At 41.7% G+C, this 113,715-nt stretch carries 95 protein-coding genes and 1 tRNA gene; 59 read left to right on the top strand and 37 right to left on the bottom strand.

The genetic code is table 11. The features are described 5' to 3' along the window. From NH399_RS02780 to NH399_RS02770, 3 genes are all read left to right on the top strand, one after another. Positions 1-500: hypothetical protein (locus NH399_RS02780; RefSeq protein ID WP_253036894.1), on the top strand; the 500-nt coding region annotated here is incomplete at its 5' end. Between the two features lie 870 nt (positions 501-1,370). Further along, positions 1,371-1,781: a hypothetical protein gene (locus NH399_RS02775; RefSeq protein ID WP_253036893.1), complete on the top strand. Its 411-nt coding sequence runs from the start codon at positions 1,371-1,373 to the stop codon at positions 1,779-1,781. A gap of 180 nt (positions 1,782-1,961) precedes the next feature. Next, complete coding sequence (locus tag NH399_RS02770; protein ID WP_253036892.1) at positions 1,962-2,327, top strand: hypothetical protein; 366 nt, start codon at positions 1,962-1,964, stop codon at positions 2,325-2,327. 486 nt (positions 2,328-2,813) lie between these two features. Here NH399_RS02770 and NH399_RS02765 read toward each other — a convergent pair whose 3' ends face one another. After that, entirely contained in the window at positions 2,814-3,176 is a 363-nt protein-coding gene (locus NH399_RS02765; protein ID WP_253036891.1) for an energy transducer TonB, read from the bottom strand. 932 nt (positions 3,177-4,108) lie between these two features. On the opposite strand from NH399_RS02765, the gene NH399_RS02760 reads away from it, so the two are divergent. The 5 genes from NH399_RS02760 to NH399_RS02740 all read left to right on the top strand — a co-directional run bounded on the left by NH399_RS02760 (position 4,109) and on the right by NH399_RS02740 (position 7,434). Beyond that, the gene (locus tag NH399_RS02760; RefSeq protein WP_253036890.1) at positions 4,109-4,771 is read left to right on the top strand and encodes an RDD family protein; all 663 of its coding nucleotides are present in this window, start codon (positions 4,109-4,111) and stop codon (positions 4,769-4,771) included. 191 nt (positions 4,772-4,962) lie between these two features. After that, the gene (locus NH399_RS02755; RefSeq protein WP_253036889.1) at positions 4,963-5,718 is read left to right on the top strand and encodes a phage antirepressor KilAC domain-containing protein; all 756 of its coding nucleotides are present in this window, start codon (positions 4,963-4,965) and stop codon (positions 5,716-5,718) included. 24 nt (positions 5,719-5,742) lie between these two features. After that, positions 5,743-6,066, top strand: a complete 324-nt coding sequence (locus tag NH399_RS02750) for a Bro-N domain-containing protein (protein ID WP_253036888.1) — start codon at positions 5,743-5,745, stop codon at positions 6,064-6,066. Between the two features lie 176 nt (positions 6,067-6,242). Beyond that, positions 6,243-6,659 carry a hypothetical protein gene (locus NH399_RS02745; protein ID WP_253036887.1) on the top strand — a complete coding sequence of 139 codons (417 nt, stop codon included), beginning with the start codon at positions 6,243-6,245 and terminating at the stop codon, positions 6,657-6,659. A 328-nt stretch (positions 6,660-6,987) separates the two neighbouring features. Then, the gene (locus NH399_RS02740) at positions 6,988-7,434 is read left to right on the top strand and encodes a hypothetical protein (protein WP_253036886.1); all 447 of its coding nucleotides are present in this window, start codon (positions 6,988-6,990) and stop codon (positions 7,432-7,434) included. A gap of 78 nt (positions 7,435-7,512) precedes the next feature. Here the strand turns inward: NH399_RS02740 and NH399_RS02735 are convergent, their stop codons facing one another. The 3 genes from NH399_RS02735 to NH399_RS02725 all read right to left on the bottom strand — a co-directional run bounded on the left by NH399_RS02735 (position 7,513) and on the right by NH399_RS02725 (position 9,953). Further along, entirely contained in the window at positions 7,513-8,142 is a 630-nt protein-coding gene (locus NH399_RS02735; RefSeq protein WP_253036885.1) for a hypothetical protein, read from the bottom strand. Positions 8,143-8,277: 135 nt separating this feature from the next. Further along, the gene (locus NH399_RS02730; RefSeq protein WP_253036884.1) at positions 8,278-9,012 is read right to left on the bottom strand and encodes a hypothetical protein; all 735 of its coding nucleotides are present in this window, start codon (positions 9,010-9,012) and stop codon (positions 8,278-8,280) included. A gap of 647 nt (positions 9,013-9,659) precedes the next feature. Further along, the gene (locus NH399_RS02725; RefSeq protein ID WP_253036883.1) at positions 9,660-9,953 is read right to left on the bottom strand and encodes a hypothetical protein; all 294 of its coding nucleotides are present in this window, start codon (positions 9,951-9,953) and stop codon (positions 9,660-9,662) included. Positions 9,954-10,379: 426 nt separating this feature from the next. Between NH399_RS02725 and NH399_RS02720 the strand changes: the two genes are divergently transcribed. Both NH399_RS02720 and NH399_RS02715 read left to right on the top strand, forming a co-directional pair. Further along, complete coding sequence (locus tag NH399_RS02720; protein ID WP_253036882.1) at positions 10,380-15,809, top strand: RHS repeat-associated core domain-containing protein; 5,430 nt, start codon at positions 10,380-10,382, stop codon at positions 15,807-15,809. Positions 15,810-15,818: 9 nt separating this feature from the next. Beyond that, positions 15,819-16,043 (top strand): hypothetical protein, encoded by a 225-nt coding sequence (locus NH399_RS02715; RefSeq protein ID WP_253036881.1) that lies wholly within the window; start codon positions 15,819-15,821, stop codon positions 16,041-16,043. A gap of 710 nt (positions 16,044-16,753) precedes the next feature. Here NH399_RS02715 and NH399_RS02710 read toward each other — a convergent pair. Then, positions 16,754-16,830: transfer RNA gene (locus NH399_RS02710), tRNA-Arg, on the bottom strand. A gap of 275 nt (positions 16,831-17,105) precedes the next feature. Between NH399_RS02710 and NH399_RS02705 the strand changes: the two genes are divergently transcribed. From NH399_RS02705 to NH399_RS02680, 6 genes are all read left to right on the top strand, one after another. After that, positions 17,106-18,776, top strand: coding sequence for a von Willebrand factor type A domain-containing protein (locus tag NH399_RS02705; protein WP_253036880.1), 1,671 nt, complete (start codon positions 17,106-17,108; stop codon positions 18,774-18,776). 12 nt (positions 18,777-18,788) lie between these two features. Continuing rightward, the gene (locus NH399_RS02700; protein WP_253036879.1) at positions 18,789-20,600 is read left to right on the top strand and encodes an ATP-binding protein; all 1,812 of its coding nucleotides are present in this window, start codon (positions 18,789-18,791) and stop codon (positions 20,598-20,600) included. Then, entirely contained in the window at positions 20,593-21,282 is a 690-nt protein-coding gene (locus NH399_RS02695) for a response regulator transcription factor (protein ID WP_253036878.1), read from the top strand. Before NH399_RS02700 ends, NH399_RS02695 begins: the two co-directional genes overlap by 8 nt. A gap of 128 nt (positions 21,283-21,410) precedes the next feature. Further along, a complete protein-coding gene (locus NH399_RS02690; protein WP_253036877.1) occupies positions 21,411-22,313 on the top strand; it encodes a helix-turn-helix domain-containing protein in 903 nt (300 codons plus the stop codon). Positions 22,314-22,426: 113 nt separating this feature from the next. Next, a complete protein-coding gene (locus tag NH399_RS02685) occupies positions 22,427-23,380 on the top strand; it encodes an alpha/beta hydrolase (protein ID WP_253036876.1) in 954 nt (317 codons plus the stop codon). Positions 23,381-23,391: 11 nt separating this feature from the next. After that, a complete protein-coding gene (locus tag NH399_RS02680) occupies positions 23,392-24,336 on the top strand; it encodes a nuclear transport factor 2 family protein (RefSeq protein ID WP_253036875.1) in 945 nt (314 codons plus the stop codon). A gap of 75 nt (positions 24,337-24,411) precedes the next feature. On the opposite strand, the gene NH399_RS02675 is transcribed toward NH399_RS02680, so the two are convergent. The 6 genes from NH399_RS02675 to NH399_RS02650 form a co-directional block, all read right to left on the bottom strand. Next, on the bottom strand, positions 24,412-25,020 hold the full coding sequence (locus NH399_RS02675) for a hypothetical protein (protein ID WP_253036874.1): 609 nt from the start codon (positions 25,018-25,020) through the stop codon (positions 24,412-24,414). Then, positions 25,017-25,490 (bottom strand): sigma-70 family RNA polymerase sigma factor, encoded by a 474-nt coding sequence (locus NH399_RS02670; RefSeq protein WP_253036873.1) that lies wholly within the window; start codon positions 25,488-25,490, stop codon positions 25,017-25,019. The genes NH399_RS02675 and NH399_RS02670 overlap by 4 nt, the downstream gene beginning before the upstream one ends. After that, complete coding sequence (locus tag NH399_RS02665) at positions 25,487-26,215, bottom strand: putative DNA-binding domain-containing protein (RefSeq protein ID WP_253036872.1); 729 nt, start codon at positions 26,213-26,215, stop codon at positions 25,487-25,489. The genes NH399_RS02670 and NH399_RS02665 overlap by 4 nt, the downstream gene beginning before the upstream one ends. After that, positions 26,212-27,039 (bottom strand): DUF692 family multinuclear iron-containing protein, encoded by an 828-nt coding sequence (locus tag NH399_RS02660; RefSeq protein ID WP_253036871.1) that lies wholly within the window; start codon positions 27,037-27,039, stop codon positions 26,212-26,214. Before NH399_RS02660 ends, NH399_RS02665 begins: the two co-directional genes overlap by 4 nt. Before the next feature lie 36 nt (positions 27,040-27,075). Then, positions 27,076-27,354, bottom strand: coding sequence for a DUF2282 domain-containing protein (locus NH399_RS02655; protein ID WP_253036870.1), 279 nt, complete (start codon positions 27,352-27,354; stop codon positions 27,076-27,078). A 211-nt stretch (positions 27,355-27,565) separates the two neighbouring features. Beyond that, complete coding sequence (locus NH399_RS02650) at positions 27,566-28,291, bottom strand: hypothetical protein (RefSeq protein ID WP_253036869.1); 726 nt, start codon at positions 28,289-28,291, stop codon at positions 27,566-27,568. 410 nt (positions 28,292-28,701) lie between these two features. Here NH399_RS02650 and NH399_RS02645 point away from each other — a divergent pair, with 410 nt between their 5' ends. The 6 genes from NH399_RS02645 to NH399_RS02620 all read left to right on the top strand — a co-directional run bounded on the left by NH399_RS02645 (position 28,702) and on the right by NH399_RS02620 (position 36,218). Next, the gene (locus NH399_RS02645) at positions 28,702-30,780 is read left to right on the top strand and encodes a winged helix-turn-helix domain-containing protein (RefSeq protein ID WP_253036868.1); all 2,079 of its coding nucleotides are present in this window, start codon (positions 28,702-28,704) and stop codon (positions 30,778-30,780) included. Positions 30,781-30,919: 139 nt separating this feature from the next. Next, positions 30,920-31,081, top strand: coding sequence for a hypothetical protein (locus NH399_RS02640; RefSeq protein WP_253036867.1), 162 nt, complete (start codon positions 30,920-30,922; stop codon positions 31,079-31,081). A gap of 640 nt (positions 31,082-31,721) precedes the next feature. Further along, positions 31,722-32,444, top strand: coding sequence for a hypothetical protein (locus tag NH399_RS02635; RefSeq protein WP_253036866.1), 723 nt, complete (start codon positions 31,722-31,724; stop codon positions 32,442-32,444). A gap of 837 nt (positions 32,445-33,281) precedes the next feature. Then, positions 33,282-33,938, top strand: coding sequence for a hypothetical protein (locus tag NH399_RS02630; protein ID WP_253036865.1), 657 nt, complete (start codon positions 33,282-33,284; stop codon positions 33,936-33,938). Then, a complete protein-coding gene (locus NH399_RS02625) occupies positions 33,939-35,612 on the top strand; it encodes a nucleotidyl transferase AbiEii/AbiGii toxin family protein (protein ID WP_253036864.1) in 1,674 nt (557 codons plus the stop codon). 66 nt (positions 35,613-35,678) lie between these two features. Then, the gene (locus NH399_RS02620; RefSeq protein ID WP_253036863.1) at positions 35,679-36,218 is read left to right on the top strand and encodes a DUF2058 domain-containing protein; all 540 of its coding nucleotides are present in this window, start codon (positions 35,679-35,681) and stop codon (positions 36,216-36,218) included. 56 nt (positions 36,219-36,274) lie between these two features. Here NH399_RS02620 and NH399_RS02615 read toward each other — a convergent pair whose 3' ends face one another. The 3 genes from NH399_RS02615 to NH399_RS02605 form a co-directional block, all read right to left on the bottom strand. Next, complete coding sequence (locus NH399_RS02615) at positions 36,275-36,643, bottom strand: hypothetical protein (RefSeq protein WP_253036862.1); 369 nt, start codon at positions 36,641-36,643, stop codon at positions 36,275-36,277. 79 nt (positions 36,644-36,722) lie between these two features. Beyond that, complete coding sequence (locus tag NH399_RS02610; protein ID WP_253036861.1) at positions 36,723-37,211, bottom strand: hypothetical protein; 489 nt, start codon at positions 37,209-37,211, stop codon at positions 36,723-36,725. A 179-nt stretch (positions 37,212-37,390) separates the two neighbouring features. Then, positions 37,391-38,956 carry a YdiU family protein gene (locus NH399_RS02605; protein ID WP_253036860.1) on the bottom strand — a complete coding sequence of 522 codons (1,566 nt, stop codon included), beginning with the start codon at positions 38,954-38,956 and terminating at the stop codon, positions 37,391-37,393. 543 nt (positions 38,957-39,499) lie between these two features. Here NH399_RS02605 and NH399_RS02600 point away from each other — a divergent pair. After that, positions 39,500-39,919, top strand: coding sequence for a hypothetical protein (locus tag NH399_RS02600; protein ID WP_253036859.1), 420 nt, complete (start codon positions 39,500-39,502; stop codon positions 39,917-39,919). Positions 39,920-39,950: 31 nt separating this feature from the next. Here the strand turns inward: NH399_RS02600 and oxyR are convergent, their stop codons facing one another. After that, positions 39,951-40,853: a DNA-binding transcriptional regulator OxyR gene (gene oxyR, locus NH399_RS02595; RefSeq protein WP_253036858.1), complete on the bottom strand. Its 903-nt coding sequence runs from the start codon at positions 40,851-40,853 to the stop codon at positions 39,951-39,953. Between the two features lie 11 nt (positions 40,854-40,864). Here oxyR and NH399_RS02590 point away from each other — a divergent pair, with 11 nt between their 5' ends. The 12 genes from NH399_RS02590 (at position 40,865) to thrS (ending at position 57,809) form a co-directional block, all read left to right on the top strand. Further along, positions 40,865-41,074: a hypothetical protein gene (locus tag NH399_RS02590; RefSeq protein ID WP_253036857.1), complete on the top strand. Its 210-nt coding sequence runs from the start codon at positions 40,865-40,867 to the stop codon at positions 41,072-41,074. Then, a complete protein-coding gene (gene ahpC, locus NH399_RS02585; protein ID WP_253036856.1) occupies positions 41,055-41,624 on the top strand; it encodes an alkyl hydroperoxide reductase subunit C in 570 nt (189 codons plus the stop codon). The genes NH399_RS02590 and ahpC overlap by 20 nt, the downstream gene beginning before the upstream one ends. Positions 41,625-41,764: 140 nt before the next feature. Next, entirely contained in the window at positions 41,765-43,357 is a 1,593-nt protein-coding gene (gene ahpF, locus NH399_RS02580; RefSeq protein WP_253036855.1) for an alkyl hydroperoxide reductase subunit F, read from the top strand. A gap of 252 nt (positions 43,358-43,609) precedes the next feature. Further along, positions 43,610-45,211: a diguanylate cyclase gene (locus tag NH399_RS02575; RefSeq protein WP_253036854.1), complete on the top strand. Its 1,602-nt coding sequence runs from the start codon at positions 43,610-43,612 to the stop codon at positions 45,209-45,211. A gap of 254 nt (positions 45,212-45,465) precedes the next feature. Next, positions 45,466-46,587 (top strand): PLP-dependent cysteine synthase family protein, encoded by a 1,122-nt coding sequence (locus NH399_RS02570; RefSeq protein ID WP_253036853.1) that lies wholly within the window; start codon positions 45,466-45,468, stop codon positions 46,585-46,587. Between the two features lie 113 nt (positions 46,588-46,700). Further along, positions 46,701-48,947 carry a tetratricopeptide repeat protein gene (locus NH399_RS02565; RefSeq protein WP_253036852.1) on the top strand — a complete coding sequence of 749 codons (2,247 nt, stop codon included), beginning with the start codon at positions 46,701-46,703 and terminating at the stop codon, positions 48,945-48,947. A gap of 79 nt (positions 48,948-49,026) precedes the next feature. After that, positions 49,027-49,686 (top strand): alpha/beta hydrolase, encoded by a 660-nt coding sequence (locus NH399_RS02560; protein WP_253036851.1) that lies wholly within the window; start codon positions 49,027-49,029, stop codon positions 49,684-49,686. A gap of 58 nt (positions 49,687-49,744) precedes the next feature. Beyond that, positions 49,745-52,264 carry an ATP-dependent helicase HrpB gene (hrpB, locus tag NH399_RS02555; RefSeq protein WP_253036850.1) on the top strand — a complete coding sequence of 840 codons (2,520 nt, stop codon included), beginning with the start codon at positions 49,745-49,747 and terminating at the stop codon, positions 52,262-52,264. A 15-nt stretch (positions 52,265-52,279) separates the two neighbouring features. After that, the gene (locus tag NH399_RS02550; protein WP_253036849.1) at positions 52,280-52,588 is read left to right on the top strand and encodes a hypothetical protein; all 309 of its coding nucleotides are present in this window, start codon (positions 52,280-52,282) and stop codon (positions 52,586-52,588) included. A 201-nt stretch (positions 52,589-52,789) separates the two neighbouring features. Further along, positions 52,790-56,005, top strand: coding sequence for a PDZ domain-containing protein (locus NH399_RS25800; RefSeq protein ID WP_253036848.1), 3,216 nt, complete (start codon positions 52,790-52,792; stop codon positions 56,003-56,005). 194 nt (positions 56,006-56,199) lie between these two features. After that, on the top strand, positions 56,200-56,382 hold the full coding sequence (locus tag NH399_RS02540) for a hypothetical protein (protein ID WP_253036847.1): 183 nt from the start codon (positions 56,200-56,202) through the stop codon (positions 56,380-56,382). A 206-nt stretch (positions 56,383-56,588) separates the two neighbouring features. Further along, positions 56,589-57,809, top strand: coding sequence for a threonine--tRNA ligase (gene thrS, locus NH399_RS02535; protein WP_256489223.1), 1,221 nt, complete (start codon positions 56,589-56,591; stop codon positions 57,807-57,809). Positions 57,810-57,868: 59 nt separating this feature from the next. Here the strand turns inward: thrS and NH399_RS02530 are convergent, their stop codons facing one another. Then, positions 57,869-58,417, bottom strand: coding sequence for a hypothetical protein (locus NH399_RS02530; protein ID WP_253036845.1), 549 nt, complete (start codon positions 58,415-58,417; stop codon positions 57,869-57,871). A gap of 137 nt (positions 58,418-58,554) precedes the next feature. Next, positions 58,555-59,046 (bottom strand): hypothetical protein, encoded by a 492-nt coding sequence (locus NH399_RS02525; RefSeq protein WP_253036844.1) that lies wholly within the window; start codon positions 59,044-59,046, stop codon positions 58,555-58,557. 379 nt (positions 59,047-59,425) lie between these two features. Between NH399_RS02525 and NH399_RS02520 the strand changes: the two genes are divergently transcribed. Beyond that, on the top strand, positions 59,426-59,758 hold the full coding sequence (locus NH399_RS02520) for a hypothetical protein (RefSeq protein WP_253036843.1): 333 nt from the start codon (positions 59,426-59,428) through the stop codon (positions 59,756-59,758). A gap of 69 nt (positions 59,759-59,827) precedes the next feature. Here NH399_RS02520 and NH399_RS02515 read toward each other — a convergent pair whose 3' ends face one another. Then, positions 59,828-60,865, bottom strand: coding sequence for a serine hydrolase (locus NH399_RS02515; protein ID WP_253036842.1), 1,038 nt, complete (start codon positions 60,863-60,865; stop codon positions 59,828-59,830). Between the two features lie 610 nt (positions 60,866-61,475). On the opposite strand from NH399_RS02515, the gene NH399_RS02510 reads away from it, so the two are divergent. Together NH399_RS02510 and NH399_RS02505 are read left to right on the top strand one after the other, a co-directional pair. Beyond that, on the top strand, positions 61,476-61,934 hold the full coding sequence (locus tag NH399_RS02510; protein WP_253036841.1) for a type III secretion system chaperone: 459 nt from the start codon (positions 61,476-61,478) through the stop codon (positions 61,932-61,934). A 10-nt stretch (positions 61,935-61,944) separates the two neighbouring features. Next, complete coding sequence (locus NH399_RS02505) at positions 61,945-63,342, top strand: hypothetical protein (RefSeq protein ID WP_253036840.1); 1,398 nt, start codon at positions 61,945-61,947, stop codon at positions 63,340-63,342. Between the two features lie 119 nt (positions 63,343-63,461). Here NH399_RS02505 and NH399_RS02500 read toward each other — a convergent pair whose 3' ends face one another. Then, positions 63,462-65,369 (bottom strand): S9 family peptidase, encoded by a 1,908-nt coding sequence (locus NH399_RS02500; protein WP_253036839.1) that lies wholly within the window; start codon positions 65,367-65,369, stop codon positions 63,462-63,464. A gap of 296 nt (positions 65,370-65,665) precedes the next feature. Between NH399_RS02500 and NH399_RS02495 the strand changes: the two genes are divergently transcribed. Beyond that, the gene (locus NH399_RS02495; RefSeq protein ID WP_253036838.1) at positions 65,666-66,664 is read left to right on the top strand and encodes a hypothetical protein; all 999 of its coding nucleotides are present in this window, start codon (positions 65,666-65,668) and stop codon (positions 66,662-66,664) included. A 79-nt stretch (positions 66,665-66,743) separates the two neighbouring features. Here NH399_RS02495 and NH399_RS02490 read toward each other — a convergent pair whose 3' ends face one another. The 4 genes from NH399_RS02490 to NH399_RS02475 are packed head-to-tail and all read right to left on the bottom strand — an operon-like array spanning position 66,744 to position 69,993. Beyond that, entirely contained in the window at positions 66,744-67,550 is an 807-nt protein-coding gene (locus NH399_RS02490; protein WP_253036837.1) for an SDR family NAD(P)-dependent oxidoreductase, read from the bottom strand. Then, on the bottom strand, positions 67,550-68,602 hold the full coding sequence (locus NH399_RS02485; RefSeq protein ID WP_253036836.1) for an LLM class oxidoreductase: 1,053 nt from the start codon (positions 68,600-68,602) through the stop codon (positions 67,550-67,552). The genes NH399_RS02490 and NH399_RS02485 overlap by 1 nt, the downstream gene beginning before the upstream one ends. Before the next feature lie 35 nt (positions 68,603-68,637). Next, entirely contained in the window at positions 68,638-68,940 is a 303-nt protein-coding gene (locus NH399_RS02480; RefSeq protein ID WP_253036835.1) for a DUF1330 domain-containing protein, read from the bottom strand. Between the two features lie 33 nt (positions 68,941-68,973). Next, on the bottom strand, positions 68,974-69,993 hold the full coding sequence (locus tag NH399_RS02475) for a zinc-binding alcohol dehydrogenase family protein (protein WP_253036834.1): 1,020 nt from the start codon (positions 69,991-69,993) through the stop codon (positions 68,974-68,976). 127 nt (positions 69,994-70,120) lie between these two features. Here NH399_RS02475 and NH399_RS02470 point away from each other — a divergent pair, with 127 nt between their 5' ends. From NH399_RS02470 to NH399_RS02460, 3 genes are all read left to right on the top strand, one after another. After that, positions 70,121-71,056, top strand: a complete 936-nt coding sequence (locus NH399_RS02470; RefSeq protein WP_253036833.1) for a LysR family transcriptional regulator — start codon at positions 70,121-70,123, stop codon at positions 71,054-71,056. Between the two features lie 228 nt (positions 71,057-71,284). Further along, positions 71,285-71,743, top strand: coding sequence for a type III secretion system chaperone (locus NH399_RS02465; protein WP_253036832.1), 459 nt, complete (start codon positions 71,285-71,287; stop codon positions 71,741-71,743). Positions 71,744-71,753: 10 nt separating this feature from the next. Next, positions 71,754-73,151, top strand: coding sequence for a hypothetical protein (locus NH399_RS02460; RefSeq protein WP_253036831.1), 1,398 nt, complete (start codon positions 71,754-71,756; stop codon positions 73,149-73,151). A 72-nt stretch (positions 73,152-73,223) separates the two neighbouring features. Here NH399_RS02460 and NH399_RS02455 read toward each other — a convergent pair whose 3' ends face one another. The 4 genes from NH399_RS02455 to NH399_RS25345 form a co-directional block, all read right to left on the bottom strand. Further along, positions 73,224-75,347, bottom strand: a complete 2,124-nt coding sequence (locus NH399_RS02455; RefSeq protein ID WP_253036830.1) for an RICIN domain-containing protein — start codon at positions 75,345-75,347, stop codon at positions 73,224-73,226. Positions 75,348-75,662: 315 nt separating this feature from the next. Then, positions 75,663-76,424 carry a LytTR family DNA-binding domain-containing protein gene (locus tag NH399_RS02450; RefSeq protein ID WP_253036829.1) on the bottom strand — a complete coding sequence of 254 codons (762 nt, stop codon included), beginning with the start codon at positions 76,422-76,424 and terminating at the stop codon, positions 75,663-75,665. Beyond that, entirely contained in the window at positions 76,414-77,508 is a 1,095-nt protein-coding gene (locus NH399_RS02445) for a sensor histidine kinase (protein ID WP_253036828.1), read from the bottom strand. Before NH399_RS02445 ends, NH399_RS02450 begins: the two co-directional genes overlap by 11 nt. A gap of 143 nt (positions 77,509-77,651) precedes the next feature. Further along, positions 77,652-77,783, bottom strand: a complete 132-nt coding sequence (locus NH399_RS25345) for a hypothetical protein (protein ID WP_256489222.1) — start codon at positions 77,781-77,783, stop codon at positions 77,652-77,654. 34 nt (positions 77,784-77,817) lie between these two features. On the opposite strand from NH399_RS25345, the gene NH399_RS02440 reads away from it, so the two are divergent. Further along, entirely contained in the window at positions 77,818-78,666 is an 849-nt protein-coding gene (locus tag NH399_RS02440) for a hypothetical protein (protein ID WP_253036827.1), read from the top strand. A gap of 194 nt (positions 78,667-78,860) precedes the next feature. Next, positions 78,861-81,101: a TonB-dependent siderophore receptor gene (locus NH399_RS02435; RefSeq protein ID WP_253036826.1), complete on the top strand. Its 2,241-nt coding sequence runs from the start codon at positions 78,861-78,863 to the stop codon at positions 81,099-81,101. Positions 81,102-81,197: 96 nt separating this feature from the next. Here NH399_RS02435 and NH399_RS02430 read toward each other — a convergent pair whose 3' ends face one another. Then, positions 81,198-81,713 carry a hypothetical protein gene (locus tag NH399_RS02430; RefSeq protein WP_253036825.1) on the bottom strand — a complete coding sequence of 172 codons (516 nt, stop codon included), beginning with the start codon at positions 81,711-81,713 and terminating at the stop codon, positions 81,198-81,200. A gap of 8 nt (positions 81,714-81,721) precedes the next feature. After that, entirely contained in the window at positions 81,722-82,789 is a 1,068-nt protein-coding gene (locus NH399_RS02425) for a hypothetical protein (RefSeq protein WP_253036824.1), read from the bottom strand. Between the two features lie 521 nt (positions 82,790-83,310). On the opposite strand from NH399_RS02425, the gene NH399_RS02420 reads away from it, so the two are divergent. Then, complete coding sequence (locus NH399_RS02420) at positions 83,311-84,243, top strand: cation diffusion facilitator family transporter (protein WP_253036823.1); 933 nt, start codon at positions 83,311-83,313, stop codon at positions 84,241-84,243. 8 nt (positions 84,244-84,251) lie between these two features. On the opposite strand, the gene NH399_RS02415 is transcribed toward NH399_RS02420, so the two are convergent. Continuing rightward, a complete protein-coding gene (locus tag NH399_RS02415; RefSeq protein WP_253036822.1) occupies positions 84,252-86,522 on the bottom strand; it encodes a serine/threonine-protein kinase in 2,271 nt (756 codons plus the stop codon). Positions 86,523-86,532: 10 nt separating this feature from the next. After that, entirely contained in the window at positions 86,533-87,090 is a 558-nt protein-coding gene (locus NH399_RS02410) for an ECF-type sigma factor (protein WP_253036821.1), read from the bottom strand. Between the two features lie 258 nt (positions 87,091-87,348). Here NH399_RS02410 and NH399_RS02405 point away from each other — a divergent pair, with 258 nt between their 5' ends. Both NH399_RS02405 and NH399_RS02400 read left to right on the top strand, forming a co-directional pair. Beyond that, positions 87,349-89,517, top strand: coding sequence for a hypothetical protein (locus NH399_RS02405; RefSeq protein WP_253036820.1), 2,169 nt, complete (start codon positions 87,349-87,351; stop codon positions 89,515-89,517). A gap of 153 nt (positions 89,518-89,670) precedes the next feature. Continuing rightward, positions 89,671-90,948, top strand: coding sequence for a hypothetical protein (locus NH399_RS02400; RefSeq protein ID WP_253036819.1), 1,278 nt, complete (start codon positions 89,671-89,673; stop codon positions 90,946-90,948). A gap of 73 nt (positions 90,949-91,021) precedes the next feature. On the opposite strand, the gene NH399_RS02395 is transcribed toward NH399_RS02400, so the two are convergent. Continuing rightward, positions 91,022-91,780, bottom strand: coding sequence for a DUF4097 family beta strand repeat-containing protein (locus NH399_RS02395; RefSeq protein ID WP_253036818.1), 759 nt, complete (start codon positions 91,778-91,780; stop codon positions 91,022-91,024). A gap of 230 nt (positions 91,781-92,010) precedes the next feature. Between NH399_RS02395 and NH399_RS02390 the strand changes: the two genes are divergently transcribed. Beyond that, a complete protein-coding gene (locus tag NH399_RS02390; protein ID WP_253036817.1) occupies positions 92,011-93,645 on the top strand; it encodes a fibronectin type III domain-containing protein in 1,635 nt (544 codons plus the stop codon). 1 nt (position 93,646) lies between these two features. Here the strand turns inward: NH399_RS02390 and NH399_RS02385 are convergent, their stop codons facing one another. Next, complete coding sequence (locus NH399_RS02385) at positions 93,647-96,169, bottom strand: DNA polymerase II (RefSeq protein WP_253036816.1); 2,523 nt, start codon at positions 96,167-96,169, stop codon at positions 93,647-93,649. An 873-nt stretch (positions 96,170-97,042) separates the two neighbouring features. Beyond that, complete coding sequence (locus tag NH399_RS02380) at positions 97,043-97,246, bottom strand: hypothetical protein (protein ID WP_253036815.1); 204 nt, start codon at positions 97,244-97,246, stop codon at positions 97,043-97,045. Positions 97,247-97,853: 607 nt separating this feature from the next. Between NH399_RS02380 and NH399_RS02375 the strand changes: the two genes are divergently transcribed. The 6 genes from NH399_RS02375 to NH399_RS02350 all read left to right on the top strand — a co-directional run bounded on the left by NH399_RS02375 (position 97,854) and on the right by NH399_RS02350 (position 107,240). Next, the gene (locus tag NH399_RS02375; protein ID WP_253036814.1) at positions 97,854-98,990 is read left to right on the top strand and encodes a hypothetical protein; all 1,137 of its coding nucleotides are present in this window, start codon (positions 97,854-97,856) and stop codon (positions 98,988-98,990) included. Between the two features lie 537 nt (positions 98,991-99,527). Next, positions 99,528-102,800 carry a hypothetical protein gene (locus NH399_RS02370; RefSeq protein ID WP_253036813.1) on the top strand — a complete coding sequence of 1,091 codons (3,273 nt, stop codon included), beginning with the start codon at positions 99,528-99,530 and terminating at the stop codon, positions 102,798-102,800. Positions 102,801-102,890: 90 nt separating this feature from the next. Continuing rightward, the gene (locus NH399_RS02365; protein WP_253036812.1) at positions 102,891-103,382 is read left to right on the top strand and encodes a prolyl-tRNA synthetase associated domain-containing protein; all 492 of its coding nucleotides are present in this window, start codon (positions 102,891-102,893) and stop codon (positions 103,380-103,382) included. A gap of 119 nt (positions 103,383-103,501) precedes the next feature. Beyond that, positions 103,502-104,416 carry a recombination-associated protein RdgC gene (locus NH399_RS02360; protein WP_253036811.1) on the top strand — a complete coding sequence of 305 codons (915 nt, stop codon included), beginning with the start codon at positions 103,502-103,504 and terminating at the stop codon, positions 104,414-104,416. Positions 104,417-104,811: 395 nt separating this feature from the next. Then, positions 104,812-106,131 carry an NTP/NDP exchange transporter gene (locus NH399_RS02355; RefSeq protein WP_253036810.1) on the top strand — a complete coding sequence of 440 codons (1,320 nt, stop codon included), beginning with the start codon at positions 104,812-104,814 and terminating at the stop codon, positions 106,129-106,131. After that, positions 106,131-107,240, top strand: a complete 1,110-nt coding sequence (locus NH399_RS02350) for an SDR family oxidoreductase (RefSeq protein ID WP_253036809.1) — start codon at positions 106,131-106,133, stop codon at positions 107,238-107,240. The genes NH399_RS02355 and NH399_RS02350 overlap by 1 nt, the downstream gene beginning before the upstream one ends. Here NH399_RS02350 and NH399_RS02345 read toward each other — a convergent pair. After that, a complete protein-coding gene (locus tag NH399_RS02345) occupies positions 107,237-108,172 on the bottom strand; it encodes an aldo/keto reductase (protein ID WP_253036808.1) in 936 nt (311 codons plus the stop codon). The two genes, NH399_RS02350 and NH399_RS02345, sit on opposite strands and share 4 nt — an antisense overlap. Before the next feature lie 244 nt (positions 108,173-108,416). Between NH399_RS02345 and NH399_RS02340 the strand changes: the two genes are divergently transcribed. After that, positions 108,417-108,941: a hypothetical protein gene (locus tag NH399_RS02340; protein ID WP_253036807.1), complete on the top strand. Its 525-nt coding sequence runs from the start codon at positions 108,417-108,419 to the stop codon at positions 108,939-108,941. Next, the gene (locus tag NH399_RS02335; RefSeq protein WP_253036806.1) at positions 108,935-109,363 is read left to right on the top strand and encodes a carcinine hydrolase/isopenicillin-N N-acyltransferase family protein; all 429 of its coding nucleotides are present in this window, start codon (positions 108,935-108,937) and stop codon (positions 109,361-109,363) included. The genes NH399_RS02340 and NH399_RS02335 overlap by 7 nt, the downstream gene beginning before the upstream one ends. Positions 109,364-109,415: 52 nt before the next feature. On the opposite strand, the gene NH399_RS02330 is transcribed toward NH399_RS02335, so the two are convergent. Continuing rightward, a complete protein-coding gene (locus NH399_RS02330) occupies positions 109,416-109,871 on the bottom strand; it encodes an MAPEG family protein (protein ID WP_253036805.1) in 456 nt (151 codons plus the stop codon). A 416-nt stretch (positions 109,872-110,287) separates the two neighbouring features. Further along, positions 110,288-111,490, bottom strand: a complete 1,203-nt coding sequence (locus NH399_RS02325) for a Bcr/CflA family efflux MFS transporter (protein ID WP_253036804.1) — start codon at positions 111,488-111,490, stop codon at positions 110,288-110,290. A gap of 127 nt (positions 111,491-111,617) precedes the next feature. Between NH399_RS02325 and NH399_RS02320 the strand changes: the two genes are divergently transcribed. The 3 genes from NH399_RS02320 to NH399_RS02310 are packed head-to-tail and all read left to right on the top strand — an operon-like array spanning position 111,618 to position 113,690. Further along, positions 111,618-112,511: a LysR family transcriptional regulator gene (locus NH399_RS02320; protein WP_253036803.1), complete on the top strand. Its 894-nt coding sequence runs from the start codon at positions 111,618-111,620 to the stop codon at positions 112,509-112,511. A 10-nt stretch (positions 112,512-112,521) separates the two neighbouring features. Beyond that, positions 112,522-113,073: a hypothetical protein gene (locus NH399_RS02315; protein WP_253036802.1), complete on the top strand. Its 552-nt coding sequence runs from the start codon at positions 112,522-112,524 to the stop codon at positions 113,071-113,073. Between the two features lie 59 nt (positions 113,074-113,132). After that, positions 113,133-113,690 (top strand): DUF1415 domain-containing protein, encoded by a 558-nt coding sequence (locus tag NH399_RS02310; protein ID WP_253036801.1) that lies wholly within the window; start codon positions 113,133-113,135, stop codon positions 113,688-113,690. Positions 113,691-113,715: the final 25 nt, after the last annotated feature.

The following is a 113,715-nucleotide window of genomic DNA, read 5'->3' as shown; positions in this document are numbered from 1 at the left end:
CTAGGGTGTTAACTATCTATGATAAGTCCTATCTGATGCTTAACCCTGCTTTAAGATGGGCATGGGATATCGAGGAAAGAGACTATTGGCAAGAGGTGTTTGAGTTAGGGACATTGCCTGATGGTGAGGGTATTGACTCAGAAGAGCCAGAAGAGAGCTATGAGCTGTGTATTCAGGATTATCCGATACCGGAAGACCTTAAGAGTGTTATTCGAGTAGAGGGGAATATAGCCTTTTATGAAGACACTGGTGAGGTGGCTTATGTGTTCCCAACACTTAAAGTTAACAAGGATGAAGTGAAGCAAATTATCTTATCTGAGTACTGCAAGGAGCAGCGTTATAAGCATGAAAAGGAGAAGCTAGAGGAACCGTTGCACTGTGAATTTATGAGCAACAAGGTGTCATTTAGAAAGCCTGCTAATGATGATTTAAGGAGCTATAACTACAACCGTTTGATTACGGATAAGCTAGAGCAGTCACAAGATACTGGTAGTCTATGATTTTGCCTAAAAGTACCTAATCGGTAGTTTTGGATAATTGATCAAGTGGCTTACAAGTCTTTTCTGAGTGCGTTGTAAGTCATTGATAATATTGAAACACGGTGAAACGCCGTATTTGGATTTGTTGACCGTCGTGAAACACGACTGTTAGAAACTTTAATGAAGTCTATAGTTTGTGTAAAAGCGGTAAACTACTATCTTTAGATAAGTTTTAAGTATATTAGATAGGCGAAAACTCTGTAAGTCATTGATTTTATTCAAACACCCCGTTTCAGGTGGTATGGATTTATAGACCTTCTCGTTTCAGGACAGTTAGGAACTCTCAAGTCTGATTTAAAGTTCGCTCTGAATATGGAGTATTATTGAAGTAGTGTTGAGGGGCGACGAAACATCGACCCCTATCAGGTGAAGTATTGTTGTAACTCATTGATAATATTTGAACACTACCATTTCGAATGTTGGGGTATTCTATTCAATGCCCCGTTTCAGGGTATTTAGAAATTCTGCTGTATAACCAAACCGGAAATGTCAGATTCGCTTAAAAAAAGAATTATGCAGATTTGCACAGTTTCTCTGGTGGTTTAACACTAATACTAACGACAGCCACATGTACTGATTTAAGTGATCTGTAAGCTGTCTATAAGCCTCTCTGAGATCTTATCTCTAAGGGGGAGGGGGTAGAAAATATCTACAGATAAAAGCCTCTCAGACCGCCGCCTAGTGTTATTTTCATGACCGCAGGTTAGCTAAACGTTTTTTTGAACTTATCGCTTATCTCTATATTAAGTGGCTGCTTTAAATATCACTAAACGGAAGTGAAGATATAATGCTATAGTTTTGTTGGGACATATAATTATGGATATCAGGATTATGAAAAGAATTTTTATAGCTGCATTGTTGAGTATATCAAGCGTTATGCTAAGTACCACCGTATTAAGTTTAGCCCCAATGCTTATCGGTGGTGATTTTAGTGATACCTCCCTAGAGGTATCGATAGTATTTATTTATGTTGCTACGACAATTGGAGGCTTAGGCGTCTTATTGGTAGCCATTCCGCTGCATTTATTTTTACAGTACAAAAATATTAGTTCAGTCAAGCCTTACGTTATAACTGGGTTAATTGCTTCGATGGGATTTGGTTTTATATTCAAACCATTTGGTAATGATGATTTTCTTACTTTGATTCAACAGTTGCTAATAGTTGGAACAGTAGGTGCTGTATGTGCATTAGTGTTTTGGTATGTGGCAGTTAAAGGCGAAGCTAATAAAGTGTCATGTTAAGGTATTTAGTCGTTTTTCAGGCTAGGTAATCATGCTGGATGTCATGAGCGACGTCCAGTGTTATGCATTTGGTTTGAAGATATACAGCCTTTTTAAATTATGCGCTAAATGACGTATATCACTTATTAATCTGAAATTAAGATGGTGTAAGTTAAAAACTAAATTCAATAGAGCTTTAAAATGAAGCCAATAAAAACTCAAGAAGCGGTTCAAAAAGTAAAAAGCCTTAAACTACCACCCATTATTTGCGATATTCTCTTGGAGAAAACTAAAGACCCTGTAGATATATATTTCACTTGCCCTAACACATACTTATTGAGCGATGAAGAGCAACTAGCTTATGAGCTTGGTAAGGTGATTCCACTATTCTCAACATGTGGTGGAGGTGTTGTTGCATATAGTGTAAAGAATAAATCATACCTTACTTTCTATTTGGATGGTGGGGTTGCAAAGTCTAATATGACCTGGAACGATATGTTAATAGATTGGTTTGAAGTCATTATCGAGGAATACTGGGAAACTGAGCAGGTTTTGTACGGGAGTTAGCCAATAAATTTAGATTCGAAAACTTAAACCAATTAATAGAATAATCAGTGACTGTCCATAGCAAACCTGAAATTCCGATTTAAATTGTTGAGGAATTTCCGTAATGGTTAAGCTTTAGGCGCACCACAAATTTCGGCTGAGGTTATTTTCTGATCAATGTGCACATTGATTAAGATACGGCAGAGACGAAAATTTGCGATTAACTGCTGAGTGTAGTTTTAGGGGAAAGAATAACAAGAGATCCTGTTTTATGTTGTGGCGTGTTTTATTATGGCAGTTCAAAAAGCACAACTTGTTCTTTTTAGATTTTGAAAGTCGACGTTTCGTCGCTTTTAAGAATTGGGATGCCCAAAACCTAAAGGTCACGTTTTGTTACTTTTGGAAATTACTGAGAGTTTTGTGCTCAATATTGAGAATTTGGGGAAGCTCAAAGCTATAGAATCGATATGTTTAGATAATTTATTGAGTTTCTTTTGTTGAGAGATTCTAGTTCTCTTCATCGGCTGGCGTGAAGTCCATCGTGTAGAATAAGTCATACATAGGAACGGCTTTACCATTTTCTACTTTAGGCTTAAATCGCCACTTCTTTAATATTCTGATAGCGTAATCATAGTAGCTTGTAGGTAGGTTTGAACGGATAATCTTAATATCAAAAGGAGCACCGTTCTCATCAATGTTAATTTTGACTTTTACATAACCTTTTACGGCTTTATCGTCTGGTTTTGCTAGAGGCTCCTTTTCTACTTGTTTATTGATTATAACTGGGGTATCAGTCCCCTGATTTTGAGTGGGTCTTGTTGAGCATGATGTAAGTAAAATGGTGATTATTGTTAAGATAGTAAGTCTCATGGTTTTTTTCACTTTAAGATGATGATAGTACTATTTTTAATACAGTAAATATTAAGAATGCTTGAAAGTTTATAGATAACTATTGTCGATAGCTTACTTATTGTCAAAATGAGTTCTTCGGTATTCATATATTAACTTTTGGGTATTAAATACTGTCCTGAAGCTTCTAAAAATCACCTCAAAGACTATCTAGGCAGTTTCCTTGCTATATTAACTATGGCTGGCTCAGGAAGCTTTGTGACATTTACACTGCCTGATTTCAGTTTGAAGTTCATTGGCCTTGAGTATGAATTACGAAAATCCATCCACTCTGACGATGGCTTTTAGAAATTTATGCCTGTCAACAACTGGTGGCAATTATTATGGTGGTCAAAAAAACAACTGAGATTACATACATTTGTTGAAACTTCTATCGCTATAATCACTCGAGTATAAAATACCTGGAGAGAATTGTAGTTGAAAAGTCGCTATTGTGTATGCTGATGGTTGGTCTCTGTTGTATTTTGCAAGCTCTATCAGTATACTTATTAGTGTTCTTCTTATGAGATTTTCCAGAAGGCTTAAATAATGGATTATTATGATGTTTATATTTTCTACAGGAAATGAAACCAATACTTAGCCGTAAGTGCAACTGCTGAGTTCTATAGAGTCAGCTGTTTGATAAAGTAATATTGAGCGCGCTCTTATTTATTGTCTTTTAAGGTTGCTGGATCACCTGTTTGTACACTGAAAGTTGAGTGAGTCCGTGTGTGAAGTGCCTTTTGATTTGAAACATATTAGAGTTATTACGTTTGTTTTCCCCCTTTGATTAAGTAGGAGGCATAAAGTGTTTGGATGTGTTAATTCAAAGAGTATGGATTTTGCTTTACCTAATATTTACATCAGAAAAACTGGAAAGTTAATGTTGCTAAAATCAAATTAAGGATAGTGTTATGAATGAGAATGTATATGCTGCTCCCAGTGCAAACTTGGTTGAAGAAAATGAGATAAGAAATGCACTGGCGTCTAGATGGGCTCGACTGGGAGCTTCTCTTTTGGACACCGTAATAGTTTTTGCGCTCCATGTCCTTTTTATTTATCTAACTGGAATTATTACAGACCAACTTGAAGGCATGAGTAATGGAGCTCAGCCGGACTTAACTTATACAATATTGGTATCTTTAGTTGGATTCGCTATCTATTTCCTTGTAAATGGCTATTTACTACATAAGAATGGCCAAACTGTTGGCAAGAAAGCGCTAGGTATAAAGATTGTAAAATTAGATGGCCGAAAAGCCTCTTTTATGGAATTGCTTGCGAAGCGGTATTCACTCTATTTCTTGCCTGGAAGTATTCCTGTAGTAGGGCCTATATTTTCGCTCGTTAATGTTCTCTTTATTTTTGGTGGGCAGCGTCGTTGTATTCATGACTATGTCGCTGGCACAAAGGTTGTAGATTGTAATGTAGAGTTGGAAGATGGCCAGCAAGAGCCTGCTGTCAGTCATCCTTCACTCGTTCCAGTCTCCGATGTTGAGTATGAAGTAACGGATGATGTCAACGAAAATATTCGTCGATTTAAAGAGGCACAAAAAATGAAGTATGAGCAAGGCGGTTAAGTGTGTCTTAGGCTTTGCTTATGTGAAGCTCGAGGGTGATTTTAAAATTGACTGAAGTGCAGAGTCGCAGAAACATTTTACTATAATCTCATTAAATTAGGAGGTGATGAATTTAAAACAGGATAAGATACTTTTAGAAGCGCCTACAGGAAGTAGGTATAAAAAGAAAATCGAAAAGGATATTAAGAAACATGGAGAAAAGTCGAGCTCTTAGTATTGCTAATGTAGAGATTGCTACTGATGATTATGGACGAATTAGTCTCAATGCTCTACATAGAGCGAGTGGTACAGGGAAACACAAAGCCCCCAATTACTGGCTGAATAACAAACAAACCAAAGAGATAGTGGAAAAGTACAGCGCACCCGAAATTCCGGGTGGGGCTTTGGTTGTAAATAATGGAGGTAGAGAACACGGTACATTTGCAGACAAAGTGTTAGCGGTCTCATACGCTGGATGGATATGTGCAGAATTTGAAATACTGGTCAATCAGACCTTTCTTGATTATAAGAGTGGTAATTTGATATCTGTTCATGATGCGAATCTATTGAACTTGCAGGAAGCTCAGAAACTGGTTTTGGAGTCTACAAGGCAGGTGGAAGAGTTAAAGCCCAAGGCGCTTGTCTATGATAAATTTTTGAATTGTTCAACTTTGCTGTGCATTTCAGATGCTGCGAAACAGTTGCGGATGAAACCTGGAAAGTTATTTCAATGGCTGGCTTGCAATAAATGGATTTTTCGGAGAAGAAATAAAGGGCCGTGGGTTGCATATCAAGATAAAGTAAATAAGGAGTTTCTATTTCATAAAACGAAACTAATTGATGTAAAAGGCGTGCGCACGATAAATGCGAACCAAGTTTACGTTACACCTAAAGGACTAACAGAAATAACCTTGTTGTTGAGTAAGGCTCAAGAGGAGCAATCTCAATTAACATTGAGTGGAATTTAAATAATTGAAAAGGAATAAGTGTTTATGTTTAACACCGCAGTAACTTACAAAAATTGGGCGTTCACTGTTTATAAAGTAGATGGTGCTCTATGGTTTCCCTTGGAGCCTATTTCAATCAGGCTTGAGCTTGATGACGTTCGAGGGGATATGCTTTGCTACGTTGATAAGTGGGCAGTAATGAGCCTTACTATGGGAACGGAGGCATCAAAAGGAGATATTATCGTACCTAAGGGTGAAATCATCGCTCTTGCTCAGGAGTCTACAGTTGATGAGGCAAAGGAATTTATAAAGTGGCTTGAAGAATCTGTTGAGGATGAAGTGCAGGCACTGGAGCTCATGGAGCAGTAGATAGTCTCGCTTTCCCATGTCCCTGGAATATTACGTCACGTTTCTGCGGCATGGACGAAGAGATTCAGATACAAGTGAGAGCTAGGCTAAGAGGCGGCTCTATGGCTGCCTTTTTATTTTGGCTCTAACATGCCTACAGGGTGTAGGCGAGAAAAATTAAATAAGGAAAAGTATATATGATCAGTACAATTATCAAATATCAAGAAAAGCCTATTCAAATACACAGATTTAATAATGAGTTGTGGTTCAATCTAAAGCATATTGGCTTTCTCTCAAACATTGAGAAACCTGTTGAGAAGTTAGTGGACTTGGTTGGTGAAGTGGATGCTGTTGTTGCACATACCAATCGAGGCGGTACACACACTGAATTTGTTATTCCAGTTTCAGAGGTACTTAAACTGATACAGCAAAGTGAATATATCAACGAGGCTCATTTTGAGGTGTGGTTAGAAGAAGTGGAAAAGCTATTCACAGATTTAACCATTGGGTGCTACTTTATGGACTTTGAAAAGACCGATGAATTTCATGTTCTAATGAAAGAAGCTGAAGAAAGTTACGAATTGGAGAAAGGTCTAAGTTCTATGATGCATTAAGTTCATTTTAGGTTAATCATAAGGTTGACAGTTGAGTCAGCCTTTGAGATTTCATTAGGTGATCTTTAAGTGCCCTGTGTGGCTCTCTGAGTCGTTTTTACAGGGGGTAGGGGAGAGGGAAGGCGACTACGAGCTAAAACCTACCAGCCCTGTCTAGAGCTATTGGCATTGCTTTAAGTTAGCCACGTTTTTTGTAGTGAACTGCCAAGTAGTCTATGTATAAATAGGAGATATCGATTTTAACGATTGAATAAGTTAGAGATATGAGCTTTAATAGCTTTTCTTGAAAATACCGAGCAGCATTCAACAAGGAAGTCAGTTTTTAGTTATGAAAAAGTTTGCTATTTATACATTGTCATTAGTAGTAACATTGTTTTTTTCGCTTTACTTTTATGGTGATATAGTTAATTACATCGTTCCCGAAGGGCAAGAGTTATTAACATTCTCGATTTTTGGGCCTTGGCAAAGTATGTTGATATTTGCTGGTTCAGCCAGTCTCTGTGCGTTGCTTTTTGCTAGTATTGGATTGTATCATAATAGATATAAGCCTAGAGTACGGTGGTTTTTGGCTATAGCGCCGATTCTTGTAGGAGTACTCTCATCGGCTTGGTATAAAAAAGCTTCACTCGCTTATACGGTAAGTGCTATTAGCGAAAGAAGTGAAGCTCCGTTACTTTTGACGCTAGATTCTCTATCGATGTATATGATTCCTCTCTCCGGATTTTTCTTAGGTTTGACTGTGCTATTAGTGTCCTTCAAATTTGGTAGCCGTTAGGACGTATCCTGTGTTAATGTTCTCAGCGTTTATAGTTCGGTTATTACTCTGATTCTATCTATGAGAAGTTGAGTATTGCTATTCTATCCTAAAAGATTCAATGAGCTTTTCGAGCCCTTCAATTACATAATTACCATCCCTTGAATATTTTTCAATTGAGAGAGCAACAGTAACATCGTCCATATAAAATTTATATGTCTCAAAGTATTGGCTTGGGTCTTTGTAAAGGTCAAAGCTTCCTGTGATTTTAATTGCTGCTAGGTCATTTATCTCCACTGGTTGCACATCAATATGCAAATTACTGCCCATCATACCAACTAAAGCCTTTTCATATTGCTGGACTACAATCTCTCTGTATTCGCTAAGTGCATGCTCGTCAAACTCTCGAACTTTTTCTTGAGTAAGATGGTGTGGAAAAGCAGTTACTTTAACATATGATATGTTATTGCCTGTTTCCAACTTAGCATTAAACAAAACCTCGTAAGGCGTTATCAGTCCTTCCAAATTTGGTATGTTGTTATTTATCGTATTGTTATCCGATGAGTATTCGCTAGCCTGATTAAACTCTTGGGATAAGATATGCCAATCTCCCCAAAAGTCAAACTGAATCCCATGCTTTAGAGTTATAGACTTGAGTTCAGATGGGGTAAATGAACAACCAAACAATAAAAGCGACGACAGAAGCACAGTGCTTACCAATGACTTCATAACTATTCCTCCTTAATCGTATTGTTATTTTTAACGTTAGCTATAAAGAGTTAACAATAAATTACAGCCAATTCATGAGGTCATGACTAGCAAAATAGAATGAACCATAATGCTAGCCAAGTTTGCTTCAACTTACTATTTCATCGGTGGAAAAGGACCGCCAAAAGAACCGCCTGGAGGTGGTAAAGCGATAGAGCTGGTTGTTTGACCACCTTCTCCTTCACAGGTCACTTGAGCAATCTGGTTATGAGTGAGAATGGATACGAGCACCCTGCCATTGGTAGGAACGGCCTTATTATAGACGCCGACTGTATTCAAAAGGCAACTTTCAGCTCTCAACGTGAAAATTTTAACGTAAATAGAGCTAGGGCCGCAAATCCCTTGATTACATAGTTCAGTGGTCAGAGATACGTAAGGGGCAGGGGTACCGTCATCATCTCCATCACCTCCGCCGCCGCCAGTACTCGGTGTGATCATAAAGTCCTTGGATTCAGACACTTCGCCAGCGTCATTCCAGCATTTTAGTGTCATTGTTTCATTTTCTGTCCCTGAACCATCAATTACTTCATAATTCCAAGTGACATTTGGTTGAACCCAAGACCAACCACTATCTCTGCGTAACTGCCAGCGACACTCATCTGCTCCTTCGACAGTCCAACTAAGTACTTTCGTTTTGCTACCATCAGCGGACTCGTTGCGTTCAAATGAATCCGGAGCATTAAATGAAGTAATTTCAGGAAGAGTGGGGGCGTCGATAATTCCTAGCACTTCAGTGTCTGAATAAACACTGTATCTATTAGGCGGTGTAAAAACATTACAATTCGTTTTAGCCGTTGTCGGTCCTTCAACAGTAAATGTATGACTGCCCACTGGACCTCCACGAATAGTTCCTCGAGAACCTGATGCTCCAGGCAGCCCAGTAATCGTACAAGAGACTGTATCATCGGTGTGAATAAAGCCCCATTCAAAGGTGACTTGATCACCTACTTTCGCGTTTGGGGTGTGAAATCCGTATAGGCAAAACCAATTGAAAGTGCCGACGATGCAAACAATGAGGCAGCAGAAAGTAATAAAACTCTTCTCATATTATTTTTCCTTCATAAGAAATAAGTAGAAAGTTACAACTGGCTTTGATGCTTAAACTTGAACATCAAAGACGGCCCCAATTAAACTAAAAAGTAACTCAGTGGAGCTATCACTATGCTGCCAAAAACTATTCCCATTCAGACAGTTTTGTACAGATTCCGTATTTTTGTATGATAAGTATTCAGGTTTGTGTGAGAAGTATATGAAGCTGACACACAATTAAAGGCAAGATAAAGTGATTCTGAAATAGATTAATTCAGGTGAAGTACAGTCGCTCTTTTTATTACATGGCTGACAATTTCTAGTTATCTCCATCATTGGAGAGCGGACTCAGACAGCAGCGTAAAAATTGTCTTCTTTTTAGCTTATTGATTATTTTACCCTGTTAGACAAATTGAGACCTTAGCTAATAACCATGGAAAAATGGTGGATTACGAAACGTTTTTTTCTTTTTGAAGCATGCTGTTTAGCCGATTGATTTTATGCCTCATATCCGATTTCAGTATAAACGAGTCAGATAAGAAGCCAATATCAGGAAAGCTGGTTGTTTCGTATAAGCAGTCAGTATTGTATCCCAAAGTAATTGGAGTCGCGTTCTTACTGTCAAGATTTAATTTATCAAGAATCTTCGAGTAAATTTTTAAAGCATTCTCTGGATATTCATAGCCATCAACGGTTTCAAGGGCTGAGAATAATTCTTCTAAACCATATGTTGTAAAGTCCACTTTCAATTGTTTGCTCCTCAAGAACTCCGTTAAGTTGTTTGGTACTGTTTAAGTTTAAAATGCTTTAATGCTCAAATAGGTAGGAAGTTGTAACCGGATGCCTTCGTGCAAGGATATGAAAAACTTTAATATGAGATACTCTGTTTTTTCAGTTGGGTTTGGTGAGATATTGATACACGTTGGCAGATTATCACTAGTTTTTGTCTAATCTGTTATAGCACTATTGCCTGTTCATCATTAAATTAGTAGGAGCTTCGGCTAGTCAAGGATGATAAAAGCTGTTTATAGAATCTTGCTGTGTAGTTCCCTGTTGTGTCGAAGCGATAGAGTACTGAAGTAATTACTTGTTTTATAACAAGCATTCTCATGAAGAAAAATCTCATATTTTGAATAAGACGTGATGAAGTTAAGTAATAAGGAATGATTATGACTAAATATTTATTAGCGTTTTTAAGTGTTGTTTTATCTCTAACTTTGCATTCCGGGGAGCTGGATAGATGGATATATGAGTTTGAAGGAGTAAAATATTCCTCTTTGCTCGAAGCTGAGGCTGCACTGTATTCAAGTCAGCCCTCTGCATCAGACTATAGGTTTGTAAAGTCGGAGCTTTCCCATAACCGAGTTAATATTTATCGACATTATGAGAGGCCGAATAGAGAAGCCACGGTAGCTGGTGGAAAGTATTATGGCAGCGGTCGAGGTTCACAGCCTTGGGGGACGGGATCTTTCAGTTCTTATTATGCTGAGATTGATACCACTCCAGAGTGCCCCGATGAGGTCAATATATTAGGCGGACCAACTAAATTAAGTTGGGGGTTAGGGTGTACCCATAATTGTCCTCCACCAACAGCGGAGCATGAATATGCAAATCAGGTCTGGACTGCTGAGTTAAAGTTCAATATTCCTGATGATGATAATGGATGCCGGTTGTTCATTCACAATGAATCGACTGAGTTGTTCGAAGTAACGCCGATGACTTGTCCAGACGATTATTATCCGGCAGCGCCGTTTCCAACATGTAAGCCAACTGGGGCATTCCCCCGTAAAACCATTATCGCGAAACCCAATCAATATTGTACCAGTACAGAGCTAAATCCTTGCAGCCCTGTGACCGGACAAAAAATTGAGAAAAAAGTAGATTATGAGGGGGCTGGCTTGCCATTCACTCGTACATACTTTTCAAGTAACGAAACCGTTTCTGTTGGACTAAAAAACCAACCGTATATCGGTCAAGGATGGACACATAATTATATGGCTCGGTTAAAAACGGGGTCTCATTTTATCTCAGAAGATGGTTATATGTTTGCCCTAGTGAGTGGTGGCCGTATTAATAGTGGATTGTATAAAAAGTATGGTTCTGTTCCTGGTGGTTATGCTGTTTGGAGGAATGATGGAAGCTACTTAAAGTTTAGTAGCAGTTTGAGAAATGCTAACTCAGAATTACTCCTGTCAGCTATTGTAGATGTTTCCGGTTTGGAAACCACATTGGAATATGAGTCATTAGCCACGAATTACCACCGATTAGTACGAGTGACGGGACCTTTCGGTCATGTTATTTCCTTGGAATATGATGAGAGCGGTCGAATATCAGAGCTGATCAATCCTGCAAGTGAGTCTGTCAAATATACTTATGAGTTAGCTTCCTTAAATGATGTCTATTCATCCCGTTTGATGAAGGTGACTTATCCGGATCAAAGCTTCACCGAGTATCATTACGAAAATGAGGATTATCCTTACGCACTCACAGGTATATCAGAATCTGGAAAACGCTATGGAATTTACAAATATGATGCCAGAGGTCGAGTGATTGAATCTGGGCGTGTTGAAGGATTTAAAAAAGGCGTACTCAACTACAGAGAAGATGGATCAACTCAGGTTCGTTTTTCGGATAACAGCACCAAAGTCTATGAGTTCAGTAAAGGGCTCAGGGGAACTCATGATAAACCTTCTAAAATTACCCAAGGACTTAAGGAGGTCGAACTTAAGTGGGAAACGTATGGCCGTGACATGCCTAGAGGCTTTGAGCGTCGTCGATTGTTGGAGAAAAAAGACTCGACTGGATTGACGACTACGTATGAGTATGACTCACATCATGTCACCAAGGTAACTCGAGCTTTTCAAAGTGAGAAGTTGGTTGAGTGTAACGGGGAGTGTGTAGAGCCTCCTGGTGAAGAATGTCAGAGCGAGTGTGGTGATGACGAGTCCATTTCAAGAAGAAGCTTGGTCACTGAAACCGTCAATGAAGTGAGAACGACTGAATATGAATATCTGTCTGATTCTAGTGACTTACAGACCAAAGTGACTTCGAACAGTGTGAGCAATAATTCGTCTCATCGAAAAGAAATCTCGGTGGTCTATCACGCTAGTCTCCAAAAACCAGTTTCTGTGACAATAACAGGATTTACCCATGATGGTGTGCCCGTTACCAGAAGCTTTAAATACGAATATAATGAAAAAGGTCAGTTGGTGACGGTTAACGGTCCAAGAGAAAATATTGAGGATATTACGACTTACACTTACTATGATTGTGTGACTGGTGTTGAGTGTGGCCAGCTCAAAAGTATGACCAATGCATTAGGCCATACGACTCAATTCGAATTGTATGATGCTCATGGTAGACTCCTCCGCCAAAAAGCGCCCAATGGAATGGTCACTCAATATGAATACCGTCGTATAGACGATAAAGTCTCCAGGATAATCACTGGAAGTGAACACAATACTCGTGAGTCAGTTTATGAATATTATTTAAACGGGTTAATGAAAACTATTACGGTGCCAGGCCGTGGAAGTACTCAGCTAGAGTATAATGATGCCAAACTTCTAAAAAAACTGTCAGATAGCTTAGGCAACAGTGTTCTCTTTGAGTACGATTCTCGAGGTAATATCACAAACACGCGTTTAATAAACTCGTCTGGTGAAACAAGCTACGTTAACTCAAAAGAATATGATGAGTTTAACCGTGTTGTAAAAACTATTAATGGAAACGATATTGAGAATAGCTTTACTTACGATACTGATGGGAACAAAACTTCTGTCACTAATGGCTTGCTTAAGACTACCTTTTCTCAGTACGACGCGATAGGACGTTTAAGCAGAATCATAGATGCGGAAAATAGTACGCTGTTTATCGAAAGTAATATTCTGGAGAAGCCTTCGAAAGTAAGTGACCAAGAAGGGAAGGTTACATCTTATCTTTACGACGATTTGGGAAACTTGCTAGAGGTTAACAGCCCTGCTACTGGCCTTACTCGATATACTTATGATGAGGCTGGAAACAGGATCTCTAAAGTAGATGCTAAAGGTGTGATGGTTAGCTACGAGTATGATGCCATCAACCGTATCAAGTCTCAGGCGTTTTCCGATGCTTCTGAGAATATTTTATATGGTTATGACGAGGCCGTTGAAGGTGCCTATAACATTGGTCGTTTAACATCAGTCATTGATTCAAGTGGAACGACACGATATAGCTACGATATTTTTGGTCAGGTTATTGAAGAAAACAAAGATATTGATGGCATGTCTTTCAGTCTTGAGTATCACTATAACACGGATGGCCTTTTAACTCAGGTGACCTTCCCCAGCGGTCGGGTTATCCGATATCAATATAATGAGTTGGGAAAAGTGCTCCGTATCCTGTCTGAATTTCAAGGACAAGCAAAAGAGCTTCTTCGAGAAGCAACTTATTTGCCATTTGGTCCGGTGACGAGGTTTTACTATGGTAATAATATCGGACTTGAGCAGTCCTACGACTTGGATTACCGTTTAACCTCAAAAAAGGCAATGGGTGTTTATAGTGCTAGTTATACGTTTGATGCGACAGATAATATTAAAGGGATTATGAGTGATATTGAACTAAACGGAAACCAGTCGTTTGCGTACGACTCGTTGTCTCGTTTGTTGACTGGTGTTGGTAGTTATGGAGAGATGAGCTTTTCCTACGATAAGATTGGAAATCGCCTATCCAAAACTCACGATAACGCTGTCTCGCAGTATCAATACAAAGATGGGAGTCATCATCTTGAAGGTGTCACGGGCTCTGACAGTGTTACTTTGATGTATGATGAAAAAGGAAATAACGTTTCGAGAAACCAGTTGAATTTTACTTACAACCAACAAGGACGAATGAGCGCCGTTAGTACTTCTGAAGTAACCACGGAGTATAGATATAACTTCAAAGGTGAGCGCGTATCAAAGTCAACCAATAATGGAGTTAATTATTACATCTTTGATAAGAATGGCTCTCTGATTGCAGAGGCCAACAATACTGGACGCATACTAAGAGAGTATGTTCACTTTAACAGTCAACCCCTCGCGTTGTTTACTGATGCTTCAGGAGGCACAAGCCCATCTGAGACAGAACGTTATGTCCTTACCGACGATGATGACAGTGTGAGCTTGTCTGGTGAGTGGAAGAAAAGAAACGCCAAAAGAGCTCACCAGAAAACTCACCATTTATCAAAAAGTGAGAGTAGTAGTGCAACATGGAAACTAGAGATGCCCGCTGGAAGATATCAAGTAGAAGCTCGGTGGGTCGCTAGCAAACAAAAAGCAACACAAGCGCCATATGTTGTAAACAATGCTGATGGAGTTGACCGCGTACTTGTAAATCAACGTCGTCATAATGGCCAATGGCGTACATTGGGAACCTATAATTTTTCTGGGGGCGGAGAAGAAAGCATTATTCTCAGTAGTGAAAATGGAGGAGTGAGTGCCGATGCAATTCGTTTAACTCGAGTTTATGATATTGATGACAGTGACTCGAATACGGCTAAGCAAGGAAGCTGGAAAGAGCGTAATGCTAAGACAGCTGCTAATGGACAACACTATATTAGCCAAGGAGATGGAGTAAGCCAATTCACCTGGACACCTGAAATAGAGGAAGGGCGTTACGAGGTTTATGCTCGGTGGGTGGCCAGTCGGAATAAATCTAAAGAAGCTGCTTATACTATTCGTTATGGTAACAATGAACAAAGAGTATTCTCAGATCAAACGCGAAACGGTGGAAAGTGGCAGTTATTAGGAGAGTTCAATTTTACTGGTAATGGTAATGAGACGATTATTTTGAGTAATGGCAATGGAATCGTGAGTGCTGACAGTATACGTCTAACGAAGATTAAGCCGCAGCCATCTAATGGTTCAACTCTTTACTATTATCACAATAATCATTTAGGTGCACCAAAAGCTCTAACCGATGAAGCCGGAGAGGTTAGGTGGAAAGCACGATATTCTCCTTTTGGTAAAGCGACTTTGGAGCTTAACACTATTGAGCAGAACATTCGCCTTCCTGGTCAGTACTTTGACTCTGAGTCAGGGCTGCACTACAACTACTTTCGGGATTACGACCCGGAAGTTGGGCGGTACATACAGTCTGACCCGATTGGCTTAGCTGGGGGAATTAATACTTACGGCTATGTTGGGGGGAACCCTATCAATTATACAGACCCTGATGGTAAAGTTAGACGCCGCTTGTACCATTTATGGGCTAGATTTTGGAAAGAACCTGGTCGAGTATTAAGAGATATAGAGAGAACTTTATTTCCACCACCACCGATCCCTCCAAGAGATTCAATAACAAATGATCCTCTACCATCTGAGTTGCCTCCGGGCTGGCCTAATCAACATAGCGAACCTACAGATAATGTCATTGATGGACCGTGGTCGGGTACTGATTCGGAATCTGATACTATTGCAGGTGAAGAATGCGGTGATGAAGATCCCGAACGATGCAAAAAGGTTAAAGACTCTTGCATAGCGGATTGCAGCTTATTTGCCTTACCATCTAGAACAGAAGGTGCTGTTTCATTCAGGCGATGCGTTCGGTCATGCATGGAACGTCAAGGGTGTTTTAATTTTTAGGAGATAAAATTGATTAAAGATAAAGAATTGGCGAAGAAAATAGTTGCAGTTGTTGATGAGTGTTCCAAGCAACTCAACTCAACAATTTGTGAAGTAAAAGATAATTGTTCTAAAGATGAATTTAACAGCTATAGAAAGGCTGCTGGTTTTGTAATGGGGTATATTTATACAGATATTGTCGCACCAATTTACTCAAAACACCCCGAACTAGAGCCTGATGAACTAAAAAATTAAATTCATGGCCCAACATCTCCCCTGTTGGGCATTATTTCTTCTTTGGTGGTGGGGGTTGGGGAAGGAAGAGCAGTTTTGTTCCGACTTTGCGAATGCCATAATGATGTTACGAAGTGGAGCTCATACGAAAGCCTTGAGATCAATCTATAATAAATATTCAAAATTTGCTGACAAGGCGGGATGTTAGAGTGGACAAGGTTTGTATTCTCAGATGAGTTTTGAAGAAAAGCCATGTCTACGAGAGATTAAACTAAAGACATAGAAGGTGTAGAGTAAGTCTGAATTCCCATTTCTCCGTTGGCTCAACATTCCCAGTCTTTCTTGATAAAGCTTATCAAAGGAATAGCTTTGAGCATATTATACGTACGTAATGAGACTCAAATACAAAGGATAAATGGTTACATTTTGTTGAGCAACGAGTGAGCATGGGTAAATTAAACGAAGAGATGAGTTGCGCTATCAGCTTGTTTTATGAACAAGTCTTTTGCTAACTGGTTAAAGGAATTTAGTTTTGATTGTAATTGAATTGAGAAGTATTAAAGTGTTTGTTGATTCACCCTTGTGAAATTTGTAGAATCGCGGTGTTGTATTGTAAGCTTGATTATCTATATTAGCTCTATTTGAGGTCTAGAGTACTTAGTTTACGTTAGTAAGCACTTTCGACAAAAAGCTTTGCAACGCTAGTTTGAGAGAAAAGGAATTATAGAAGATGGCGCGCCCGGAGAGATTCGAACTCCCGACCAATTGGTTCGAAGCCAACTACTCTATCCAGCTGAGCTACGGGCGCATAGATGTTTTTAATATCAGCAAAGAGCAGTTTGTTAACCCGTTGCCAACGCGGCTAAATGTATATGAATCTTGAGTTTGTGACAAGGAAAATGTGTTAAAACGCTGTTTTAACTTGTATTTGATGAAATCTTCATCAAGCAATATCGCAGACTGCCAACAGCGTGACTCCCCACCGCATGACAAAGCTCCTCAGATTCGTGATAATTCCATGACAAAACCCCTTCTGGCTTTTTATAGAATGAGCTGAGTTGTTAGAGAGGAAGGATATTTAATATGAAATTAGGCCATCGAGTTTTTCGAACGACAGTAGTTGCCGCTGCTGCTTTTTTAATCGTTAGTTGTGCCATGAGACCACAAGAATCTGAAACAGTCGTTGTTGAGTCACCAGTAGAAAAAGTTGTGATTACTGGGAGCCGTATTAAGAGAGGTTCAGCAGAAGGGCTGGTTGAAGTTGTTGTAGAGACAGACCGCCGAGTCATTATAAACACCAGACGGGAGCCCTATAGTCATCCTATTTCAGCACAACAGATTTTTCAGAACTATGGTGTGAATCCCACGGTTCAAACTTTGGCTGAGCCTGCTTCAACGTTTGCGATGGATGTTGATAATGCATCTTATCGTTTAGCTCAGCACATGTTAAAGCAAGGCAACTTGCCAGATAAAGATGGCATTCGAGTTGAAGAGTTTGTGAATGCTTTTGATTACCGCTACCAGTCGGGGAGCAAATTGTTTTCTGTCAGTGCAGAGGTGTTTCCGTCTCCTTTTCGCGAGGGATTCCATATCATGCATGTGGGGATTCAAACACCTAAAATTAGCCGAGAGGAGAGGTTGCCTGCCAATCTGGTGTTGGTCGCCGATATATCAGGCTCGATGAGAGGAGACAATAAACTTCAGTTACTTAAAGACGGTATGAAGACTCTGGTAGCACAATTAAGAGAGGATGATCAGGTCGCCATCATTGCTTACAACAATTATGCTAAAACGCATTTGCAACCAACCAGCGCGCGTTACAAAAGAAGCATCTTCTCAGTGATTGATAGTTTAGATGCGGGCGGTGGAACCAATGCTGAAGCAGGGATAAAAACAGCCTACAGCATGGCTGACAGAATGTTTCAGCCAGGATTTAATAACCGCGTTATTTTGACATCCGATGGTATGGCGAACGTTGGCTCGACTTCTGCTGACGATATTCTAAAAGAAATTCAGCGCCAGAAGGAGCGTGGTGTATTTTTGACGACTGTAGGTGTAGGCACCGGTATGTATAATGATGTTTTGTTAGAGCAGCTGGCTAACAAAGGTAATGGTCATTATTTATACCTAGGTGATCAAAACGATATACAAGAAAGCTTTGTTGATGCTTTAGAACAGCAGTTACAAACCGTAGCTAAAGACGCAAAGATCCAGGTTGTTTTTAATCCCGACCAGGTAACAAGTTATCGATTGCTAGGGTATGAGAATCGAGGTCTGGAGGCTCAGGATTTTCTTGATGCCAAGAAAGATGGCGGCGAGCTAGGTGCTGGACATCAAGTGACTGCTTTGTATGAAGTTAAATTAGCATCGTCATTGGGTGAGCAAGAATTAGCGCGCTTTGATATCGCTTACAAAAAGCCTTCTGGCCAAAAAGTATTTACTCAATCGACATCATTACCTTTGAGTGTGTTGCGAGAGGATATCATGCAGTCTTCTTCTGACTCTCGTTTATCGGCAGCCGTTGCAGCATTTGCAGAAAAACTTCGCCTGTCCTATTGGTCTCGAGTTTATCAGTATGCCGACATTCAGGATCTAATAAACCAATTGCCACCTGCTTACTTGCGCTCTAGTCAGGTTCAGGACTTGGTTGAAATGATTCGGTCAGCCCGTCGTTATGACCATCGCTTTGACCCTTATGAAGAGAAATGGCCTGTATCTTCTATTAATCTTGACCATGTACCTTTGTTGCAATAGCTGAGTGCTTGGATGACAAGTATTAATAAATCGAAACTGAAAGGCGACAATCACTATTGGTTGTTGCCTATCATCATGGGTAGCGTTTTCTTTCTTTTCTTGATCCTGTCTGAATACTGGCAAGGTCGTGAGCAGTTGAATAACAACAAAGTATTGTTAGTTGACAGCGTGAGAAAAAACATAAGTTTAGATATTAGTCGGTTACAACACCTGTACTTTTCCTTCGATACACAAAAAGTTTTCGAAAGCTGGAAAAATATTAAGCCTGATTTCTATATCATAGAAAAAGGGCTGCAAATATTCCCATTTCCTTTGCAAGTTCAAGAGGAGTCTAGCTGGAAGAAGCACGCTGATATATTCGAGGGTAAAAGTGAGCCCCTTGATGAGCTGACTCGAGAACGCATAGGCATCATTGAACAACTGGCGAATAGCTTAAAGCAAAATGATGAAACTGTTTTAAGACAGGCATTTTTGCGTTATCAATGGCATAAAGAATCTTTTCGCTTGTTACCTCTTAGCGAAATGCTAAGTGATCTTAAGGTAATTGCTATTGCCGAAGAGCAGAGTAAGCCTTTGAGTCGCCAAATTGTTCGACTTATGTTGTTAGATGGGTTCGAACGTAATACTCATCGTGTGGCCTCATTTATTGAATTGCTCTTGCAGTCTCATTCTAACTTGTCTAAACAGGATATTCTGCAAGCCTATAAGACATTAAGCAAGGTAGCAGAAAACTACAATATAGAACTGGGCCTGTATTCAAAATATTACGATAAATTGTGGGAGACAATACCGCAAAATCCAGTTGTTGAAGAGGATATCCATATTTTGACCCCCGATGGATATCTAGCTTACCAGGAAGGGCAAACGCAGTGGCTGGTTCCTTATCCTATAGAGGTCCGCTTAACTCGTATTATAGATGATATGAAACAGCGAGGCGTGTTAAGAGGTGGCGATAAAGTCATCATCTCTAACTTAATAGATCCAACGGCAGTAGATAATCTTTCTATTCATCTGAACAGCCCCGAATGGCAACGTAGTTGGTACTATCTGAATATCTACCTTGTCGGAAAGCTAATTATGTTGGCTTTCTTGACGGGCCTTATGCTTTGGAGCGTTCGACAGCTAAAACAGAGAGAGCGACAACGTCTAGAGCAGCTGACTATGAGAGAAAAGTTCTTAAACTTAGTTAGCCATGAGCTTAAAACACCACTAGCATCCATTCGGCTTATGTCTGAAACTTTACAAAAGCGATTAAACCGAGGAATGGATACCAAAGATTATCCTGAGCGTATTTTAAAAGAGTCGGATAATTTGTGGTTTATGGTTGATAACTTGCTTTCTTTCAATCGCATTAAGCAAGGTATGGTGGCATTAGATAAAGAAAATATGTCTGTTAAGTCCTTAATGCAAAAGGTTGTATCTTGTTTTCCAGATGATTCTATTTATGTCGACTATCAGATCTCTCACTGCCTGTTTATTAAAGCGGATGCTCTTATGATTGAGCTAGTTTTAAAGAACTTGCTTGTTAATGCGATCAAGTACAATCAAAATCCAAGGGCAGAGCTAATCTTGGCTTATGATGAAAATTTATCTTCATTGATTGTGACTGATAATGGCATCGGCATTGATAAGAACTTGTGGTATCAAGTATTTGAAGACTTTTATCGAGTAGGGCAGCTTAACGCTGGAGGCTCTGGACTAGGCTTGGCACTTAGTAAAGCCATAATGAAATTGCATCATGGTGACTTAAGTATTCGGGCTTCCTCAAGCAAAGGCACTGAGTGGCAGTTAACTTTATCTGAGATGTGGGAAAGTAATGAGTGATTCTATTTTAGTGATCGAAGATGACAACAACTTGCGACTAACTTTATGTGATTGCTTGGAGATGGATGGTTATGAGGTAGTGGGTGCCGAAGATTTGAAGTCTGCACGAGAAGTTTATCAATCAGGTCAGTATGACTTGGTCGTTCTTGATTTGATGTTACCCGATGGTGATGGATATGAGTTTGCTCGATGGTTAAGACAAAATCAGGATGATGTGATCGTGCTCATGCTTACTGCTCGTGAGTTAGAAAGAGATGTCGTAGAAGGTTTTGAAGTAGGAGCGGATGACTATGTAACTAAGCCTTATCGTTCTGCAGAGCTTATGTCGAGGATCAAGGCATTGTTACGCAGAAAAAGTCGTTCATATCGTCAAAAATCTTCAACAAAAATCAATGGTTGTCAGGTTGATTGGTTAGCTCGTACAGTTTATCGTCATGATGAACCTATTCATATCACTGAAAAAGCATTCTCTATATTGGAGTTTTTATATTCTCACCTGGGCGTGGCACAATCACGTGATGCTATATTAAATGCGGTTTGGGGTGAGCATGTTATTATTGATGAGCGTACGATAGATAACTTTGTATCACAGTTGAAAAAGCAACTTATTTTACAGCAGGGGCAAGAATATTGGATTCGTTCAGTTCGTGGTGTTGGTTACTGTCTGATGAGACAAGGATAAATCATCGTTGCTTTCATTGTCTGACTATGTCGGTCACCTTGAAATAGATATAGGTCTATATGTAACTCCTTAATGGGCTCTAATATTGTTTCTGTCTTTATTATGCGTTATAACTGTAGCAATTATCTATGTTCAAGGCTGAAAGCCATAAGATGCCTTCGCGTTACCAAGATGTGTACCCAGAAAGCCCTCTGATTAAGAGCTCCGACTTAAATAAGCCTTCGGCAATGGAGTTATTGTCGCTCGAGTTTTTTGAGGCAGAACCAGGAGAAATGCCTCACGAAGTATTCGAACAGCACCATATTTTGATTAACTTAAAGGAAGAACCTCATCGCGTCGAAAATTGGCGTGACAAAGAGCATCGAGAGTTTGTCTATCATAAAAATGAAATTGTTGTAACGCCTGCAGGTATTCGTTCGGGCTGGCGTTGGCATGCGAAATCCAAAGTTATTGTGATTACCTTAGAGCCGGATAAATTGGAGAAGTTTGCGCAACGAGAATTGGGAATATTACTGGGCGAAAAGCAACTCAAAGACATTCCGATATTTGTTGACGAAGACATTACCGAAGCCGCTACTATGCTGATGAATGCTTTAAAGAGTGAAGTCGGCTCTGATGTGATGTTCGAGAGTTTTGCCCGCGTCTTTTTAACGAAGTTGATCCACAAGTATGGAGCTGAACCAGAGTCTGACTTTGATTTTAATAAGAGCTTTACTTCTCGCCACTACAAGCGAGTGCTCGACTATGTCAAAAAGAATTTTGGGCACGAAATTCCTATTGATCATTTGGCGACAGAAGCTGGTTTAAGTAATGCTCATTTTTCTCGCCTGTTTAAGCAAACCATAGGCAGTACTCCACATCAGTTTGTTATGAGTTATCGGGTGGAAAGAGCCAAAGAATTGCTCATGGAACTGGATTATCCCATGATCGATATCGCAATTCGATGTGGGTTTTCTGATCAAGCACATTTTTCTCGTGTATTTAAGCAGTTCATCGGCCAAACTCCTAAGGCATTTCGCCAACAACAATAGCAGAAATCTTCAAAAACTAATCAGCCAGATTCAAGAGTAACGAGCTCAGCCAGGTTACAGTTTACACATCAACTGAATCATTATGTGTAGCAAGAAACCTCTGGAGAATCGTTATGAAGAAACTTGTAACCTCTATTGCCCTTATTAGCGCTTTTGGACTGATGACTCCTTTTGCCGATGGTGCCGTAAAAAAGTCAGTCTCTTTTAAAAGCAATGGGCAAACTCTCGCGGGAGATCTTTATCTTCCTGATACTTATAAAGATGGACAGAAGCTGCCTGCGGTTATTGTGACGGGATCCTGGACGAGTGTTAAAGAACAAATGGCTGGAGGTTATGCTCAAGAGCTCGCCGACAGAGGTTATGCTGCGTTAGCCTTTGATTTTAGAGGCTGGGGCGCTTCTGGCGGTGATATTAAGTTTGTCGAAAATCCGACTGAAAAAACGAAAGATATTGTGGCGGCGGCTGATTTTCTCGCACAGCGTCCCGAGGTTAATCCAGTAAAAGTGGGGGCGTTAGGTATCTGTGCTTCGGCTGGCTACGCAACGGACGCTGCACTACAAAGCAAAGTGATTAAGGCGGTTGCTGTGGTAGCACCTTGGTATCACGATGCTGAAATTGTTGCGCAGGTTTATGGGGAGCATGTTAAGCCTTTGTTGGCAGCGAGTCGAGCCGCTAAATCGCAATACCAGAAAACTGGACAATCAACCATCGTTCCTGCGGCCAGTATTGATGATAAGAGTGCTGTTATGCAAGGAGAGGGCTACTATACGGATACAAAGCGGGGAGCGATTTCAAGCTACGACAATCAATTCAATGTGATGACCTGGGAGCCTTGGCTGACCTATGATGCTATCAAAACAGCAGCACTACTCGAAAAACCAACATTACTGATTCACTCAGAAGCCGCAGCGATTCCTCAAGGTGTCAAAAAGTACATCAAACAGGCTGGTAATCGTGCAAAAAGTATCTGGCTAGAAGGCATCACTCAGTTTGACTTTTATGATGGTGCAAAGCCTATGAAAATTGCTTCTGATGAAGTGGCAAAGCATTTCTCTATTAATCTGTAGCGGGGGAACTGATGAAACTAATGAATTACGTAGGGTATATGATTATGACGATAATTGCTTCAAGCTCATTGAATGTTTATGCCAATGCTAAAGACGATGCAGCCATTAAAACTATAGTCCAGAGTGTTGGACTTCTGGCGGATACTGGAGACTTTAGTGAGTTAGAAAAACTCTATGCTCCAGAAGTTGAATTAGATTATTCTTCGTTGTCAGGTGGTGAAGTTGAACTAAAAAGTCCACAGGCAATCATGACCGAATGGGCCAGCATACTGCCTGGTTTCGACCGCACTCATCATCAAGTAAGTAACATTAAAGTCAGCCACAATGGTAAAACGGCTATGGCCTCCGCAGATGTTGTCGCTGAGCATTGGGTTGCAGATTTATATTGGCAGGTGCAAGGCAGCTACCGCTATCAATTACATAAGCACAATGGCGTGTGGCAAATTAACGCTCATAAGTTTAGTTTGCTGTCAGAAAAAGGAACTCGAGAGGTTTTTGCTTCTGCGCTAGAAAACTTAAAAAACAAGCCTTCGGGTTATATTGTTCGCCAAAAGACCCGTCAGGCTGTTCTTGATTTTCTTCACTCGCTAGAAAATAAAGACATGAATAGATTTGCTAAGGTTTGGGCCGAAGATGCCATCCAAGAGATGCCTTATTCTCCAAAGGGATTCCCTAAGCGCGTTGTCGGTAAAGCGAACTTAATAAAGCACTATAAAGACTGGCCAAAGAACAGCGGCGAAGCAGACTTTACGACTAAGCTGGTGTTTTATCCGATGCAAAATCCAGAAATGATATTTGTTGAGTTTGCGGGCGACGTTGATATCATTCCGACTGGCAAGAAGTACAAGCAACACTATGGCGGTCTTTTTCATGTTGAAAATGGCAAGATTAAGCTTTTTCGAGAATACTTCAATCCGTTATCATTCAGCTATGCTTTTGGTTTAAACGAAGGCTAGTTGGATTTCATTGGCCTCTCTTTAACCTTACTAACTGATTATAGAGAGGCGCATTTCATGCTGCTTTTTTATTTCTTACTGTTGAGCTGGCTGGGTCGAAACCATCAGCAATCCTTTCTCTTTCCAGATATTTACCTGTAGCCCTTTTTCGTAACGTTGAAGAGGTTGTTCTCCTTTATCAGTGTCTGGTATGTCGCCAAACTTCTTTGCATCATAAGGGACTTGATACAGAGTCTTGAAGCCTGTATCAGTACTTCTAAAACGCAACTGTGCCGCGGTGATACTTTGAATGGAGCAATAACGCGCACCAAGAAGGTTTTGTTGTGAGAATGCAAAGTGATTAGAAGCCAAGGGTGAAAAGTCTAACTTATCAAGTCGGCTCTGGATCGCCGATAGCTCAGAAGTTCTTACATCCAGTGGTTTCATTTTTAAGTGATTCTTTGCAACTTCTTGCGCAATGGATTGCATCAGTTGTTCTTGTTGGTATTGAGGGTAATAAAAAATACTTGATGCAAATAAAACAATTGCAGCCGCCAGGCTGCCAAATTTCCAGCTAGAGTAAGATGGTTTGGTAGACTCCTGAGTATCTTCAGAGAGTAAGTTTGATAGCTGTGACAGCTGCGCCTGACTCAACTCATGCTTTTGATAATACTCTTGTGTCTGTTCTTTTAGGGATTTTTTCATAGTGCTTTCCCTCCCGTTACAGAGGTGCTGTCCATCTTCTTTAGTTTTTGTTTCACTCGATGCAGACGAGACAGAATCGTATTGCGGGGTACATTAAGTTCGTCGCTGATTTCCTGAGCAGTATATTCTTCCACTGCCCATAAAAACAGAACTTCTCGTTCGCTGGTATTCAGTTGATCCATTAATTGACTTAATCGTTGTTGATCAATAATGATACTTTCTAATTCTTCGGGATGAATCAATAGGGTTGATGTATCTTCATAAGATTCAAATGCGATAATTTTATGTCGACGACAGAGGTCGATAAAGTGATTGCGCATGGTGGCTCTTACATAAGGTACTGCTAGCTTCGGCGGCGTTTTTCGCAAGCACTTCTCGACTGCCGATTGAACCAGATCAAAGGCATCACTGTCGTTTTGAGTGAGCGATAGTCCATAACGATAGAGTTGATTCAGTTGCTCTTGGTTCATGAGTCACATAGCCCTTGCTCTCGAAAATGGCTTATCCAGCCAATATTGAGCAAATGTGTGAAGCGGGGCAGAAGAGCAGAAGAATGCTCGGCAATCTCGTTAAGTGTGCGGCCTTGAACTATGTGATTAAGTAAAGCAAAGTCCTGCGGCTCAACTTCTTGAATATTAACCGTTAGTGAGGAGCGAGAAACAACATATTGATGCGTTTGCATTATTTCATTGAGTGTCAGAGTGGTGTTATTGTCTTGAGTTAATAATAGTAAATCCCACTCAGATTGAAGTAAATAAACATCTTGAGCTAAAAAGAATCGACAGTTAGCTTGAGCTTCTGGCGTTAATGCCAAAAAGTGTTGCTGCGGCCAGGGAGTGCGATTGGTGGCATAATAACTCTGGTAACAAACATTATCGAGTTGCGCTACCTCTGCTAGATAAGGAAGCTCTGATAAATTGGCGTTTGTTTCTGACAAGCTTGCCAGAAAAAGAGGAAATGCCTGACCATAATCTTCTACCTGACTCGAGTTCGGTAGATTACTTTGACAAAAAGTGGTTGCCAATTGATGAAAGCATTCATCTCCTACTAATGTTAATACGCGAGGGTAACGTTTCTCAAGCCACTGGCTCAAACCTCCCTGAGCATTTTGGCGATATATGTTCCAGGCTTCTGAAGACGAAGTCGGTGTTTGCAGTTGCTGAAAGCAATGAGACTGCCACTGGTATAAATTCACGCTACTACCTCGAGTCCAATGTCTTTGGCTGCTTTTGCTTGCTGTTGAATGCGCGTTGCTCGCTGCTGAACGGCAACAAGTTCATCAAAATCGGGCACTCGATTATCCCACTCAATCAAGGTGGCAACATCGGTGCTGTGTTGAGCTAAAAAATACTCGTAAAGTTGCCATACGGCCTTAGAGGGTTCTGCACTATGGGAGTCAATGAGCCAGTCTCCTTGTTGATGATAGCCTGCCAGGTGCAACTGGCGAATACGATCAACCGGTAGTCTGTTGATATAGTCACGAGCGCAAAATTGATGGTTGCTGGCTGATACATAAACATTATTGATATCAAGAAGTAGATAGCAATCTGTTTTGCGTGTTAGCTCGGCAAGGAAGTCGGCTTCATCCATTTCGTTATGATCGCAGACGATATAAGAAGAAACATTTTCTATAAGCAAAGGTTGACGTAAATAATCTTGTACATAGTGGATTCGACTGCTGATATGATTGAGAGCTTCTTGGGTGTAGGGCAGTGGCAACAAATCAGGCACACGTTGTTCATGAAATGAAGAAAAACTGCAATGCTCAGAATACCAGCGGGCACCAGTGAGCTTAATTAAAGATTTAACCTGCTTAAGATAGTTGATATTTAAAGGATCGATAGAGCCTAGAGAAAGGCCAACACCATGTAATGTGACTGGGTAGGTTTGGCTGATACCACTTAAGGCTGCTTTTACAAAACCACCTTGAGCCATCCAGTTATCAACCATTAGCTCAAACCATTGAACGGGATGCTGCTGCTTTACAATAGCATCGAGGTGAGCTTCTTTTAAGCTCACCCCAACGCCGGGGAGGTCATGAAACAACACGGACGACTAAGATTTTTTGGCGGGTTTGATTTTGGCAACCTTGCCACCGGTAATTTTTTTACAGGTGCCTTTAGGTACATAGACCCATTCGTTGTCATCATTGTCGCGGGTGGCTTGGCCTGCACAGTTATGAGTGCCATCAAGGGCACCGCAGTCATTTTGTCCTGCTTTGGCAATGCCTGCGCATTTTTCCCAGTGAGTAGGTTGATCGGGAACGGCTTGTACGCTAACTGAACCCGTTAGAGCTGCGACGCCAGCCAGTGTGGTAAGTACGGATGCTTTCATTATTATCTCCTGTTTATGAAAGGTATTGTCTCTGTTATCCATACAACGACTGGCATTGTCATTTGATTGCATTGAAGATCAAAAAAATTTTGTCTGTTCTCTTCGGAATTGAACGACTCTATTGAAAATAGCTTTTTTGGTGGGCAGATAAGACCCATGCCATTTTAAAAAACATGGGTGCTATCCAATGTATTAATAGGTGAAGTTCTTGTTATTCAACGCTTTTTAAAATGCTTATCAGTTGCTTGATGCTATCATCCATCTTATCCATCACAATAGCCTCCTGCTTTTCCATTTCCTGTTCTTTTATTCGCAGCTGTGCTTCGTATTGGCGCACATGTTCTTCTTCTTGCCGCAACTGTTGTTCTTTGTGGCGCAGTTTGCTTTCTTGATTTCTGAGCTTTGCTTCATAGCGTTGGATTTTTTGCTCGTGGCTTCTCACCAGTCTTTCGTGAGCATTCATCATTTGGTGCCATTGCTCATTATCTGACGATGATTTAAGTACCTTTTGCAACTCATACTCCAGCTCCATGGCTGCATCGTGGATTTCTGTCGCAAGATCATTCATATCATCATTGATATCGGATATCTGGTCATTGATGTCTTCTATTTTGTCTTGATATTCATCGCGTGTGTCGTTGAGGTCGAGTTGATCGTCCAGTTTATCCAGCTTTTCTTCCGTTTCGCGCATGGTGTTGTGCAGTTGCCTGACTTGCTTTTGTTGCTCTTTGGTCAGTTGTGACCACTCTATGTGTCGACCATTAATCACAAACATCATGTCTTTATTGTCAGTTTTGATGATCGTTAACTTGTCGCCACTAAGATGGATATTGTCGATACTTTGGCTGCCTGCAAAGGAGTGTACTGTTGTCAGCAATAAAAAGGCGAAGGTTACTCCTATGACAGCCAAAAGCGGTTTAGATTTTTGTGGTGTCATGATGTTGCTCCATAACTCGGTTTGTAATGTTCTATAAGACGATGGATATTGAAAAAAGGTTTTGTAAAAAAGAAAAAATATTTTGTGTAGCAGTTTTTGCTACTCTTGCTAATTGAGATATTGCGAAAGCGTCTCTATTACTCTTTGGGTATTTTTAATTGAGATGTGCGGCAGTTGTGCGCGCCACTTCACCTGAAACAGCTATGGCTAAGTATTTGATATTATCAGGGAAATGTTGATAATAAGTGAAATTCGCCGTCCATCGACCTACGCGTGATTATTGCTCGTTTTTTTTGTTTTTAAATGGTTGACAATAAGCACTTGCATCACGTTTTTAGAAGAAGGAATCGGATGTTTTGTTATTGAGTTATGAGATTGTGCCGGTTGATGTACCGCCTGGAGGATGAGTTATGAGTCATGAGCCACCGGATAGTGGACAGGACACCTGGATTGTCGGACAGTTTATTGTTGATTTTAAACGCCAGTTGGTGATTAAAGAAGACGGAGAGCAAAGTGATATTGGTTCAAGACCACTGCAATTATTAATGCTGTTGATCGAAAACAAAGGTGAGTTTATTTCTACCAAGGCGATAGAAGACTACCTATATAAAGATCAATTTAAAGAAGAGTCCATCGTTCGCAAGCATATTTTGGCACTACGCAAGGCATTTGGTGATACAGAGCGCCAAAAAACTTATATCGAGAATCGACCCACAGTCGGTTATCGTTTGATTGCGCAAGTTGCTCCTTACGTTAAACCTGAGCCAGAACATGAAACAGAACAGCCTAAAAGGCGTTTGTTTTTTTGGTTGGTACCTTCGGCCGTAGGAATGGCGCTGCTATCTTTTTGGGGGCTGTTTGGTAAAGAAGCCGCTAACCTGATCGAACACCAATCTTCTAATCAACCATTGACGCATTTACGTGGTCTTGAATTTTACCCGGATGTATCCCCCAACGAAAAATGGTTAGCCTTTAGTCATAAGCCTGAAGGTGAGCAGTACTGGCAGTTGTATTTAAAAGACATCAATCAAAATGATCTCATCCCGCTCACTCAAGGGAGTTTTGATGATAAGTTTGCAAAATGGTCGAGTGACAATCAGCTGCTGGCATTTACCCGTTTTTCAGAAAATAGTTGTCAGTTTATGCTGGCTGATTTTAATAGCAAAAAACGTCAGTTAGATAATATTCGCAGCGTTAAATCTTGTGTTGCCGATTCCTTAAGCTCACAGGTCGAGCTATGGCCGGATAATCAGGGATTTTATTATGTAGAGTCGAGCTCTTTAGAAGTTCCTTTTCGAGTGTTTTCATATTCTATTGGACGTAGCGATGGTTGGCAGGTGACGTCGCCGCCACCGAATGGGCAAGGCGATTATTATATTCGTTTGTCGCACTCGGGAGATTATCTGGCTGTTCTAAGAAGTAAGAATATGCTGGGGACTGAAATATGGCTTTATCAAACCGAAACCTGGGAAAGTCGTTTAATCGATAGTGTCGATGTGCCTCTGTATACCATTAGTTGGAGTTCTGAAGATACGCACTTGGTGTACCGTGACCAATCCAATCAGATTGTCAGTTTTGATATAGCAGCAGAGAAGAGGTCATTATTAACGCGCTCCATGGTGCAAGTTAGAGCGCCAGTGTTGCTGGATGATAAAGCATTAAGTGTTGCGGCTATTAAAGGATCGCTAATATCCAGTGACATTATCCGAACGGACCTTCTGGGGAATGAGTTAGAGACTCTGGCCAGTTCTTCTTACTTTGATTACTTGCCCGCCATATCAACTGATGGAGAACAATTGGCCTGGATATCGAATCGAACGGGCGATTATCAGTTGTGGTATTCGAACGACCAAAGGCTACCACGGCAGTTAACTGAACTCAAAACTAACATTCGCTTTACTTCATTGAGTTTTAATCCACAGGGCAATAAGTTGGGAGGGACTGCTGCAGGCCAGTGGTTTATCTATGATCTGGTTCGTCAAACAATGACCTGGAGCGAGCAGTCTAAGGGCTATTTTGATAATTTTAGTTGGCGCTCAAATAACGAACGGGCTTTTGTGGTTCGTAAGAGTGCTGGGCTTTGGCAACAGTTTGAGTTAGATACACAAACCGGAGGAGTTGAGTCCATCGAAATAAAGCCAGATGCTTTTATTGCTCTGGAAGCTTTCCATTCGGACCGTATTTATATTTCAAGAATAGATGAAAGTGGTTTTTGGGTTGTTGATAAAGCATCTGGTAAGGAGAGTTTTATCAAAACCTCCAGCCCATTGACCTATTCGTATCATTGGTCGTTAACGGATCAAGGATTGTATTTTGTTAACGAAGATGAGACCGGGTGGCAGTTTAATTTTTTGCCTCTTGATACCACCACGGTACAGCAATTGAATAAGGACTTTCCTGGCAACATGATCACCATGCCGCAATCTGCCGAATCTGTCATAACCGTAAAGAAACATGATGGTGACACAGAAATTATCCAATTAAAGTGAATATTGGATAAAAAGTAGGCCAATTCACAACAATGGTACGTGATTGCCACAGCATTCACGGCCATTTTCTTCTAGTTTCTCAAATTGAGACGTCTCGCTGAATTTCGAATTTTACTTTTGGAAAAAGGGAGACAAGCCTATGTGGTCGGTAACTTGGCTGATTAATTTGTTGTTTATTGTTGGTGCTTCTGCAGAGCCAGAAAAACCTCATCAAACAGAGGTGAAACCTATTGACCCTCCAGTTGAGAGGATCTTGCGATGTCGAGAAGCCCCTAAATGTTATGACTATCCAGCGCATTAAATGCTCGTCATGTGATTGGTTATAGAGATATATGTGGATGAGTTTCTGCCATCACATAAAGGATGCAAACGAGCCTGGATAAAAAGGTCATAAATGTTGCTATGCGTCAGCTGACGCATTATCACAGTTGTATAGAGGAGCAGGGACGCGACTCTCCATTATTAAAGGAAGTCGTTTTTTGGTAACCAATATTCAACAATAGGTAAAAAGTTTTTGAGCTTTTATTCTACCAAAGACCGATTGCGTAACAGGGGTGTTTTGTGCTGTAAAAGATACTTTCTATCATAGATTGCAATGAAACGATTGCTTTTGCCAATTTACCCAACATAATTTTTACTAAAGCCCTACTTTTTTGAGATGAACTCTATACATTTTGTTCATTTTAGTTTCTTATAGCATTGTATTTTTGTTATCCAATATACAGTCTTGAGGTGATAAATCCTTGCTGAAAAGAGGTATAATCAGCGTCTTTCAGGCATGGTGAAGCCAAAATCCAATCTAATGTGATCATTAGGTGTTTAATTAAAAGTGCAATTCTTGTTTGTTGTCCTAATATTGTCTGTGGGAAACACAACATTGAATTGTCGAGCGGTAAGCCGCATGAACTGAGCATTGTTGTAATGGAGTCTGTGTAACTATTATGCGCTTAATTGATGTGTTGATTTGTGCTGTGATTCTGGCGGGTGTGTCGGGCTATACCGGATGGTATTTTGGACGCAATTTTGAGCAGGATAAACAAGCACATGAACAGCGGATCGCACAAGCCAACGGAATGAGTCAAAAGGAAGTGATACAACAACCCATGGCTGCAGCTCCGATGCTTGCTGCTGTCGAGCCCAGCAAAGTATCTGATTCTTCAATATTGAATGAACTGAGTTCTATTGAGCCTTCTGTAGAACCAAAACCTGACATTGACGATAGATACCCTACGATCAACAAGCCATCACAAAGTCAACGCTTGCGCCCTAAATTGGTGGCACCGGATCAAAGTCTGTTATCTCATGCTCAACAACGAGATGCTGAGCGTAACGGTACTAGTGAGTCCAGCACTGTTAAGTCGAACAATGAGCTTCCCGCTTATTATTCGTCAGATGGCAAAAAAGCCAGCATAAGCCGGGAAGGCGGTGGAGAGTCGGTTTACTTATCCGAGGAGCTTGAAGAGGAAGCATTTCATAGCATTATTTCGTCGAATGACGAATGCCAGTGGTTGGTGGGACGCATCAGTGAATTACATAGAATCATCGAAGCGGGTGGACGGGATGGTCGCAGTCGTTTTTGTGAAGAGTTGAACGAGCGTCGTGATGAGCTGGTGAAAGACCAATGCAAGACAGGTTACTGGGAAGTCAGTGAGTTAGGTTGTTAAGGGTAAAATAAGAGCCTGTCGCCAAAATATTATATTCTTGAGTTTGTAGAATACACTACATGAGTTGGGGCAAAAGAAGCCTCATTTGCCACTAGACCCTGATTTTCGTTGGCGGGTGGCGGTATTTCCTGAGTTGAAGGCATTGCGGATGGTGTCTTTGCAATTACCATTACTTTTCTTTCGTCGCTATGGTTTAGAAGAGCGAACCAGGCTAATGATGAATGAAATGTTTCTCTTTCTCATAATGTTCATGGCCTATCCGCTTCCGTTTATGAATCTGTTTTTATGATCTAGGTTGGCATCCAGGTCGAGGTGCCAGACACGTAAGAACGCAGATCTAAGAGAGCTATCACCTTAATATTAAACCTAGATGATCAAATTTAGATCAAAGTGGCAGAGGCACCGCCAACACTGATCTTTAGGCATTCATTGACAGTGTTATCCACAGAAATCTTGGATATATAAAATAATGTTCAAAGAAAAAACAGCCCTTTGAATAAAAAACAATGACTAAGAAAAAATACTGTGAATAACTTTTTGTAGCTTGCTTTTATTGGTTGATTAATCATCGTAGACGCTTAAAAAAAAATCAGGCTTTATTCGTTGAACACTTTTGCAGCATATCTAACATAAGCGTTATGTTCAGTGATCTCTAGCGATTAATTGACAGTGTTATCCACAGAATTTGTGGATATGTGAACTTTTTTCGATAAATGTTAACATTCTATGACGGTCACAGGGATAACGGATATTGGGTGGCCATATTGGCGATGGATTTAAGAAGAGTAGAGAAGAAGAATTGAGTACGGACATTGATCCGATAGAGTGATGTTACTAATGAATTATAAAGATACTGGCCTTTATCAAGCACTCAAACATTATCCTGGTGGGTACGAGTATCATCTTACGGTTAAGATCAGTGAAAAACAGCCTCTGCACGAATTTGAACAGTTTTGCGAGCAACATAATATAAAGGCCATTGTTATTTATCTCGATGGTGGCAAGACGCCTCATCAGCCAATGGCTGGCAGAGTCATTCGTTGTACGCCTGATGAAGCCTTTGAAGAAATTACTAAAACCGCAAAAGCGATGCAGCAGGCTGGCTTTGCACTGATTCGTGTGAAAGTTGAAGCGGGCGTGAATAACCTCAATATTCCTCAACAAGACAGTGACGCCAGTGGTTTGTCTGACAGCTGTTACTTTGAGCATCACATCAAGGTTGCCTTACCCGATAGCTATCCATTGTCAGACTTGCGCCAATCTATGAAAGCATTGGACGTGCATGTTTCTTATAATGCCTTTCGCAAGCTAAATGAACATAGTGAGTACTTCTTGACTCAGCGTTTGTACGGGGTTGGCAAATTAACAGCAACAACACGCCTGGATTTGTTGTTGCAAAGGCTTAAAGAATTGGAGGTTAAGGTCATCAAGTCCATTCAGGAGTTTAATATCTATGACAGTAAGCAAGAGCTTGATGATGGTTGGATGGAATAAATGACGTTAAGTGAATCATCACTTCAATCATTGGCGATTGAGCTCTTTTATTATGGTTTAAGCTGCCACGAGTTAGGACAACAAAGTATTGTTCGCGGCAGCTTTGTCACTCAACGTTGGATCGCACCGATCCCACGACGATGCAATGATGCCGACTTATTGATCGAGACACTGGATACGCCGAAGCTAACGCGACAGTTGGGCGAGATTATCCAACGGATGAATAAACATCAAAATGTTATTCAGTTTATGGCTGAGCAGATATCCGTTGAGCCAATCTGGGTTGACTCTCCTGCACCGGGCGTACGTTATCTATTGCCTTATGCATTGCAGAGAGCAGGCAAGCCAGAGCCTGCTCTGAGTTTACAAACCCACTGCCTACAAGTTGATATAGCGACAGGCGATCCTCTGCTGTGTCCTGCGGTTGACTTTTTTACTCGAGTGGAGGTTCCGGAGGCATGCACTATTCGACTAAAAACGGTCGTGCCAGAAATTGCCGCCGCCTGGAAGCTCCACGGATTGTTTGAACATCTTCACGGTGGTTGGCAGCCGAAAACCTTGTGGGATCTCTATTGCATTCTTATTAGCCAAAACATAAATGCACAGCAATTTCATGATGCCATTACATTGGCTTTTTCAAGCCGTATGGATCCCATCGACATCGTTAAACGTCTGTTGTTTGGTGACTTTGGACAGAGTAAGCATTCGCGGCGTAACTGGCGCAAGTTTGTTGAGAATTCAGGTGATGATGAATATTTGGCAATGACCTCTAAGGAAGAAGTCATACATCTCGTGCGAGAACATTTGCTGCCTATTTTGTCTCTTGAGGATGATGGTTCATTGTTAACGTCTAAAGCGGTGATTGATTTTCGTCTTGGTCAATTGAGAGAGATGAACACCGATGCGGCACGAACCAAACTGTCTACCTGGAAGCGCTCTAAGACTCGTTGGTTAAAACAGGCGTACCATTCAATCCCTCATTTGCCGAGCTCTCGGACAGGACCTGCCGATCGCCATATTGATCATCATAAAGCTTCAATGTTGCTCCAACGCGCAGTCCATCCTGACGACATCATTATTGTACAAGAAAAACTCGATGGCTCCTGCGTCAGCGCGCTACGTACCGATAACGATGTGATTGCTTTAGGGCGAGATGGCACCGATGCAAGGGAGTCTCTCAATGTTGGTCGTCGTTTATGGGCTGACTGGATGGATGAACATAAGGCGCGATTTGAGCAACTGTTGCTGCCTGGCGAAAGAGTGGTGGGTGAGTGGCTGGCTCTGGTGCATGGTACTCATTATCAATTGGCTCACGAGCCTTTTGTCCCCTTTGATATTTTTACATCTGATAATCAAAAAATACCCTACGCTGAGTTGAAAGTTCGTGCTCAGGATGCAGAGTTTTCCTTGCCAAAAACTTTGCATCACGGTGGTCCCTGTAGCATCGAAAAGGCTTTGGAGCTGCTAGGCGATGGCCATCATGGAGCTGTCGAGGCACCAGAAGGTGCTGTCTGGCGTCTCGAACGTGGCAATCGTGTGCTCTTTCTTGCCAAGTATGTGCGACACGACAAGGTAGATGGATGTTTTTTGTCTGATGAAACGGGGCTGCCAGATCGTTGGAACTGGCACTCTGACCCATCCATGCTTACCAAACCATGGTTAAGTAGCGGCTAAAGTTTTGAGATGGTGTTTAGCATCCATTATAATTTAGGCTGATTTAACTCAGAGAGTGTGCAAATAATGAGCTCCCTTCAGGACCAATTACTGAAAGCTGGTTTGGTAGACAAACAAAAAGCCAAGCAGGCAAATACCCAGAAACGCAAAAAGTCGAAGATGCGTCGCAAAGGGCAGGCTGGTGAAGATGAAGTTAAAGCCGAAGTAGAAAAAGTACGGGCAGAAAAAAAGGCAAAAGATCGCCAACTGAATGAAGAAAAGCAAGAAGAGCTGCGCCAAACCGAATTAGTGGCCAAGATAAAGCAGATGCTTGAGCAATATTGCTTAAAAGACATTAAAGGTGAAATCGACTATAACTTTAGTCACAACGGCAAAGTTAAAAAAATGTCGGTTGATACCCGCACACAAATTGCATTGGCTGATGGGCGCTTAGCTATTTGTACGCAAGACGATAAATATTATTTGTTAACCGATAAAGCCGCCAAAAAATTAGCGAATGTTGACGAATCGGTGTTGGTTGTCCTGAATGACAAGGTCGAACAGGATACACCCGACGAAGATGATCCTTATGCTGAATATCAAATTCCTGATGACCTGATGTGGTAAAACCATTGTTGCTTAGGCAACAATGGTTTTTTAGTACAAAGTATTTGAGTTCGGGCTTACAGCATGTGTGAGCCAGATACCACACTGATGCGCTCGCAGCCTCCAGAAGCATTCGCGATAAACCATACATAGTCACTGGTGCTGCCTAAACTTCTAATAGTGGCTAACATGCCAGGATCGGTGGTAAAGCAAGATTTGTAAGTGCCCGCGGCATTTCTAGCCATACAGCTGCCATAACTACTACCACCTAGAGGATGCTGGGTGTAGCAACTGATGTATTGCGTGGAGTCTGAACTGTAGCGAACATCGCGCAAACTACCGTAAGCCAGGTTGCCCGAGATAGTGACTTCAAAGGTGGCGGCATATCCAGCATAAAGCATGGAGCTAATTAAAGATAATACAACCAGTAACATCATGCGTTTCATAGTGATCTCCTTGATCGTTTGTGTGATGGGCTAATCGCCCGTAGGTAGTTAGCTCAGTCCTTGCGCTCGGTCTATTTACTTACAACATGACACCTGGTGCAAGCTCAAGTTCTCCACGATTGATGGCCTGAAATAAGTAAGAAAGTGTTTGTTCTACCTGTTCTTTACTCATATCAGCCAACTCGCTGTGGATGTTTTGAATATCTTCTTGCTGCAAAAGTCCTTTTGAAGTAATGGATTTAATGACATCCATGGACTCTTGGTAGTGCTCTAAAGTTTTTGCCACCTCAGGTTGAGTCGTGGTTGCTTGATAAGATGGCTGGTTAAGATTTTCTGCAATAGTTTGGCGAATTAACGCGATAAGTCGTTGTTCGTCGAAGGTACTCGCCGATGCTTGAATGGTTGCGGGTACCGCATCAGAAGTTGATGACAAATTTTCGATAAATTCCTGTTGCTGTTCCAGTTTGCTTTCGACACCTCGAAATGCGTCAATAACTTTGAGTTGAGTTACAAAAAGTAGCACGGCTAAAACACAATAAATTACAGGGAATATTCCACGTTCAAACATGATCCTTGCCCCTAAAGTATTAATCCATTGTTGAGAAGTGTAACTCAGAAGAAAAAAAATTGAAGAGTCGATCACCTAAGATTTCGTAAGAGATCGACTATATTAGGGCTTTTATAAACTTTGGAGATAATTGTCTGTTGGTGAATGTTATCTCCTGTGGTGACAAATAAAAACAGATTCTATGAGCTGCAAGATAGCATTGAGCAACCTGCTTTGTGTTCGGCCCACTGTGGTCGTTTGTGATAGTAGTTTTGGTATTGTTCGTTAAAAGTGTAGGGAGCTTTCAGTGCGTCCATCAATTGGTGTAACTCAGAGTGGTCACCCTCAGTGGCGCGATCGATGGCTTGTTGTGACAAGTAGTTTCTTAAAATAAAAATCGGGTTAGTTTGGTTCATGCGATCGACACGTTGCTGATCGTGTTCTTTTATAACACGTTGACTATAAGCGTCTAACCATTGCTGTAATTCCGCTTTGTGTTGTTTTTTCGGCTCATGATAAAAGACATCGTTAAAACACTCTACAGAGGGGTGAGCGATATCAACCTCTGCCAGTCGACGGAAGAATAAAGTGAAATCCATGTTGGCGTGATACATTGTTTTGTAAGCATCATTGATAAGTTCGATGCAGCTATCATCGATAAGTTCTTCTTTAAAGCCAAACTTTCTGGATTGCATTTTTGACATCTCTTGTTGCAGAGTTGCATCGTAGTGTTCAATGCCTGCCCGTAACGCATCATGATCTGACATTACACTGGCTAAGGTATTCGCTAGATTAGCCAGATTCCAGCGCGCAATTCTTGGTTGATTCGCAAATGCATAACGTCGACCTTCTGCATCCGTTGTGTTGGGTGTCCAGTTGGGGTCAAAGTTATCCAGCCAGCCGTAAGGGCCATAATCGATGGTTAGTCCCAGAATGGACAGATTATCGGTATTCATCACGCCATGTACGAATCCAACACGTTGCCACTCAACCATCAAATGAGCCGTCGTTTCGCATATCTCTTTAAACCAGTCGGCGCGTTTTCGTTCGTCTTTGCCAACCAAATGAGGAAAATCACGATCAATTGTAAAGTCGATAAATTGGTTGAGCAATTCTAGTTCCTGACGCGCTGCTAAAATTTCAAAGTTACCAAAACGGATAAAACTGGGAGCGACACGACAAACGATGGCTCCTGGCTCAGCTTCGGGATGGCCGTCATAAAACATGTCTCTTACGATTGAGTCGCCAGTCGCTACCAAACTTAATGCGCGGGTGGTCGGTATGCCTAAATGAAACATGGCCTCGCTACATAAGAACTCTCTAATAGACGAACGGAGTACGGCGCGGCCATCTGCTGAGCGGGAATAGGGAGTGCGTCCAGCTCCTTTAAGTTGAATGTCCCAGCGGTGTTCATTATGCAAAACTTCTGCGAGGGTGATGGCTCGTCCATCACCGAGTTGACCTGCCCAGTGACCAAACTGATGACCACCATAACAGGCGGCATAAGGATACATACCTTCAACCAGATGATTTCCAGAAAACACTTGTGCAGACAAAGGACTTTCCATTTGTTGGGGTGTGATACCGAGTAGATCGGCAACCTCAGGAAACCAGGCGATCGTGTTAGGTGATGATACTGAGGTCGGCGAACAATGGCTCCAACAACTGCCCGGTGTTTGACGCGAACGTTTATCGTCAATACTCTCTCCTGGTAACTCGTTTACAAAGCGAGAATCGTATTGAAATTGAAAGCCATTGTTGTTCATGAGTGTGTCTCAAGCTGGAGGAGTCGATGATATTTTTATTATGCCACGGAGCGTCACAATAAAGAACTTTATGTTACGAATTGCTACATAAACGCAGGTGTTTATAAATTTGTCTTGTTAATGTTGGTCAAGCGGAATTGAGTCAAAAAAATTATAATCGATAGGGTAAATATGTCGCAGATCGTATTGTCAACTATCATAATCGCAGCTACTCTTAGCGCAGAAAAAACAGGAACGAGTCATTAATGTTTGAAAGTGTGTAAAGAAAAAGGAAATCTTTACAATCTTTTTACATTAAGAGAGTCATCAATTAGTCTGCTTGTCCGTTTACAAAAATAATCAGTTGATTGCATCGCTGAAACTAAATTGGGTAGTTGGTTACACATAAGTATGCAATCAATAAAAAACGGCCATCGGAATTGATATCAGCTCGTAGTAAAGTCCGGCACAGACTATCACTGCATAGAGAGCTAAAGGCAATCCAGGTTCTTGGCAAAACAATAACAAAGCTGCTCGGTGTCTGGTGAGCAGAAAGAGGTATTTATGTTTTTACAAAAGCGCGTTGTGGAATCGATTTTTATTAACGGAATTGGTGAACTGAATTATCAAGATGGTTTTTGGAACGGTGTAGCAGAGATAGAAAGCCAATCCGTCGTACTGTCATTTGACGATCACTGTTCGCAACCAGATATTTATGCCATTGAATACTATCGGAGTATTTTGCCGCAGCTGGAGAGTATCTGGCAGCAAACAAAAGACTTTGTTATCAGTCAACTTGACCCCAAAGGTCATTGGACGCCCGAAGAAACTGAGTTTTTATGCAATTCCGTTTGCATACATAAGCCTTTTTCTTTCGAAGGCAGTCACTTTTCTATCTGGTTCGATATTCAGCAAGACAAACAGTTCACGTATTTTGTCACTTTTGACAACAATAAGCCGGTTCGACTCCATAAAGACGGCTAGGACCTATTGCTTTTGGTAGAGAATGCCTGCCTTAATCAAGTTTGACGGCTTTTATGGAGTCTCGAATGGAGGCCACCAAAGCACGCACACACTCCATGCGTGTATAGTTAGGACGAATTAGCAAGGCGATTTCTCGCTTGGGTTGAGGATCGCTAAAGTTTCGATAAGTAATGGAATGAATACTCTGTTCACTGCCCACTGCGAGTTTGGGCAATAATGTTAAGCCCAGACCCGTTGAAACCATGTAGCGTAGTGTTTCAAGGCTGGTGGCCTGGAATCGAGTATCTTCTTTGGCGCCTGCACTAAAGCAGTAGCCCAGAGCCTGATCCCGCAAGCAATGACCATCTTCTAATGTCAGTACGGGCTGTTCTTTTAAGGCTCCTAAGGTGATGGCGTCATCATCGGCCAATGCATGAGAAGAGGGCAAAGCCAGCACTAAAGGTTCATCAAACAAATCATAACGCTCAAAGCCTTCCATCCCTTCAAGCCAGGGCAAAATAAGGACATCCAGTTTGCCTTCATCTAATTCTTTCAACAAAACTCGAGTACGGTTTTCATGCAGATAGAAGTTAATATCTGGCAGAGCCTCGGTGAGATCTTGCATGATGTAAGGTAACAAATAAGGAGCCAGAGTTGGGATCAGCCCTAAATGCAGATCGCCGGCTAATGGATTGGTCAGCGCTTTGGCGATATCTTCAAACTCTCGAGCTTCTTGAAGTACTCGGTGGGCCTGCTTCACCAACTGAGTTCCTTCGGGAGTTAACATAACGTTGCGTCTATGTCGTTCTACCAGTGTCAGGCCCAATTGCTCTTCAAGCTTCATCATCTGGCCGCTTAATGTGGGCTGGCTAACATGGCAAGCTTCGGCTGCTTGACCAAAATGCCTATATTTATCAATGGCTTGTAAGTACTCTAAATCACGTAGCTTTATCATAGTAGAAACCTATGAAATCTCTTTTATTAAAAGGTTTTAACTATATTAAAGGGGGCTTTAGAGGTTTTGCAAGTAAAAAGCCATTGGTAAAATCTATTGTAATGATTCAAACAATCGATTTCACCGTTGGTAAGTTTTTTTCTAAACTGGCTCCAGTGTTTACGAAATACAACGTTAAAAAACTCTTAAGGAGCAATACAAATGACTCAATCATTGATTAACACAACAATCAAACCTTTCAACGCAACAGCTTTTCATAACGGTGACTTTGTTGAAGTAAGTGATGCGGATCTTAAAGGTAAGTGGTCTGTGGTTTTCTTCTATCCTGCTGACTTCACGTTTGTTTGCCCTACTGAGTTAGGCGACATGGCAGATCATTACGCTCAGCTAAAAGAAATGGGCGTAGAAGTTTACTCAGTATCAACAGACACCCACTTTACTCATAAAGCTTGGCACGATAGCTCTGACACCATCAACAAAATCCAGTTTCCTATGGTCGGCGACCCAACAGCAACCATTGCTCGTAACTTTGGTGTACTGATTGAAGAAGACGGTTTAGCTTTACGTGGAACCTTTGTGATTAACCCTGAAGGTGAAATCAAAGTTGCCGAAGTTCATGACTTAGGGATCGGTCGTTCTGCTAAAGAGCTTGTACGTAAAATTCAAGCGGCTCAGTATGTTGCTGACCACGACGGCGAAGTTTGCCCAGCAGCATGGCAGCCAGGTGAAGAAACTCTAGCGCCTTCTTTGGACCTGGTTGGCAAAATCTAAACCCTATTGTCATCTTGTGTGAGTTCCTGAGCTGCGTATCAGGAACTCACCATCACCGACACTTTGCTATCGCCAATATACTGCAAAGTGCAGCGGACATCACTCTACTACCATTCTGTTTCGATTCATTGGGAGCTGTTATGTTAGACGCGAATGTATTAAATCAACTGAAAAATTATTTACAAAGTTTAAAAACACCTGTTGAGCTGGTCGCGTTTACCGACGAAAGCAAAAAATCACAGGAACTTAAAACTCTGGTCGAACAAATTGCCGAGCTTTCTCCCCTGGTTACCCTGGTTGACGAAAGTGACAAGCAAGAACGAACGCCTTCTATGTTGGTGCGTTCTAAAGCGAGCCAGACTGAAATTCGATTTGCTGGTATTCCACTCGGTCACGAATTTACCTCTCTGGTTTTAGCCTTATTACATAGTGGTGGCCATCCGATGAAAATAGATGCTGACCTGATCGAGCAGGTGCGTCAATTGGATGGACACTATCACTTTGAAACCTTTGTTTCGTTAAGTTGCCAGAACTGCCCTGATGTTGTGCAGGCACTCAACATGATGGCTGCCATTAACCCCAACATTACTCATACCATGGTTGATGGTGCTTTGTTTCAAGAAGAAGTCGATCAAAGAAGTGTGATGGCTGTACCCATGACCTTTTTGAATGGCGAAAAGTTTTCGCAAGGGCGTATATCGTTAAGCGAAATTTTGACTCGAGTAGACAGCAATGCTTCAGAGCGACAAGCTGAAGCGCTGAATCAGAAAGACGATTTTGATTTACTCGTAGTGGGCGGTGGACCCGCGGGTGCGGCAGCTGCTATTTATGGTGCTCGTAAAGGTATTCGCACTGGAGTGGTTGCCGACCGTTTTGGCGGTCAGGTGTTAGACACCGTAGGCATTGAGAACTTTATTTCTGTAAAAGCGACTGAAGGCCCCAAGTTAGTAGCCAGCCTCGAAGAGCATGTTCGTGATTATGATGTTGATATTATTAATAATCAGAAAGCTGACGGTATCGTTGCGGCAGAAGAAGTGGGTGGGCTTGTGCAAGTGTCACTAGAAAGCGGTGCAACACTACGAAGTCGTTCTGTTTTATTGGCAACGGGTGCTCGATGGAGAGAAATGAATGTTCCTGGTGAGCAGGAATACCGAGGTCGAGGTGTTGCTTACTGTCCTCATTGCGATGGACCTTTATTTAAGGGCAAGCGTGTTGCGGTTATTGGTGGTGGTAATTCAGGAATTGAAGCCGCTATTGATTTAGCGGGTATTGTAGAGCATGTAACGGTGCTCGAGTTTGATACCAAACTTCGAGCCGATGAAGTGCTACAGGCCAAAGCTCGTTCTATGGGTAACATTGATATTATCACTGAAGCCTTAACCACTGAGGTACTTGGTGATGGAAACAAAGTCACTGGCTTAAATTATACGGATCGAGCCACCGATGAAGCCAAAACCATCGAACTTGCGGGCATATTCGTTCAGATTGGTCTGGTACCTAATGCAGAGTTCTTGAAAGATAGTCTGGAGCTGTCACCAAGAGGCGAAGTCGTCATTGGACCACAAGGAGAAACCTCTATGCCTGGTGTATTTGCTGCTGGTGACGTTACCACCGCACCTTATAAGCAAATCATCATCGCTATGGGAAGCGGAGCCAATGCAGCGCTTGGAGCCTTCGACTATTTGATTCGCACACCAGAACCTAAAAGTCAGAAAGAAGAACTGGCTGCATAGACAACGTAATCCCCCTGCTCAAATACAACCATAGAGACTGCATCAATATGCTTTATTGATGCAGTCATTCTGTTTTTTAAGACTCAAAAGTTATTATTTCAACTTTGTTCTATAATTATCTCTTCTATTAGATACCTCGTTAGTGGGGTATTCTGTTATCAAAATACGATGATTTGCACTATAATGATTTGAGTTATTTGATGATTGGTTTCTTGTCGTTTACTCATAGAATCGGGAAATGCGCTGTTGGTGATGCCAAACAATAAGCTTATATACAGCGGTGTTTTATGTATTATCAGCTTATTGATGATACAAAGTGTTGCTGCCAACTCCCATAAAAAGCGAGTGTTAGTTTTGCATGCCTATCATCACGGGTTCCATTGGACTGACCGGATCATGGCTGGCATGCTTTCGGTGTTTGATGAACGTGATGATGTCGAGTTATTTGTTAACTACATGGACACAAAGCGTCATTCGGGGGAGCAGTATTTCGAGCAACTAAAGGATATTTATGCTGTTAAGTTTCAGCATGCAAAGTTTGACGCTATTATTTCTTCTGATGATCATGCGCTGGATTTTTTGTTAAAGTATCGAGACGAATTGTTTCCTGATGTCCCTGTTGTTTTTTCTGGGCTAAATGATTTTGACGAGGATCGACTCGGAGGACAAAAGGGATATACCGGGATCTATGAGTCCTACGATGTGGCGGGCACCATCGAACTTATGTTAGCGCTGCATCCAGAAGCCAAAAATATTTACGCTATTACTGATAATACTCGCTCAGGGCTGATTTTTAAGAATCTGCTTCACCGAGCCGAGTCTCAATTTTTAAATAGAGCTCGAATCAATCACCTACACAATTTGTCTCCCGAAACTATTCAGTCTACTGTTTCCAGTCTTCCTGAAAACTCATTGGTTTTGTGGGCTATTTATTTAAGAACGCCTTCGGGCGCGACATTATCCAGTGAAGAAAGCGTTAAGTTAGTGAGTCAAGCCAGTGATTATCCGACCTATTGTGTTTGGGATGTCGTAGGGCAAGGGGTCGTTGGAGGCAAGATCACCAGCCCTAACTTTCAGGGACAAACGGCTGCTAATATTGCGCTACGAATTATGCGAGGCAAGCCAGTTGATGATATTCCGGTAAAGGGCAGTCCACTGGTTAATATTTTTGATCATCATTTACTAGAGCGCTTTGATATCAACAACGACGACATACTAGAGTCCAGTATTATATTAAATAAACCGGTTAGTTTTTATCAGCAGTATCAAGGGTATATATGGGCTTTGTCGATTATTATCTTATTGTTGGTTGTTGCCATTATATTTTTGAGCACCATTATTTTGCTCAAGCGAAAGCGAGATCAATTTGAAGGCATGGCAATGCACGATCAGCTCACCGGGCTTTATAATCGCTATTATCTTGAAGAAGCATCCTCTAAGATCTGGGCTGAAGCTGCTCGACACCAACTGCCTATTTCTCTTTTGATCCTGGATCTGGATCTGTTTAAAAACATTAATGATACTCATGGCCATGCTGTTGGCGACTGTGTTCTTAAAGAGCTTGCTCACTTGCTTAATGAGCAGACACGGTCAGAAGACATTGTTGCCAGAATTGGTGGTGAAGAGTTTTTAATTTTGTTTAACCGGTGCCATATTGATGAAGCTAAAGCTCGAGCCCATTCAATCAGGCAACAAGTTGCAGATCTGAACCCTCATAGTATTCCTGTGACGGTAAGTATTGGTGTGGCTGAGTTATGCCTCTCGGACGGTGCTTTTGAGGTACTCTTTGAGCGAGCGGACAAAGCGGTGTATCAAGCCAAAGAAAATGGACGTAATTGTGTTGTATGTGTTTGAGTTTTCTTCGACTCTTATGCTCTATGTTATTAACGTGGCTATTTCTTATTGGTAGAAAAAGTAGGACCATCAGCTAAGTATCAAGCGTCTTAACTTGCTTAAAGCACAGCCTTGTCGCAGGGCTTATTTCTTAATCATCTCAAATTCATTTTTAAAAACCTACAAGCGGGTAAAATCTCTCATATTGGTCTAAATTGATTAGACAATAACGAGACTAAGAAGACCGATTTATGGAGTCCTGCGAGTTTAAGCACATGTCCAGCAAGTTTGATGATCGACAGTGGGTTCATCAAGCTGTGTATAAAATTCTTGCGGACCAGAATCGATCTTCAGATACTCACTTGATTAAAGTGGACGTACCATGTTTTGGTGATAAAGTTGCTTTGTACCTAAAAGATGAGTCCACTCACCCCTCCGGTAGTTTGAAACATCGTCTGGCCCGCTCTTTATTTTTATATGGGTTGTGTAATGGCGATATCCACCAGAGAACCCCTATTATTGAATCCTCTTCTGGCAGCACAGCGATTTCAGAAGCCTACTTTGCTCGTATGTTAGGACTTAGATTTATTGCTGTTGTTCCTATGGATACTGCCCCAGAAAAACTCGAGAAGATCGAGTTTTATGGTGGCGAATGTATCAAAGTTCGTCCCGATAAAGTCTATGTACAAGCACAGAGCCTGGCGCAGGACTTGCGAGGATATTACATGGACCAGTTTAGTAATGCCGAACGTGTAACCGATTGGCGTGGCAATAATAATATAGCCGAAAGCATTTTTGAGCAGATGAAGATGGAGGCGATGGCCGTCCCTGAGTGGATTGTTGTGGGTGCGGGAACTGGAGGTACGTCTGCGACCATTGGTCGCTATGTTCGCTACCGTGCTGATTTGTATGGCAAAACTAAAGTGGCTGTGGTTGATCCTGAAAACTCTGTTTTTTATGATTATTTTGTTTCCAGAGAATCGGGGATTGCATCTTCGTCAACGTCTCTCATTGAGGGAATTGGTAGACCTCGAGTAGAGCCTTCTTTTCAGCCTAATGTTGTGGATATGATGATGCGTATTCCTGATGCTGCCTCTATTGCCTGCGTTCGTTGGTTAGAGACCGTCATTGGCAAAAAGTGTGGAGGTTCCACCGGAACCAGCGTTTATGGTGCGTTAAAGTTATTAGCCGCCATGATGGAACAAAATAAACAAGGGAGTGTGGTAAGTTTAATTTGCGATGCGGGTGAACGTTATCTGGAGTCTTACTATAATGATATATGGTTAGAAGAGAGAGAAATCAGTATTGCTCCATACATAAAACAGCTTGAAGAGTTCTCTCTTAGTGGTTACATGCAAGAGCTTGATCATGACACCTTCAGTCAGAGTGAGCTTTAGTATTCAGTTTCCTAATTAAAGTGCAGCATGCCCTGGTCATTCTATGGTTAGGTTTTCACCATAGAATGTTATGTGCTGCCCCCTGACAGTATGGCTCAGCTTTTAATGCGTTTATGATGATTTCTCGGCTTTTATTACTTACTTTGTGCTTTTTTATTAGCTTTGCGGCAGTTCCTGCTCAGGCTGATGAAGGTGTTATCAAAGCATTAATCAGTATTGCCGAAAAAGAGCAAAAGGAGAATCCGGAGCAAGCCATTGTCGCATTAAACAAAGCGCTAGAAAGAGTAGCGGATTCTAGTGAGCCCTTTATCGAAATTGATATTCACCTATTATTAGCTCGAACCTATCTGATTAAAGGACAGCATCGATTAGCAGAGCAATCTGGACTATCGGCTCTGGACTTAGCTCGCTCAAAGCAGAGTGAGGGGCATCGTGGAGCGGCCCTGAGTATATTAGGGCAGGTGTTGCTAAAGTTAAATCGGTTCAATCAGTCGTTAGAATACTCTCAACAGTCTTTAGAGCTTCTCGAGCAGGATAATAATAATGAACAAAAAGCCTCCTCTCTTAATAATATTGGTATTGCACTTCGTAACCTTACTCGTTATTACGAGGCATTAACATTTTATAGAATGTCTTTGGATATTCGAAAAGCGATTGGTGATCGTGAAGGTGAAGCCCAAACGCTGAATAACATGGGGGTAACCTTAGGCATATTAGGCGATTATCTGGAAGCCTTAAAAGTGCATAAAAAGGCATTAGAACTGCGGCAGGCGATAAAAGATCAATACGGCTTATCGGATTCTTTGTACAACATTGGTGACATTTATCGAGAGCTAGGAAATTACGAAGAGTCACTGCAATATTTTCAGCGTTCTTATCAACTTGACGTCACATTGGGAAATCCCACATCCATCGGATTTAGCTTAGTTAAAATTGGTGATAATTATTTGCGACTCAATCAGTTTGAGCAGGCAAAAGATAAATTAACAGAGGCTCTTGGTCTGTTTCAAAAGCAAGGGGATAGAAGAAACAGCGCATGGGCAATGAGCCTGCTCGGGGAGCATGCAACATTAAAGGGTAATTTTGATTTAGCTCGCATTACGCTTGATGAAGCTTTAAAAATGGCCGAGAACGAAGAGTCTGAAGGCCTGGTTTTAAAAATTCGGATATTGCTTTCTCAGCTGGCACTCAAAAGCAAACGATATGAACAAGCTCTGGGCTATGCGCAAGCGGCGTTGTTAGAAAGTGACACTGTTGGTGAAAAGAAAAAAGTGGTTCAGGTTTACGATTTACTCACCCAGATTCATCTGGCCAGAGGGGATTTTGATCAATCGTTGAAAGCTTTTGAGAGTTATAAGTCCGTTTATACCAGTTTGCTCAACGAAAACCGAGTGCAGGCGATAGGGAGTTTTCAGAGTCAGATTGATTTTGTTCAACAAGCTCACGAAATTGAAATACTCAAACGCAATCGACAATTACAGGAAGTTGAAATATCCAAGCAGCGCTTACTACGTAACGCGTGGATTATTGGTTCTATTTTCTTTTTTCTATTGCTGTTATCACTGACCAGCCGGTACGTTCAGTCGCGACTTAATAGCGAACTAAAGCTAAAAGTAGCAGAGCGCACTCAGGAGCTCAAAGAAAAGAATCATGAGCTTGAAGAAGCCTATGTCACTCTAGAAGGCATTAGTCTGACTGATGAGTTAACCGGCTTGCATAATCGACGCTTCCTGGAGCGGTTTATTGAAGCCGATCTGATGCGAGTTGTTCAGGATTATCGAGATGCTCAGCGTCTGGGTGAAGGCCTTCCACTTTATTCCGACTGTATCTTCTTTGTGATTGATGTCGATCATTTTAAATCGGTTAATGATAACTATGGGCACGACGCTGGTGATAAAGTATTACTTCAGTTCCCTAAGTTGTTGGACAAGGTATTTCGCCAGTCAGACTATTTAATTCGCTGGGGTGGTGAAGAGTTTTTGGTGGTGGCGCGTTTTGCTCACCGAGAACAGGGGGCGACTCTGGCCGAAAAACTCCGCTCAATTGTCGAAAGTCATGAGTTTGATATTGGCAATGGATTGATGATTCAGCGCACTTGTTCTATCGGTTTTACCTGTTTTCCATTTGTTCGACAGCAGCCAGAAGCACTGTCCAGCGAACAGATGATTCGAATCGCTGATGAATGTTTGTACGCAGCCAAAAAAGCCCGCCGCAATGCCTGGGTTGGATTACATTTTAACCATTCAAGCTATGATGACTTGCTTTTTCCCCGCATATTAAACGAAACGAGTCAGTTGATTGATGACAACATTCTCAAAGTCGAAGCCTCTTGCCCTGATCCCTTTAAGGGAAACGACTAGCGGCCTTCCGTCTCTTCCTCTTTGCTTGATTTCCACTTACAATGCGCTCATCTAAACGACTATTTATCGAGTAATTATTATGTCTTATTTACCCTGCGTCGAAGTTGAAACCCAATCAGACGTCACTGCGTCGGTTATCTGGCTTCATGGTCTGGGAGCCGATGGACATGACTTTGAGCCTATTGTGCCCGAACTACGGCTGCCTGCTTCTTTGGGAGCACGTTTTGTATTCCCTCATGCACCGACGATTCCAGTCACTATCAATGGTGGAATGGTGATGCGTGCCTGGTACGACATCTTATCAATGAGTATTGAGCGAGAGATTGATGAAGAGCAGATATTAAAATCTTCGGCTGCGATTACGCAATTGATTGAACGCGAAATTGAACGAGGAATTGATAGCAAACGTATCGTGTTAGCTGGATTTTCTCAGGGCGGAGCAGTGGCTTATCAAACGGCTTTGAGTTATGACAAACCTTTGGCAGGATTAATGACCATGTCGACCTATTTTGCCACTAAAGACACCATTCAGGTTAACCCTGCTAACCAATCTTTGCCTATTCATGTGTTTCACGGAACAGCAGATCCCGTGGTTCCTGAGATCTTAGGACAGCAAGCGGTTCAGACGTTACAAGAACTTAACTTTAAACCCGCTTATAAAACCTACCCCATGCAGCATGCGGTATGCCCGCCACAGATTGCTGATATTTCGCAGTGGTTGCAGTCGGTATTAGCTTAAGTGAGTGAGGTCTGCTGATTGGCCATTGGCCCAGAGACCCTTAAGTGGATAAAACCTCATGCAAAACCTTGATGCTGTGATTGCACAAAGCCAATTGCCTGTGAGTCAGGTGATTGGCGATGTTCGCCAGCAACTGGCCAAACATCAACGGGCAATTCTGCAAGCCGAACCCGGTGCAGGCAAAACCACACTGATACCCTTGGCATTGCTAGGGGATGTCACATCCAACCAAAAAATTGTGATGCTCGAACCACGTCGTCTGGCTGCGCGTAATGCGGCTATGCGTATGGCTGAGATGTTGGGTGAGCAGGTAGGTGAAACCGTCGGATATCGGATCCGTAATGACGTTAAGGTTGGACCACACACACGTATTGAGGTGATTACCGAGGGAATACTGACGCGCATGATTCAGTCAGATCCCGAACTGACTGGCATTGCTCTGATTATTTTTGACGAATTTCATGAGCGCAGTCTTCATGCTGATCTTGGGTTGGCACTGGCTTATGAGGTGCAATCAGCACTGCGTGACGATCTGTCACTGTTGGTTATGTCGGCCACTATCGATACCTCTTCTGTTTCTGCGTTACTGGATGAAGCGCCTGTGATCCAATGTGAGGGTCGTCGTTATCCAGTGACAACGGAATACCTCATGGCGAGCAGGGCAAACCGGGATAGGCTTGAACAACTGTTGCCAGCAGTCAAAAAGGCACTCATCGAAACTCAGGGCAATGTATTGGTGTTCTTACCCGGTGTGGGAGACATTTTGCGTGCCCAGGAACGAATCAATGATTTCGATTTTTCGCAGGAGGGACTGCCGCGACCAGAAGTGTCGGTGCTTTATGGTGATCTTAACTGGCAGCAACAGCAAAAAGCAGTTCGACCATTGCCAGACCAGCGAACGATCATTCTTGCAACCAACATTGCCGAAACCAGTTTAACGATAGCTGGCATTCAGGCGGTCATTGATTCGGGCTGGATGCGTCAGAGTGAGTTTGAACCACAACGAGGTTTTAACCGCCTGGTGACTCGACGTATTGCTAAAGATTCTGCCGAGCAGCGTGCAGGGCGAGCTGGACGCTTAAGTGCTGGCAAGTGTTATCGATTATGGCCTGAATCAGAATCTTTGGCGCCTTATTCTCGTGCCGAAATTCTTCGTAGTGATATGGCTCCTATGGTGCTTGAGTTGGCTCAGTGGGGCGTATTTGAACCCACTGAGCTAAAACTGTTGGATATGCCTAATGCGGGGGCGTATCAACAAGCACAAAAGTTGCTGCGTCAGTTATCTGCTTTAGATAAAGAGAATCGGATTACTCGCACTGGCCAACAGAGTTTGAAGCTAGGCGTCCATCCTCGTTTGGCGAACATGTTGTTTCAATCGATCAACATGAAGTTGGTACGTTCGGCTTGTTTGTTGGCGGCATTGTTAGAAGAGAGAGACATTCTTTCTGGTGATGAAGGCCGTAATCCAGATATTTTAATGCGTTTATTGCTGTTGCAGCGGGAACAAAACAAACGCAACACTCGTTATCAGCGCATTATGCAACAGGCGACCTCTCTTCAAAATAAACTCAAACAGCTGGTAGGGAGCTTACCTACAGAGACAGAGGCCGATGATAAAACTCTCGGTTTGTTGCTAGCCTATGCCTACCCCGATCGGATTGCACAAAAACGAGGCCAAGGTTATCGCTTGGCTAACGGCAGCGGCGCTGCCTTTGCCGATGACTTTATGATCGATTTCGATTGGCTGGTAGCCGTTGATATCAGCGGTAATGATCGACACGGACACATCCGTTTAACGGCCCCCCTTGATAAAAGCGATGTCATTGAGGCTTTTGGTGATCAGGTTGTGCGCCAGCAAGAGCATCATTGGAACGATAAACTCCAGCAGGTAGAGGTCGAGAATATTTCTCGTTATCAGGCGCTTGTTTTGGAGCGAGAGGCCGTGCGCGAGCCTGAGCCTCAACTATTGACCCAGGGATTGCTAGCGGCAATTTCAAAGATGGGCGTCGCGGCTTTACCTTGGACACCTCACTTACGTCAATGGCAAGCTCGTATCGAACGACTAAGAAGCGTTGCCGAATTTGAAAGCCTTTTTCCTGATGTTTCTGAACAGCAACTGGCAGTGACATTGAATGATTGGTTAGCACCTTTTATTGTCGGCAAAAAAGCCATCAAACAGATCACTGAGCAAGATTTGCAACAAGCTCTTTTTAGTCTGTTGGACTGGCCTCAACAGCAACAACTGGATGAGCTGATGCCAACCCATTGGCCTGTTCCTTCTGGTTCCAAAATTACTTTAGATTACATGCAGGGAGAACAACCCATTCTCGCTGTAAAACTGCAAGAGATGTTCGGTGTTAAAGAGTCGCCTCGGGTCGCTCAAAATCGGATTGCTGTGGTGGTGCATTTGTTGTCGCCTGCACGCCGTCCTTTGCAAATTACTCAAGACTTGGCCAATTTCTGGAGTCATGGCTACGATGACGTTAAGAAAGAAATGAAGGGTCGGTATCCTAAGCATCCCTGGCCGGATGATCCGCTTACTGCTGTGGCGACTCGAAAAACTAAACATCGTCAATGATTAAAAGAGAATATTATGGAATTTCATGAACGTATTAAACTGATTTCTTGTCCCTCATGTCACGAAAAGGCTACCCATAATGAGTATCTAGAACAAGGTGTCGGGGAGTCAAAATGGGATAAACACTTTCGTTGCCCTCATTGCCAGATAAAACTCAAGCAAAACAGTTTTATGTTGGTATATGCCTGGATTGTTTTTGCCATTATTGGCTATGTAGTATTTTTTAACTCACGTACCGAGTTTGTTGTCGTTGCGGTGGTTATGTTTATCAGTTTGTTTCCCATTGCCTGGAAAGGACGCTTCTTCTCTGTTGTTAAGGAGTAAGGGCCGAGTGCTGGGAATGCTTTGTTTTGAAAAGCTGTGCAATTAGTCAAAGCTGCCATAAAAGTCTGAAACGGCTATTAACAATTTTTATTCGTCTCGTTTACGCTCGATAGGCATAATGGGACACTTTAGATAATCTCTGTCGTCTTGCGAAATTATTACTACAACGTAAAAATGACTGCCATACCAGGAGCCATAATAGTGAAAAAAAGTTTAGCTCTATTACTACTTACAGGTGTTTGCTCATCGGCTTGGGCGAATAGCGAAGATGACCGTACGCGGTTGTTGCGTGAGCCCTCGTTACATCAAAATACATTAGTATTTACCTACGCAAGGGATATTTGGAAAACGTCGCTAGATAACTTAACGGCCACCCGGCTAACCAGCTTTCAAGGACAGGAGTCAAACCCTGTCATATCGCCTGATGGGCAATGGGTGGCATTCACCGGTCAGTATGATGGTAATAACGATGTTTACGTTGTATCGATCAATGGTGGCGAAGCCAAGCGCTTAACCTATCATCCCGGCAACGACAGTGCGGTTGGCTGGAGCCCTGATGGTCAAAATGTTCTGTTCTCGAGTGGGCGGGCGAATGCGCCTCGTGCATGGAGTCAGTTGTGGAGTATTTCTGCCGACGGCGGTATGCCGACATCTTTACCAATGAATCGTGCGCTTCATGGTGACTATTCTGCAGATGGCAAGCAACTGGTTTTTCGTCGTCAAGGTAGTTGGGATGACGGCTGGCGTAATTATCGTGGCGGTCAGAATCAGGATTTAAGAATTATTGATCTAAAATCTCTTGAAGAGACTTTGTTACCAGCCAATGGTGCAAAAGAGTGGGCTCCTCAGTGGCAGGGTGATTATATTTACTTTATGTCTAACCGTAATCAAGTCGCGAATGTTTTTCGCTACTCTGTGGCTGGCGCTCAAGTTGAAGCCGTGACAGAGCACAAAGGCTATGACGTAATGGGGTATGCTGTTGATGGTGATTCACTGGTTTATCAACGTCATGGCGATCTTTTTTATAAAAAGGGACAGCAGGATGCACAGCGACTCGATATTCATCTGCGTGGTGACTTCTCATGGAATCGTGACCATTTTGCAGACGTGAATGAATTAATCGAATCATCGAAACTTTCTCCCACAGGTAAGCGCGGTTTGTTTGTGGCTCGAGGTGATGTGTTTACGGTACCCGCTGAACATGGCGACGTGAGAAATCTCACTGAAACATCTGACAGTCGTGAAGTGGCAGCAACATGGTCTAATGGTGGTGAACGTATTGCGTGGGTATCCGATGAGTCGGGAGAATATCGTTTGATCATTGCCGATCAAATGGGCGCAGTAAAAAAGCGCATCAAACTGCAAGAAAAAGGATATTATCACGATTTACTTTGGTCGCCTGACGATAAACAGATTGCGCTGGTTGATCAGAAACAGCAACTCTGGCTGCTTGCCGTTAAATCAGGAAAACTAACCAAAGTAGCGCAACAGCCTGTGGTATCGGTTAACTGGTCTTTCGAACTCAGTTGGTCTCCAGATAGTCAGTGGTTGGCGTATGTAAAAGAAAGCGAAACTTTCTTCCGCAGCATTTATTTGTACTCTATGAAACAAAAGAAGTCTTATGCCGTGACCGATGGTTTGGCCGATGCACGCTATCCTTCGTGGGATCAAGAAGCCAGCCGTTTATACTTTTTAGCCAGTATTGATTTTGGGCCTTCGGCAGCCTGGTTAGACATGACTACGAATGCGTTCAAGGCGACTTATCAACCTTACTATATGGTACTGGACCCAAATGAAGGTTCACCCTTATTGCCGCGCAGCGATGAAGAGTCTGTGGCTAAAAAAGATAAGGATGAAGACGATGAAGAGAAAGAAACTAAACTGACCATTGAACTGCAAAATCTGGCGCAAAGAATCTTACCCATTGATGTTAGTAAAGATCGCCTGACCCATCTGCAAGCAGGAGCTAGTGGCCAGTTATTTTATCTAAAGTGGAAAGACAAAGACGCTTCGCTAATGCGTTACGATTTTGACAAACGCGAAGCTAAATCAATTGCAGATGGAGTTAATCAATACGCTCTATCGGCAGACCGAAAGATGATCATGGCTCGTGCTGGCAAGCAATGGAAAACATTCGCTGCAAAAGCCAAGATGGCCAGTGGCAAAGCAATGAAAGTCGACCTACAAAAGTGGGTGGAGCCAGAGTTGGAAGCTCGACAGATATTCCGCGAAGCATGGCGTTATCAGCGTGATTATTTTTATGTTGATAATTTTCATGGTGCTGACTGGGATCAGGTATATCAAGATTATTTACCTCTTGTTGAACATGTAAAGCATCCAGCCGATCTGGCTTACTTGTTAGATAACATCGGTGCAGAGATGGCGGTTGGCCACAGTTATACTCGTGCTGGTGGTCTACCCGATATTGGTCGTGCGAAAACGGGATTGTTAGGTGCCGATATTGAGTGGAACAACAAAGCGTTTCGCTTTAAACGCATTTATCGAGGCGAAAGCTGGTTTGCAGCTGATCAACTCAGTGCGCCTTTGGCTGCAGCTGGATTGAAGGTGAAAGACGGCGAGTATTTGTTGGCCATTAATGGTAAAAGTTTGCGTAAAGGTGATAATCTTTATCAAGCATTGCGTGGTACTCAGGGCAAACAAACACGTTTGACCATTGCTACCAACTCTAGTGGCAAAAACCGTCGTACGGTAACGGTTGTGCCTATTGCTTCTGAATATCAATTGCGTAGCAATGCCTGGGTAGAAGACAATCGTCGTTATGTTGATAAGCAGTCAAAAGGTAAGTTGGCTTATGTATGGGTGCCTAACACCACGACTCAAGGTTTTGAGTATTTTAATCGTTACTTCTTTGCTCAGGCTAATCGTGAAGGCATTGTAATTGACGAGCGTTTTAACCACGGTGGGCAAATTGCCGAATATATTATTGATATTCTCAGAAGAGAAAGAAATGGTTACTTCAATAATAACTTGAGACATAAGCAACCACTTAGCAGCCCTGGTGCTGGTATCTGGGGGCCTAAAGTGATGTTGATTAATGAAGTATCTGGATCCGGTGGCGACATACTGCCTTATATGTTCCGCTTCTACAAACTGGGGCCGTTAGTTGGTAAAACCACCTGGGGCGGCCTGGTGGGTATTTGGGGCGTTCCTCGATTGATGAATGGCGGTTCCATCACAGCTCCTCGAAGTGGTTTTTATAACTTGCAGGGTGAGTGGAAGATTGAAAACGAAGGCGTAGTGCCAGATATCGATGTGGACCAGCTGGCCAAGTATTCTGTGAAAGGTGTTGATCACCAACTTGAGGTTGCTGTGAAAGTGGCGTTGGAAGCATTAGAAAGAGCGCCTGTTGTCACAAAAGAACAACCCAAAGCACCTATACGCGTGCCTCAACAGTAAGAGAGATGGCTGCTCCCACTTTGAGAGTGGCAGTGCTAGAATAAGCAATATATTGAGTTACAGTATGTTGCTTATTTTATACCCTTCGCCTTTCAAGATGCTGCGGTGTTGGCTGCACCTCGAAGTACTTTGGGTATATTTAATAGCAAAAGGGATTAGCAATAACGTTTGAATAAGATCTACAGGTTTTCGCTATGGCTGATGTTATTTCATTTAAACAAGCAAAAAATCAGCGTAAAAGTCGCAAGAAGTTATGCGGGCATGGTTTTCATAAGTGGAAAGTTTGGAAAGACAAACAATTTGATGTGAAGTCTGGCAAGCTGGTGACTGTTTATCGTTGCGAAGGCTGTGACGCGCAAAAGGTAAAAACTCACTGACTATGGTTGAACTCAAAAAGCCTAACTTTGCTCTTTACATCAAATCTATGAGCTGTTAGTTTAGAATTATGAACATTATAAATCTGTACCCACAATTTGTTACCACCACTACCACCGAGAAATTCCTTGGAGGGTAGTGCTTAAACGTATTTTTAAAAAAGACCCTCTGAGCGAAAGCCAGAGGGTCTTTTTTTTGTTCATGGTTTTTGCTCAGAGACATTCACAAAGAGGCAAAAATCATGGAAAAACATCGCAAAATTGCACAACAGCTGGATCTCTTTCACTCAGAACCTTCTGGGCCTGGTATGGTGTTCTGGCATCCCAATGGATGGCGGCTTTTTAACAAAGTAAAACGCCATATTCAAAAGCTTTATGAAGCATCGGGGTTTGTAGAAATATCGACTCCCGTTTTCTTGAAAAAAGAGTTATGGGAAACTTCTGGCCATTGGGAAAAGTTCTCCGAAAATATGTTTGTTGGCGGTGCCAACAATGAAGAACCTCAATGTGCTTTAAAGCCAATGTCGTGTCCGGCTCATATTCTGTTTTTTAAACGTGGCGTCTTAAGTTATCGCTCGCTACCTTATCGGGTATTTGAGTTTGGTCAGGTGCATCGCAACGAGCCCTCTGGTGCGCTCAATGGGCTAATGCGACTGCGTCAGTTTACTCAAGATGATGCCCATGTTGTTTGTCGATGGCAGGATTGCGTACGCGAAATTCGTTTGTTTCTAGCACGAGCTAGAAAAGTCTATGGCGACTATGGATATCACCACTTGGACGTTCGCATTTCGACTCGACCTCAAGAGTATTTTGGTGATGATAGTGATTGGAGTCGCGCTGAACAGTTATTGGAACAAGCTTGTCGTGAGGCAAAACTGGACTTTCAAATGCAACCAGGGGAGGGGGCATTTTACGGACCTAAGATAGAGCTGGTGCTCAAAGATAGTCAAGATAGGCAGTGGCAGTGTGGCACTATTCAGTTGGACTTTAACATGCCAAGGCGTTTTGAGTTAGAGTATGTCGACGAGTCTGGAGAGCGTAAGATGCCTGTGATGTTACATCAGGCAGTTTATGGATCATTAGAACGCTGGATCGGAATTTTGCTTGAGACTTATCAAGGCAATTTGCCAGAGTGGGTTCATCCTCAACCTGTAGCCATTGCCTCGATTGGGGAGAAGGCAATTGAGCATTGTCGTCAGATGCAACAGAACTTATTGGAGTTGGGTATTCCGTCTGTGCTTAATGTTCAGCAGCAAGGGATTGGAAAAAAAATTAAAATGTTTCATCAACAGAAAGTACCGCTGGTACTTATTGCAGGCGAACAAGAGGCTTCATGCAATGAGTTTGTCTTAAGACATCGCGATGGAGAACAACAGACATTTTCTGCTGATAAACTGCTCGAAGTCATTCAAAAAAAGGTAAGCTTATGATGTTTGTCTGGTCAAGGATATCGACACCACTAGAGACGGTATCCCTGGCCATCGAATCATTATGGTAGGTGATTAGTGAAAACGATTAGACTCTGATCATTGGTATAATAAAAGCCCCCTTGATTAAAAGGAGGGAGTCCCATATTTTCAAGAAACCGTTCTCGGCTATCCAGATCATCTATCTGCAACTCCAGTCGACATGAACGCTGACGACATTCAAGGTACTTAAAGGCAACACCGGGGATATCTTTGTCAAAAAAGTAACTTTGGATTTCTTGCCATGCGTAGATGTTGTCTCCTTCTTGCTGAGCAAAGTCAGATTCATATTGATCGATAATAGCTTCCTCGGTTGACGCATTGTCTTGCTCGTTTGGAGAGGTGTTGTCTTTTTCTTCAAGCGTTCTGGTAGGATTTTTTGCTGCCAATGGCTTATGGACTGCTGGAGATGCTTCATCCATGGCGACTTCTGTATCGAGTGTATTCGTTTGTGAAGCTAAGGAGCTTGTTGCTGGAGTCTTGATTGGATGGCTAACCGAATGCTCTGTTGACTGCACTGTCGATAGATGCTCTCCTCGATGGAGGTATTGCCATACTAATACACTTATCATAACTATGTTGACACACAGCAAAAGTATATTGACAGAAAATTTCATTATTTAGATCCTCCTGGAGTAGGGAGTGCCATATAGTAAGTTGCTTTATCTACATGGCACCCTATTACAAGATTGAGTGATTAAAAGTCAAATTAATCGTACTCTCTAATGTAGTAAGAGTTAATGCCGGAACGATTGCCGTTGTACTTTCCTGGCACACTGCATCGAATCAAGTGATAACCTTTTGATGGCTTGTAGCTCAAACTGCCCAGGTTAAGTGTTGTGGTGCCATTTTGCGATGAAACCGTTTGAGTGTAATAGCCAGTACCTCCTGATTGACTACGGGTGAGTGCTAAACATGAAACGGATTGTCCTGAGAATAGGTTTGCGTCATAAACACTAACCGCTATATCCTTTGCCGCACCGTGATCTAACATTGCACCACAAACGAACGTGTTGGAGCCCGTTGCATCATTGCGTAACCTGGCAACTGAGTCATACCAGGCCTCGGATGTCGTGTCACCATACTCCACACAATAAGATCCTGGGTAACTTTTTCTATCGCTGGTGGCAGCATTGGCGTCAAAACTTAAGGTTTGTAGCGCTATTGCAGTTAAGGACAGTAGGTATAATTTATTTAACATAGTAAGTTTCTCCATTCAGTTATTCGACGTTCTACAACCTTTTTACCTTGAGTAAGGAAAGTGAGTATCCGCAGAAAATCTCTTCCCTTATTGAGTCAATACAGGAGGCAGTCGAATATGAGGACACTTTTATTATCGAAGTGAATAAAGGGGAAGGATTGGTTAATAATTCTGTTGGGATTGAATAAATGGGTAGTAATACCAATAACTAGAGTTAAGTGTTCATTTGAGTGTAAAGTGATGACTCTATTCTAGCGCTTAGATATCGGTTTATTCTGGGGTTCGTGGCTAACCAAATAATCGGTATACACTAGGGTATAGCTCTGGCAATATAATAAATAAAAATGGGCTAATAGAGCCTAAGTTAGGAGAGGTGAGTATGGGTGAAGTTATTGAATTTCCAAAAGGAAAAAAGTCGACCTATGGTGATGCGGTGGAGTACTTTCAGGAAGCTTATCAAAAAGCGGGGCTTTCTGATGAGCAGATTGTCTCCGCTATGCAAGAGTTGGAGCCTTTTATTATCGATACTTTTCCGCAAAAAGATTTTACTTTCAGCCTGCCTGCGGATCTTAATTTTAATGAGCAGCAAATTGAAGCGATTGCTCTGGAACATAATCGAAGCATGTCTGAGGCGATAGGGTATTTTGGTGAGCAGATGTGGATTTCTTTATGCCGTATTGCCGAAATCATTGGACGAAACAATCTCAGGTAATCCTGATGTGAGATTCTTTGGGCGTTCTGGCCGTTAACCATAACAGCCAGAATATGCCAGTACTTCTACCTATTGAGTAATAAGTTGAAGCAAGTTTCTTGCAATTCCATTAACTGGAACCATGTGCTCGTTTGATAGCAAAATGATGACTCTGTCTTGCTCAGGGGTTCTTACGATAAGCGAACTGAATCCTGCTAAAGCTCCTCCATGACGTTGCACTTTGTCCCCGTTGCTTTCTAGAATAAGCCACCCATAACCATAGTTATTTAAATAAGGTGTGAAGATCTTATTTAAGGTTTCATAACTAACGAGCTGATCCGTATACAGTGCTCTATCCCATTTATAGAGATCATTAATGCTGGATATTAATCCTCCTCCCGAATAGGCCAAGCTCATGTTTTGTGCTGGCACCCTGGAGTTATCGGGCAGATAACCTTGCGCGCTGTTATCAGAACTGGGTGTATTGGGGCTAAAACCGCTGCGAGACATATTCAAGGGAGCAAATATTTCTTGTTGAATAAACTCGGCGTAAGGAACTCCAGACACCTTCTCTATAATATAACCCAGCAGTTTATAGCCAGAGTTAGAATAAGAATACTTCTCTCCTGGTGTTGACTGTAGAGGTGCATTTTTAAATAGGTTAATCAATTCTTCCGGTGTTACATCGTTAGCCGGAGGGGAACTTTGGAAGCCTCTTATCATACCCGAAGTATGAGTTAATAAATGCCAGAGAAGTATTTGATCTCCTTTGGGATAGTCACTAATGTAGTTGCTAACAGGATGGTCGACCGATAATTGGCCTCTCTCGTGGAGAATCATGATAGCCATTGCGGTAAACTGTTTTGTAATTGAAGCTATTCGAAAAGTGGTATCAAGATCATTGAGTTGTTGGCTCTCTCTGTTCGAGTCGTCGAGCCCATTGCTATAAACAATCGCTCCTTTGTTAAAAACAAGCACTGAGCCTTTAAATTTCTCTCTTTTTAGATACTCATCAATGCTTTCTCCTGGAAGTAAAGTGAGAGCAGAGCGTTGCTCCCATCCTTCCTCACTGCATGAAACAATAAAGGGGATAATTAAGCTGAGCAGAAACAGTCTAAGTTTGGTCATGTGTTTTTACTTTCGGTTTTTTATTTTCTTAGCAGACCAATCTTGTTAAACAAAAGTTCAAGCATTTATTTTTTTAATCTGTTCAGAACCTTTTCTTTACTTTGTTGTCTCGGGAGGTATGGGGGTTATCCGAAAAATGCTTCGCATAAAACGTTTGATGAAGGACACTCGTTGTAGTAAATAAGCCCTTTTAATTGAAGGTGTATATATAGTTATTCTGTATTTTTCTCGGCGCTCGAACTAATTTGTTTACTCTAATTTTTCTGTCTTATATCTCTGATGCCAGATGTAATGTCGAGTTTTCTTTTATTCGCCCCTACTAGAGATTGCTAATTCTGAAGGTTGCTTCTTATTGAGATTTCAAGGTTGTCCCAAAGTAGCTAGATAAAGTTTCAGTAATAAACTTGAGCGTGACTAAGTATTAATCTAAAAACTTTTTTGGGGCTTTTGCTGTACTTTTTTTATACGAATTGACCAATCATAAACCTCAAACTGATAACTAATTAACAATTTTCGTTAACTAGCCAATAAAGTTAAAAACTAATCTTCATTGGGTGTTACTACAAGTTCAGATAAAACAAAGGCTACACACAACGAGGATTGCCAAATTATGGATTTATTTGAACACTTCAAATCAATAAGTTTAGAGTTCGCGGAGCGCACAAAAATATCTGGATTAGACTTTAGGGAGCGAGAAGGTTTCGCATTGTCTTTTGATAACATTGAAGTGAATGTTGGGATTCGAGCCGAGAAAAATGAGTTGATTGCAATTACTTTTATTAATAGCTTCTCAGATTTAGAGGCTGTGGAAGTATATAAGAAATTACTTGAGAGAAATTTTTTAATTTCGTCAGATGTTTCTGGAGCATTTGGTGTTACTCCTGGAGAAAACACTATCACTTTTAGTGCAAAGACTGAATTAGACAGTGCTAAAGCGGAAGATCTTTATAAGCTGATTTCTGGAAGTTGCAAAACAGCATCTTTATGGTTCAATGAAAGTGTTGATGACGGATCTTCTGAAGTAGATAGTTCTGACTCCAATATGCCATTTGGCGCAATGAAAATATAGGGAGAGTATCATGCAAGTAAGCAACCCTGCGTTAATGCAGGCATTTTTGACTATCGCTACAAACGACAATATTAGCGATGATAAAAATATTAGTGTAAACCAATCTTTTGAGCCTATCGTCGTTGACGGAAAGGCTCCAGAGCCTGCTCAGTCGCGTGGCGTGTTCTTACAAGCTCTTGAAATGTTAGGTACGATGAAATCCAGCAGTGTTCAAGAAAAAGTCTTCAATGATTGGGGACAGAAATTCGAAAATGGTGCTCAACTAACAAAAGGTGAGTTAAAAGAAGTACTCAATAAGTATGATATTTCGAAAGAAACTTTAAATCAGTTTGTTAATGAGAAAACTCTAGATAAGAGTTATAACTATGATTTAGGTAATAAGATGGAGGAGTCATCAAAGGCCGTTGAGGATAAGGTCGACCACTCTGACGATTCTTTAAAAGCACAGTTAGCCGGTAGGTTAGCTGATTGGTCGAACTGTGGTAATGCAAGTCAGAAGCTTATTGATCGGCTGAATGATACAGTTCCGGAATCTGTTGTTGATAAACCAACAAAGCATCTGAGTGGCTCTAAGGACTCACAAAAGCTCTATAATATGATTAATCAAGATGTTCAAGAAAGAACTTTTATTCGATTGAGCATTGCGGGCATCCATGATGTGACGATTGAGCTAGAACCTGGTTCTGATAAATGTACTGTTTTCCAGGGGTATCAAGGACAATACTCTGCAATGTGGTGGGCAGACGAAACTCAAGAGCAGTCTCCATTTACTGATTTGGGTAATAGTAATGACCCTGAACTTGAGCAGATGAAAGAGCACTACGGTAAGTCTCAGCTAGTTGATAAATCCGAAGTTGCTACTTTATTTAAGAACTTTATGGATGTGGACAGTTTTGAAAATGGGGAAGAAGCTATTGAGGCTTGGAAGAAGCTTCCTGTAGCACCTAATGCCGATGACATCCTGATGAAAACAGGTGCAAAAGGCGATGGCTCAAATCTTAAAGGTGATACAGCCGTTCGTATCGATGTGACTGAAAGAACCGTTTCTAAAGAGAATGAACAGCAACTGCGTCATGAGTTTGGTGATAGAATGGGGACCGCACCATTGTCTTCGCTGGTAATGAGCAGAGAATTTATGCAGATCGAATCTTTGAGCAACAATGTTAAGAAAGAAGAGGCTGCCGAAAGAGCTTTGAAAACGCTTGAGTCTCTGAAGGAAGAGCTTTCAAATGTTGATATCGATTCCCTTGATGATGATGAAAAGCTGATATACGAAGCTAAAATCGAAGGTGCTCATAATACCGCTTATGGAGAGCCATTTGATGATTCCGAAGTTGAACCTCAATGGGCGGCAGAAGCTGCGGGCATGATGTTGAAAGATTTCGTTAAAAACTACGAAGCACATTAAGCTTGAAAGGCTGGGTATTTCCCAGCCTTTCCTGTTGTTCAATCTGCGACACCTTGTTATTTGGTTTTTTAGGTGACTCTATGGTGAAATACTTTCGTTTTTAGATAAGAAAAAGCTCTTTATCCTCCGATATGCTTATCAAAGAATTGAATCATCTTTTTGTACAAATCAAATTTATTTTTCTCTAGAACATAGCCATGACCTTCGTCGCGAACCATAGATTCGTAAGGGATTTTTGCCTCATCCAAAGCTTCTGTAAGCATTTCATATTGCTCCATGGGTACCCTGATATCGTCTTCTCCGTGAGCAATAAATAGTTTGGCTTTTATCTTTTTGACATGGCTAGCAGGAGAGTTTTGATAGAGTTCTTTTTCATCTTCTCCAATGACTTTTCTTAAGTATTTTTCACCAGACTCTGATTTAGGAATGTCGCCACTTTCCCACATTTCGTTGAGTGAGTAGACACCAACATAACCGACAGCGCATTGATACAGATCTGGTTCTCTGACTACACCCATCAAAGCTGCGTAGCCACCATAACTTCCCCCATAGATACAAATCTTATCTGGGTTAGCAATGCCTTGCTCTATTACCCATTGTGTGGCATCAGTAATGTCATTTTGCATTTCTCGGCCCCATTTTTTGTGCCCTTTTTTTTCGAATGCATATCCATAACCACCTGAACCACGGAAGTTTACTTGAAGTACAGCATAACCTCTGTTGGCAAAAAACTGAATTTCGCTATCGAAACGCCACCTGTCCCGTGGGCCATGTGGACCGCCATGAACGTTAACGATTAATGGCAGATTTTTTCCTTTGCTATTTACTGGAAGGGTTAGATAGCCTTGTAGTTTAAGCCCATCTCTCGCTTTGATTGATATAGGGTTGACTGCTGCCATTTGCTTTGTTTTTATGTTAGGGCGTCGACTGCCAATGTATTTGACTTGATTTTTGGTTTTATCGAATAAAAAGAACTCTCCTGGATTAACATCGCTATAGACTTGAACAATCGCAATGTTGCCATCCTTGTTATGACTAGTGATTGAGACGGAGTCACCTTTGAATGCTTGGGCTAGTGATTCGAGCAGTTGGGTTTCTGGGTGTTGTTTATTAACAAAGAAGACTTGGCGTTTTTCGGGCATGTAGGTAATTCCCAAAAAGGTGCCATCATGAGCAAAAATGTAGTTGTCTATATCAACCGTTTTATCAGTAAACAAACGTGTTTTTTTATTGGTATCCATGTTCAGCGAGTAGAGCGCATCCGTTGGCGTTTCATAATTACTGATAAAGTATATTAAGCGCAGCTTGTCATTGATCCCCACAAAATAAAAGTTATCCCCAGGCTTCATATCTTTATCTATGTATCTTACCCAGTCACTTTTGGGTGTTTTTTTGAAGAAGATAACAAACTCTCCTTTTCCAAACTCGACGTCGTCTTCTTCTACATAGCCTATTGCTGCTCTAAGATTTCCATCGAAATCTGCATAGAGGTTTTGCACATCATCGCTATCGGGGTGACCAGCTACGTAGTCACTATCGCCACTATAAATATCTAACTTGTGGGTTTTGGGTTTTCCTTTGTCTCGATAATAGTAACGAGCGACCAGAATGTGTTTTGGATCATGGGGAAGAAGACTGAGAATGCGAAAAGCTGGTCCTAGGTTTTTCTGTTTTTTGCCATCAATATTGGCAGCCAGTAGAGTCGGTCTTCCTGCTTTGGTATCTAAAGAGCCTACTATTTTTGCTGCCTTCATGAGCAGTCTGGTATTGTTTGCCCAGTAAAAGTCGTAGATTTTAATATTTTCTCCTAAAGCAAATCCCGATTTTGGCTTTTTGGTCTTTCTGTCCAAGACGGCAATTCTAACTTCACTATCTACCTGAAAAGTCACAGCAAGATGCTTTCCATCAGGAGATATCTTCATGTTCTGATATTTCGAGTATTTGAAGAAATGCTCAAGTGGAATTTCTTCTGATGCCCATACCGTGTTCAATCCAAGTATAAAAAGGCTGAGTAATAGCTGTTTCATATACAACTCCATTTAAAATAAGTGCGGCAATTTTAGGATTTGATGCGCTTTATGACTAGTAAAAGATAGTTTTTGTTAGTGTCAAAAAATTGTCAGTCTGAATAAAGAACTCGTAAGTACTTAAAAAACGTCAAAATTACAGAAGCGGGGCTTTATTAGTGATATATAGTGAGATTTTTGTTGAAAAAATGAACAGTTGATGGCAAAGTGCGCGCCGTTGCAAGGATTGCGGAGTTTACACCTTCACTAGGGATAAATAATTTAAGTTGTATTATTTGATAGGTAGACGCGCAAGTATGAGAAACGTATTTTTTTTATTAGCTGCTGTTTTTATTTTGTCAGGTTGTCAAACGACCCAGATTGATCGAAGTTATCATGCTGCCAGTAGTAAGTATGATAGTCAGCCGTTTGATGTGAAATTAAGCGTATATGGATATAAAGAAGTTTATCCGGCAGAGCATCTGGAAGAAGAAGAAGACCGGTTTGCCATACTAAATTCCGGTAAGAATCGTCCATTTCGTAACACAGCCAGAACACATGTCAATGTTCCAACTCATCACACTTCCGGTGCTTCTTTGAGTAATGTAATAAAGATAGCTACAGCTGCAGTTTTAATTGGTGTTCTAATCGATACTCTTATTGATGTTGATGTGACAGCAGAAAGTGCACCAATCAACGAGCGATTAGGCGAATATGAGTATAGAGTTGATCTTGCTACAAAAATTAAAACTGTGATGAATGATTTTTCTTGGATGAAAATAGATTCTATTAATTATGAAGGAGGTGTTTACAGGAAAAAATACTCTTCGAAGTTAGATGAGCCTTATGCTGTTGCTATTGTTCAGCCCTATATTGATAAAAAGTGGCACTCTATGGCTGTTACTATTAAGTTTATGGTGTTTCATCCAGATGGACACTATGAAAAATCAGGGATATCCAATCCCCGGAAATATCCTACTCCTATTTATCAAAAGGAAGCTATATATGTTTCAAAACAGGCCGTTATGCCTGATATGGAGGTATATAAGAAGCAAAGAATAGAAAAAATAACTAGGGATTATGAAAATAAAGATAAAAGTAAGAATGCTCGTATAGCTTATAAAAAGTATCGAAGTGACCTTAGGTATTATCAACGAAAAAAGAAATTCACTCGAAAAGAAGAAGCCTTCCTGCGCAAAAAGTACTGGACAGAAAATGGAGCTGCTAACTACAAAAACGAGTTAGAAAAAGCTACCAAACTTATCATTGATATGTTCCAGTCAGAAATGCAATCTCCTGACATCGCCAAAAATTAGAGCTTTTTCATCCAGTCACTCAATAAAGACTCAGAGTAGATAACCACTACTCTGAGTTTTATTTGTAGCAACATAACTGTTACTGATTGTCATTTAATAACCTCTCAATCACTTCAACTACCTTGTTAGACTTATCTAAATCGAGTGCATCTGGGTGAGGAGCTGAAAATGTCCTGGAGTCGTTGTCGAAGTATTTACCTGAGGCATCCGAAAACTTATCCGACAAAGCCGCTCTAATCAAAATATCTGCACCTATCTCAATATCACCGCCTGCAACACCAAAGGCTTGTTTTACCATCTTGCTGCCAAGCATTGAGCCAGGGTTAACGGCGACGACCATTGGACCTCTAGGCCCTAGCTGTTGAGCCAGACTTCGAGACCACATAGTGATAGCCAACTTACTTTGTGCATAGGCTGCACCATCGGTCAGCTGTTCTTGTCCTGCTAGAGCCTTGAGGTTAACACTAGCCTGAGCTGCCGAAGATAAGTTGACGATGCGTCCAGAGGCGTTGAGCACTGGCAACAACTTTTGAGTTAGCAGGTAAGGGGCTAGCGTGTTGACTGCAAAGCGTATATCCCATCCATTTTGAGTAGTTGTTGTCGGAGAGTTGTAAATGCCTGCATTATTAATCAGAACATCTAGTGTCGTATGTTTTACAATTATATCTTGTGCCAGACTTTCGACATCTTCCATTTTTGAAAAATCGGCCAGATAGCTTTCTACTGTGCCATTGGTTGGCAGTTTAGCCAAAGCTTGTTGAGCAGTGTCCAGTTTGGATTGGCTGCGACCATGTAAGAGAACGCGATGTCCTAGCGAAAGTAACTTTTCTGCGGTAGCTAAACCAATACCATCGGTGGAGCCCGTAATTAAAATTGTCTTCTGCATTATTTTCTCTCTTTCTTTTCGTCGTGAATAGTGAAGTCCGGAAGAACATCATCAGCCAGTCTTTTTAGAGTCGACTCGACGCATTGTTGATTAAAGCGTAGATTAAGCGCAACATGATTAATACCTATTTCTTCCAGAGACTTGAGATAGTTTCGTAAGGCATTAACACCAGAGCGAAAACCAAGATGAATCGGCGTTGGTGGTGCATTAGGATCGTTCACCAGATCCACATAAAGTGATTGCACTGCTGGTTTTATTGGCAGTCCTGCCTGTTGGGTTCGTTTTCTCCAGTCCGAGATTATTTGGGCTTGCACTGATACATCTCGAGGGTAGGTTATCCAACCATCTCCATTTTCAGCAAGCCAGTCTGGATGCTGTTGGCTGGCTCCGGTGATTAAGATCGGAAGTTTGCTAGAAACCGGCTTTGGCAACATATCCATGAGACCGTTAGGAGAACCATAGACATTTTCGAACGCAGGATGGTTTTCTGCCATGTGTCGAATGTACTCGTAGCTTTGACGAAATCGAACGCCACGATCACTAAATGGCAAGTTCAAAGCAGGGTACTCTTCTGGTCTATCGCCAGATGCAACGCCCAATAACAACCGACCATTAGACAAAACATCTGCACTGGCTGCTGACTTTGCTACGTGTGCCGGATGACGCAATGGCAACACAATGCTGGCAACACCTAAAGTTATCTTTTCTGTTTGTCCTGCCAGCAAGCCTAAGTAAACAAATGGATCAAACAGCTGACCCGCATCGCCAAATGTTGGAACGTTAAAGGGAATGTCTCTTAGCCAAATCGCAGAAAAATTTAGGCTCTCGGCGAGCTGAACTCTTTCTATATGATGTTTCATAGTGGGTTCAGCATTAGCCGAGTAGTTTTCGATAGGGGCGACAATGCCGATGCTCAAACGATGAGGCTGAAAGACAGAGTTAAATCCCTGATTGAGAGACTGGAATCGGGGAGGTATATTGGATTGAGGAACTAAAGGTTTTCTATCGACCCAACCTCCCCAATGTTGTTTTCGACTTGTCAGTGTTTTCATCGTATAACCTCTTCACGTTTTACCAAAGTAGGGCATCAAGCTAAATCATCTTTACCTTCGATTAAAAAGTGATGGCTTATTGAACCTGCTGTTCGAGCGTTTAAGTGAGGTACATATTCTGGATCGCTCATAAACGCTATGGCTGCTTCTTTTGAAGGCCATTCGATAACGACTCGTAAAGCTGCTTCTTCTCCTTTTCCTTCAAGACGTTCATGATGAGTGGTACGAGCTAAGTATCTTCCACCGTGTTTTGCTACTAAAGCATTTGCCGGACCGATATAGTCGGCTACCCACTCATCTGTCGTCGGTGTCACTTCTAAAACTGAGTAATAAGTCATTGTTGTCTCCAATAGTTTGTTAAAAAGAATACTTTAGAAACCTTCCAGTACAATTTTGCCAATTGAACGACCTGACTCCAGTTCTTCATGAGCCGCTCGCAGGTTTTCTGCATTAATAGTGCCCAGGTTTTTTCCCGCTGTGGTTTGAACTTTTCCCTGATCAACCAGGTCCGAAACTCGGTTAAGTAAATGACTTTGCTCAATCATATCTTTCGATTGAAACATGGAGCGAGCAAACATGAACTCCCAATGCAATGACAAACTCTTTAACTTCAATTGGGTAATATCCAGAGATTGAGGGTCATCAATCATGGCAATCTTGCCAAAAGGGGCCAACACTTTGACGTAGGTATCAAAATAAGAGTCGGTACGATTTAAGCTGGCAACGTGAGTGACTGCTCCAAGATCCAGTGCTTCAATTTGTGGCTGTAAGGGTTGAGTATGATCGATGATATGATCGGCTCCTAGCTTTTTTACCCAGGCTTGTGAGTCGGCTCGTGATGCTGTTGCAATAATTGTCGCACCGGTAAGCTTTTTTGCTAGCTGAAGTAAGATTGAGCCAACGCCACCGGCGGCTCCTACTACCAACAAAACTTCATCCGATTGTTCATTCGACTCTTGTTGTTGGAGTGATAAATGTTCAAACAGAATTTCCCAGGCAGTAATAGAAGTTAAAGGTAGAGCTGCTGCTTCGGCATCCGATAGGCTTTTGGGCTTGTGACCAACAAGGCGTTCGTCAACTAATTGATATTCGGCGTTACTGCCTTGACGGTTAAGATCACCTGCATAAAAAACCTTATCGCCGGGTTTAAATTGAGTCGCACTCTCACCTATCGCTATCACCTCACCGACGGCATCCCAACCTAAAACTTTTGGAGCTTCCTCAGTACCCGCTACATTCTGACGAATTTTATAGTCCACGGGATTGACGGCGATAGCGGTAACCTTAACTAACAGGTCGTGTCCGGTCGCAATCGGTTGAGGAAGCTCGATGTTGGTTAGAGATTTCGTATCAGTGATGGGTAGAGACTGGATGTAACCTACTGCTTTCATGTTGTTTCTCCGATGGTTGCCCCGTATCAGGGGAGAGGATGTCAGTAATTGATTAGGAGTCTAGTGCTTGATTAACTATGGATAAACAGCATAATAGTGGATACATTATCAAAAAATATTTGAAAATATGCAGCTTGAAGACCTCGAAGTCGTGCTAAAAGTCGCTAAGTTCCGCAGTATTACAGCGGCTGCGGCTCATCTAGATATGCGCGTTGCTACGGCCAGTGCTGCGCTTAAGCGCGTTGAAACTGCGCTTGGAGCCGAGTTATTTATTCGCACCACACGCCACTTGCGGCTATCCAGTGTAGGCGAGCGCTATATTCCACAATGTGAGCAGGCACTGCTGATGTTAGAGCAGGCCCGGCAGAATATGCAGGATGATATGGACGTAGTAGAAGGGGAGCTGCGACTTTCCTTATCGTCGGACCTGGGGCGCAACATTGCAATGCCTTGGCTGGATGAATTTGTCGAAGATCATCCTAAGGTGAGCTTGAAATTACACATTACGGACAGCAATATCGATTTCTTCCGAGATTCTGTCGACATTGCGCTTCGTTATGGTTCACCGAAAGATAGCCACCTTTATGGATTTAAAATATGCAATGTGCCTACATTACTTTGCGCAACGCAGGAGTACCTAAACGAGTATTCAATACCACAGCACCCTCAGGATTTAGCTTTGCATAATGGACTTTTCTATCAGCTCTATGATGTTATTCACGATGTATGGAAATTCTCTCGTGATGAGCAGGAGTTCAAAATAAAAATGCATGGAAATCGCGCATCTAACGACGGAGATCTAGTAAGACGTTGGTGTGTGGCTGGCAAAGGGTTGGCCATTAAGTCATCCCTTGATATGTCGAACGATCTTTTATCGGGCCGAGTGGTTAGTGTGATGCCTGACTATCAGCCTAGGCAAACAGAGTTATGGTTGATTTGTCCCAGCCGTCAGCTCATTACGCCAGCTGTTCGGTTATTAAGAGACCACTTGCGCAATAAGAGTATGAAAATACTATCAAAATTAGTGGAGAGAAAGTTTATTCTCAAAAGTTCGCTTGAATGATTTAAATACAGACAAGTCTTAAAGTGATAAATTTTTTGACATAAAAAAATCAGATCGCTAGCACAGATGCTTTAGCCATGCCAGAGGGAGGAGAAAAATTAACAATATGGAGAGATTTTGCAGAAAATAAGGAGATTAAATTAAGTCGCAACTTCTCGCAAAACTAACTCGAAAGCCGCGTTACCTAAAGGATAATCCAAACTTCAGTACAAAAGAGGAAATCAAATTATGGATTTATTCGAACATTTCAAGTCAATCAGCTTAGAGTTTGCAGAACGTACTAAATTATCTGCGTTTGACTTTAGAGAACGAGAAGGTTTTGCTTTATCTTTCGAGCATATTGATATTAACGTGGGAGTAAGAACAGAAAGAAATGAGCTATTAGCCATAGCCTTTATTAACAAGTTTTCTGATATTGATGCTGAAGCAACCTATAGAAAACTATTGGAGAGAAACTTTTTAATTTCTGATGATATTTCTGGAGCCTTTGGTGTTACACCAGGAGAAAACATTGTGACTTTCAGTTCTAAAATTGAATTAGAAACTGCTAAGGCTGAAGACTTATACAAGCTGATCTCACTCAGTTGTAAGACTGCCTTTTCTTGGTTTAAAGAAAACACTGATGAAGAAGTTGTAGAAGCAGTGAACATTGAAGCTGATATGCCATTTGGCGCAATGAAGATATAAGGAGATAATCATGCAGGTAGTTAATGATAATACAGCACTGATGCAGGCATTCTTGGATATTGCTACTGATGACTCGATTGGTGATGACAAAAATATTGGCTTAAATGAATCTTTTGAACCCATCACCATTGATGGTAAAGCGCCTAATCCAGGGCAACCACGTTTTGTATTTTTGCAAGCATTAGAACTTCTTGCTACCAAAAATGCCAATGGCATTCAGGAAAGTCTTGGTAATGAGTGGCATCAGAAATTCGAAGAAGGTGTTCAGTTTACAAAAGGTGAGTTAAAAGAAGTATTAGCGAAATACGATATTTCTAATGAAACTCTGCAAGGGCTCTCAAGTGAGAAAGCCATTAAAAGTAATTATAAATACGAGCTCGGCGATAAAGTACAGCAGTCATCAAGAGCCATCTTAGATAAAGTTGATCACTCCGACGATTCACCTAAAGCACAGCTAAAAGCTAGGCTTGCTGATTGGTCAAACTGTGGTAACGCTAGTCAAAACCTTGTTGATCGACTGAATGAAACCGTTGAAGGTTCTGTTGTTGACAAGCCAATAGAACATTTGAGTGGTTCTAAAGATGCCCAGAGGCTCCATGATCTGATTAATCAGGATGTTCAAGAAAGAACCTTTATTCGTATGAGTATTGCGGGTATTCATGATGTGACCATTGAGTTGGAGCCTGGTTCTGATAAGTGTACGGTTTTCCAGGGGTATCAAGGGCAGTATTCTGCAATGTGGTGGACTGATGAAACTTCGCAGCAATCTCCATTCACAGATCTAGCTAACAGTGAAGATCCAGAACTTCAACAAATGAAAGAACACTTTGGTAAGTCTCAACTTGTAGACAAAGCCGAAGTCGCGGACTTATTCAAGAAGTTTATGGAAGTTGATAGTTTTGAACATGGGGCTGAAGCTATTGCAGCCTGGAGAAACCTCCCTATTGCGCCGAATGCTAGTGACATTTTAATGAAAACCGGTGCTCGAGATGACAAGGTTCTTGAAGGAGATACGGATATTCAATTTGATGTGACTGAAAGAACAGTTTCTCTAGAAAAAGAACAGCAGCTACGTCATGAGTATGGCGATAGAAGCAATGCGCCCTTATCTTCACTAGTGATGGGCAAAGAGTTTATGCAAATTACGCACTTGAGTAATGATATTAAAAGAGAGGAAGCCGTTGAAAGAGCAAAAGATACGCTTCACTTCCTTCATAGGGAACTCCAACTTATTAATGTCGATAATTTGGATGACCAAGATAAACTTATTTATCAGGCTAAAATTGAGAACGCTCATGGTATTGCTTACGGAGAGCCCTTTGATGACTCTGAAGTAGAGCCTAATTGGGAAGCGATTGGTGCTGGCCAAATGCTTCAAGACTTTAAAACTAACTACGTAGAGCATTAATAATAAAAGGTTGGGGATATTATCTCCAACCTTTTTTATTTTAAGAAACGTATTTGGCACTAGCCAAAAATATTAGTGTATATTCAATTTCCAATATTGATGAGGCAATGGTTCGCAATCATAAAGGCGTTGAATTACATCATTCCCTTTGTTAGTTGCCCCATTTTTTGGAGTCAAACATCGATTGCTTTTATTATTACGCAACAAATGGTTGATTCCATTTCCTGTCTCGATACTCCAAAGTTGGTGAGAGCCATTTAAGTTACAATCCCAAAGCCTGAGCAATGTATAGTTCCCTGTTGCACCATTCATAGGTGTTAGACACTTACCCGAAACCGGATGAACTAACTGATCTTGATTATTCAAGTACCAATATTGATCGGTACGAGATTGATCACACTGGTGTTGAACCACCGAAGTTCCGTTTCCTGTACCTCCAAACTCAGGAGTAAGGCAGCGATTGTTGTCACTGTTTATCACCTTAGTCCAGCGATGCCTTACACCACTAGTGAGTCGAGACTTTTCATGATCAATGATATTTTGAGCCGTGTAAATAGAGCTGGGGATGAGCTGCCATGATTGGTTTTGTTTAGCACTGCAAGACTCTAACTTTTGACGTACGCCATTGTTGGTGCCATCGTCAGTGGGGGTTGCACAGTAAGTTCCAAACATCATCAAATTGACATTATAAATATCACCGTCAGTGTAAGATGCTTTGATATCCCAGTTTTTTGACACTCCAAACAGTGATTGAGAGCAGTCGGTCAAAAGCAATTGGGATGCGAAATTGGTTGCGACACATAATCCAGTATTAACATCGACTAGCTTACCTTCGTCATCTAGCTTAAATTCTTGCCATGCTCGGTCTATGCCACAGTCATATTGATGAAGCTGTGTATTTAAACCTCCACCATTAACAACCGTTAAGCAACGGTCATTGGCTTTGTTTTTGAGTTTGAAAACGTTGTTCATCGCTTTAAGAGAATATGCTTTTTCTGTTCCATAAGCTCTGAGTAATGCATCATTTTTAATACGCGTAAAGCTTCTCGTCATACTATAAATAGATTGGTTGAGCTCAGAGTTAATGGAGTTGCTTAATTCATTACTATAGCGTGTATGTTCCGCGCTGACGGCATTCAATGCATCCATATGACTCTGGTAGTTGTAGTCACCGAGCCTTTCTTGAATGTGTCGTACATAAGTGTATCCAGTAGCATTGTCAGTTACGTGATAGTCGTAGTAGGTATAGGTCTCGGGACATTTTCCTCCAGTACCAGCATAAACAGAACAATCGACCCAACGAATAACATTCCAGCTGTTGACATCTTGCACTACTTTTGCCATTCGCGAGGTTTTAATTTCCGCTGCGGAAGTGTTTAGATAGGATACATAATCTTCTATATAACCAGCCAGTTCGGTTGCGGCGGCTTTTTGCAATTCTTTAGGATCAGAGCAGTACTCTGGCGTTGGTAAACATACAAATTCTCTGGCATCGTGCAGAGCAATTTTCTCTTGCAAAATATTGATGTGAATACCCGAGATAAGAATGAATTCAGCAACCGTAGCAGCTTGCTTGCTCGCATCGTGAGCAACATTGTCTCTGAACCATAAAACGGCTTTTGCTATATCGGCATCAAGGTTCGTTAATCTTGCTAACTTATCTTCTGTAGAAATATTGCGCCATCGAGCCGACATATAATTTTTTTCGAAACGATCGGCAACATAATTAACTAATGACTTTACTTCTTCGTACTCTTCTTTATTTAGATGAGCAATCAGATCATTAATTACTTGATCTCTAGCTTGTTGGATATCTGAACGTATGGTATCCAATGTACCTTGAATATTATCCAGTTTGCCATTGATTTCGTCTAAAGCTTTGCTCACCGCATCTTCTTGAGGCCAAAATGCTCCAAGTAATGTTGAACCGACGATGTTGGCGGGGGGAGGCAAGTTGTCCGACAGCCCGTAAACAAAAGATTGCAAAGCGCCTTCGCGTTCTTCTGGTGGTGCAAGGAGAATCCCCGTTGCACTCTGTGCCAAACCATACATGGCTTCTTCCCTGGCTTGACGCTCTTCGTCGTTATCTGGAGCCGGGTCATTTGTATAAGCTAATTGAGATGTTCCCAATAGTAGGGTCGTTAAGAAAGCTGTTTTAAAACGAGCTTGCTGAGTAAAACGAAAGCTTTTTCTCATAGAAGGCTCCTGTGTGTCATTAGTTTTTTAAAACAACACAGGAGCGTATGCAACAACTTCCATGTTGTTTCATTGAATAGGTGTCTTACTGCTTAATAACAAGTTATCTCTGAAGGGGTAGTATAGTGAAGCGGTGTGATCCGTAACAGCGATTATTTAGATATGTGAAATATTACCTGAATATGTATTGCTTGGTCTCGTTATGAGATTGTTTGCTGCTCTAATACTGTTAACTCTATAGAGTGCATAAAGTTTATGTTGGCTGATTAACTGAAGTGCTTTGAGTGGTTTGACTAAATATTAAGGGACTAAACACTAGGCTCCTAACTTATCCAACAGTCCATCTTTATAAGACTTGCTAACATTAACATGATCGCCATTAGAAAGGATGAGCTGATACTTCCCATCGGCCAAAGTTTTTAATTCTCTGACCTCAGAGAGCCTGACTATCGCTTTTCTGTGTACTCGATAAAAAACATCAGACCCTAAATGTTTTTCCATAAAAGACAAGCTCACTCTGTGCAGGTGACAACCTTCTGAATGATGGACTTGCACATAGTTACCTTCTGATGCTAACCATAAAATATCCGCAACCTGGATAATTCTTATAGAGCCTGTAGAACGAATGACTAATCTATCAAGACTGATCGACTTATCAAAGTACTGCTGTTGTTGATTGTGAAGCTGCTCAGAGGTTTTAGCATTAGCGACTTGTTTCTCAGCTCTTTCAATCGAGTTTTTAAAGCGCTCGTTATCAAAAGGCTTTAACAAGTAGTCAATGGCATAGAGCTCAAATGCTTGTAATGCGTAGTTATCAAAAGCGGTTATAAAAACAATAAGAGGTCTGGATTCCATATTGAATAGTCGCTTGGCCAGCGAGAGGCCATCTTGTCCGGGCATTTGAATATCCAGGAATATCACATCAATATGGTTGGTTTTAATGATTTCCTCAACGCCTTCTCCGCTTTCAAACTCGGCGACAATATTCCAGTGCTCAAAGCGACTCAATGACTCTCGTACATTGAGCCTCGCCAGTGGTTCGTCATCAACGATAACGCATTGAATTTTATTCATCATCAATTACCGGAATAGAAATGTTAGACACATAACAATCATTGACTTGTCCATGGGTTATTGAATAGCTGGAACCATACAAATTATCGAGTCGTTCTTTTAAGTTAGTTAGTGAAGTTCCTAAGCCATTGGAAGGATGATTGCGATTAATAAGCGTGTTGCTTATATGAAATATCAAGGCATTGTCTTTGTTATCTATTGTTAACTTAATATTGATTAAGTCACCTTGCTTAGCCTCTGCCACGCTGTGGATAAAAGCGTTTTCTACTAGTGGTTGTAAAACAAAAGGAGGGCAGAGCAGATTCAAGTCTTTTTTGTGTTGGGTGATGCTAAAATTAAAACGCTCTGAAAACCGAAGTTTTTGCAAAGCTATATAGTTGTTCACAAACTCTAATTCGTCAGCGAGTAGAATAAATTCTTCTTGGCTAGCTTTAATTGTAAACCTCAACAAATCCCCTAGCCGAGCAACCGCGGTAATGACGCTTTCTTTATCATCTTGTCGAGCAAGTGCGCTGATCGAGCCTAAACAGTTGAATAAAAAATGTGGGCTAAGTTGAGATTGCAGGGCCTTCATTTGTAAATGCGTAAGGCGCAATTCCGACTCTGAATGTTTCTTTTCCAGCTCCAGTGTTGCCAGTAGTACTTGTTGGGAGTATTGGTAGTAGACAATTGCAGTACTGACACCAAAGGTTACAGCATAAAGAATGGCATAAAAGAATATGATCTGGCCAGAAAGGATATTGAAGACTGCTGTAATAGAGCGAAACTCCATATCAAAGAAAAAGATTCCCAGGTAGGCATCTAAAACAAAGAATGCAGGAAGCCAAATCAGTAAGCCGACAAAAAACATATAGACAAAATAACGAATGCTTTTGTAGGGAGCTATTTTAGATAACGCTGAATAGAGAGCAATATTAAACAATGCCCAGCTTGAATACACCGATAGATAAAAAATGAACTCACTAAAGTTGAGTGTTTGTTCTCCTCGATACTTAAGAGTATCCAAGTAGCGAGTAATAAAGTGTATGAACGCAATAAAGGCCCAAATCAAGAAGGGCAGCAGCCAGCGATTAATTAGATGTTTCAAAGTAATATGTCCAACAAGGCACTACGGTTATTCTGGCCTGTTGCTTCTTAACGATAGCCACAGCAGAGACCTACAGCGAATGGTCTATAGACCTAGAGTATGGCAGTAAAACATCAATAGTTTCAAGCATCTAGTGAATCTTTTTATGCCTCTAAACACTCGTAGGCAGAGGCTTCTATTTCGTCACTCTTAGCGGTAGTTTTCATCACATAAGGTCCATGTTTCGTCACATCGCTATTGAATGCCTTAATGGTTTTCATTAACTCTTCACTCATTGCACAACAACCATAATGGATGAGGAATCTAATAATGAAAAATCTAGTCCGCGTTTTAATAGTCTGCTTAGCAATGGGATCGGTAGCCTTATTTGCTGCTAACAAAAAGGAGTTGCCACTGTCATATTTGTTATTTGACGGTTTGCATGCAAGTGAGAATGGAGCTGTCTTTGCTGCTGGTGGGTACAGTGGTTCAAAGGTTTATTATATTACACCAGAGGGGGCGACTTCTGACTATGCCGTTGGCCTGAATGGACCTGTTGATATTACGAATGATTCAGAAGGCAATCTATACGTCACTAATTTTAATAGCAAAGTGGTCAGTAAAATATCGACAACAGGAGAAGTCTCCGATTTTGTGCAGACTCTGGATGGTCCTTCTGGTATTGCATCCGACAGTCAGGGAAATTTATATGTCTCTCATTATGGCAACGGGAGCGGTGATGGCGATACTATCCTAAAAATCACTCCAGACGGTACTTTAAGCGTGTTTGCACAAGGTGGTGATCTACTGGCTCCTGTGGGTATTGCTATTGATGATGAGGATAATGTGTACACGGCAAATCTTCACAATGGAAAAGTGTTAAAAATTAGTCAGTCGGGTGAACAAGAAGTACTAACTCAGATTGAATCCGATGTAGGGTATGCCATTGGACATCTCACTTTTGCTGATGGTTTTTTATATGCCACGGGTATAGCTAGCCATAAAGTGTATTTGATTAAGCCGAATGGCAAAGTGAGAACCCGAAAAAATACCGATGAGGGATATTTTCCTAATGGACTTACCTTTGACAAAACAACCGGGAAGTTGTTGATAGCGGATGCATTTGTTCAGAGAGCATCGTTATTAAAAGTTAAAGCAAAGAAGCGTTATTCTCTGTAATATTTACGGAGTAGTAGAGCCCTCAGGTTATCCCCTTTCCTGAGGGCTTTTTAATTAAAATGAGTAAGGTTGCTATTCGTGACACCGCATTTCTCGCACAGCTTTTTTCTGTAGCCTATACTTGTTGATATCTAACAAAAATTACTCCCTCTGTGACAGTATTTAACAATAAGAATCTCAATAGGTTATTGGCGTTGGCGGTCGCTTCTTCCTATGGATGGGCCGATGAAGGAGACTTATTTGATCTCGACTTGCGTGACCTCATGCAAGTAACGATAGTTTCTGCTTCAAAAAAAGAAGAGAAGCTCCAAGATGCGCCAGCCACGGTTATTGTTCTGACAAAAGAAGTATTCTCTTCTCGTGGGTATCAAAACTTGTCCGAAATCTTTGATGACCTGCCTGGTATGGATGTTGTTCGTCCCTATGGAGATACTTATTACAAGAATTATATGAGAGGGTTTAGAAATACGATAGGCTCGCCTTTTTTATTGCTGATCGATGGCGTTCAGCAAAATTCACTGTACTTTAATATTACTAGCACAGTTACCTCTTACCCATTGAGTAATGTAGAGCGGGTTGAGGTGATTTATGGTCCGACGTCTTCTGTCTATGGTGCTAATGCATTGATGGGGGTTGTGAATGTTATTACTAAAAAGGCTCAACAGAACGAAGGATGGCTGGTTGATACTCAATGGTCCATCAGCGACAGTGCCTTTAAGGTTTTTGATGGTCGAGCGTCACGCAAAAAAGGTGAGTTAGAAACTATTATTTCATTTAGACGCTCGCAAGGAAATTATAATGATGCAGTAGAAAATAATCGCTTCTATTGGTTGCAGGATTCTATTTATCAAAATGAAAGGCTATGGGGAGGAGCGTTAAGTTCCAATGCAATTAATCCGGGTGTGTTTTCATCGCCAGAAGACATGGTTGGCATAGATGCTCGACTGATATATAAAAACACCGAGTTTGCGGCGAGCTACTTTTTATTAGATACCGGATATGGGACCATTTATCCTGCAGATAGGATCCCTGCCAACTCCACCTGGCCCAGAATACAATATGATGCCTATGTGAAACATCAGTTTGATATTAATCCCAAGCTGAACAGTAAAGTCTTGTTGCGTTATCGTTATGATGGTATCAAAAATGATTCTTATGATCTGGAAGGTTTTAATCGAATGAATCCTAGCGATACTGACTATCTAGATATAGGGGGCATCACACTTGCGCCTCAAGAAACGGCGCGTTTTCTACATTTTTTCTATTGGCAGACTCGTAATTGGTCTTGGTCTTTATTTCAAAATTTTGATTATCAAAATAATGAGTACTTATCTGCGGTATTTGGTTACAAAGTTGAAGTCAAAGATTTGCAAAGGGCTTACGACTTGCCAACCAGTGGCCCGTTAAGTCCTGAGCTTTTTGTCCCATATCATGCTGACTACTGGCCTCAGCCTCCACAAAGTAGCGTTGTCCCAGATAATCGAATAACTTGGGTAGATAGAGGTGTCTATGGTCAAGTTTCATATCGTTTTGATGATGAACAACAATTTAGCTTTGGCCTTCGATGCGATGACAATTCTGTGTATGGCAGTGAGCTTACTTTTCGAGGAGCTTATATTTACAACATAGATGAATGGTCCTTTAAGCTCATTTATGGTGAGGCTTACCAAGAGCCTGTTCCTCGTAATCTTTATGGTGCCTGGACTGGCTCAGGCAGTTCACCGGATTTAAAACCAGAACAAGCGAAAACGACAGAGTTCAGCGTGACCAAGACGAGCGAGCAGTCGCACCACCTGGTCAGTCTTTATCATGCGGATATGCGGGATGTGATTGTTGGCTTTACGGGTGGTGCCAGAAACAGTGGCAAGAGGGATGTGGTCGGATTGGACTATCATTATCAAACTGACTGGGATTTTGACTGGGCGCAAGCAACACGATTCTGGACTTATACTTCTTTGATACTTGAGCAAAAAGAAGATAAATTCGACTTACAACAAGGTGACTTCTTGGGGGCTGGGATTATTGGAGATTTGGCCGATGTTAAAATGTTTGCAGGGATTCACTCTACATTAAATGATCATTGGTTACTTAATTTGCGAGGACGCTATATCGGAAGCCGTGAAACGGTAGATACTAATCCATTAGGAGAGATTGATGCCTACTTTCTTCTGGATGCTCACATCAAAAGAAAAAATCTAATTACTGAGGGATTAGACGTAAGTTTTAGCATCACTAATTTGCTGGACCGCGACTATGACCATCCTGGTATTCGAGATGCCAACTCCGGCGACCCTTATGCTATGCCAGAATTACTTAATGATATTGGTTGGTATGGTCCTAATGAAAGAGAGTGGCGCGGAAGTCTAGGGTGGTTTAATTCTAGACTGCCGCAACCTGGGCGTCAGCTTTTTGTTCGTTTGGGTTATGTTTTTTAGTGGTTTTAGAATCGTATTGATACTTGTGAGTGGTAAGTAATTAGAAATTAGGCTAGGAATGCATATTCTAATACTTAGTTGAAGCTTCTTATGCTTTCATATATCTTCATCGGCTTCTCTTTCTTCTCTTCTATGATGAAGATCATTTATAAATAGCACATTGCTGTATATGACATAGAGAATAGATTCCACCTGAAGTAGGCTGAGTATTGAAATGAGAGATATTAAAAGAGATTTTGATACTAAGATAGTGTCTTGATCAAGTGAAAAGATTGGATAGAGAGCCTTTAAGAAAAATATAATCATAATGGCTAAAACAACAAGGGCTGATTTTATTACACTTCCTACTAAGCCCTCTAATCTTTTCGTTTCTTCAAGTGACTCACTGAAGTCAACATGCTCTATTTTCTTAGGATTTGAAATTCTAACTAGAGCATTAGGGTATAAAAAAGCTATCCATATACCCATTAAAGTAAAAACCATGCTGGAAATTGAAAGCAGAGCACTTAAATAATCTTTTAAACTTGAGTAGCTATAATTATAGCTCAGCTTGTAGTTTGCTATAGCAATAATTGAAAATAAGAGTGTGTAAGCTAGTAATCTTAAAATCATTACTTTTCCTAGTTAAGATTTTCTTTCTTTGAACTTTCTTTTATCGAACGGCGAATAGGGCGTATGTAGCGCTCTCTATCTTTCATGATCTCTTTGCAAAGTTGTTTTCCGGTAAGGATGTCGTCAGATTTTTTCAGTACTGTTATATTATCTCTGAGGCGATATTTATCTACCCAGTATACTCCAGATTCTGTTTTGAAGCCTATGTTATTCCATTCGCCATTCTTTCTGTTTTCTTTTGCATTTTCCTCAATTATCTTCTTTATTTGATGGGCTGATGGCTTCGCTTCTGCTTGGATTTCTATCTTTCTTTTTTTTGCTTTTGGTTTTGTTGGAACTAAAGGGATGACTTTGTTGAACATTTTTATCCATTCATTTTTCTCGTCTTTGCTATCAACAATAATAGTTTCTCTTCTTACAATGTGAGTGACACTTTTGGCTAATCCTTGAAGCTCTGAACTTGAAGTGTTGAGGCTTTTAAGACTAATATTGAACCTATACATCAGGCGGGAACCATCAGATTTTTCATGGGTAATTCTAACAAAACCTTTTTCAGTTACTTCTTTTTTTCTGTTTTTATGTTTCACTCTATTGTTTATGCAAGACTTTATATAGTCTTCAAATAGTTGCGCGTCACATACTGAGTGATCAAACTTTATAGAAACAACTGTATTGAATTCTGGAATTATCCAGTAGTAGCAAGGTCTTCCCCATATTACTTTTTCTCCTTGGAAACCACTTGTATATTTTATAACTTTGTTACTTCCAGTAGTACTGTTTTCTGGGGCCCCCCAAAGTGTGCCTGCGCTATCTGTATCCGACTTCCAAAGAACTATAAAATAGTCTCCAGTTTCTTTATTCTTAAATATGTCTTTGCAATAGCACTTTGCTTTGTTTCTGTTCTCGCTTGCAGGGTCCCATGGTATAGTAGTAGGGAAAGATCTATTACTCACCCAATCAGATATTAGGTCAAATGTTTCCTTTAGGTCACATCCGTAGTTGGTTTCGTTCCCTGGTTTATATAGTCCGCATAGGTCAACATCAAAAAAATTCATATGGCCAACATCTACTTTCATTATTACCTTCTCTTCCCAAAATTGTTTTTTTATTAGTTATTTTTGTTCACATGCTCGAACATTAAGTTACCAGCAATAAACGGGAGAGACATTACCGTAAGGAGGCTAATTGAATAAATGATTGCAATAAGAGATTTTTCATAATCTCTAGAAAGGTATATGTTGATTCGTGGCAATAACAAAAAAAGATTTCTTGATTGCTTTTCAATCAGCACCCATGTAATTAAGTGAGTTTGTAAATTCTGAGTTTTAAATTTTTCGAGCTATTTGGGAGATATATTTCGTCCATTTTACTTCTAAAGTAACTCTTCGAGTACATTTATTAGAACTAGTATTATTCTCAAGTTATTTATCAACTAGTTGGAAGCACCCATACTATCTAGCGTACAGGGTTTTTAATTTATGCATACTTCAAAATTTCTAGATACTATACTCATATAGTAATGCTTCTCGTTTCCCAGTAGCTTATTGCTAGGAAGTTTTTCTAGAATAAGCGCTTTTCAATCAGGAACTTCTATTTCATGTCTCACAGTCATGGAGCCCACGATCACTCATGTCATGGGCATGCCCATAGCAAAAATGAGAAAAAACTGGCCACTGCGGCTGTGTTAACGGGCAGCTTCATGATCGCAGAAGTGGTTGGGGGCGTTATTTCTGGTTCTTTGGCCCTGATTGCTGATGCCGGGCACATGCTTACAGACTTTGCTGCTTTGGTGTTAGCCTGGATTGCGCTGCGTCTTTCTCGACGACCTGCAGATAGTATTCGAACCTATGGTTTTGAGCGCTTCTCTGTTCTCGCAGCTTTTGTTAATGGGCTCTCGCTGTTTGTTATTGCTGGATGGATCTGTGTTGAAGCCTACGAACGTTTAACTCAACCTGTCGAAGTGTTAGGGGGAGTGATGCTATGGATTGCCATCGCTGGATTTGTAGTGAATATTCTGGCCTTTTGGATGTTAACCCGTGGAGAAGGTGAAAACCTCAATGTTAGGGCTGCTGCGTTACACGTTGCTGGGGATTTATTGGGTTCGATTGCAGCCATTATTGCATCCATTGTCATCATCTATACGGGATGGACTCCGATAGATCCTATCTTATCCGTTTTTGTCGCTGTGATTATCCTGCGTTCAGCCTGGATGGTAATCAAAGAAAGCGCTCAGATTCTATTAGAAGCCGTGCCCAAAGGATTTGATAGAGACAAGGTTATCAAAACCCTGGAGCAAGAAGTTGAAGGCGTTGTTCGAGTGCATCATCTTCATGCCTGGTGTATTAATCAGGAGCGGGCAATGGCTACTCTGGAAGTTGAAGTAGAAGCAGGTACAGACCGTCATAAAGCGAGAGAGCGGGTTAAAGATATTTTGGAAAGCTCTTTTGCTATCGGTCATGCAACCGTTGAAGTGGAAGAGAGCTCTACTCAAAAAGAAAAGAGCACTCCACATCAATGCAGAGTGCTTTAAGCAAAAGCTTACTCACCTAACACTTCAACCATAAAAGCCTTTAACTTACTATTAATGCCTTCTCTCTCCACTACGCCAGATCGAAAAGGGGCTTCCATTTGTCGAGCTACATTGGCTGCATAATCACGCTTACCTAGCTTTAGATAAGTCTCCATCAATGATATAGCTGTGAACAAAGTGATCGGCGTTTCTAACTTTTGTATTTTTAGTTGACCTTCGAATGATCTGAGGAACATTTCGGCGGCTTTGTCATATTGCTTTCGATCATAGTAGATATGACCAAGGTTGCGCATGGTATCTAAGGTGTAGTAACTGTCTTCACCAAAGATCTTCTTTTGAATAACATAGTTATCGCTGAAGTGCTGGTAGGCTTTATCGTAGTTATTCATGATGCCGTAATAGTTTGCCAGGTTATTACGAGTAAAGGATGTATCTTCATGATTAACCCCAAGCACTTTTATTCGAAGTGCTAACAGTTCTTCTGCCATTTTAACGCTTTGTAATTTTTTCTCCATGTCGTCTTCTTTCATTCCTACATAAAGGAGATTTACTGAAGCGTTATTGAGATTACTCATGGTTTCTGCGTGAGCGTTTCCGAGATGCTTTCGTGCAATGGCGAGGTTTTCGTTGGATATATCTAGAGCTTTTTGATGTTCTCCTTTTGCACTTTCCAGTTCCGCAAGTTCTGTATAGAGCTGAATAACCTCGACAGATGAGCGAGGGTATTTTTTTTGCAAGAGTTTTAGTGCTTCGTTTAAATTAGTTTCTGCTTTGGTAAAGTTTCTTAAACCTTTGTGAGAGCGACCCAGGGTAAAGTGCAGTTGCACTTTTACATCATCTTGCGCTTCGGTAAAAGCGGCCAGTTTTTTCTCTGCATCATCTAAAAGGTCAATGACTTTAACATTGATACCTTTTTCTCTCGGGTCGACAGAAGCAAAAATGTCGCTGATAAATTGACTGACTGCTTCACTTTTCTCCAACTCCTGTTGAGCTTTTGCTAATGCTTTTCGCTCTTTATCTAATGACCACAAACTCACACCTGTTGCACTGATTAACATGATTGTGACCATGGCTGCAACGGCGGTAGAAAAACGATTTCGCTTAAGGAACTTTTTCAATTGGTAGCTTGTAGATGAAGGCAGCGCGTTGATGGGGTAGCCTTGCTGCCAGCGTTGTATGTCAAAAGTTAGCTCCGCTACTGATGCATATCTTTCCTCTGGCCGCAGGTGAATCGCTTTAGCGATGAGTGCATCAAACTCGAAGTTAAGTAAGTGCCTGAGTTGCTTATTAGAGAGCTCTCTCTGATAAGCCAGCTCCCGTTGTTTATCATTATTGATAAACAGGTGACTGATTTTGAGCGCAGGCTGCTTTTTCTGAGCAAAAACATCTTCGACTGACGCCCCTTCTTTAATAAAAGGATTTATGCCAGACAAAAGTTCACATAGCACTAAGCCCAACGCATAAACATCCGATCGAGTATCAGCTTGCTGATTCACATCCAATTGTTCTGGGCTCATATAAGCAGGGGTACCGAGACCGGCAGGGTTATTCAAGCCTTCGCTTATGTCACTATCCAGTTGTTGTTCTGCAATACCAAAGTCAATTAACTTGGGTTCTGCCTGGTCACCATCAGTGGCGATCAGAATATTCTGCGGTTTTAAATCACGATGAATAATCCCTTTTTGATGGGCATATTGAACCGCATTCGCAATTTTACTAAAAAGCTCAAGGCGCTTTGGGATTGATAGTTGATGGCGTTGACAATAGGTTGCCAGATCAACCCCTTCAATTAACTCCATAATAATAAACGCGTGGTCATCAACCGTAACGCCGGCATCATAGATATGAGCAATATTAGGATGTTTGAGCTGAGCTAATACATTGTGCTCAAAAGATTGCTGAGTGAGCGAGTGGAGCAGCTTTTGACGAGTTATTTTAATGGCGACTTGATGATCAAATTGTTGATCTGCTCGGGTTGCCTTAAAAACAACGCCCATACCGCCTTCACCAATAACCTCACTTATCGTATAGGAACCTACTTGATCACCGACATTCAATTCTAGCTGAGTGTTGAGTAACTGATTGGCATTATTCATTACCAGAGTACGTAGGCCTGGTCTTTCTGATTGCTCAGATTCGGCTTTGAGCATCTTGCGTACTTCGCAAAGAATGTCATTGGAGTGTTCGAGCCGTTGTAGCCGATGATGTTGTTGCTCAGGTGTTAACTCAACCAGTTCATCAAATAATGATTTGATGGTTTTCCAATCATTTGCGTTCATAGGTTTCTTATTAGTGTTGGCTTTTTAACCAGGCGCGAGCAGCCCGAATGTCTCGTTCTACTGTAGCGATGGATACATCGGTTACGTCGGCAATTTCTGGATGAGTGAGTCCCCCAAACAGAGATAACTCCAACATGGCCGAGGCTCGTTCGTCGAACGTGGAAAGTTTAACAAGCATATCATCCAGCATAATAAGCTCATCCATAGCTTGATGGTAGGGAATGACTTCATCATCAAAGGTGACGGATTCTTTGTTCATACGTCGCTTATGCGAGTTTTTGCTTTTGGCGTGATCTACCAAAATTCGACGCATGGTTTTAGAGGCTACGGCCATAAAGTGCTTTTTGTCGTGCCAGTCGATATCGGTTTCGGCTAAACGTAAAAAAGCTTCATTGACCAAAGCGGTTGCTTGAAGAGTATGCCCAGCATTTTCGCGGCGCATATAGTCTCTGGCTAAGCGATGAAGCTCGTTAATCAGAGTTGTGTCTAGCTCGTTTTTGGTGGAGACGTTACCTTGCCTCCACTCACTCAGAGCTTGAGTCAGGATTACGGCTGAGTCGAAAGTCATATTATTAGAAACGTTGTTTTTTTGAGTCGAGGTTATTTTATCAGTCGCTCCATAGGCCAGCAATTTTCTGACACTGGATATATTACCAATGAGATATTTTTGAATGAAAAGTCATCGTTTTTCCTCTTTTTAATCTCATATTGTATTTCTTTTTCAAGAATCGAATTTTTTTTGATTTTTTATGAGGGGATTTTGAATCTGTTTTCGCTTTCTTGGTTGAGTCATTTAGAAACGTTGACATAATTATTGGAGAAATTTATGGACACCCAAAAGCGCAACCACACAATAAAATCTGCCATTGCAGTTTCTTTGGCACTCGGTACCTTATCAGGTTATGCCGCGCCTGCTTTCCAGCTCGGTTCGGAGGAGCTGAAAGATGCCATGCTTGATACCTTAACGGCAGCATCATCAAAATCGCTGAACAAAACTGGCGACACCATTCGATACCAATTAGACGCCTTTAAAGTGGATTTAACTTGTCATAATGGATGGTTAGATATTTCTGAGCAGTATTCCAGCAATGCGACTTATTATCAGTGTGAAGGTTCAGTTGAGCTTGACCCTGTCGCTGGTGATCAAACCCCGGTTATTGCTAACACGATTAACACTTATCAGTTGATCGTAGCCAGCAACGGTGAGTTTTTTGGCGAGTTACGTCAAATTCCCAATCTGGGTTTTGATGGTTCTAGCTGGTTAACTGACAATACCAGTGCAAGCCGTTTTGCATTTGCGGTGGCTAAAGGCGCTATTCTTAATGATTATGCGAATATTGCGGTCGGCCTTCCTGAAAATCGTATTATGGCATTTTTTGATATGTCGGCCACTGATGGTGGGAAAGTGAATTTAACCGATTCCATTGAAGCCTCCTTTGGCAGTAATTCAGCCAGCTTAAAGTTTGTGCTGGATTGGAATGATCCTCTTTATTATTTCGAAACAGATTTCTTTACTAAAGGCGCGTTAAAATCCAGTCCAGTTCAGCTAAAAGCACAAGGTTTGTCGTATCACGGACGTTTAGGATATGCAGCCGACTATCCATTGTGGAATGGTAGTGAATGGCAAGGTGCGAGCTGGGATTCTGATCACTGGATAAAAAGTGATAATTTTGATTCAACCAAATTTACACAAACTGGTCATGTGGTTGTTGGTGGAACCATTAAGCTTCAGCCTTATCCGATTTCTATCGATGGTATGTTCAATGTGAATTATGACGCCAATGGTGATGGTTTAGGCGGCGGACAAGGAATAGCCAACAAAATTACGAACAAGTTAACAGAAATGGTCAGTGATACTGCGGTTGCTGGTAACGGCGCACTAAAACTGGACCTGGGACAGTACGCTGGCTTGAAGTTTGCCATGACGTTAGGTAAAGGCTCTGTTAATTTTAATACGGCACAAAAGTCCTTTTCTTACTGGGCAGAAAGTGTTGAAGCTTTTACTGGCGGTGCTGCCGGGAATATGATTGCTAAATTAATGAAAGGCATGCAAACGCCAGAAGTACAATCTTATGGTCATGTAGAAATTGATGACTCTAAGATTTCCAGTTTTGACGCTTTTATGAAAGCGGATTTGTCACACAACGGATACATCTTAAAAGGCTACCAAAATATCCATTTCAATACGCCTGGTTTTAAAGATGGTATGAAGATGAAAGGTCGTTTTGGTTACAAAGGCTCTGATATCGGCTTTAAACTGGAAGTTGACGACAGCACCTGTAAAACAACCATTGATACTGGCAGCAGTGTGAGTGTCGGTGGCTACAGTCTGGGTAATGTATCGTTTGATTTATGTAAATCCATCGATAGCTCTATTATTCCTATCTCTGGTATTGTTAATGTTGCGAACGAATCCATTCAGGTGGCAGGAAATACTGCCGTTAATGCTGCAAATACATTAACCTCAGCGGCTAATCAAACGATTGATATGACGAATGGTACTGTAGAGCAAGCGACGGTCGAGTTAAAAGAGACTGGAGTTCAGGTAAAGAATGCTGTAGCAAAATATGGTAACAAGGGTAAACAGTTTGCAATGAACACTTTGAACTACTCCTCTGCCAGCAAATTTGCCCAGAAGTTCTCTAGCTATATTGCGAATAATGGCCTAAGTACTGGAGATTTGTCTCTAGGTGGTTCTAAGTTAATTAAATGGCAAACATTTAAAATCTATGGTGGTGGAAACTACCGCGCTAAAGTTAATGGACTTCAAGTATCTGCCGAGCATACATCTAACTTGAAAGTAAAGTACTGTGCTAAAGTAAAAATAAAGGGATTGCCAAGCAAGCAAACTTGTAAAACGGATAGTTTAAATACTATCTCTGGTAATCTTGACCTTAATGGTTGCTTTAACACTCCCAGCATGAACAAGTCGTTTAAGTTGTTAGGTGTGAGAGTGAAGTTTCCTATCCCATCTAAGAAGCTTTGCATGTTTTAGTCGAAAATATCGACATAAAAGGGCGGCTTGACCGCCCTTTGTTTATGCAATACGTATATTATTTTATCAACTCTTTTCTTTTGAACCTTAGCTGTTGTATTGTTTAGTCTCGTTCTCTCCAACAAAAAAATAATAATCTGGAGGATGCTATCGATGATTAAGCATTTAAGCTTTTGGTTAGGTGTATTTATTGCCGCTATATTAACCATTCCTATTGCTTATGGTGTCATCTCACTAGTTGAAGAAAGGGCCGCTGATATAGCCTCGATGATATTTGGGGTGGTTTTTACTATTTTACTCGTTCTTTTTATTGCTCTGTTCTGGGGCGATAGCATCATGAAAAAGCTAGGCCTGACCGTCAAAAAAGACATGACGAGTATTCTGGAACTTTCATCCGAAGTGATTAAAGGTGTTATCGATAAAGATGTTGATAAGTCATTGGACTCGACAAAGGAATTAAGTCAGGTAGTTGTTGCCTGGTATAGTTGGTCAACCTTGTATAAATGGGTACTACAAACCAGTATCGCATTGTTATTAGCCTTTGCGGCATTTGCTGGTACAGTGCTTGTCTTTGAGCAGATCCGTAAAATTGAAGAACAGACCCAGCAGCTTAAGTTACAAGGTGATTCGCTCAGTATTCAAAATGAACTATTAAGCTTGTCGATGACCGAGGAATTTAGAAAGCAGCTTGATAGTGGAGCTAGGAAAAAAGCCCCCGCGTCTTTTTTATATGACTTTCCTGAATGTAAAGATACCGATAAAGAGGGTAAGAAGATGTCGCTCTCCGTAAGCCATGATAAAACATTTTTCAGCGAGCCGAATCCTTCTGTTATTGCGTCTTTATCTAATCTTGCAGCCAATGAAAAGATAACCAGCAAAGTGGCTGACTCCATGCGGTCTCTACTACGAGATGAAAGTGGAAAGGTTGCTCTCGGTGCGTTAAAAACATTGGAAGAATCAAAGCTGGCCTACGAGACTGAAGAAGTCGTTGTGCAAAACATAGTGGCAGAGGATGTTCTGCTTAACTCAAGCCTGACTATTGTTTTTGTTAATAGTTATGTTGATGGATTCTCTTGTGATGACTGTGTTGTAAAGTTCTATGATTCTTATGCTCGTAATATTAAAGCTAGAAAGGTGATGTTAAATACCAGCTGGTTAGAACAAGAGCAAACCTTAGGTGAAGAGTTACTGAAAATTGAAGAGGCAATCTGGTCTATTATTAGCATGCCTAATCACACCTACTTGCCTACATTGGCGAGCGATGGAAGGTTTATTGAAACATCTTTTTTGCTAATGTGGGGAGAGGGGATGACTCGATTTTCGGTGGCGAGGGCAGGTGAACAGAATATAGTGCCTCCAACACCAGCCGAATGTGGACAATTCCCTTATCCTCAATTTTGTTCTCTTTCGGATGTGTTTTCTTGTCAGTAACGATTGGTTAAATAGAAAGGGCCTGCTAATGCTGGCCCTTGGTGAGTGCTAGTAAATTGAGTTGCTATGTTTATTAGCGACTTTTAACGCGAATGCTGCCATTTACATTTTCCAGGTCAATAGAAGCGCCGCCAGAACCCACTTCACCACTCATGCTCGAGCCTACGTATTTACCTTTCTTTACGTAAATACCAAAGTCGTTGTCGATAGAACCGCTAACCGTTTGAGCATCGATACGGGCATTGGCATTATTAGGGAGCGTGAGCTCAAGTGAACCATTGACTGAGCTTAATTCAATACTTTGAACGTCGCTAACATTTTTGAACGAAACATCGATAGCACCGTTAACAGTTCTAACATTAACATCAGAGGTGTGACTGTCTGTTGTGATTTCGCCATTGACCAGATTGGCATTTAATTTTCCGGTGACGCCTTCGATATTGAGATCACCGTTAACCAGATCGATGCTTTTTAAGTTAACGCTTTTAGGTACCGTTAATGTGTAACTTACTTTAACGTAACCACTGTTGTAGCTGCGATCTTTTTTATGCTTGGTTTTAATTTTTAGGCGATCCTCTGAGGCATCAATCTGAACTTTAACACTGTCTCTTCTTTCTTGATCCGATGCTTTTACATCCGCTCTTAAGCTAACTTCGCTACAATCACACGAGGTTATCTCTACGTTTCCATTAACATTTTGCAGGATGATGTTACCTGTGGGGCTGAAGTCAAATTGCTTGTTAATGACATCGTGAACATCTGCAAAGGCATTCAAAGATAATAAGCCTGCCGTTAATGACAGTGCGATTCCTGTTGATTGACGTAGATTCATGAGGCTTCCTATTTTTTATACTGTTGGTTTATTGGTTAGTCGCATGAAGTGACAAAAGGGTTTAAAAAGGGTTTAAAAAGATTTTCGATTTTTTGTCAAAGTGCTTTAACTTTATGGTTTTATTAGATTTATATTGATTTGAGATTGGCGATTTTACTTTAGAACTCATCATTTTATCTCTGATATCATATAATGACTGGGAAACTTCTCATTAATGGATGGTGCATGTGATGAAGCGGTTAGAGTGGTTTTTGATCGGGTTAATCCTACTGACAGGATGCTCAAAAAACAGTTCTGAACCAGCGGTTAGCGATACCGAAGCGCCGACAACGCCAGCTAATGTAATGGCGACGGCATCTTCATGGTCGGAGATCTCGCTTCGCTGGGATGCCAGTCAAGATAATGTGGCGGTTACAGGCTATCGAATTTATCGAGACAATGCTTTGTTAACGACGGTGGTTTCGACGCAATTTTCTGATACAGGGTTGGTGGCCAGCACCACCTATCAATATGCAGTCGAAGCGTTTGATGGAGCGAATAATGCCTCGTCTCGTTCTGCTGTAGCTCAGGCTACGACTTTCGCAGCGACTCAGTGTAATGATGGCATCGACAACGATTCGGATGGCGCTATCGATTTTCCTGATGATAGTGGTTGTCAGTCTGCAGATGATGACGATGAATCCGATGGCCAGGTCGCTGACAATGAGCCGCCAACGACGCCAGGTCAGTTTGTTGCTGCCGCCATCTCAGACACTCAAATCGATTTAAACTGGCAGGCGAGCCAAGATAATGTGGCGGTTACCGGGTACCGCCTGATGCGGGATAATGTTGAGATTGTATCTGCAGCGATATTGTCATACAGCGACACTCAGCTAACTGCCAATACCTTATATGCTTATCGTCTTGAGGCTTATGATGCGGCTGGAAATGCTTCCGCACCGACGACCGCCAGTGCGACGACCGCTGTTACACCCAAGTCTGTTTGTGTTGACGGCAATTGCAGTTTTGCTCAGCTACAGCCCGCTTTTGATGCCGCGCAAGACGGCTCTACCATTACCATCAATGGTGAGTGGAGCACTGGAGCGAGTTTACGCGCAGATAATGTCACTATTGATGGGGCAAACGGATTTCTAAATGGCGGTCATGTAGAAGGAAAGGCCGCTTTGGTGATCAAAGGTACGAACACTCGCATCGAAGGTATTGAGTGTGCCAATATCAGCGTGAATGACAATGGTGCCTGTATTCGTTTTGAAGGGCAGGGGCTTACCTTAAATAACGTTCATTTTCGTGACAGTGAGCAAGGCATTTTAACCGCGGTTGACTCAGGCGGTTTGATATTAATTGAAAACAGTCGATTCGAACGTTTGGGCTTAAATGGTTTAGCTCATGCTATTTATGTGAATGCGGGAGAGTTAATTGTTCGTGGCAGTCATATTTTATCGTCTAAGAGCGAGGGCCACGAAATCAAAAGTCGGGCAGCACGAACGACCATTGAGTCGAGCGTTGTGGCTTCGCTGGATGGTGTCGATAGCCGCTTGCTCGATATTTCTAATGGCGGTGTTGTTGTTATTCGTAATAATGTATTGGAACAAGGACCCAATAGTTCAAACAGTCAGGCCATCGGAATCGGTTTAGAAGGCGTAACCCATACCACTAATTCTATTTTAATAGATAACAACATTATTATTCTTGAACGGGTTGGCTTTGATACTCTGCTAGCCGCATCCGGTATGCCAGCCGCTACTATAACCAATAATATTGTGGTGGGGGGCAGTGATCCTGATGGCAACAATCAGTGGTTTGCTAATCGTGCTGCGGCGGGCTACGCTGACTATCCTTTCTTACCCGATGTACCTCAAGGGTAGCTTATCCAAACAAATCGATTTGACGATCGGTAATCTGTCGAAAAGAAGTATCAAGGAAGTGCAAAATTCCATCACAGATGGGTTCTATCTGTCGTTCTATATAAAGATCATAATCCAGCTGAGATCTTCTGCATTCAAGAGGTTCTGGGCCGTTAACTGTTAGATAGTATTGTATCCAACCGCCGTTTTGATAACGTGAAGGTTGTCCTGTGTTAGAACGGTGTTGTTCTGCGATTCGTGCTGCTTGTACATGAGGAGGCACATTTTTTTGATATTCATTCAGACGTCGACGAATACGCTTGCGGTAAATCAGCTGTTCATCGTGTTCGCCGTTACGTATCGCCTCAACAATTTGGATAATGTATTCTTCGTAAGCTTCGTTAAAAAAGACTCGGCGATAAAGTTCGCGTTGAAATTCTCTGGCTATCATCGTCCAGTCGGTGCGCACCGTTTCCAGCCCTTTAAATACCAGTTCCGGTTCTTGATCGGGTTTTACAGCTAATCCGGCATAGCGTTTTTTAGTGCCTTTTTCTGAACCACGAATGGTCGGCATTACAAACTGCTGGAAGTGTGTTTCAAACTCGATCTCTAAGTAACTGTCGATGTTATAAGTCTCGGTCAGGTAGTTTTTCCACCAGGCATTGAGTGTATCAGCAAGCTCTTCGCCGATAGACCGTATCGAGCTACTATCGATCTTAGGATGATACCCCTTTAGCCAAACAAAGACCGAGTCCGTGTCGCCATAGATGACTTTGTAACCCTGTTCTTCTATCAACTTTTGTGTCGTGTATAAAATAAAGTGCCCACGTAAGGTGATTGAGCTGGGCAGGCGAAAATCAAAAAAACGACACCCAGGCGTTCCGAGCACACCATAAAAAGAATTCATTAGTATTTTGATGGCTTGTGACATTGCTGCGTTTTTTTGCTGCTTAGCCACGTCTCTCGCTTGCCATAGCTCGCCAATAATATCCGGAAGTAGCGCTTTTTCTTTACTAAACAGAGCGCCGTTGTAGCCAGCAACCAACTGTTCTGTATTTTCTACCTGAGTTTCTTCGCGATTTTTAATGGCTTGGTGAGGCTCGTCTGCAACACCACACACAAGAGCGAGAGGATCAATCTTAAAGGTGCGAATAATACTGGGATACAGACTTTTGAAATCGAGCACCAACACATGATGATAAATACCCGGAAACGAGTCCATCACGTAACCGCCCGGACTGCCTATATCTTCGGGATGAGTTGGAACATTCGGCGCAATAAAACCAGCGCGATGCAAGCGTGGTAAATAACGATTATCGAAAGAGGCAACGGAACCACCAAAGCGGTCCATGGCTAATCCCGTCAATTGCGCCCGTTCGATAGCAAACTCTAGCAGTTGAGTGCGTTCAAAAATATCCCACACCAGTTTGCAGTCTTCCAGATTGTAGGCGGCAAGGGCTTCTTTGTCGTGATGAAATAGCCGAGTAATTTCTTGACCTCTGTCATCCACATTGTGAATGAGCTTACCGCGATCTAATACTTCATTCGCCACATTTTGCAGCGAGAAGCTTTCGAAGTTATAAGTAGCAGAACGCAAGGTATCGATGCCATCAAGTACCAGTCGCCCTTCTATTAATAGAGTATGGTGTTGAGAATTATCGCGTGTTTGTCGCCATTCCGGTTGTGTTTGCCCTCGACCAATAGTGAATGGAACTTTTAAACGATCTGCGGCTTTTTGCAGGACGCGAAAATCAAAGTTCACGACATTCCAACCGATCATAATGTCGGGATCAATATGTTCTAACCAATGCAAAAAAGTTCGTAGCAAATGGTGCTCGTTATCACACCAAACGATCGCAAGATCATCCTCTTTTTTGTTGTTCGGGTTAGGGCGGCCAATCATCATGACACAGGAGGCTGGAAGCTCAGAAGAGGTCTGAGAATCAGAGTTTGCTTTTTTTGGCGTGCCGAAATAATGAGTACTTAAACCGATGGAATAAAGTTGCTCACCGCGCATATCCGTTTCTATATCAATGGATACAACACAATAAGATGGCTGGTATGTCTCTGGAATAATCGTGGGCGCAACACACTCCCAGTATCCAGGTTTTTCTATCAAGTCACCCTGTATTTGAAAAGAACCCGTAATAAACCGCTCCATCAAAAAACGATCCGTTGGTTGTATATCCGCCTCTAGCGGTTGTAACCCTTGATCACGTAACAAGCGACGAGCAAAGTACAGGTGGCGTTGTTCATTAAAATAAATGGCCGTGATCGGCTGATGAGTAAAACTCACTAACTCTAAGGGCCGTGATTGCCAACTGTTGATGGGCAACGAAGATTGCAAACACTGACTAACGTCTTTTAATTGATCCTGCTCAATAAAAAAGACGGCTTTTTGTTGTGGGTAGATGACTCGAATAGGGCCACGATCACTCACCGCCCAAAAGTCGAGCTGCAATTGATTCGTCTTTCGAGAAACAGGATGATCGTTCCAGTGACGAGTCAGCAAAAAGCATTTAGTGGATAGGTTTTGGTTCATCATGCGAGTATACCATTTTACAAACAATTTAGCCGTCGTCTTTCAAATGACACCGTTGTTGACTGCGCTCACTCACCCCAGTCACTTAGTTGATCTAAGCTCAGGGGATTCGTTCGCTGGTCGCCTAGGTGTCATTCGAAATACTTTGGCTAATAAGCCGTCGCTTTGAAATGGCAGCGCTGTTGACTGCGCTCACTCCCCCCAGTCACTTAGTTGATCTAAGCTCGGGGGATTCGTTCGCTGGTCGCCTAGGTGCCATTCGAAATACTTTGGCTAATAAGCCGTCGCTTTCAGGTGGCAGCGTTGTTCACTGTATTCTCTCACCTCTAGGATTGTTCCAACAGTAACAAAAAACAGAACACCGCAAGAAGGATTGAGTGGAAATTAAGGGAAACAGATATAGCGACTGTAGAGCTTGCTAGGCCGTAGTAGCGAATGAGCAGACTTAACGCCATCTCTTCTCTGTGCGGTTTATAGAGATTTTATGGAGCGCAAATCTATATGATGGTACAAAAGGTGTACTATATGGAGCCACCAAAACAAATAAAAAACAGATACTTGCAGACGCACAAGTAAACAAATGAGGAAAATATAGGGACCAATTGATATAGTCAACTCCCCCGTGTTTAATATCAATGAGTTACGTTAGAACAACCCACTGTAGCACCCCTGAGCAGCCAAAAGAGAGGTGTTAGGAGCAGCTTTAGGGGCTTATGGGGGAGTTTGAGGCTGCCTTATTGATTAATTGGGTTCTCGGATTTCTGCAACAAAACAAACGGGGAAAGATGCGTCACTTAATTTTCCTCCATATAGAAGTGAACGAAGTATCTTCTACCTGCTATAAGAATTACTATATGAAGTACTATAGGTATTACTTTACTTAGTATTATGCTCATCTTCTTCACGCGCCTTCTCTATAATTCTTCTTACAATAAAAGAGAATACTATTACCAAAGCCACGCCACTCACTGCCGAGGCAAGCGCAGATAATAATTGCGTTGGATTAATAGCAACATTCTTTGAGAAGGAAGAGAGCATGGTGAACATTGCAACCAGTCCAAGAAAAATGTTTGGATACATGTTAAGACTCCAGCTGCCTACTTTATCCCATTCCAAAGGCTTTATTTCCCCGGCTGTCTTCGCTTCCATAGGAAGAAAAGGAAGAGTCCATTATTTCTTTGATTAAATCTGACACTAACCGGTCAACAGAGTAGATTAACGACTCATCTAAGTTATATCGTTTTGCAGTAGCTTTGATTAAGTGTCGTATTATTTCTAAATTAAAAACTTCCTCTTCGGGTACTCAAGCTTTCATTGTCAGCATAATCTCTCGATTGGCAATTCTTACAGTTTCTTTTTATTTCGTTTTGCACGGAACTGGGATATAGCAGCGGTCAGAGCGTAAACAATAATTCCACCTGAAATACTTATAGTTCAAGGATTGTTAATAAAATTAATTAAACTCATGTTGTTCTCTCTTAGTAAACTGCCTAAAAGACTACTTTTAGAGATACTAAGGGTCAACCTACTGTATCTGCTCAATTTGCGATACAAAGGTGAGCGAGCGTTGATCTCATTCCTCCCTCTCTCTCTAAAATTAGCCTGCTAGCTAGCATTAGCGCGTAGTCAGCCAATGGATACTAAGAGCTGACTATAGGAATTAACAACTAATGGATACGTTGTAATAATGAGAAAACTAATAATAGCAGTCGCCTTCCTTTTCACTTCTTTCACATTCGCTTTGGAAAAGCCATTAAATAAAGCTTGCGTTGGCTGTACGGAAGAACAAGTCACCTCTCTATTCAAGCAATACCTAAAGCAGCAATACACAGGCTTAGGGTGTACCTATGTGAATAACACATGCAGTGACGACGGTGGCGTGGTCTATGCTGAACTGTGGCTTGTTTATACTGGAGATGGTTTTGATAAGGGCTTCAAGCTTTCAGGGAGTATTGACTCTTATGGCTCGCCGTCGGTAATAAAAGCATGGGCCTTGAGTGCTTCTGATGTAGATGTAATAAGACGCATAGACATGGTTATCGTGGCGGGTAATGAATTCATAGAGGCACTAATTAACAATCCTCATAACCAACCACCAGCAGAAAAAGAATCAACAAACTCCTCAAGCTGCAACCCTAATAAGGACCATGTATTCGATTACTTCAATGGCAATGCCACGCAAAAAGTAAATAGACACATGTGGGATAAAGCCGAGGAATATAGCGATAAACTTGAAGTGGCGAATGCTAGTGTCGGTGTTCAGGTATTTGGTACAAACGCCAGTGCAAATCTTGGTCTGGGGAACACTGGAAGTCTCATGAGATATCCCTTCTATTACGGAGGACGCTTATCTTTTTCTATGATACGAGACAGACAAACAGGTGTAGTCACTCCTACAATTAGTTTTGGACACAGTAGGGCATTCGCAGGCGATACGTTAATTAATTATTTTAAATCTGATGGCAAAGGCGGTGTTCAGCCTGAAACTTTAGGCAATAAAGAATTTCCAAACGAGTGTGTAGAAAAGAAGTATGAAGAAGCAGTGAAAGAGATGGGGTGGGAAATTAAAGATACTGGCAAGCAGAGCTGGCATCGTGAAATAGGCAGTAATGGTCAATGTGGTTATGTTGGTCACGGCGTTGACGGATACACTTACCGCTATCAGACTTACGTTTTTAAGTGCAGAAAAGAAGATGGCGAGAATATCTGCGGCAGAATCTACACGAACCATACGCACACAGTAAAGTTCCCTACTGCTCTTCAGCATAGAGAACCCCGTTGTGGTAATGTATTTCCTCAGCAATTTGGGATAAATGTTCCATAGCACCCGCTTTAGCTTTGTTATCCCCAATTCTAAGGCCTTGTTATCGTTTTTGGTAACAGGGCTTTTTTTGTGCCTCTTAAACATTCGCTCACTTGTAATATAAGTTGCTGCGCTAATGTGCAATGGCTTTGCAGCGCATGTCTTGAGACACCCCTTCCTTCGCTTGTTACTCAACAAAGGTTTTGAATAAAGGTTGAAAGAGATAGGGCTTTAGATGCCGTTTGGCCACTGCCATTCACATGAAGAATGCCGTCATCGGTATTGAAAAAGGCAAATTAGGGTAGGGGTATCTAGATAGTGCTAAATAATGGTATGTATATAAGTAGTGCTCTCGTCAAAAATACCCCAAAAGGCTTAACCCATCGAGTTGCCTTTGTTACACTTGCTGCCGACAATTCATATAATGGATACACAGTCGCAGTAGATAACGGCGTTTAGAGGGAACTTCTATTAGCTGTCAGGAATCATTACGTTGTATATATCCGTCGCCTTGCGAAGTGCTGTGGTGTTTGCTGAGTTTGATCGATACTTATACCTATGAAACCTTATGAACTGAAATTTTCGAATAAACATAATCATCCCAAAAGAGCGAAGTCACTGTTAGAGTCTCGCCTTAAATGGCTGTCGGGTTTTCCGGTTACGGCTGATCATCAAGAGTGGTGGTTTTGTCCTCATCAAGGAGAACTTGAGCAACCTTTAGCCGATATTGACCGTAATGTGTTAGCGGCGACTCAGCGGGCGATAAACACCTTGAAGGGAGAGTACCCTGAAGCTTTACAGCGTCTGGTCGGAGACATAGACGAGTGGGAACAACGTCTGAGCCTATTGTTAGAAGACATTAAAGCTTGTGTTCATCAATCGATGGCGCCTGGCGAGTTTCCTGAGCATTGGCACGATATTTTTTCTGCCAGCCAAGTGCGTCGTATTCAAGAGATTAATAACCACTGCCGCAATGGATCTGAGTATGCCAGTGCTTTGGCCTGGTGGGCGATGACCGATCCAGACAGTGCCGATGATTTGATTCAATGCTATAACGATATTGCTCCTTACTTACATATTTTTACCGGAGCTGATATCACGATTGGCTTTCAGTTATGGCTACTCTACAAAGACTTAGGCAAGCGAATACAGCCCTTGCTCGACTTACTGGATCCTGAGCAGGATATTTTATCGCTTAAAGTTGCTGGCGGAGTAGAGTTTATTGCTTTCTATAAGGATTTTGCTAATCGAGACGCTAGCTATCCGCAAGAGCCTCCTTTTAAATATGCTCAATTTGTTTATCTGCTGATCAAAACGTTGGTGGCATCTAGTCGATCCAGCCAGAAAAAGATTTTAATGCTGCTTAATGCGCTACAGCTGAACAAACTGACGGATGAATGGCAACTCTGGTGGCAAAACGTTGAGCAAAAAATTGTCCCTCTTAATGAGAGATTATTGCAAGAACACCTGGAAGGAATGGAACAAGAACGTGTTCTCCATGTACTCAACGGTTTTATTAAGCGCTGTCCAGACAATCTTTATCCTAAGCCTTTAATGGATGCCATCCTGCATATTGTTGAGCAGGATCAGGCCTTTGTTCGTACGACGATTCGTTGCATGGAGTCGGCTGATCGCCCTTGTTGTCCGTTATCGCCTTTGTTAATGCTCATTAGTGTTTTTCAGTTGTCGCAATGGAGCCCCAAAAACACGGCGAAATATTTGCCCTTGTTGGCGGAGCATTTTGAGCACTGCCAGCGAAGTGAAGACTTTTATTTGTGGCGCCACTCTGGGCATTCGGATCATTATGCAACTGTTGATTATCAACTGATCAATGAGCTCAATAACTACGCCTTGATTGAGAGCTTTTTTGATTGTTTGCGACGTATTAATCAACTCCGTGGGCCAGTATGGGAAACTATCTCTCGTTGGTTTTTAATGGAGTTGCTGCAAACTGGCTACAGTGCTCAACAAGTGGCCGAGCTCGTTGCTTATGCATTGGCTCATAAAAAGGAAAACATTCATTTCTTTAGAGGTGAGCTGTATGTGATCAAGCAGCTTTACGACAACGATTGTCAACGTTTCTATCAACTTAAAGATAAACTCGATGAGTTAGCGATAGAAGAAACTCAACCTCTTTGGGAAGAAGTCATTGAGCATTTTGCTTCAAAAAAACAATTATCGTTTCTTACCGATACTATTTTGTCGAATGATTCAAATCTGTTATTTGATGCGATTGAATGGTTTGCGCTCACACGTAACCTTAATGCCGAAGCAAAGTTACCGTTACTAAGAGAGGTCGAGGTAGAGCAAAGTCATGATCATGAACATCTACCACCGAGAATTCGTTGCAAAGTGGAAGAAATTCTAACGCTGGATGCTGCCGCCAAGCGTAATATCTACAGTTTGCTGAATAAACATTATCCTGATAAAACAGCTATTGTCAGAGAAGCTAGAGCAATTGATGAGCGTCTTAAATCCTTGTCTGACCAAGATGGTGCTCATCTGAAAAAACGACGAGAATCACTCGAGCGGCGCTTAAAAGAAGATGCTAAAGTATCTCCTCAACGATTAAATATATTGCTCATAAAACTCGACAAGTTGAAGCAGCATAAGTTGATCGAAGCCTTGAAAAAGGATATTCATGAACAATTCTTTACAACACTTCGTCAACAGTTTAGTGATGATTTTATTGCACACTGGGAAAACCGATACGATGTTTTAAAGCTGATAGCTTCACTGGGTAAGCTGAGTCGATCGTGTCAAAAGCTGGCGATTGAATTGCTTGAGCGTCGGCTCACCGAACAACCCTGGGATCTGCGTGACCTGCCTCAGAATCAGACGTTTTTACATCGTATGACAGAGAAAGGGCTTAATACGGATTACTGGTTAAATGGTAACGAGCTCTATGAGTATCAAACCGATGAAGGTGAGTTTATTCGTTTGAAGATCGAACAAGATCCACTTGAGGTCTTCAACATGGGCAGCTACTTTAACACCTGCTTAAGTCCTGGTGCGATGAACTTCTTCTCCGTATTTGCCAATGCCGCAGATGTGAACAAACAAGTGATTTTTGCTCGAGGCAGTAATAACCGAGTGATTGGGCGAGTTTTAATAGCACTCAATAAAGAAGGTGGTCTACTTAATTATTTTTACTACAGTCACCATGCTAAGTACGATTTCATGTTACATGCCAACGAATTTATTGATCAAATTGCTCAAAAGTTAAATACCATTCGGGTTGATCACGGGCAAGTTGAATGTTTACAGGCATCTCACTGGTACGATGATGGACCTGCGCAAATTGACCTTCAATTTCCTGCTCTGATTGCAGAGTCTGATTTTCGGAGAGATATTCTGACCGTCGAGTTGGTTCATTTTGAAGCCTTGATTAATAATGCATTGGCTCCTTGGGGATTAACCGAGTTAACACTGCCCTTGATCGTTTCGCTGCCCGAACTAGAGCAACGGCCAGAATTGGTACAGGTTTTGGCCCGGGTAATGGCGCAAACGGCTCATTTACCTCGAGACACCTACATCAAAATGATTCGTCTGGCGCTACAGGCACAGTGTATGTCCAGTGTGTATCGCTTATTAAGCCGCTCTGTTGAAAAAATTATTATTCAGGAATTAGAGTACGGGCAGTATCATAGCGATGATTTATTGTTGCCTTTTACTCGGCAGATGCCGCAAAAAATGCTTAACTTTTTACGCAAGACACGTCATCGAAAAGTTAAAAGCATGGAAGAGGAACCGCAAATTCGACGTCATATTGCCGCTGTGGCTTACCATTCGATGGGGCGTCTTAAATCTGCTGAAAAGTTGATGAGTTGATTGCGCAAGCTCTATTTTTCACTGTTAAAAAACGGTATGCTTAAAAATAAAACTGTCTGCGAGTTTAAAGCAAAAATGCAAGATACCCTATTGAGTTTTTTACGACATCATGAGTTACCGTTCGAGTACTATGAACATCCGCCGCTGGCAACCTGCCAGGATGCTGACAAGCTAAATCTCGAACGCAGTGGTGCGCGGTTAAAAAACTTGTTCTTGCGTGATAACTATGGCCGTCGTCATTTTTTGTTGATCACCTCGCCTGAGAAAAAAGTCGATTTAAAAGCTTTGTCTAGGCAACTGAGTATCTCTCGCATTGGATTTGCGTCAGCAGAACGTCTGCATAAGTATTTAGGCATTCAGCCTGGCTGCGTCTCTTTGTTAGCTTTGTTTAACGATCAGGAGTCAGCGGTTGAGTTTTGGATTGATCGTGATATTTGGCAAGCGGATGCTTATCAGTGTCACCCACTGGTTAACACGGCAACGGTGGTGTTAGGTAAAGAGGATGTTCTTAAGTTCTTGCAATTGACAGGACATGATTATCAACTTGTTGATGTGCCTCAAGTTTGTGAGCCAGCTGTATAATTATTGCTCTAAAAAGTCGTCAGAATCCAACGGATGACACAGAAATAATGATAGCAATCGGAGTGCAAATCTCGCATAATACGCGGCCTTTTTTAAGTCAAAAGCAAGGTTAAAAGGCTATGTCGTTGTGGTTTCGTAACTTACACATTTACCGTTTTGTTGACGGGTTCTCATTGTCACAGGAAGCGTTAGAAGAAAAGCTCGCGAACCATCGATTTCAATCTTGTGCCCGTCAGGCCAAAGAAAGCATTGGCTGGATTTCGCCCCTGCATCGTCATTTTGATGAATTGACTTATGAAGCTCATGGTTGTTTGCTGCTCTGCATGCGCAAAGAAGAAAAAGTGATTCCTGCCAGTGCTGTTAATGAAGCGCTGGAAGAACGCGTTGCTGAAGTCGAAGAACAACAGGGCAGACAGGTATTCAAAAAAGAAAAGCAGCAGTTAAAAGAAGACATTTTGGCCTTAATGTTGCCCAAAGCTTTTACCCGTGCAACTCACTGTTTCGCCTATATCGATACTAAAAACGGTTTTTTGATTGTTAATGCTGGCAGTAATTCTTTGGCCGATACTTTTATCAGCTTATTGATTGAGTCGGTGGGGCAGCTAGGTGCCGCCAAAATCGCTGGCGATGAAAATCCTGCGACCATCATGAACCTCTGGTTGAAAGACGAACTGCCCGAAGGTTGGAGTTTAACTGGCGAGTATGAATTAAAAGATCCTGCTGATGAGCGAGTCGCCCGTTTTCGTGACAACGAGGCTGAGAATTTGGTCATTGGTGATTTGTTGGATGATGGTTACTGGGTTAACAAGTTAGGCATTCAGTATCAAGACGAATTGAAAGCCGTTATCCAGCATGATTTGCAGATCAAGAGTGTTAAGTTTGATGATGAGCTCGTTAAGGAAAATGAAGACATTGATTCAGAAGATAAGATGGCTCGCTGGGATGCCGATTTTGTCTTAATGACGCGAACCTTGGCTGGGTTTGTTGAAGCATTACTGGCTGAGTTTCAGGTGGGTGATACTGTTGAAGCCTAAGGGCTTCTTCCATCTAGTTACTTCCGGTAGTCGTCGTTGTAACAAGAAGTGATTGTGTTAACACACTGGTTTGTAACATATTCTTATTGCTCATGGATGAGTTGAGTTAATCATATTTTATATCATATCGACAAGAGATTATCTGAAGTTCGAAATGGTTTCTCAAAGTGACTTATCTATTGCCAAACTCGGTGCGATAGAAAACTAAGATGAGTTGAAGGATTCAATGAGTCGAAACCAGCATCATTACTAATTGATTGCTATTCTTAATCATCCGATACATTGCTCGATGGCATTGAGCATAAAAGAAACATTCTTTTACATTCATCAGTTTACACTTTGTATTCAGGAGGTTTATGGTTAAAGAAATAAACCTAGCCTGATATAGAATAATAATGGTGCCTCGCAATATCTTAAAACCTCTATTTGAGTTAGATGATAAAGAGCTAAAATTGGTTCTGTTGTCGGCACTCTATTTTTTTCTGGTTCTATGCTCTTATTATATTTTGCGTCCAGTGAGAGAGGAGATGGGCGTTGCGGCAGGCGTAAAAAACTTGCCGTGGCTGTTTATGGTCACTTTGTTAGTCATGTTAATCGCTGCGCCACTTTTAGGGGCGCTGGTAAGCCGGTTTCGTCGTCGTGTCTTTTTGCCTTTCGCTTATCACTTTTTTGCCGCTAACTTACTGTTGTTTTTCTTTGCTTTAACTTATCTCCCTGCTTCTTATGATATTACAGTTGGCCGGGTCTTTTACGTTTGGATCAGCGTTTTTAATCTGTTTATCGTGTCTTTATTCTGGGGTTTTATGGCCGATGGCTTTGGTTTGGAGCAAAGCAAACGTCTATTTCCTATGATTGCCATTGGAGGCACACTAGGAGCTCTTTTAGGCGCGACAATTACTCAACAGTTGATAGGTGTTTTTGATAAGTCACAGCTTATTATTATTTCTATTATTTTTTTAGAGTGTGCTGTGCTTGTCGTTGTCATGCTCGATAAGCGATTTGATATTCGCGATGATAAAAAGCCAGAAGTCATACAAAGTAACAGAACAAGAACGAGTGTTCTGGCATGGTTTGAAGGCATTAAAGATGCATGTACATCGCCTTATCTGTTGGCTATCGCTGGTTATTTATTTTGTTATACATTGACGTCTACTTTCCTCTATTTCGAACAAGCAGAAATAGTTTCTCAGTTCAGCAGTGATCGTACTGAAAGAACAAAAGTGTTTGCTACGATTGATCAGTGGGTCAATGGATTAACCTTGTTTTTTCAGCTGTTTGTTTCAGGACACTTAATTAAACGAGTGGGCATAGCGGTGATATTAGTTGCTATGCCTGTTCTTATTTTATCTGGCTTTGTTGCTTTAGCTCTTGTGCCTTCATTAACGGTTTTGATGGCCTTCCAGGTGTTGCGACGGTCAACCAATTACGGTTTGTTTAAACCCGCACGAGAAACCTTGTTTACCATTTTGGAAACACAACAAAAGTATAAAGCGAAAAGCTTTATCGATACCTTCGTTTATCGAGGAGGGGATGCTTTGGGTGCCAGTGGTTACAAATTGTTGCAGGTGTTTGCTTCGGGAATCGGTGCGGTGACTGTTGTCATATTTTTTGTCTCGATTTTTTGGGGCGGTCTGGGTTGGTTTTTAGGTAAAAAGCAACAGTCGGTAGCGCGAGAAAATAACAATATTCAACATCCGATGGTAGGAGAAACATAATGCAAAGACGTCAGTTGATTCAGATGATGGCAGCAACGGGGGCAGCGAGTATGGCCTATCCATTGATTGCTAAGCCTAAGGCAAAGACCAAGCCTTTAAATATTTTATTTTTAGGTGGTACCGGTTTTTTGGGGCCACACACAGTTCGCTATGCGATGAGTCAAGGTCATAAAGTTACCTTATTTAATCGCGGAAAAACCAATCCGCATTTGTTTCCTGAATTAGAGAAAATTAAGGGTGATCGACTGACCGATGACGTTAAGCAACTTAAAGGACGTCGTTGGGATGCTGTTATTGATACTTCTGCATACTATCCTCGTGCTGTTAACAATGTGATGGCAGCAATCAAAGGAAATGTTGGCCAGTACGCGTTAATTTCAACCATTTCTGTTTACAAGCAATGGGATAAGCCCGGCATGGACGAATCTGCTCCTGTCGGTACTATCGAAGATGAAACCACGGAGAAAGTGACTGGCCAAAGCTACGGCCCACTAAAAGCACTTTGTGAGCAAGCAGCAGAAGCAGCCATGCCGGGTCACGTGACTAATATACGTCCGGGATTGATTGTAGGGCCGGGTGATAAAACTGACCGTTTTACCTATTGGCCTGCGCGCGTTGCCCGTGGCGGACAAATTCTGGCACCCGGCGATGGGAATAGTTTTATACAGTTTATTGATGTGCGTGATCTGGGACGCTGGATTGTGTATTGCCTGGAGAAGAAAGTCGTTGGAGTTTATAACGCACAAAGTGCGGCACGGCATCACACGATGGGGGGGTTGTTGAATACGTGCGTTAAGGTGTTAAATCCGAAGGCACAGCTGGTGTGGGTTCCCAATGACTTTTTGCAGCAACATGAAGTTCAGCCCTGGTCAGAAATGCCTGTGTGGATGCCTTCTGTGGGAGACTATGCCGGAGCAGGCACCATGAGTTCGGCTAAAGCCATCGCCAACGGGCTAACAGAAACACCGCTTAAAGATACTTTGTTGGCTACACAAAAATGGTTCACCGGATTACCTGCCGAACGCCAGCAGAAGTTACGGGCGGGCATTAAGGCCGACAAAGAAACTAAAGTTATTAAGGCATGGTTAGCAAATAAAAAGGCCAGTTAGAGTTTTGCAAACCATTGTTGCATTCGTTGCCGTGTTTTTTGATCGGGGAGTTTGCCTCGGCAAGCTCCCATGTTATCAAGCATGTGTTTGACTTTTGATGTTGCAGGAATAGCACAAGTAACCGCAGGGTGCGACACGATAAATTTAAGGAAAAACTGGCCCCAGCTGTGACAATCAAACTCTTTTGCCCATTGGGGTAGGGACTGTCCTTTCACTTTACGAAACAGTTGTCCTTTTTCGTAGGGCTTATTAATGATGACCGCCATATTGTTATCTAATGCTAGTGGTAACAGGCGTTTCTCAGCTTCGCGAACTTGAATGTTGTAATTTAACTGCACGAAGTCCAGAGGTTCCGCTCGCATCACAGCCTCAAAGTCATCATATTGAGGAAGAAACGAGGTGGTAATACCCAGGTAGCGAATTTTTCCCTGCTCTTTCCATTCTCGCAATGTCTTGATATGCGTTTTCCAATCTTTCAGATTGTGGATCTGCATTAAATCCATTTGTTTCACTCCCATGCGTTTAAAAGATCGCTGCATTTGGGCGATGCCTTGGTCCTTGCCATGGGTCCATACTTTTGTTGCCGCAAACATTGGCTTGTGGCCTGGCAATGTAGCCATCAACTCGCCAATTCGACTTTCTGACTGGCCGTACATAGGTGAAGAGTCGACCAGGCGGCCATGATACTTAAAGAAAGCCGCGAGCACTTTCTTGAGGTTAAGGAGTTGTTTATCGTCATCATACACATCGAAAGTTTGATAAGAACCCATACCTATGACTGGCAGAGATTCACCACTCGAAGGTATGCTGCGAGTAATAATTGCATGGGTCTCTGGTGATAGCGCATGAAGGGGAGTCGTTGTTGCCAGCGCGAGTAATGCTGCTTTGTTTAACAGTTGGCGGCGATTAAGCAAATGATGATTATCCTTCATGGGGAGAGCCTCTTGATGATGAGATCGATATCAAGCTTATGAAGGAATAGAGGGATGTTCAAGTTAGGCATGGAGGAATAGGATGAACAGAAGCGAAATCAGGCTTATTGACTCAAAAAGGTATCCATAAAGGGTAATCAACGAAAGTTCGACAAGATTTAATATCACGTTATAATGCATTTTCATTTTCGCTCATAAAGAAAGGATTTCTTTGCCGAGCACTATATATAAGGAATTTACTATTATGATTTCTACGATGACTATCGACTTAAGCACTCAACCTGATATGAGATGGAATCTGACACCACAGGATAAAGCTGACTTAAATACGCTGCTGGATGATTACTTGCAGGATTTGTCTGTTGACGATTCTCTGCTGGATTTAATTCAGGCGGAGTACATTCAAAATGTTCCGCAAGAATACCGGACTGAGATCGAGGCTTTGGCTGATATTGCTCAGCGCCCTTTGGTTGAGTTGGTGGTGGCCAATCTTTATTACGATCTGGTGAAGTTGGTTTTGGGGTGTACTGCCTTTGTTGCGGCAACGCCATCAGGGCCTATTCATGGCCGCAACCTTGACTGGTTTTCTAATCAGAGGCGTTTGTCGCGTACTACACGACAACTCAACTTTATCAATAATCCTGCGGGTGATTTTTCTATTGTTGGCTGGCCTGGAGCTATTGGTGCCTTGTCAGGTATTGCTTATGGACGATTCAGTATTACTTTGAATGCTGTCGCCAGTGACGAAAGCTGCCCGTTGCTTTGTTGATTCGCCATGTATTGCAGTATGCTCGAGACTATGAACAAGCCATTGAGTGGTTGTCGCAAACGGATATTCCATGTGACTGTTTGTTATTGGTGTGTGGTGTTAACAATGAGCAGATGCTTGTTATTGAAAGAACGCCCAAAAAATATGCTTTGCGACCGGGTGTTAATGGACGGCTAGCAGTAACTAATGATTATCGGATCATGAAAGCAAAAAGTGAGGTGGATGAAACTAATGTAATTGCATCGACTTCTTGTTGGCGCTACCGCAGGATAACATCATTACTTGAGCGAGAAATACCTATGACGGCTGAGCAATGTTTCCGGTATTTATCTGATGAAAAGGTCATTATGCAGATCACCGAACAGCAAATGGTTTTTCAGCCAGCAACGGACTTTTTGGAGGTTCGAAAAATCAGTATATAGTTAGGAGAAAGTGATAACCTTTTATGATTAAAAGGTTATCACTAGTTATCTGTTAGTTGATCAATGCTGCGCTGTTAAAAAATTGCAGCAATAGCTGAACCAACAAGATCCCCCAGAAAAACATCAGTGCAAATACGCTTCGGACAAATATTTTTAAACGCTTTTTAACATGATTGTTTGTGCAGTGAATATAGCTGTGAAAACAACGCAGCACCACATAAAGCCAGGCAAAGGCGACTAAAAGAAAGGATTGAACATTCAATGTCAGAGCCAATATGACACCAGCATAAAATAGCACGGGAGTTTCAAATAGGTTTGTTAGGTTTCTTGATACCTGACGGATATCATCTGGCTCTGCATCTCCACGATAAACAGAATAGAAAGTGGTATCTAATGTTCCTGCTTGAGCGGCTTTAAAACGTTTTCTAGCCAGTGTAATGAGAACAACAAATGTCAGGAACACCATGACAAAAAGGGGGAGGGCGAGCAATAATTGAGCTAAAGTCATAATTTTTATCTCTGTTGTTTTTATTGGGCCGAGGGTATCACGTTGGCGAAAGCCTGAGTAGTCCCCGTTGTGTCTAATATGCCACCTTGCTTTTTATTTAGATTCATCAAATTCAAAAGAAATAATCAATGAAGGCGAGACTGTCCCAAAAGTCGTGTATTTAATAAGTCGATTTGAAGTGAGAGATTTTCTGTAGATGGAGCACAATATAAAAGAGTCTGCTGGATACTGAGGGAGATTATCAAGGTTGATGAAAGACCAACAGGCCCTAATGATTGATAAGCTGAAGTAATCGTGTGCCAAGGATGGCGAATACTTTAGCTCGCCATCTTTAGTATGAAGTGGATGAGCCTCTATTGAGAGTTGTGACCCAGCAGGGATAGATGCTGCTGGGTGTGCCTGCTTGATTTAACCCGTTATCCTTCTTTAGTCAGAACATTTTTAGAGCCAGGGTAGAGTCCGTGGATCAACAATACAAGAATAATACAGCCTGTAATCAAGACGGTAAAAGGGATGAGTGTTCCATCAAAGCTAACTGAGAGTAATGGGCCTGCTAAAGCTCCCATACCGAAGCGTAAAATGCCTATCGTGGAAGTTGCTGCTCCGGCGGCTTTGTCGGTACTCATTAGAACCAGAGCATCACTATTAACATTAATTAGACCAAGACTGCCGATTAACAAACCTAACGCTGCGACAAACCAATAAAAGCTTGTTAAAACCACAACACTCATTACTAACAAGAGTGTGGCAATACTGGCGACGGTAATGCCTATCTTTACCATCTTGACGGCGCCAAAGCGACTTACCTGACGTGTGTTAAAGAAGTTTGCCAGCATCAGGCAGCCAACATTCGCAGCAAATAAAATACTAAAGGTGCTTTGATCCACACCAAAAAACTTTAAGTAGATAAATGAAACACTGGTGATGTAACCAAAGAAAATTACAGCGGTTAAAGCGACAGTTAATAGCTCTTTTCGGATGGCGCGATTACGTAAAATCTCAAAGTAGCCTTGCCATAGTTGCTTGACGTCTGGTTGGCTATTCGGTTGAGTTGACTCGGGTAAAAAACACCACGCAAGAATCAGAATAACGATGCCGTAGCCAGTCAGGCTATAAAAAATAATGGGCCACGAAGAGAGAGTCAGCAAGAAGCTTCCTAAGGCGGGAGCCAACATCGGAGCCACCATCATAATCATGCTGACATAAGAGATGCCTTTGGAGGTTTCTTTTCCGAATGCATCTTTAATGGTTCCCATAACGGTAATCGTTGCTGCGGTACCAGTAAATGCCTGTGCGAAGCGTAATAAAGTAAATTCGTTGATGTTGGTCGATTGGGCGAGTAAGGCGCTGAACACGGTGAAGCAAAAGAGGCCGCCCAGAGCCAATTTTCGCCGCCCTAAAATATCCGTCAGTGGGCCAAATAATAACATTCCACCTGCATAGCCCATCAAATAGATACTCAGTGTTGCTTGCACGTCGGTAATTGACGTATTCAGCTGCTCCGCTATTTGTGGAAAGGCAGGTAAATACAAGTCAATAGACAAAGGGATCAGCGCTACCATGGCAGCGAGAATAGGCAGTAACAATGCTAATGGAATGGTTGTGGACGACCGACTCACGTCGTTATTCCTCACAAAAAGTAAAAGATTAGGCTAAGGATCCTTAGTGTAATTTAAGTTTAGGTATGTGTATAATGAATAGTGTGAATATTTATTATTCTAAAAATTCATAGTCATCTGAGAGCTTATGATGAATTCTTCTCACAAAGACCTAAACCTACTGCCCGCACTCAAAGTGCTACTCGAAGAAAAGCATGTAAGTCGTGCTGCAACCCGCCTTAACATGACTCAATCTGCCATGAGTCGTGTGTTGGCCAGATTGCGAGAGCAGTTTGAAGATGCCTTGCTGGTTAGAGTGGGGGGGCACTATGAACTTACACCTAAAGCCATGGATATGTTGCCGCAGTTAAATCAGGTTTTATTTGAAGCCAGACAGCTATGGCAGCCTGATGTTTTTGAGCCCGAGACCTATGAGCAGCGGGTTACCATTGCGGGAACGGATATGGATGTCACACTCATGACAGAGGGGATTAAGGTGATTCAAAAGCAGGCGCCGGGGATTACCTTTTCCATTCAAGCCAGCACATTGCAGGTATTAGACACTTTGGTGAGTGGTGAAGTCGATTTTGCTATTTGTATTGATGATGAGCGGGCGGGATTGCATCGAAAACAAATATTAAGTGAAGACTTTGTTGCTGTGGTCGATCCTTCATCTGGCTTAACTCAGTCGACCTTCGATTTAGAGAGCTTTCTTAGTTATCCTCATGGACTACTTAATTTTGCTGAGCAAATGCAAACCACGGTAGATCGTGTTTTGGCTAATATGGGTAAGTCGCGGCAAATACGTTTGTATGTGCCGACCTTTGCTCAAATGCCGGCCTTTCTATCGGGATCTTCATTAATCTTTACAATGCCACGGACTTTTGCTGAGTACCTGCAAAAGACGGCGGCCATCACAATATTAGAGTTGCCCATTGAGATCCCGCGGTTTGAGCTGTATCTTTATTGGCATGAACGACAACATAAATCTGCATCTTATCGCTGGATTCGGCAACATCTGATCCAGCATTCTATTGGCTGAGTTTTCGACTATGTTAAAGCTGATTAAATTTTCACTACAACTGCTGGCTTTTGTGCTTATTTTTGGCGGCGGCGTTTGGTATGCCAACAAAGAGGGCTATCTGGGAGAAGGTCCTGGTATGGCCATCGAAATGATAACCGGTAAAAAAGAGCCTGAGGCACTGGTCACTTACTATCAATGGAATGATGCTCGCGGTCAGTTAAAGATCAGTGAAGTTCCACCAACAGGAGGTGAGTCTTACATTACCTTTGAGGCGCCAGCCAATCTGCATGTCACTCAACCGGTAGAACGAGCCAGTGGCAAATCGACCGAGAATCAGAATTTTCAAGTGCATAGTTTTGATGGCCGCGACCGGAGCACAAGCCGTGTGGCTTTGGTAAATAATGAGAGCAACCCACATTGCCGCTGGTTAATTAATCGAATGTATGAGTTAGATGCCGAAGCTCATTCCAGCAAAAAACGCCGCAAGTATTTGTGCAAAGAGTTTGACTCTCAGCTCAGTGAGTTCAAAAAAAGCAATTGCAAAAGCAAAGTGTCGCAAATTGAAGTGACGACATGCTGAGTCATCTGTTTTATTATACTACCTGTTTACCTCGATATTACTGAACCGTTTTTATTCTAATGACCATCAACCCATCGCAAATTATTTCAGAAACACAACACTGGCTGATGAGTGTTGTTGTCGATCTTAACTTTTGTCCTTTTGCACGACCTGAAGTCGAGAATGATCGTATTCGCTATCAAGTTGATACTCATTCGAGTATGGCTGATCAACTTAATAGTTTGCAGCAAGAGTTTGAGTTATTAGATAAACAAACCAGTATCGAAACGACATTATTAATCTATCCAGAACACTTCTTTTTGTTTCATGAGTTTTGGGCGTTTGTGGAACGGTGTGAGCAGTGGTTGGAGCAACATGAATATGAAGGCACATATCAGTTAGCACATTTTCATCCTGAGTATGTGTTTGCCGACTCCGATGAGCAGGATGCTGCAAATTATACCAACCGTTCGCCTTATCCTATGATTCACATTTTACGAGAAGCCAGCATAGAAAATGTGTTGCAAGGCGTTAAGTCGCCGGAGAAGATCCCACAAAGAAATATTACTCATGCTCGACGCTTAGGCCGAGAACAGATGGCTGAGTTATTGAAAGCCTGTTACAAAAAGTCGCCTTAGTTTGTGCTGCTCTATTCGTTAATAA

The sequence above is a fragment of the Pleionea sp. CnH1-48 genome (assembly GCF_024124665.1).
Taxonomy (GTDB): Bacteria; Pseudomonadota; Gammaproteobacteria; order Enterobacterales; family Kangiellaceae; genus JAMXSB01.
This window is presented reverse-complemented; position numbering and strand designations above follow the sequence as displayed.

Bases quoted from the DNA above. Each gene is read 5' to 3' on its own strand.
- NH399_RS02775 (WP_253036893.1), top strand. From the start codon at position 1,371: ATGAAAAGAATTTTTATAGCTGCATTGTTGAGTATATCAAGCGTTATG.
- NH399_RS02770 (WP_253036892.1), top strand. From the start codon at position 1,962: ATGAAGCCAATAAAAACTCAAGAAGCGGTTCAAAAAGTAAAAAGCCTT.
- NH399_RS02765 (WP_253036891.1), bottom strand. From the start codon at position 3,176: ATGAGACTTACTATCTTAACAATAATCACCATTTTACTTACATCATGC.
- NH399_RS02760 (WP_253036890.1), top strand. From the start codon at position 4,109: ATGAATGAGAATGTATATGCTGCTCCCAGTGCAAACTTGGTTGAAGAA.
- NH399_RS02755 (WP_253036889.1), top strand. From the start codon at position 4,963: ATGGAGAAAAGTCGAGCTCTTAGTATTGCTAATGTAGAGATTGCTACT.
- NH399_RS02750 (WP_253036888.1), top strand. From the start codon at position 5,743: ATGTTTAACACCGCAGTAACTTACAAAAATTGGGCGTTCACTGTTTAT.
- NH399_RS02745 (WP_253036887.1), top strand. From the start codon at position 6,243: ATGATCAGTACAATTATCAAATATCAAGAAAAGCCTATTCAAATACAC.
- NH399_RS02740 (WP_253036886.1), top strand. From the start codon at position 6,988: ATGAAAAAGTTTGCTATTTATACATTGTCATTAGTAGTAACATTGTTT.
- NH399_RS02735 (WP_253036885.1), bottom strand. From the start codon at position 8,142: ATGAAGTCATTGGTAAGCACTGTGCTTCTGTCGTCGCTTTTATTGTTT.
- NH399_RS02720 (WP_253036882.1), top strand. From the start codon at position 10,380: ATGACTAAATATTTATTAGCGTTTTTAAGTGTTGTTTTATCTCTAACT.
- NH399_RS02705 (WP_253036880.1), top strand. From the start codon at position 17,106: ATGAAATTAGGCCATCGAGTTTTTCGAACGACAGTAGTTGCCGCTGCT.
- NH399_RS02700 (WP_253036879.1), top strand. From the start codon at position 18,789: ATGACAAGTATTAATAAATCGAAACTGAAAGGCGACAATCACTATTGG.
- NH399_RS02695 (WP_253036878.1), top strand. From the start codon at position 20,593: ATGAGTGATTCTATTTTAGTGATCGAAGATGACAACAACTTGCGACTA.
- NH399_RS02690 (WP_253036877.1), top strand. From the start codon at position 21,411: ATGTTCAAGGCTGAAAGCCATAAGATGCCTTCGCGTTACCAAGATGTG.
- NH399_RS02685 (WP_253036876.1), top strand. From the start codon at position 22,427: ATGAAGAAACTTGTAACCTCTATTGCCCTTATTAGCGCTTTTGGACTG.
- NH399_RS02680 (WP_253036875.1), top strand. From the start codon at position 23,392: ATGAAACTAATGAATTACGTAGGGTATATGATTATGACGATAATTGCT.
- NH399_RS02675 (WP_253036874.1), bottom strand. From the start codon at position 25,020: ATGAAAAAATCCCTAAAAGAACAGACACAAGAGTATTATCAAAAGCAT.
- NH399_RS02670 (WP_253036873.1), bottom strand. From the start codon at position 25,490: ATGAACCAAGAGCAACTGAATCAACTCTATCGTTATGGACTATCGCTC.
- NH399_RS02655 (WP_253036870.1), bottom strand. From the start codon at position 27,354: ATGAAAGCATCCGTACTTACCACACTGGCTGGCGTCGCAGCTCTAACG.
- NH399_RS02650 (WP_253036869.1), bottom strand. From the start codon at position 28,291: ATGACACCACAAAAATCTAAACCGCTTTTGGCTGTCATAGGAGTAACC.
- NH399_RS02645 (WP_253036868.1), top strand. From the start codon at position 28,702: ATGAGTCATGAGCCACCGGATAGTGGACAGGACACCTGGATTGTCGGA.
- NH399_RS02640 (WP_253036867.1), top strand. From the start codon at position 30,920: ATGTGGTCGGTAACTTGGCTGATTAATTTGTTGTTTATTGTTGGTGCT.
- NH399_RS02635 (WP_253036866.1), top strand. From the start codon at position 31,722: ATGCGCTTAATTGATGTGTTGATTTGTGCTGTGATTCTGGCGGGTGTG.
- NH399_RS02630 (WP_253036865.1), top strand. From the start codon at position 33,282: ATGAATTATAAAGATACTGGCCTTTATCAAGCACTCAAACATTATCCT.
- NH399_RS02625 (WP_253036864.1), top strand. From the start codon at position 33,939: ATGACGTTAAGTGAATCATCACTTCAATCATTGGCGATTGAGCTCTTT.
- NH399_RS02620 (WP_253036863.1), top strand. From the start codon at position 35,679: ATGAGCTCCCTTCAGGACCAATTACTGAAAGCTGGTTTGGTAGACAAA.
- NH399_RS02615 (WP_253036862.1), bottom strand. From the start codon at position 36,643: ATGAAACGCATGATGTTACTGGTTGTATTATCTTTAATTAGCTCCATG.
- NH399_RS02610 (WP_253036861.1), bottom strand. From the start codon at position 37,211: ATGTTTGAACGTGGAATATTCCCTGTAATTTATTGTGTTTTAGCCGTG.
- NH399_RS02605 (WP_253036860.1), bottom strand. From the start codon at position 38,956: ATGAACAACAATGGCTTTCAATTTCAATACGATTCTCGCTTTGTAAAC.
- NH399_RS02600 (WP_253036859.1), top strand. From the start codon at position 39,500: ATGTTTTTACAAAAGCGCGTTGTGGAATCGATTTTTATTAACGGAATT.
- oxyR (WP_253036858.1), bottom strand. From the start codon at position 40,853: ATGATAAAGCTACGTGATTTAGAGTACTTACAAGCCATTGATAAATAT.
- NH399_RS02590 (WP_253036857.1), top strand. From the start codon at position 40,865: ATGAAATCTCTTTTATTAAAAGGTTTTAACTATATTAAAGGGGGCTTT.
- ahpC (WP_253036856.1), top strand. From the start codon at position 41,055: ATGACTCAATCATTGATTAACACAACAATCAAACCTTTCAACGCAACA.
- ahpF (WP_253036855.1), top strand. From the start codon at position 41,765: ATGTTAGACGCGAATGTATTAAATCAACTGAAAAATTATTTACAAAGT.
- NH399_RS02575 (WP_253036854.1), top strand. From the start codon at position 43,610: ATGCCAAACAATAAGCTTATATACAGCGGTGTTTTATGTATTATCAGC.
- NH399_RS02570 (WP_253036853.1), top strand. From the start codon at position 45,466: ATGTCCAGCAAGTTTGATGATCGACAGTGGGTTCATCAAGCTGTGTAT.
- NH399_RS02565 (WP_253036852.1), top strand. From the start codon at position 46,701: ATGATGATTTCTCGGCTTTTATTACTTACTTTGTGCTTTTTTATTAGC.
- NH399_RS02560 (WP_253036851.1), top strand. From the start codon at position 49,027: ATGTCTTATTTACCCTGCGTCGAAGTTGAAACCCAATCAGACGTCACT.
- hrpB (WP_253036850.1), top strand. From the start codon at position 49,745: ATGCAAAACCTTGATGCTGTGATTGCACAAAGCCAATTGCCTGTGAGT.
- NH399_RS02550 (WP_253036849.1), top strand. From the start codon at position 52,280: ATGGAATTTCATGAACGTATTAAACTGATTTCTTGTCCCTCATGTCAC.
- NH399_RS02540 (WP_253036847.1), top strand. From the start codon at position 56,200: ATGGCTGATGTTATTTCATTTAAACAAGCAAAAAATCAGCGTAAAAGT.
- NH399_RS02530 (WP_253036845.1), bottom strand. From the start codon at position 58,417: ATGATAAGTGTATTAGTATGGCAATACCTCCATCGAGGAGAGCATCTA.
- NH399_RS02525 (WP_253036844.1), bottom strand. From the start codon at position 59,046: ATGTTAAATAAATTATACCTACTGTCCTTAACTGCAATAGCGCTACAA.
- NH399_RS02520 (WP_253036843.1), top strand. From the start codon at position 59,426: ATGGGTGAAGTTATTGAATTTCCAAAAGGAAAAAAGTCGACCTATGGT.
- NH399_RS02515 (WP_253036842.1), bottom strand. From the start codon at position 60,865: ATGACCAAACTTAGACTGTTTCTGCTCAGCTTAATTATCCCCTTTATT.
- NH399_RS02510 (WP_253036841.1), top strand. From the start codon at position 61,476: ATGGATTTATTTGAACACTTCAAATCAATAAGTTTAGAGTTCGCGGAG.
- NH399_RS02505 (WP_253036840.1), top strand. From the start codon at position 61,945: ATGCAAGTAAGCAACCCTGCGTTAATGCAGGCATTTTTGACTATCGCT.
- NH399_RS02500 (WP_253036839.1), bottom strand. From the start codon at position 65,369: ATGAAACAGCTATTACTCAGCCTTTTTATACTTGGATTGAACACGGTA.
- NH399_RS02495 (WP_253036838.1), top strand. From the start codon at position 65,666: ATGAGAAACGTATTTTTTTTATTAGCTGCTGTTTTTATTTTGTCAGGT.
- NH399_RS02490 (WP_253036837.1), bottom strand. From the start codon at position 67,550: ATGCAGAAGACAATTTTAATTACGGGCTCCACCGATGGTATTGGTTTA.
- NH399_RS02485 (WP_253036836.1), bottom strand. From the start codon at position 68,602: ATGAAAACACTGACAAGTCGAAAACAACATTGGGGAGGTTGGGTCGAT.
- NH399_RS02480 (WP_253036835.1), bottom strand. From the start codon at position 68,940: ATGACTTATTACTCAGTTTTAGAAGTGACACCGACGACAGATGAGTGG.
- NH399_RS02475 (WP_253036834.1), bottom strand. From the start codon at position 69,993: ATGAAAGCAGTAGGTTACATCCAGTCTCTACCCATCACTGATACGAAA.
- NH399_RS02470 (WP_253036833.1), top strand. From the start codon at position 70,121: ATGCAGCTTGAAGACCTCGAAGTCGTGCTAAAAGTCGCTAAGTTCCGC.
- NH399_RS02465 (WP_253036832.1), top strand. From the start codon at position 71,285: ATGGATTTATTCGAACATTTCAAGTCAATCAGCTTAGAGTTTGCAGAA.
- NH399_RS02460 (WP_253036831.1), top strand. From the start codon at position 71,754: ATGCAGGTAGTTAATGATAATACAGCACTGATGCAGGCATTCTTGGAT.
- NH399_RS02455 (WP_253036830.1), bottom strand. From the start codon at position 75,347: ATGAGAAAAAGCTTTCGTTTTACTCAGCAAGCTCGTTTTAAAACAGCT.
- NH399_RS02450 (WP_253036829.1), bottom strand. From the start codon at position 76,424: ATGATGAATAAAATTCAATGCGTTATCGTTGATGACGAACCACTGGCG.
- NH399_RS25345 (WP_256489222.1), bottom strand. From the start codon at position 77,783: ATGAGTGAAGAGTTAATGAAAACCATTAAGGCATTCAATAGCGATGTG.
- NH399_RS02440 (WP_253036827.1), top strand. From the start codon at position 77,818: ATGAAAAATCTAGTCCGCGTTTTAATAGTCTGCTTAGCAATGGGATCG.
- NH399_RS02430 (WP_253036825.1), bottom strand. From the start codon at position 81,713: ATGATTTTAAGATTACTAGCTTACACACTCTTATTTTCAATTATTGCT.
- NH399_RS02425 (WP_253036824.1), bottom strand. From the start codon at position 82,789: ATGAAAGTAGATGTTGGCCATATGAATTTTTTTGATGTTGACCTATGC.
- NH399_RS02420 (WP_253036823.1), top strand. From the start codon at position 83,311: ATGTCTCACAGTCATGGAGCCCACGATCACTCATGTCATGGGCATGCC.
- NH399_RS02415 (WP_253036822.1), bottom strand. From the start codon at position 86,522: ATGAACGCAAATGATTGGAAAACCATCAAATCATTATTTGATGAACTG.
- NH399_RS02410 (WP_253036821.1), bottom strand. From the start codon at position 87,090: ATGACTTTCGACTCAGCCGTAATCCTGACTCAAGCTCTGAGTGAGTGG.
- NH399_RS02405 (WP_253036820.1), top strand. From the start codon at position 87,349: ATGGACACCCAAAAGCGCAACCACACAATAAAATCTGCCATTGCAGTT.
- NH399_RS02400 (WP_253036819.1), top strand. From the start codon at position 89,671: ATGATTAAGCATTTAAGCTTTTGGTTAGGTGTATTTATTGCCGCTATA.
- NH399_RS02395 (WP_253036818.1), bottom strand. From the start codon at position 91,780: ATGAATCTACGTCAATCAACAGGAATCGCACTGTCATTAACGGCAGGC.
- NH399_RS02390 (WP_253036817.1), top strand. From the start codon at position 92,011: ATGAAGCGGTTAGAGTGGTTTTTGATCGGGTTAATCCTACTGACAGGA.
- NH399_RS02385 (WP_253036816.1), bottom strand. From the start codon at position 96,169: ATGATGAACCAAAACCTATCCACTAAATGCTTTTTGCTGACTCGTCAC.
- NH399_RS02380 (WP_253036815.1), bottom strand. From the start codon at position 97,246: ATGTATCCAAACATTTTTCTTGGACTGGTTGCAATGTTCACCATGCTC.
- NH399_RS02375 (WP_253036814.1), top strand. From the start codon at position 97,854: ATGAGAAAACTAATAATAGCAGTCGCCTTCCTTTTCACTTCTTTCACA.
- NH399_RS02370 (WP_253036813.1), top strand. From the start codon at position 99,528: ATGAAACCTTATGAACTGAAATTTTCGAATAAACATAATCATCCCAAA.
- NH399_RS02360 (WP_253036811.1), top strand. From the start codon at position 103,502: ATGTCGTTGTGGTTTCGTAACTTACACATTTACCGTTTTGTTGACGGG.
- NH399_RS02355 (WP_253036810.1), top strand. From the start codon at position 104,812: ATGGTGCCTCGCAATATCTTAAAACCTCTATTTGAGTTAGATGATAAA.
- NH399_RS02350 (WP_253036809.1), top strand. From the start codon at position 106,131: ATGCAAAGACGTCAGTTGATTCAGATGATGGCAGCAACGGGGGCAGCG.
- NH399_RS02345 (WP_253036808.1), bottom strand. From the start codon at position 108,172: ATGAAGGATAATCATCATTTGCTTAATCGCCGCCAACTGTTAAACAAA.
- NH399_RS02340 (WP_253036807.1), top strand. From the start codon at position 108,417: ATGATTTCTACGATGACTATCGACTTAAGCACTCAACCTGATATGAGA.
- NH399_RS02330 (WP_253036805.1), bottom strand. From the start codon at position 109,871: ATGACTTTAGCTCAATTATTGCTCGCCCTCCCCCTTTTTGTCATGGTG.
- NH399_RS02320 (WP_253036803.1), top strand. From the start codon at position 111,618: ATGATGAATTCTTCTCACAAAGACCTAAACCTACTGCCCGCACTCAAA.
- NH399_RS02315 (WP_253036802.1), top strand. From the start codon at position 112,522: ATGTTAAAGCTGATTAAATTTTCACTACAACTGCTGGCTTTTGTGCTT.
- NH399_RS02310 (WP_253036801.1), top strand. From the start codon at position 113,133: ATGACCATCAACCCATCGCAAATTATTTCAGAAACACAACACTGGCTG.